Consider the following 110646-nt stretch of genomic DNA (forward strand, 5'->3'; position numbering starts at 1 on the left):
CGGGACCCCCCCCACACCCCCCCCCCCCCCCCCTCCTTCGGACACCGGGCGGGGGGGGCGGGGGGGGGCCCCGCGCGGGGGGGGGGGCCGGGGGGGGGGCCCCGCCCCCCCGCCGCACCGGCCGTGAGCGGTGAGGCTCCGGGTCAGGCGTCGACCTTCTCCATGACCTCGTCCGAGACGTCGAAGTTGGCGAAGACGTTCTGCACGTCGTCGCTGTCCTCCAGCGCGTCGATCAGCTTGAAGATCTTGCGCGCGCCCTCTTCGTCCAGTTCGACCTGCATGGTCGGGACGAAGTTGGAGTCGGCCGAGTCGTAGTCGATGCCGGCCTCCTGGAGCGCCGTGCGGACGGCGACCAGGTCGGTGGCCTCGCTGAGGATCTCGAAGCTGTCACCGAGGTCGTTGACCTCTTCCGCGCCCGCTTCGAGCACCGCGTCCAGGACGTCGTCCTCGGAGAGTTCGCCCTTGGGCAGCACGATGACGCCCTTGCGGTGGAACAGGTACGAGACCGAGCCCGGGTCGGCCATCGAGCCGCCGTTGCGGGTCATGGCGACCCGGACGTCGGACGCGGCGCGGTTGCGGTTGTCGGTGAGGCACTCGATGAGCACCGCGACGCCGTTCGGGCCGTACCCCTCATACATGATCGTCTCGTAGTCGGCGCCGCCGGCCTCAAGACCCGCTCCGCGCTTGAGCGCGGAGTCGATGTTCTTGTTGGGGACCGACTGCTTCTTGGCCTTCTGGACGGCGTCGAAGAGCGTCGGGTTGCCCTCCAGATCGGCGCCGCCGGTCCGGACCGCGACCTCGATGTTCTTGATCAGCTTCGCGAAGAGCTTGCCGCGCTTGGCATCGATCACGGCCTTCTTGTGCTTCGTCGTAGCCCATTTAGAGTGGCCGGACATCCGCCTGTCTCCTTCGCGTCAACCTTCAGTGTTCGTCGGGAATCCTACCGGGACCCCGTCACAGCCCCGCGCGCACCATGTCGACGAAGTACGCGTGTACGCGGTCGTCGCCGGTCAGCTCGGGGTGGAACGAGGTCGCGAGGACGTTTCCCTGGCGGACGGCGACCGTGTGGCCGTCGTACGTGGCGAGCACCTCGGCCGCGGCGCCGGTGGACTCGACCCACGGGGCGCGGATGAACACGCCCTCGACCGGGCCGCCCGGTATGCCCGCGAAGTCGATCCTCGCCTCGAAGGACTCGTTCTGACGGCCGAAGGCGTTGCGGCGGACGATCATGTCGATGCCGCCGAGGGTCTCCTGGTCGTCACGGCCGTCGAGCAGCTTGTCGGCCAGCATGATCATGCCGGCGCAGGTGCCGTAGACCGGCATGCCGGCCCGTACGCGGGCGCGCAGCGGCTCCAGCATGCCGAAGAGGACGGCGAGCTTGGACATGGTCGTGGACTCGCCGCCGGGGATGACCAGGGCGTCGACCCCGGCGAGTTCCTCGGGGCGCCGGACCGGCCTGGCCACGGCGTCCGCCGAGGCCAGGGCGATCAGGTGTTCCCGTACGTCGCCCTGCAGGGCGAGCACCCCGACAACGGGGGTGCCGGGGGTGCCGGGGGTGTTCGTCATGTCCGGGCTACCAGCCGCGGTTGGCGTAGCGCTCGGACTCGGGGAGGGTGTCGCAGTTGATGCCGACCATGGCTTCGCCCAGGTTGCGGGAGGCGTCCGCGATGATCTTCGGGTCGTCGTAGAAGGTGGTGGCCTTCACGATGGCCGCGGCGCGCTTGGCCGGGTCGCCCGACTTGAAGATGCCGGAGCCGACGAAGACGCCCTCGGCGCCGAGCTGGCGCATCAGGGCGGCGTCGGCGGGGGTGGCGACGCCACCGGCGGAGAAGAGCACGACCGGGAGCTTGCCCAGCTCGGCGACCTCCTTGACCAGCTCGTACGGGGCGCGCAGCTCCTTGGCGGCGGCGAACAGCTCGTTGTTGTCGTAGCCGCGCAGGCGGGCGATCTCGTTCTTGATCTGGCGCAGGTGGCGGACGGCCTCGACGACGTTGCCGGTGCCGGCCTCGCCCTTGGAGCGGATCATGGCCGCGCCCTCGGCGATGCGGCGCAGGGCCTCGCCCAGGTTGGTGGCGCCGCAGACGAAGGGGGTGGTGAAGGCCCACTTGTCGGAGTGGTTGACCTCGTCGGCCGGGGTCAGGACCTCGGACTCGTCGATGTAGTCGACGCCGAGGGACTGCAGGACCTGGGCCTCGACGAAGTGGCCGATGCGGGACTTGGCCATGACCGGGATCGAGACGGCCTCGATGATCTCTTCGATCATGTTCGGGTCGGACATGCGGGCGACCCCGCCGTCCTTGCGGATGTCGGCCGGGACCCGCTCCAGGGCCATGACGGCGACGGCGCCGGCGTCCTCGGCGATCTTCGCCTGCTCGGCGTTGACCACGTCCATGATCACGCCGCCCTTGAGCTGCTCGGCCATGCCCCGCTTGACGCGGGAGGTGCCGATCGCCGATTCGGCGGACTGCGCGGTGGTGGGAAGCGTGCTCACGGGATTGACCTCACTCGAAAGGAAGACACAGGTGGTACTGGGCCGAGGAAACCGCCGCCGACCGGTCCACCGCAAGGGCCAATGCCCAGCCGGTGGCTCCTTCCCGCGCCCCGTCGCGGTCCGCCTGCGGCTCACCCGTGGCCGGAAACCGGCCCCGGAGCGGTTATTTCCGGCCGCTTCCGCACCTGATCCACGCCTGATCCACTCCGGTCCCGCCCCGGCCCGGTCCACTTCCGGCCCCGGGCGGGCACGCGGGGCGGACCTGGCCGGACGGCCTTCCGGTCACAGCCCTAGACCGGCCGGTCGGCGAGGTCCGCCGGCGGCTCGTCGTCCATCTCGAACGCGAGGGGGAACGGGGCGTGCCCGGCCAGCCGGAACCAGCGCACCTTGCGGTGCCTGCGCAGGGCGCGGGCGGCCCGTACGGAGTCGTTGAGGAACCTGCGCGCCATGGGCACCCGGCGGACGGCCGCCGCGAGGTCCTCCGTGGCCTCCTTCCCGCCGGGGGCCGCCTTGACGGCCTCCACCTGGCCCACGTCGGCGAAGACCGCGCGCAGTGCCTGGCTGAGCTCGCTCTCGGCCACCTCGCGCTGCTCCTCCTCGGCCTGCCGGGCGGCGTGCGCGGCCTCGTACAGGACCAGGGAGGACGCGGGGTCGAGCACACCGGAGGTGGCCACCTCCAGCACCACGGAGGCCCGCCGCACGAGCTGCGCGTCGAGCGCGGCCCGCGCCGCGTCCATCCGCGTGTGCAGCCGGTCCAGCCGCCCGGCGGTCCAGCTCAGGTACACCCCGATGACGCCGAGCGCCAGGGCGGTCCAGACAAGGGTTTCGATCACGGGCGGCGACTCTACCGCCCGTGAGGACTCGAAGGGCGGGCCGGGACGACCCAGCGCGCCACGGCCTCCTCGACCTCCTGCGGCTCCGGTACATCCGGCGCGCCCACCGTCCAGTACGGGCGCGCCGCCTTGAGCTTGTCGGTGAGTTCCCGTGCGAGTAAGGCCCGTTCGCTTCCGTCCTCGGTACGCGCGATGCGCTGCCCCCAGCGGACCGTGTCGACGACCGCGGACTTCACCGCCTCGTAGGCGAGGTAGTGGTCAAGGCCGTCCCGCCATCCGGCCCGGCACTCGTCCGGTGCCGCCCGCTCCCAGCCCTCGGTGACCTCATGGCGCTCCTCCGGCGAGTAGGACATCTTGTGGAGATGGTCGGCCAGGTCGTAGACCGGGTCGCCCCACAGTGCGAGCTCCCAGTCCAGGAAGACCACGAGCCCCCCGTCGGTCAGCATCATGTTCTGCCGGTGGATGTCGGCGTGCAGCAGTCCGAACCTGCGTCCGGCCATGTTCCGTGCCCGCTCCCTGAGTGGGCCGCACGGGTCCTCGGGAACGCCCAGCGCCTCGTACAGGCCGTCGATGCCTTCACCGCCCCGGTGCCGGATCTCATGGACGAGCCCGGTCAGGCGGGCCGCGAACTCCGCTGTGTCACCGTCCTGAGGCCAGTCCGGGGGGAGTGCGGGCAGGGCGGACTCCGGTACGCGCAGCAGATCTCCGAAGAGCCCCTCCACGCCTTTCAGGACGGCGTCGGGCAGCCGGGTTCCGGCCGGGACGAGCCCGTCGACCCGGCGCCCCTCGACGAATCCGTGGATCTGGAAGTCCGGGTCCCTGCCGGCGTGCAGCAGGCGCGGGGCCGCGGTGACGTAGCCGCCGATGGCCGCGAGCACCTCGGCCTCCGGCCACAGGGCAAGGTCCATGACCTCGGCCCCGCCGGTACGCATACGGACGATCACCGGGCCGTCCGCCGTCTCCAGCCGGACGTTCCTGTTGTAGTGACCCGACTGGCCGGTATCCAGCCCGCGGGCCTTTTCGTAGAGAGTGGAAGCGTCCACGTCTAACCTTTCCACCAGGGGGTGAGGGCCGAGGTGACCTGCCCGGGGGTCAGGTCCGGTGGCAGGCCCCACACCCGGCGGGCGGCGTTGACCTTCTTCGACAGGCGCCCGACGAGAAACTCGCGTCCCGGCTGGGAGGCCGTCACGAGCTGTTTCGAGTAACGGACCGTGTCGACGATCGCCGACTTGATCTTCTCGTGCGCCATGTAGAGGTCGAGGTCGGCGGGCGGGCCGAAGGTCGACCCTTGCGGAAGTCTCTCCCGCCACTGCCGGAAGACCGCCGCACGCTGTTCATCCGGATAGTCCATTTTGTGGAAATGAATCCCGATCTCGTACATCGGGTCTCCCCACAACGCCAGCTCCCAGTCGAGGAACCACGTGGTGTCATCGGTGACGATCATGTTCTTGCGGTGGAGATCGGCATGGAGCACCGCGAACGGCCGGGCGGTGAGCGTGTCCCACAGCGGCCGGACCACGGCCAAGGGGTCGGCGGGGACACCGAGGCGGGCGAACGCCTCGTGGTACTCCTCGACATGTGCCGCGTGGACCCGCTGGGTGAGGTCGGCCAGCAGGTGCCCGAAGCCGCCGCTGTCACCCGGAGCCGGCCAGTGCCCCGGCAGGGCCGGAATCTTCTCCTGGGGGATTCGCGTCAGCTGCTCCATCAGCGTGACCACGTCGTCCAGCACGTGCCGGGGAACGGCGGAACCCCGTGGGAAGAAGCTGTCCAGCACCCGCCCCTCGATGAAGTGGTGGACCTGGAAACGGGGCGCCTCACAGACATGGCGCAACTGCGGTGCCCGGACGACATAAGGACGGATGCAGGTGAGTACGTCCTCCTCCCGCCACAGCCGGACGTCCATGGTGTCCGCCGCCGTGAGCGGGATACGCACGTTGACCTTGCCTTCGGGCGTCGGCACCCCCACATTGCGGTTGTAGTACCCGGCAGCTGCCTCGTCCGATCCCACGGCCCGTTCGTAGAGTTCCCGCCACATCACGAGGTCACCTCGATGAACATCGACAGGACGGCCTCCGTACGCCGTCGTAGGTCTTCCGCCTCGCCCAGCGGCCGTACGGCCGGCCGGGCGCGGCCGGCCATCGCGGTCAGCTCCGGATGGGTCAGGCCGGTGCGCTCGGCCGCGCGGTGGATGGCCACGATCAGCGAAGGATAGACCTGGCAGATCTCGAACTCCCGAGCCGCGTGCAGCAGCAGTTCCCGTGCTGTCCCGCGATCCCCGCGCCGAAGGAGCAGGAAGGCACGGAACATGTCGGCACGGGCCCGGCCCGACCGGTAGCCGGCCCGGTCGAGCGCGGTGTTGGCGTTGCCGAACGAGAGGACCGCCCTGTCGAGCAGGCCGAGCCGCGTCTGTGCGATGGCCATCGCGGTGTACACCTTGCCGATCTCGTGCTGGGCGCCGAGGTCCCGCTGGATCTCCAGGGCCGCGCCCGCTTCGGCCACTGCCGCTCCGGGGTCTGTGAAGGCCAGGAGCTCGGCGCGGTTCGTCCGGATGTTGGCGAGCCCGATGGCGGCTCCCACCGCGTGGTACTCCGCCTCCGCTTCCTCCAGCAGCTCCTCGGCCCGGCTGAAGTCCATCAGGAACCGGTACCCCAGATGCATCAGGCGTTTCAGGTCCCCCCGGATGACCCCTTCGCCGGGCGCACAGATCCCCTGGACCTCCTCGGCAAGCGCGAACGCCCCGGCGAAGTCGCCCTGCCACATCCTGATGTCCGCGACGCAGAAACCGGCGGAGGCCCTGGCCTCGCCGTCGTGGCCTTCCCAGACCCGTTCGAAGATCCTCGCGGCCAGGCTGCTCTCCCCCGCGATCCTGCGCGCGTTCGCTCCGGCCAGTGCCAGCCTGGCGGAGACGAGCGACCGGACCGGTGTCTCCAGCACGGGAGTCAGCGCTATCGCCCCGCCCGCGTCACCCAGTTCGAGTTTGGACTCGGCTTCGAGGCAGTCCGCGGCGTCCCGGATGCCTGCGGGCACCGGGGCCGCCGGGCGGACTCCGGCCGACGGGCCCAGGCGGTCCCTCAGGTCCTTGACCATCCCGTCGACCGCCTGACGACTGCTCATGCCAAGAGCCCGGTCGGCGTGCCTGAGGATCTCTTCGGGCGACAGGTTCTCCCCGTGAATCCCGTGGTAGACCGCCTCGCGCAGAGGGGAGGACCTGGGTACGCCGGAATTCTCCGCCCCCGTCCCCATCCGGTCGGCCAGGTCCTCCCAGTGCTGCCGCAGCACGGCGTGCACATGACGCTTCACCCTGTCGGAGAGGTGGTGCTGCAGGGCAGCGATCATCAGCTGGTGCAGCCGGTACCAGCCCTGGGGCAGTGGGTAAGCGAAGGAGTAGGCGGTGAGCGACTCCCAGGTCAGCACATTCGTGGGAAGGTCGAAACTGCGGCCCACCGCGCGGAACACCTCCAGGTCGAAGGTCCTCGCGACGCTGAGAAGTTCGAGAATCCTGACCTCGTCCGGCGCTACGTGCTGGAGGAACCGCTGGACGATCTCCTCCGAGGTCGCCGCCTCCTCCACCGGTACAGGATTCTGCAAGTGGGTGTCCACGGCCAGGTGGAGGTAGAACGGAACCCCCGCACTGGCCTCGGCGATCGACCGCTGCCTCGGGATCTCCACGATCCCCGCCTGGGCGAGCAGGTCCAGCCGGGCCGCCATGGGCAGGCCGCCGACCCTCGCCTTGCGGATCACACTCGCCCAGTCCCGGTCGTACGCCGCCCAGGGCACCGCCTCGCGACTGGCCAGTACGGTCAGGCCGCCGTGCAGCTGGCCCAGCAGATCGCGCAGCCAGGCATCGGAGGCGAAGCTCCGGCCGCCCGGCAGAGGGGTGGGCACCATGGCCTCGTAGGCGTCCACGAAGAGCACGTACGGGCGTTCCTCGGCCGACTGGCGCATCTCCTCGGCGAACAGGTAGGTGACGGCGTGACCCAGCTCGGCGTTGGACAGGCTGTCGAGTTCCCTTAGTGTCGGGTCCTCCTCGATCCGGCGCCGACGCTGGCGGTTGGCCACCGCACGTCCGGTGATCCGCACCAGTCCGGCCGCGGTCCCGAACACCGGCAGGCCCATGGCCTCGTCCAGGATCTTCGACAGTACCTCGCTCTCCTCGGCGAACGGGGTGTTCCCCCGGTCCATCTGGAGCTGGGGGTGCACCCGCTGCCAGAGAACCGCGTAGGCGATGTCGAAACGGTCGAATCTCACGTCCTGGGCGCCGTACTCCGTGCGCAGCACGGCCAGAGCGTCCTCCTGTTGCCGGAGCACCGGAAGTTGCAGGTCCAGCCGGGCGGTACGGGAGGTGTCGGAGGTGCGACCACGTAGTTCCTGGAGGAGACGTGACTTGCCGATCCCCCCGATGCCGACCACGTTGAGAATCCGCGGCCCGTCGGACATGGACGCCAGTTCCTCGTCGTACATGTCGAGCAGGTCTTCACGGTTGAAGAACTGCCTCTGTAACGCGGAAACACGTCGATAACGCGGCCTGATGGACATACGACTCCCCCCGATGGCCCGGCACTTGCGAAGCGAGGTTACCCAAGCCGCCGGGCCCCTGCCCGTGGTTGCCCCACCTCGTCAGGACGCGTCGCGGGAGAGGCCCAGGCGGGTGCGGAGGGAGACGCGTTCGTCCGTGGCGACCGCCGCCGCGCCGTCCGTGACCGTTTCGTAGACGGCCAGGATGTCCGCGCCCACCGTCGACCAGTCGAAGCGGCGCACGTGCGCGAGGCCACGGGTGCTCAGGCCGGCGCGGCGGGCGGGGTCGCGCAGGAGGGTGACGGCCGCCGTGGCCAGCGCGTCGGCGTCCTCGTTGGCGAAGAGGTCGCCCGCCCTGCCCCGGTCCAGGACCTGGGCGAAGGCGTCCAGGTCGGAGGCGAGTACCGGCGCGCCCGCCGACAGGGCCTCGACCAGGATGATCCCGAAGCTCTCGCCGCCCGTGTTGGGGGCGACGTACACGTCCACGCTGCGCAGCAGCCGTGCCTTGTCCTCGTCCGAGACCATGCCGAGGAACTCCACCCGGGAGCGCAGGGCGGCGGGCAGCGAGGCGACCGCCTCCTCCTCGTCGCCGCGGCCCGCCACCAGCAGCCGGGCCTGCGGGCACTCCTCGGCGATCCGGGGGAAGGCCGCCATCAGCACGGGCAGGCCCTTGCGCGGCTCGTCGATGCGGCCGATGAAGCCCAGGGTCTGCCCGGACCACTGCGCCTTCGGTTCGGCGGAGGCGAAGAAGTCCACGTCGACCCCGTTGGGGATCACGACCGCGTCCCCGCCCAGGTGCTCCACCAGGGTGCGGCGGGCGTACTCGCTGACCGCGATGCGCGCGCTGATCTTCTCCAGCGCCGGCTGGAGGATCGGGTACGCCGCGATCATCGCCCGCGAGCGCGGGTTCGAGGTGTGGAAGGTCGCCACGATCGGCCCCTGCGCCGCCCAGCAGGAGAGCAGCCCCAGCGAGGGTGAGGCGGGCTCGTGGATGTGGATGACGTCGAAGGTGCCCTCGTGCAGCCAGCGCCGTACCCGGGCCGCCGACAGGAAGCCGAAGTTCAGCCGGGCGACCGACCCGTTGTACGGCACCGGCACCGCCCGGCCGGCCGGGACCACGTAGGGCGGCAGCGGGGTCTCGTCGTCCGCCGGGGCCAGGACCGACACCTGGTGGCCGAGGCGGATCAGGTGTTCCGCCAGGTCCCGGATGTGGAACTGGACGCCCCCGGGCACGTCCCACGAGTACGGGCACACGATGCCGATCTTCACTACGGGCGCTCCTCCAGGTCGTCCAGCCAGAGCCGCTGGAGCATGTGCCAGTCCTCGGGGTGCGCGGCGATGCCCTGGGCGAAGGCGTCGGCCACCGCCTGGGTCATGGCCTTGGTCTTCTCGGTCCGGGTCCCGCTGCCGGGCACCTCCACCGCGGGGTGGATGCGGCCGTACATCTTCGGCGGCGACCCGTAGTGCAGGGTCGCCGGGAGGAGGACCGCGCCCGTCTGCTGGGCCAGCAGCGCGGGCCCGGCCGGCATGCGCGCCGCCGAGCCGAAGAAGTCCACCTCGACCCCGGAGGCCGACAGGTCGCGGTCGGCGACCAGGCAGACCAGCCCGCCCGCGCGGAGCCGGCGGGCGAGGGTGCCGAAGGCGGCGCCGCCGTTGTGCGGCAGCACCTCCATGCCCAGGCTCTCCCGGTAGGCCACGAAGCGGTCGTAGAGGGTCTCGGGCTTGAGCCGCTCGGCGACGGTGGTGAACGGGACGCCGATGTGGCCGACGGCCCAGGCCCCGGCGAGGTCCCAGTTGGCCAGGTGGGGCAGGGCGACGATGACCCCGCGTCCGGAGGCGAGGGCCTCGCGCAGCAGGTGTTCGTCCTGGAACTCGACGTCCGTGCCGAACCGCCGCGGGTCCATGGTGGGCAGCCGGAAGGATTCCATCCAGTACCGCAGGTAGGAGCGCATGCCCGCCCGTGACAGCTCGCGCAGCCGGTCGGGGCCGGCGTCCGGCACCACCCGGGCGAGGTTGGACTCCAGCCGCAGCACGCTCTTGCCGCGCCGCTTCCAGGCCGTGTCGGCGATCCGGCGGCCGAGGGCCGCGGCGGCGGGCTCGGGGAGCTTCTTGACCCCGGCCCAGCCGAGCCCGTAGAGGCCGTCGACCAGTCTGTCGCGTGCCGCGCCCATCAGGCCGCTCCCCCTTCGGCCGCCGCGGAGGCGGCGTCGGCCTCCGCGGACTCACGGCGTACGGTGACCACCCGCTGGACCAGGGTGACCAGCGAGCCCGCGGCCACGGCCCAGAGCGCGACCGGCAGCAGCACCCCGGTCCAGGAGGGCGCCCCGAAGGTCTGGAGTCCGGAGAGACCGGCCGCGACCAGCGAGATCACCAGCCGTTCGGCGCGTTCCACGAGCCCGTTGACGGCCACCGGCAGCCCGATCGACTCGCCGCGCGCCTTGGTGTAGGAGACCACCTGGCCGCTGGCCAGGCAGAAGATCGCCACCGCGCACAGCGCGTTGTCGTTGCCCGAGCCCGCGTACCAGAGGGCGAGGCCGCCGAAGATCGCCGCGTCCGCCACCCGGTCGAGGGTGGAGTCGAGGAAGGCGCCCCACCGGCTGGAGAGGCCGGCCTGGCGGGCCATGTTCCCGTCCACCAGGTCGGAGAAGACGAAGAGGGTGATGGTGATGGTGCCCCAGAAGAACTCCCCCTGGGGGAAGAAGACCAGCGCTCCCGCCACCACTCCGGCCGTGCCGATCAGGGTGACCGCGTCCGGGCTCACCCCCCGCCGGAGCAGAAAAGCGGCGAATGGCGTGAGAACACGCGTGAAGAATGCACGCGCGTACTTGTTCAGCATGGCCTTCCCGGAGGGTCGCTGGGCCGCACGGCCACCACGGCCACCGGCTGGCCCATCGTAGCCAGCGCACCGCCCCGCCGACGCCGCACACCCACCGGCGCGGTCCGGGTAAGACGTACGTCACCTCGTGGAACGGCCCTGGTGCGGGGCGGACGCCACGGATGGACGCGGTGCGGCGCCGGTGCAAAGCTCGAAGGACCCGTTCCGCTCGGCCGGGCCCCGCGACCGGGAGGTGCCAGCATCATGGGAGCCACATCACACCGGTCCGGGGCCGCCGGCCGGGCGCCGGTGGCCGACGGGCCCGCGTCCGTACGGAACGTCGCGCTGGTCGGCCACAGCGGTTCCGGCAAGACCACCCTGGTCGAGGCGCTGGCGCTGGCCGCCGGGGCGGTCCCCCGGGCGGGCCGGGTCGAGGACGGCTCGACCGTCTCCGACCACGACGGGGCCGAGCACCGCCGCGGGGGTTCCGTCCAGCTCTCCCTCGTCCCCCTGTCCTGGGACGGGATCAAGGTCAATCTGCTGGACACGCCCGGGTACGCCGACTTCGTCGGCGAGCTGAGGGCCGGGCTGCGCGCGGCGGACGCGGCGCTCTTCGTCGTCGCGGCCTCGGACGGGATCGACGGGCCCACCCGGGCGGTGTGGGACGAGTGCGCGGCCGTCGGGATGCCGCGTGCCGTCGTCGTCACCCATCTGGAGGCCGCCCGGGCGGACTACGCGCGGACGGCCGACGTCTGCGGGGAGGTCTTCGGCGGGGAGGACCCGAACGCCGTCGTCCCGCTCCACCTGCCCCGGTACGGGCCCGCGGGTCCGGACGGCCACGCCCCCGTCACCGGGCTCCTGGGCCTGCTCTCCGGGCGGGTCCACGACTATTCCTCCGGGGAGCGCGTGGAGCGCGACGCGGACCCCGCCGAGCGGGAGACCGTCGCCCGCGCCCGGGCCCGTCTGATCGAGGCGGTCATCGCGGGCAGCGAGGACGAGGGGCTCATGGAGCGCTACCTCGGCGGCGCGGACATCGACGCCGGGACCCTCGTCGGGGATCTGGAGCGCGCCGTCGCCCGGGGCGCCCTGCATCCCGTCCTGATGGCCGCGCCGGCCGTCGGGGACTCCCGGCAGGGGCTCGGGACCGTGGAACTCCTCGAACTGGTCACCCGCGGCTTCCCCTCCCCGCTCGAACGGCCGCCCGTCGCCGTCACCGCTCCCGACGGCGCCGCCCGGCCCGCCCTGGTGTGCGACCCGGACGGGCCCCTCGTCGCGGAGGTGGTCAGGACCTCCTCGGACCCGTACGTGGGCCGGGTCTGTCTCGTCCGGGTCTTCTCCGGCACCCTGCGGCCCGAGCGGCCCGTCCACGTCTGCGGCCACGGCCGGAGCGGGTGGGAGGGGCCGGGGGAAGGGCCCGGGGAAGGGTCCGGGGAGGAGTCGCACGAGGCCGACGAACGGGCCGGGGCCCTGAGCTTCCCCTTCGGCGGGCAGCAGCGCCCGGCCGACCGGTGTGCGGCCGGTGACCTCGTCTGCGTGGCGCGGCTCGCCGGGGCGGGTACCGGGGACACCCTCTCCGACCCGCGGGACCCGCTCCTGATGGAGCCCTGGCCGCTGCCGGACCCGTTGCTGCCGCTCGCCGTCGAGGCGCACGGCACGGCGGACGAGGACAAGCTCTCCCAGGGCCTGGCCCGGCTCGCCGCCGAGGACCCCACACTGCGGCTGGAGCTGAACCCGCAGACGCACCAGGTCGTCCTGTGGTGTCTGGGCGAGGCCCATCAGGAGGTGGCCCTGGAGCGGCTGCGCACCCGGCACGGCGTCCGGGTCGACGCCGTGCCGTACCGGGTGAGCCTGCGGGAGACCTTCGGGGCCCGGGCCACCGGGAGGGGCCGGCACGTCAAGCAGTCCGGCGGGCACGGCCAGTTCGCGGTCTGCGAGATCGAGGTCGAGCCGCTCCCGCCCGGCAGCGGCGTCGAGTTCGTGGACGAGGTCGTCGGCGGCGCGGTGCCCCGCCCGTTCGTCGCCTCCGTCGAGAAGGGCGTCCGCGCGCAGGCCGCCCGCGGGACCGGCTCGGGCCATCCGCTGGTCGACGTACGGGTCACCCTGGTCGACGGCAAGGCGCACCCGGTGGACTCCTGCGACGCCGCCTTCCAGACCGCCGGGGCCCTGGCCCTGCGCGAGGCCGCCGCCGGGGCCCGGGTCCATCTCCTCGAACCGGTCGCCGAAGTGGCCGTCGTGGTCCCCGAGGAGTACGTGGGCCCCGTGATGAGCGATCTCGCGGGGCGGCGGGGCCGGGTCACCGGGAGCGAGCCGGCGGGCCCGGGGCTCAGCCGGGTCCGCGCCGAGGTCCCCGAGTCGGAGATCGGCCGCTACGCCGTCGAGCTGCGGTCCGTCTCGCACGGCACGGGCCGGTTCGGCCGGGCGTACCTGCGTCACGAGCCCGTACCTCCGCCGATCGTGGATAGATGGCGCGAACAAGGGCATAAGGGAAGCTGATTGACATAGTCATACGGGAACCGCCCTCCCGACCTGCTTGCGGTGGGCGGCATTTACCTGTCCCATGACCATGAGGACCCGGCCGCCGATAGGCTCGTCGGCGCGCCGGAGGAGTACCGGGGCACAGCGATGGGGGCAGCGGTGGCGGACGACGGATTCGATTTCAGGCCGGGGGCGCAGGTCCCGCTCCCGGGCGGCGGCGGCCAGACGGCGGCGACCAACGCCCTCGCCTCCGCCGCGTACCGTGACGGCAAGGCGACCCAGATCCTCGACGCGAACAACGACCACCACGCCGCCCAGGTCACGCCCGGGAAGCTCTCCCTCTTCGAGCCCGACTTCGGCGAGGCGTTCTGCCGCGCCGTCGAGGCCCGCACCCTCGCCCCCGGCCGCAAGCCGCTCATCCACTCCTTCGGCGCCGATCCGCAGACCGTCGTCGAGCACTCCCTGTCCGCGTCCCGCATCCGCAAGGAGCGCGACCGCCGGCTCCGCGTGATCATGCTGGTCTGCGGGGTGCTCTTCCTGCCCGGTCTGCTGCTGTGGCTGGGGCTCTTCCAGCTCCGCAAGACCCTGGCCTCCGGCGACGGCAAGCGCGCCTCCTGGATGGGCACCGCGCTGCTGGTCGGCGTCGCCGCCGTGGTGGCGGTGCTGATGTTCCGGCTGCCGTTCACCGGTTTCCCCGGCCTCTACGCACGCGCGATGATCATCGCCCCGGTGGTGGGCTGGTTCCTCGCCCGCCGGATCTGCGAGTCCACCGCCGCCGATCTGCGCGCCCGCTGGGACGGGCTGCTGGCCGGTGACGGCATACCGGCCAAGATCCCGGACGCGGTGCCCGGCAACCCCGACGAGAAGGCCCGCGAGGACCTCCGCCACCAGCTTGCCAAGCTCACCGCGGAGAGCCGCAGCAACTCGGCCTTCTACGCGGGCACCAAGGGCATCCTCGGCATGGGCACCCGCTGGGGCAGCTGGCAGATGGCCGAGGAGCTCGCCCCGAAGAACGAGGGGGCCGAGATCCACCCCTTCCGCAGCTGGGACGTGATACGGGCGATCGACACCCAGTTGCGGAAGCTGGAGCGCGGCCCCCTGCACACCGGCGGTTTCCCGCCCGCCTCCGTCCAGCACTGGATCGTCACCCCGGTCGGGGAGGGCGCCTCGGAGGTGTCCCGCCCCTCCGGCGAGAACACCGACACCTTCCTCGTCAAGCCGCACGAGGTCACCCGGATCTGCAACGAGCAGCAGTTCAGCGCGGGCAACCGGCACTACCTCGGCATCCAGTACCCGCTCTGGGACGGCCAGCTGGTCATCACCATGCTGGTCACCGTCACCGTGCTCTACAAGACCCTGCGCGTCGACGTCACCGCGCACGCCCTGGGCCCCGTGCACGGTCTCTTCACCACCAAGTCCTCGCGCAGGACGGTCTCGTCGGCCAAGGCGCTCCGCTTCTGGGAGACCACCTCGCGCAACCTGCCCCTGGTCGACGCCCAGGAGGTGGTGCGCCTCGCCGTGCGGGCCCCGCTGACCTGGTACCCGCCGGTCCTCGACTTCCTCGGCGGCAAACTGGTGCTGCCCGAGCCCTTCGGTCTGCGGCACGTCTGGGCGGGCTCGATGTGGCGCCACCGCTTCATGGCGGACGACGCCCTGCGCACGGTGGCCCCGGTGCTGCGCTCGGTCCACGCCGCCGCGATGAAGGTCCTGGAGGAGAACGGCTGCGACACCGAGCGTTTCGTCAACCGCTCCATGATCGTGAGCGGCGCGGTCCAGGAGCCCGCGCCGCGCAAGGCGGACGCCTACGACGCCTGACCGGCCGCCCTCCGGCGCCCGGCCGGACCGGCCGGGCGCCGGAGGGCGGCCAGGGCCGGGGTGGCCCGTGGGCCGGGCACAGGGGATCGGACGTCGGGTCAGTCCGTGGGCCAGGCGTCGGCGAGCATCTTCCGGGTGTCGGCGAGGAGCTGGGGCAGTACGCGCGTGTGCCCGACGATCGGCATGAAGTTCGTGTCCCCGCCCCAGCGGGGCACGATGTGCTGGTGCAGGTGGGCGGCGATCCCCGCGCCGGCGGCCTCGCCCTGGTTCATGCCGATGTTGAAGCCGTGCGCCCCGGACGCCTTGCGCAGGGCGGTCATGGCCCGCTGGGTGAGATCGGCGAGCTCGGCCGTCTCGGTGGGGTCCAGGTCCGTGTAGTCGGCGACGTGCCGGTACGGGACGACCATCAGGTGGCCACCGTTGTAGGGGTAGAGGTTCAGCACGGCGTACACGTGCTCGCCCCGGGCCACGATCAGCCCGTCCTGGTCGGACAGCTCCGGAATCCCGCAGAAGGGACAGCCGTCCCCGGCCTCCGGACCGGTCGGCTTGTTCTCCCCCTGGATGTAGGCCATCCGGTGGGGCGTCCACAGACGCTGGAACGCGTCCTGCGTGCCCACACCGATCTGCTGCTCCGGCTCAGTCGTCATGGCATGCAGCATATGACCTTGCCCGCGTGGACGCGGAAGGCCCCCGGAAAGTGATCACTTTCCGGGGGCCGCACCGCTGTGACCTGCCGCGGGTCAGACCTGGACGCGGTCGGCGACGACCTTGGCCAGCTTGGCCAGCGCCTTGTCCTTCGCGATGCCGTTCTCCTGCGAACCGTCGCGGTAGCGGAAGGAGACCGTGCCCGCGGCCATGTCCTCGTCACCGACGATGATCATGAACGGGACCTTGAGCTTCTGGTGGTTGCGGATCTTCTTCTGCATCCGGTCGGAGGAGGCGTCCACCTCGACCCGCAGGCCCTGCTTCTTCGCCTCGGCGGCGAACTCCTGGAGGTACTCCACGTGCCCGTCGCCGATCGGGATGCCGACCGCCTGGACCGGGGCCAGCCACGGCGGCATGGCGCCCGCGTAGTGCTCCAGCAGCACCGCGAAGAACCGCTCGATGGAACCGAACAGCGCACGGTGGATCATGACCGGGCGCTGGCGGGAGCCGTCCGGGCCGGTGTACTCCAGGTTGAAGCGCTCCGGCAGGTTGAAGTCGAGCTGCACCGTCGACATCTGCCAGGTGCGGCCGATGGCGTCCCGGCACTGGACCGAGATCTTCGGGCCGTAGAACGCGGCGCCGCCCGGGTCCGGGACCAGCGGGAGGCCCTGCTTCTCGGCGACCGACTGCAGGACGGCGGTGGCCTCCTCCCAGACCTCGTCCGAGCCGACGAACTTCTCCGGGTCCTTGGTCGACAGCTCCAGGTAGAAGTCGGTCAGACCGTAGTCGCGGAGCAGGTTCAGCACGAAGGTCAGGGTGCGGTCGAGTTCCTCCGCCATCTGCTCCTTGGTGCAGTAGATGTGCGCGTCGTCCTGGGTGAAGCCGCGCGAGCGGGTCAGCCCGTGCACGACACCGGACTTCTCGTACCGGTACACGGTGCCGAACTCGAAGAGGCGCAGCGGCAGTTCGCGGTAGGAACGGCCGCGCGCGTCGAAGATCAGGTTGTGCATCGGACAGTTCATGGGCTTGAGGTAGTAGTCGGTACCACCGTCGAGCTGCATGGGGGGGTACATGCCCTCCGCGTACCAGTCCAGGTGGCCGCTCTTCTCGAAGAGCGCGCCCTTGGTGGCGTGCGGGGTGTAGACGAACTCGTACCCCTCCTCCTCGTGCCGCTTGCGCGAGTAGTCCTCCATGGTGCGGCGGATGACGCCGCCCCGCGGGTGGAAGACGGCCAGGCCGGAGCCGATCTCGTCCTGGACGGAGAACAGGTCCAGCTCGGTGCCGAGCTTGCGGTGGTCGCGCTTCTCCGCCTCGGCGAGGAAGTCGAGGTGGGCCTTGAGCTCGTCCTTGGACGGCCAGGCGGTGCCGTAGATGCGCTGGAGCATCGGGTTCTTCTCGCTGCCGCGCCAGTAGGCGGCGGCGTTGCGCATCAGCTTGAACGCCGGGATGTTGCGGGTGGTGGGCAGGTGGGGACCGCGGCAGAGGTCCTTCCAGCACAGCTCGCCGGTCTTCGCGTCCAGGTTGTCGTAGATGGTCAGCTCGGCGCCGCCCACCTCGACGTCGGCGCCGTCGTCGGTCGACGCGGCGCCCTTGATGCCGATGAGCTCCAGCTTGTACGGCTCGTCGGCGAGCTCCTCGCGGGCCGCCTCGTCGGTGACCACGCGGCGGGAGAACCGCTGCCCGCGCTTCTGGATCTCCTGCATCTTCTTCTCGACGGCCTTGAGGTCCTCGGGAGTGAAGGGGCGGGCGACGTCGAAGTCGTAGTAGAAGCCGTCCCGGACCGGCGGGCCGATCCCCAGCTTGGCCTCGGGGAACAGCTCCTGCACGGCCTGGGCCATGACGTGGGCGGCCGAGTGGCGCAGGATGTTCAGGCCGTCCTCGGAGGAGATCTCCACCGGCTCGACGCTCTCGCCGTCCTTCACCTCGTACGCGAGGTCCTTCAGTTCCCCGGCGACACGGGCGGCGACGACGGTGCGCTCGCCGGCGAAGAGCTCCGCCGCCGTAGTGCCCGTGGCCACCACGCGCTCGTCCCGCTCGGAATCGCGTTGGATGATCACACGGACGTCTGACACCGGTCTCTCCTGACTCAGGGGGTGCGCGAGCGAACACTGCGCGCCTGAATCGTACCGAGCCCGGCGGCCCCGCCGCTCAACGGTTACGGCCCGCGGGCCCCGGTGCTGTGACCGGAGAGGTTTGCCGGTGGGCCCGCGGCGTCCGGTGCGGCGCCTCGCAAGGCGGAGGGGCGCCCGTAGTACTGGACATACTCGGGCGCCCCGACAACACCGCGAGGTACCGTGCCGGGCGTCGCGGGCCGGTGAACCTTTCCGGTCACCGCACCAGCCGGCTGGCGTGGCCCCCGATGACCCCCGCGCGAGGAGACCCGATGCCGAGCACGCCCCCCGTCCGCCTCCGGGAACTGGACCTGGCCGACGACGCCACCGCGCTCGCCGTGCACAGGATCGGGCGGGCCTCGTACGCGGTGGAGGCGGAGCTGATCGGCTTCGACGGCATCCCCGCCCTGCGCGAGAGCCTCGACCGGCTGCGGCAGCGGCCACTGCGCTGGCTCGGGGCGCTCGCCGGGGACGGGGCGCTCGCCGGGTTCGCGGCCTGGGAGGAGGAGGCCGACGGCGGTGTCCGCCTCGACCGGCTGTGCGTGGACCCGTCCTGGTTCCGGCGCGGGGTGGCCTCGCTGCTCCTCGGCCACCTGCTGTCCGAGGCGGCGCCCCACCGCACGGTGACGGTGACCACGGGAGCGGCGAACGCGCCCGCCGTGACCCTGTACGAGCGGCTGGGCTTCGTCCGGGGCGCGGACTTCTCCCCGGCCCCGGGTCTGCGGATGGCCTCCTTCACCCGGACGCCCACCCGCGCCCCCGCCGGGTGAGCGCCGGGTGAGCGCCCGGCCGTCAGTCGCCCGGGGTGTCCGGGGCCTGCGGGGGCAGGGCGTCCGCCGGGTCGAAGGCGTCGTCCAGCGCCTTCATCAGCCGGTCGCGCTCGACCTCGTCCAGCGGGACCGGCCGCACGTCCGAGACCTCCGTCAGCCGCCGGAACCCGCCCCGGCGCTGGAGCCGGCCGCCGATCCGCACCGGCAGCCCCGCCAGGTGCGCGTGGCCCGCCACCCGGTACGCCTCCTCGTCCAGCGCGGCCCGGACGTACGGGACCTCCGCCCCGGCCAGGACCCGCAGCCGGACCGCTCCCCCGCCTCCCGGGGCCGAGCGGCGCATCCGGACCACCGCGCCCGTGATCCGGACCCGTACGGCCGGCTCGTCCCGGGTGTAGCGGGCCGCCGCCTCCCGGAGCGCCGGCAGGTCCCCCGGCGAGAACTCCACCGGCTCCGGCCGGGCAGCGCACCCCGCCGGGGCCCCGGCCGCCGGGGCCCAGGCCAGCGCGATCCGGGCCCCTTCCGACCCCCGGACCAGGGCGATCAGCGCGTCGGCGAGTTCCCGGCCGACGCCCGCCTCCACGGCCGCGCCGAACACCTCCGGGGAGCCGGTGGCCCGCTGGTAGTCCACCGCCTCCCGGGCGGCGGCCAGGGCCTGGTGGAGCCGCGTCGCGACGGACCGCCCCCCGGCTACCGGGAGGTACGCGGTGAGCCGCCGGCCCCCGGGCGCCGGCCCCACCAGGACCCCGTCCAGCGCCCGTTCGGCCTGTGCGCGGTGGCGTGCCCCGTGGTAGCCGACCCGCGCCCGTTCGGCCAGCGCCCCGGCCAGCAGCAGTTGCCGGGCGGCCGAGCGCAGTTGTTCCTGCACGTTCCAGTCGGCCTCGCCCCGGAGCGCGTACGGCCCCTCCGGGACCTCCCGGTCCCAGCGGATCTCGTCGCTGGGCACGCTGAGCCCGTAGAGCACCTCCCGGGCGGACGGCAGGGCGCTGCGCGCGAGGGCCGTCAGCGCCTCCTCCAGCAGGTCGGCGCAGTCGGGGAAGGCGCGGTTCTCGGGGACGAGGAGGCTGGTCCCGGCGGGGCCGGGCGGTGTCCAGCGGCCGTACCGTCCGGCGGCCCCGCCGCGGCGCAGCCAGCCGTGCCGGTGCAGCAGCGCGCCGAGCACGGCCGGGTCGACCCGCGCGGGGTCGGGCGTCGCGGGGTCCGGGAACCGGGTGCGGTCGGGGGGCGGCAGCGGTTCGAGGTGGGGTGAGTTCCGGTGCATCAGGGTGTCCCTCCCGACCCGACCCGGGTCATGATCTCGCACAGCGCCCGGTCGTCGAAGATCCGTGCGGTCGGAATCCGTACGGTGGTGCGGTGCCGGCCGGTCACGGGGTGTCCGGCGAGGTTGGTCCAGTAGCAGCAGTGCCGCAGGCCGAGCAGGTCGGGCCCGGCGGCCAGCCACTGGTCGCGCTCCCTCGGGACGAGCATCACCACGAGGATCTTGTGGACGGCGACCGGTGTGCGGGCCAGTTTCACCAGGTGCGCGTTGTCGAGGATGAAGGGGAAGGTGGGCCCGGCCGGTCCGGGGGGTATCTGGGTGGTGGCCTTCAGCTGCACCTTGACCGTGATCTCGTCGTCGACGAGGTGTTCGGGCGCGCCGTGGCTGACGTGCCAGTCGATGCCGTTGTCCGGGAAGGGCTGGGAGAGCGAGCAGCCGGCCGCGGCGACGACGGCGTGCAGGTATCCCACCTGAAGGGTCTCCATGCAGGCGGTGGTGGCGAGTGTGCCGCGCAGCGGCCCGGTGCGCGTGTCGCCCGGCGCGGCGGTACGCGGCCCGGTCCGCCCCGCCGGCACCCCGCCCGGTGCGGGCTGTGCGAGCGCCATGGCCGGCTCCCCCTGCCTTGCGGGCTCTGCCGTCGGTGGTGTGCGGAAGGTGGTGTACGGGAGGTGGTGTACGGGAGGTGGTGCGCGAGGTGGTGTCCGGGAAGGCTGACGGCCGGTCATCCGCGCGGGCCCCCGGGTGAGTTGTCTCCGCAGCCGGGGGTCCGCAAACGGCGTACGGGGCAAACGGTCCGGGTATCACCGATAACGGGCAGGGGTGACGTGTTCGGGGTGCGCCCGTCTGCCGACCGGGGACGAGGAGTTCGCCATGACACGGTGGTACGAGGGCCCGCTGGCCGCTTTCGACACGGAGACGACCGGGGTGGACGTGGAGCAGGACCGCATCGTGTCCGCCGCGCTGATCGTGCAGGAGTGTGCGGGCGGCCGGGTCCGTTCGACGCGCTGGCTGGTCAATCCGGGGATTCCGGTGCCCGCGGGGGCCACGGAGGTGCACGGCCTGACCGACGACCACCTCCAGCGCAACGGGCGCTGGCCGGCGCCGGTGGTGGAGGAGATAGCCCGCGCGCTCGGGGAGCAGCGGATGGCGGGCCGTCCGGTGGTGGTGATGAACGCGCCGTTCGATCTGACGCTGCTGGACCGGGAGTTGCGCCGCCACCGGGCGTCCTCGCTGTCGCGGTACCTGGACGACCGGCCGCTGACGGTGCTGGACCCGCGGGTGCTGGACAAGCACCTGGACCGGTACCGCAAGGGCCGCCGGACGCTGACGGACCTGTGCGCGCACTACGGGATAGAGCTGGAGGCCGCGCACGACGCGGCGGCGGACGCGCTGGCCTCGCTGGAGCTCGTCCGGGCGGTGGGGCGCCGGTTCGCGGGGCGGCTGGAGCGGCTGACCCCGGCCGAGCTGCACACGCTCCAGCAGGTGTGGCACGCGGCCCAGGCGCGCGGGCTGCAGGCGTGGTTCGCGCGGCAGGGGACGCCGGAGCCGGTCGATCCGCACTGGCCGCTGCGCCCGGACCTGACGGAGGCGGCGTAGCGCGGGCGGTCCGCTCCCCCACGCGCACGGCCCGCGCGCACCGCCCGTGCGGGGAACGCGGCGCGGGGCGCCCGGAGATGCGGAAGGCCGGTCCGTCTGTGACGGACCGGCCTGTCCCGGTGGGCGATACTGGGATCGAACCAGTGACCCCTTCGGTGTGAACGAAGTGCTCTCCCGCTGAGCTAATCGCCCGGGAACGAAATGAACCATACAGGGGGCACGGGGTCTGGTTCAAACCGCTTCCCCCGGGGCCTTCCACGGGCCCCCGCCCCGGCCCGCGCGGCCCCGCCGGGAGCGTCGGGTTGCGGGGGAACGCCAGAGGCCCGGAGACGGTGAAGTCTCCGGGCCTCTGGTCCGGGTGGGCGATACTGGGTTCGAACCAGTGACCCCTTCGGTGTGAACGAAGTGCTCTCCCACTGAGCTAATCGCCCGGACGCACCGCAAACATTACCGCATGTCAGCGGTGGTTCCACACCACCTCCGGCCGCCCCGGGCACGGGCCCGCGCCGGCCGTCGGCCGGTCACTGGTCCTTGATCGCCCAGGGCAGGACCAGCCCGTACTTCCACAGGTAGAAGCCGCACAGCGCGCCCGCGATGACCAGCCCGGTCGCGGTCAGGATGATGTTGCGGCGCCGGACCTTGGGATCGAGCGCCTTCTGCGCCGCCTCGGCCACCTTCCGCCTGGTCCAGCGGAGCACGACCTGGGCCCAGGCGAACTCGGTGCCCCAGATGAACAGGCCCGCGAAGATCGCGACCCAGCCCGGTCCGGGCAGGACGAGCATGGCGACACCGGCGGCGACCACCGCCAGGCCGACGACGAAGACGCCGACCTGCCAGCTCAGGTGCAGGGTCCGGCGGGCCTGGACGAAGGCGGGTGCCTTCGAGACGTACGGCTTCTCTTCCGCGGCCTCCGCGGCGGGCCCGCCGACGGGCTCACCGAGGGTTTCACCGGCTGTGGACTCATGGGTAACGCGGTCACTCCCCGTATTCATGGCGACGAATCTACCGGAGCGGGGAGCACACGTGAATGGTGGTTTGAATCCGCCGTCCGAGGGACCCAGAGAGCCACAAAACGGTCAGAGGGGTTTACAACGGCACCGTAGGTGGCATGTCGATTTCGCCGACGTGCGAATCCCCGAGCGCACACTGAGCGAAAGGCCCTGGCGCTTATGAACACCACGGTCAGCTGCGAGCTGCACCTGCGCCTCGTTGTGTCGAGCGAGTCCTCACTGCCTGTTCCCGCGGGCCTGCGGTATGACACGGCCGATCCCTACGCCGTGCACGCCACCTTCCACACCGGCGCCGAGGAAACGGTCGAATGGGTGTTTGCCCGCGATCTCCTCGCCGAGGGTCTCCACCGGCCCACCGGTACCGGCGACGTCCGCGTCTGGCCGTCCCGCAGCCACGGCCAGGGCGTCGTCTGCATCGCCCTGAGCTCACCGGAGGGAGAAGCGCTGCTCGAAGCACCCGCCCGAGCACTCGAATCGTTCCTCAAGCGGACGGACGCCGCGGTTCCGCCCGGGACCGAGCACCGGCACTTCGACCTCGACAAGGAGCTCTCCCACATCCTGGCCGAATCCTGAGCCAGGCCCCAGGCCGCCCGGCACCGTCCGACTCGGGGCGACGGTGCGGGCCGGGCCGACCCGTACGGCCGTACCGGCGCTGTTCCCGCGGAAGCCGTCCGCGAGGACAGCGCCGGTGTGCTGCGCGGGGGACCCGCTAGAGTCGGCGACCAGCGGCGGCACCGACCGGTCGCCGCAGGCCCGGCCCCCAGGGAGCGACCCCGTGCAGATCCCCCACGACACCCGTCGCGCGCTCGACGTCGTCGTCGCGCTGGTGAACACCGCGGCCGAACCGGACCAGCCGGACGGACTGGCGGACATCGGCGCCCTGCGCGGCTTCGTCCACGAGCACGCGATCAGCGACGTCGGCGAGCTCGGCGCCCGTGACCTGGCCGGGGTCAGGACGGTACGGGCCACCTTCGCCCAGGTCTTCGCGGCGCCGAACGCCCGGGTGGCGGCCTCGCTGGTCAACGACCTGGTGGCGACGGCGGGCACCACGCCGCAGCTGACCGACCACGACGGCTACCACTGGCACGTCCACTACTTCGCGCCGGGCGCCTCGGTCGGTGACCACCTGGCGGCGGACGGCGGGATGGCGCTGGCCTTCATCGTGGTCTCCGGCGAACAGGAACGGCTGCGCCGCTGCGAGGCCCCGGACTGCCGGCGGGCCTTCGTGGACCTGTCCCGCAACCGCTCGCGGCGCTACTGCTCCAGCCGCACCTGCGGGAACCGGCTGCACGTGGCGGCGTACCGGGCCCGGCGCAAGGAAGCCGGCGCAGGGGCGTCAGAGCAGGAAGAGGTCGTGCACCGAAGCGAGCAGCAGCAGGGTGCCGATCACCCCTAGGAAGATCATCAGAGGCGGCTGTGAGAGCGCGAAGAGGCAGCCTCGCGGTTCCTCGGCGACGGGTACGGGTCGGGGTACGGGTACGGGGGCCTGTGCGGGAACCGTCGGCTCCCCTTGCGATGTGTCGAGCATGTCGGGCCGATGATGGCCCAGCGCGCCGCCGCGGTCGGCCGAACACGCCAGTATTCACGCGGCAGTTCGCCCGATCTCGTCAGATCAGGTGATTTCCGGGCGGAAACCCCTCAGAGGCCGTGCTTCTTCAGGATGGCCTCGATGTCGGAGAAATCGTCCGCGGGAGCGGACGCGCCGCCGCGGCCCGCGGCGGGGGTCCCGGCGACGGGCGAGGGGGCGGAGACGGCCGGGGCGACGGCCTCCCGGGCCGCACGCCCCTTGGCCGCGCGGGGCCCCTTCGCCGGCTTCCCGCCCCTGGCCAGGCCACGGCGTTCGACGGCGCGGGTGGTGAGCAGGAGCAGCCAGGCCAGGCCCAGCACACCGAACCCGGCCCAGACCGCCGGGTCGAGGACCATCCGGGACGCCCACGCCACGGCGCCCGTCAGCACCAGGCCGGCCGGCACCAGCGCGTACGCGGCGATCCGCGCGGCGGTCAGGAACCGCTTGCGGTAGGCGGTCAGCGCGGCGACACCCAGCCCCGCCACGGACACAGCGGAACATATGGTCTCGGCAAGCATGCGGGCCTCCAGGTCCAGGGGTCTGTCCCTCTCCATCCTGCACCGCCCGCCACCCCCCGGGCCACGCCCGCACCGGGGACCGCGATGATCTCCGGGAGATCTCCGGGTCCGGCCTCCTCCCCAGGTCCCGGTCGGCCGCACGGGGCTGGGAGACTGTCCGTATGACCGATTCCGTGATCCTCGACGTCTGGTACGACCTCCAGTGCCCGGACTGCCACCGCTCCCTGGACGACGTACGCGCCCTGCGGGCCCGCTACGGCGATCGGCTGGACATCCGGCTGCGCCACTTCCCGCTGGAGAAGCACAAGCACGCCTTCGCCGCGGCGCAGGCCGCCGAGGAGGCCGCGGAACAGGGGCAGGGGTGGCCGTACACGGAGGCCCTGCTGACCCGCACCGCGGAGCTGGGCAAGCGCGGCGAGGCGGCCCTCGTGGACGCGGCGCGTGAACTCGGCCTGGACGCGGAGGAGTTCGACACCGCGCTGATCGACGGCCGGCACATCCTGATCGTCGACGCCGACCAGGCCGAGGGCAAGGCGATCGGCGTCACCGGCACCCCGACGTACGTGATCGGCGGCGAGCGCCTCGACGGCGGCAAGAGCCAGGAGGGCCTGCGCGCCCGGATCGAGGAGATCGCCGACCGCCTGCTGGCCGGGTGACACCCGCCGCCGGGGACACGGACTACAGCAGGTCCTTGGCGTAGTGGAAGGCGGTCGGACGGTAGCCCAGGGACGCGTAGAGGCCCAGGGCCGGGGCGTTGCCGGCGAAGACCTGGAGGGCCAGGCGCCGGTGGCCCCCGGCGAGGGCGACGCGTTCCGCGAGCAGCATCAGGTCACGGCCGTACCCCCGGCCCCGGTGCGCGGCGCCGACCTCGACGTCGTAGACGTAGCAGCCCTCCTCGTCCGGCGCGGTCCACAGGTGGCCGACGGGGGTGCCGGCGGCCTCCAGGACGGAGAAGGTGACGCCGGGGGTGTCCGGTCCCCGGGGCAGCAGGGCCCGGTGGTCGGCCGCCGACTTCGCGTGGGCGGCCTCCGCCGACATGCCCCGGCCGGTCCACTGGGCGGCGTAGACCTCGCGGGCGGTGGCGCTCCAGAGCGCGTACTCGGCCGGTGTCATCGGGCGGTCCAGCACCCCTTCGGACAGGGCGGGTGCGGCGGCCGGGAGCGCCTTGGCCAGGCGACGGCTGTATTCCACGTACCCGAGGGCCCCGGCCAGGCGCAGGCCCCCCGCCGAGGCGGCCGGCACCGAGACGCGCACCCGGCGGCAGCCCCACCCCCGCAGCACCTCCTCGGCGGCCAGCGCGGCGACGGTGGCCCGGCCGCGCCGACGGTCCGGGCCGTCCACGTCCAGGTCGCGGATCTCCCCGACCGTGGGGCCGAAGGGCGTGTCGGAGGCGATCAGCAGGGAACCGGCCCGCCTGCTGTTGACCCGGATCTCGTAGGGGCGCGACCGCGCCCCGGCCGTCGTCTGCTGGAGCGGCCCGGACGGCCGCAGGGTGGTGGTCACCGTCGATTTCTACCCGCCCCGCGGCTCCCGCGACAGTGCTTCGACCGCGGGGCCTACGGACCCGGGTCGGCGGCGGAGCGGGCCGCGGGGAGCCGCATCGCCCCGGCCGTGGCCGGGCCCGGGGCCGTACGGGGCGTGCGGCCGTCGGGCCGGAGCCTCACCGTACGGTCCCCCCGTCCGCCCCACGGGTACCGGTCGCCTCGTGGGCCCCCGACGCCACCCGCAGCAGCCGGGCGGCCTTGAGCTCGGTCTCGGCCCATTCCCGGTCGGGGTCGGAGCCCCAGGTGATCCCGGCGCCGGTGCCGAAGCACAGGCGGGGGCCGCCGGGGGGCTCGCGGTCGATCCAGAAGGTACGGATGCCCACGGCGAGCTCGGCGGTGCGCCGGTCGGCGTCGACCCAGCCGACGGCGCCGCAGTAGGGGCCGCGGGGGGCGGTCTCCAGGGCTTCGATGATCCGCAGGGCGGAGGACTTGGGGGCGCCGGTGACGGAGCCGGGCGGGAAGGTGGCGGCGAACAGCTCGGGCCAGCCGGCGCCCTCGGCGAGTTCCCCGCCGACGGTGGAGACGAGGTGGACCAGGCCCGGGTGCTCCTCCACGGCGCACAGCTCGGGGACGGTGACGGAGCCGGTGGCGCAGACCCGGCCGAGGTCGTTGCGGACGAGGTCCACGATCATCACGTTCTCGGCGTGGTCCTTGGGCAGCAGGTCGGCGACGGTGCGGCCGGTGCCCTTGATGGGGCCGGACTCGACGCGGCGGCCGGCCCGGCGCAGGTAGAGCTCGGGCGAGGCGGTGGCGATCTCGACGCCGTGCGCGGGCAGGCGGATCGTTCCCGCGTAGGGGGCCGGGTTCCCGCGCGCCAGCAGTGCCGTGAGGGCGTCGACATCGGCGCCGTCCGGGTCGGGCAGCGGCGCGGACATCACCCGGCAGAGGTTGGCCTGGTAGACCTCGCCCGCGGCGATGTGCTCGCGGATGCGGCGCACCCCGCTGACGTACGCCGCCCGGTCGAGCGAGGAGGACCACCGGGTCTCCCCCGGGCCGCGCCAGGCCCCGGGGACGGGTGCGGGGACGGGGTCGGGGCGTATGTCCCCGAAGCGCGCGCAGACGAGCCGCCCTTCGAAGTCCGCGGACACCGCCCAGAAGCCGGTGGAGTCGAGGGCGGCGGGATCACTGGTGACGTCCCGGAGGTCGGTCGCGAGCAGGCCGCCGAAGCGGGCCAGGGGAGGAAGGGCGTGCACGGCTGCGAGTCTATGACCGGTGGCGCGGCGGCGCCGGTGCGGTGACAGCCGGGTGACCGGTGGTGATCGAGCGGCAGCACGCTGCGGAAACGCGTTTTTGAGCTGGCCCGGTAATCCGCTAGAGTTCAACACGTCGCCAGGGAGCGAAGGGGGAAAACCCCGGAGCACACACGGTGACCTGCGGACGTAGCTCAGTTGGTAGAGCACCACCTTGCCAAGGTGGATGTCGCGAGTTCGAGTCTCGTCGTCCGCTCGAAGTGGGGGATCTTCCCGAGAACCCCTGCGGCTCCATGGTGGAGTGGCCGAGAGGCGAGGCAACGGCCTGCAAAGCCGTCTACACGGGTTCAAATCCCGTCTCCACCTCCAAGGACGATTAGCTCAGCGGGAGAGCGCTTCCCTGACACGGAAGAGGTCACTGGTTCAATCCCAGTATCGTCCACTGGTCCGTACGGACCGCCCGCGCGATTAGCTCAGCGGGAGAGCGCTTCCCTGACACGGAAGAGGTCACTGGTTCAATCCCAGTATCGCGCACGCAGCACACCGCATCACTTGATCCACCTGCGGCTTTCGAGCCGTGTAGCCCGCGCGATTAGCTCAGCGGGAGAGCGCTTCCCTGACACGGAAGAGGTCACTGGTTCAATCCCAGTATCGCGCACCGCCCGGAAGCCCCGGCCGTCTCGACGGCCGGGGCTTCCGCGTTCCCCGGCACCGGCGCGTGGCAGCACAGGCAGCAGGCAGCAGGCAGCAAAAAGGGTGCTGCCCGTACGACTCCCCAGCCGTACGGGCAGCACCCTTCACCTGCCGTCCGTCGCACCCCCGTCCCCACGGGGTTGACAGGCCCATGTCCCGGCCCGGGCCGCTCTCCCGGACCTGGGGCGCCGCTCAGCGCCCCAGCATCAGACCCACGGACGACGCCTGTGCCGCCACCTGGTCGAAACCTCCGAAGAGGAAGAGCAGGAGGGCGGCCAGGGGGAGCACCATGGCCGCGGCCACCAGTGGATGGCGCGTGCCGGACTCATGGCTGTTGAACGCGAATGCCTTGCGTCCCTGCCGTGCGATGCCCGCCATGGTCCTCTCCCTGTCGTTCGGCAGCGGAGGGCTCTGACCTCGGGGGGCGAGTGTCCCGCCCTCCGCTTGTCCTCAACACTAGAGGGGCGCAAGGCCCCTGGCCTCATGCCCTCGTACCCCTTGTCGGGCCTCCGGGAGGATGAGAGGGAGGCCGCCGCGTACTCCCCAGGGTGGAGACCGCTCCCCCGCTCTGAGGGTCTTCCCGGAGGGGACGGCCGGGGCGTGGTGACTTCGCTCACTCGGGTCACCCGCCGCGCGCCCGGGGCCGCCCGCCCGGTACGCGCGCGACCGGCTCGGGTGCGACCGCCGGACGGACCCGCCGCGGCGGCCCCGTACCCCCGGCTCCGCCCCAATCCCCTTGATCCGGTGGCCGTTTGGGCGTGGCGACCGCTCCCGCACGGCCGCCGGTCTGATTGACTGGAGGACCCTCGCGCGGGCCGCGCCGTACGGATGATCGAATTTCCCGGCGAGGGCGCGGCCTCTGAGCGCACATGACGGATGGTCCGTAAGCTGTGGCACGTCAACAGGAGGACCGGTCAGCGGGGTGGACATGGCGATGATGCGGCTCCGACGCGAGGACCCGCGTGTCGTCGGCTCGTTCAGGCTGCACCGACGGCTCGGGGCCGGCGGGATGGGCGTGGTCTACCTGGGTTCCGACCGGCGGGGACAGCGCGTCGCACTCAAGGTGATCCGGCCGGACCTGGCCGAGGACCAGGAGTTCCGCTCGCGCTTCGCACGCGAGGTCTCCGCGGCCCGGCGCATCCGGGGCGGGTGCACGGCGCGGCTGGTCGCGGCCGACCTGGAGGCCGAGCGGCCGTGGTTCGCCACCCAGTACGTCCCGGGGCCCTCCCTGCACGACAAGGTGGCCGAGGAGGGACCGCTCACGGCCGCGCAGATCGCCGCCATCGGCGCCGCGCTCTCCGAGGGCCTGGTCGCCGTGCACGAGGCCGGGGTGGTCCACCGGGACCTCAAGCCCTCGAACATCCTGCTGTCGCCCAAGGGCCCGCGGATCATCGACTTCGGGATCGCCTGGGCCACGGGGGCGAGCACCCTCACCCATGTGGGAACGGCCGTCGGCTCCCCCGGGTTCCTCGCGCCCGAGCAGGTGCGCGGCGCCGCCGTGACCCCCGCCACCGACGTCTTCGCCCTCGGCGCCACCCTCGCCTACGCGGCGACCGCCGACTCGCCCTTCGGGCACGGCAGTTCCGAGGTCATGCTCTACCGGGTGGTGCACGAGGAGCCCCACCTGCTCGGGGTGCCCGACGCGCTCGCGCCGCTCGTCCACGCCTGCCTGGCCAAGGACCCCGAGGAGCGGCCCAGCACGCTCCAGCTGTCGATGCGGCTCAAGGAGATCGCGGCCCGCGAGGCACAGGGCCTGCCCGACGGGCGCCCCCCGGCGCAGCGCGTCCGGACCGAGCGGCCGACGGGACGGCTCGCCCAGGAGTACGCCGAGCAGCGCACGGAGCGGCGTACCGGCCCCACCCCCACGACCCGGGCGCAGCGCGGGGGCCCGCAGAGCGGACCGCAGGCACGGTCCTCCTCCCCGCGCCGCCCCGGCGGCCCGGCCTCCCGGCCGACGGCGGGACGTACGGGCGGGCGCCCGGCCCCGCGCACCACGGGGGCGGGGCGCCGGCCCACGCGGCCGGACCCGAAGCTGATGCGACAGCGGCTGGTCGTCTTCATCGTGGTGACGCTGATCGTGGCCCTGGGCATCGCGGCGGCCCAGAAGCTGTGACGGCCCGGAAGCGGTGACGGCGGGGGCCTGAGCCGGAACCGCCGAGGAGGAGCCGGCGCCTACGGGGCCTCGCGGCCCTGGGCCACGGCGTAGAAGGCGACGGCCGCCGCCGCGCCCACGTTCAGCGAGTCCACGCCGTGCGCCATGGGGATGCGCACCCACTCGTCGGCGGCGACGAGCGCCTGCCGGGAGAGGCCGTCGCCCTCGGCACCGAGCATCAGGGCGACCCGTTCCAGGGACTGCGGGGCGGCCACGTCGATCGGCGACGCCTTCTCGTGCGGGGTGAGGGCGAGCAGCCGGAAGCCCGCCTCGCGGACCGGGTCCAGGCTCTTGGGCCAGGCGTCCAGGCGGGCGTAGGGGACGGAGAAGACCGCGCCCATGGAGACCTTCACGGACCGGCGGTAGAGCGGGTCCGCGCAGTCCGGCGACAGCAGCACGGCGTCCATGCCGAGGGCGGCGGCGCTGCGGAAGATCGCCCCGATGTTGGTGTGGTCGTTCACGGCCTCCATGACGACCACGCGGCGGGCGGTGGTGAGGAGTTCCGCGGGCGTCGGCAGCGGCTTGCGCTGCATGGAGGCGAGGGCGCCGCGGTGGACGTGGTAGCCGGTGACGCGTTCGGCGAGCTCGGGGGTGACGGCGTAGACGGGGGCCGGGAGCTCGTCGATGACATCGCGCATGACGTCGATCCACTTGGCCGAGAGCAGCATCGAGCGCATCTCGTAGCCGGCGTCCCTGGCACGCCGGATGACCTTCTCGCCCTCGGCGATGAAGAGGCCCTCGGCGGGTTCGCGTCTGCGCCGGAGTTCGACGTCGGTCAGGCCCGTGTAGTCGCGCAGGCGGGGGTCGTCGGGGTCCTCGATGGTGATGAGATCAGCCACAGGGTGATACTGCCTTGTCCTGGGTGCGGTGCCAACGGCCTGTCAGGCGCCGGCGGTGGGCGGGCTCGGAAGGCTCGGCGCGGTGACGCGGACGACCTCGCCGATGACGATGACGGCGGGCGGCCGGACCTGCTGGGCGCGGACCGTCTCGCCGACCGTGGCCAAGGTGGCGTCGACCCGGCGCTGGGTGGCGGTGGTGCCCTCCTGGACGACCGCGACCGGGGTGTCGGCGGAGCGTCCGTGGCGGACCAGGGCCTCGGCGATCAGGCCGATCTTGTCGACGCCCATCAGGACCACCAGGGTCCCGGTGAGCCGGGCGAGGGCCGCCCAGTCCACGAGGGAACGCGGGTCGTCGGGGCCGACGTGGCCGCTGACCACGGTGAACTCGTGCGCCACGCCCCGGTGGGTGACCGGGATGCCGGCCGCGCCGGGCACCGAGACGGCGCTGGAGACGCCGGGCACGACGGTGCAGGCGATGCCGGCCTCGGCGAGGGCCTGGAGCTCCTCCATGCCGCGGCCGAAGACGTACGGGTCCCCGCCCTTGAGCCGGACCACGGACCGGCCCGCGCGGGCGTGCTCTATCAGGGCGTTGTTGATGGCCTCCTGGGCCATGAACCGGCCGTACGGGATCTTCGCGGCGTCGATGACCTCGACGTGCGGCGGGAGTTCGTCGAGCAGGTCGCGGGGGCCCAGCCGGTCCGCGATGACGACGTCGGCCTCGGCCAGGAGCCGGCGCCCGCGGACGGTGATCAGGTCGGGGTCGCCGGGGCCACCGCCGACGAGCGCGACCCCGGGGGTCCCCTTGTGGCGCCGGGCGGGGGCGGTGAGGGTGCCGTCGCGCAGGCCCTCGACGACGGCGTCGCGCACGCCCGCGGAGCGGCGGGGGTCGTTGCCCGTCAGGACGGCCACGGTGACCCCGTCGACCCGGCCGGTGGCCGGGGTCCAGGCGGTGGCGGCGAAGGCGTCGTCGGCGCGGACGCACCAGACGCGCTCGCGCTCGGCCTCGGCGGAGACGCGGTCGTTGGCCTCCCGGTCGCGGGTGGCGACCAGCGCGTACCAGGCCCCGGCCAGGTCGCCGTCCTCGTAGCGGCGGCGCTCCCAGCGGATCTCGCCCGTCTCGGCCATGGCGTCCACGGAAGGGGTCGCGGAGGGCGAGACCAGTACGACGTCCGCACCGGCCGCGATCAGGGCGGGCAGGCGGCGCTGGGCGACCTGGCCGCCTCCGACGACGACGACACGACGACCGCTGAGCCGGAGCCCTACGGGGTAGGCGGGGTGTTCGGCCATGACGGTGCGGCTCCTGAAGGCGGCGGTTCGGTGTCGCCGCCGCGGCGCTGGAGCGGCGGACGGTACCGACGTGCGGTTTCCGGCGGACGGTGCGGGTGGTGGGGAGGGTGCGGGTGATGTGGTGCGGAGGGTACTGACGTGCGGTTCTGTGGCACCGCTGCTCCACGATACGACCCCGGCGCGGTGGCGGCGCGGGCCGGGCCCCGGGGCCGGTGCGCGGCGCGGGGGCGGGCCGGGGGTGAGGTCCCGGCCCGCGTCCCGCCCGTCGCGCGGGCTACTTCTCGGTGACGCCGGCCGCGTCGAAGGTGGCGACCTCGTGCATCGCGCGGGCCGCGCTCTGCACCAGCGGGAGGGCCAGCAGCGCGCCCGTGCCCTCGCCCAGGCGCAGGTCGAGGTCGACCAGGGGGCGCAGGCCGAGCGTGTTCAGGGCGGCCAGGTGGCCGGGCTCCGCGCTGCGGTGGCCCGCGATGCAGGCCGACAGGGACTCGGGGGCGATGGCACGGGCCACCAGGGCCGCCGCGCCCGCGCTGACCCCGTCCAGGATGACCGGCGTACGGAGCGAGGCGCCGCCCAGCAGCAGGCCGACGATGGCCGCGTGCTCCAGGCCTCCGACGGCCGCGAGGACGCCGATCGGGTCCGCCGGGTCCGGCTGGTGGAGTTCCAGGGCGCGGCGGACGACCTCGACCTTGCGGGCGTGCGTCTCGTCGTTGATGCCGGTGCCGCGGCCGGTGACCTCGACCGGGTCGACCCCGGTGAAGACCGAGATCAGGGCCGCGGACACGGTGGTGTTCGCGATGCCCATCTCGCCGGTGAGCAGGGCCTTGTTGCCCGCCGCGACCAGGTCACGGGCCGTCTCGATGCCCACCTCGATGGCGGCGACCGCCTCCTCGCGGGTCATCGCCGGGCCGGTGGACAGGTCGGCGGTGCCGGGGCGGATCTTGCGGGGCAGCAGGCCGGGGGTGGCGGGGAGGTCCCCGGCCACGCCCACGTCGATCACGCAGACCTCGGCGCCGACCTGGTTGGCGAAGGCGTTGCAGACCGCGCCGCCGCCCAGGAAGTTCGCCACCATCTGAAGGGTGACCTCCTGCGGCCACGGGGTGACGCCCTGGGCGTGCACCCCGTGGTCACCGGCGAAGATCGCGACGGCGGCCGGCTCCGGGATCGGCGGCGGGCAGACCCGGGAGAGCCCGGCGAGCTGCGCCGAGATGATCTCCAGGACGCCGAGGGCGCCGGCCGGTTTCGTCATGCGCTTCTGCCGCTCCCAGGCCTCGCCGAGCGCCTTGGCGTCGAGCGGGCGGATGCTGGCGACCGTCTCCGAGAGCAGGTCGTGCGGCTCCTCGCCGGGCAGGGCGCGGCGGCCGTAGGTCTCCTCGTGGACGACCCAGGCCAGTGGCCGGCGCTGGGACCAGCCCGCCTGCGTCAGCTCAGGCTCGTCCGGGAACTCGTCCACGTACCCGACGCACAGGTACGCGACGACCTCCAGGTGTTCCGGCAGGCCCAGGGCGCGGACCATCTCGCGCTCGTCGAAGAAGCTGACCCAGCCGACGCCGAGGCCCTCGGCGCGGGCGGCGAGCCAGAGGTTCTCGACGGCGAGGGCCGAGGAGTACGGGGCCATCTGCGGCTGGGTGTGCCGGCCGAGGGTGTGCCGGCCGCCACGGGTGGGGTCGGCGGTGACGACGATGTTCACCGGGGTGTCGAGGATGGCCTCGATCTTGAGTTCCTTGAACTGCTTCGCCCGGCCCTTGGGCAGCGACTTCGCGTACGCCTCGCGCTGGCGCTGGGCGAGCTCGTGGATCGTCCGGCGGGTCTCGTCGGAGCGGATGACGACGAAGTCCCAGGGCTGGGAGTGGCCGACGCTGGGCGCGGTGTGGGCCGCTTCCAGGACGCGGAGCAGCACCTCGTGCGGGATCGGGTCGGTACGGAAGCCCTTGCGGATGTCACGGCGCTCGCGCATGACGCGCAGGACGGCCTCGCGCTCGGCGTCGTCGTAGGCGGGAGCCGGGTCGCCCGCGGCGGGCGCGGCGAGCACGGCGGGGTCCTCCGGCGCGGCGGGTTCGACGGTCTCGGCGGGCTCTGCGGGGGCCTCGGCCACCGGCTCCACGACCGGCTGGGCCGGGGGCGCGGGCTCGACGGCGTCCGTGGTCTGCACGGCCTCGGGGGCCTCGGGGGCCTCAGCGGCCTCGACCGTCTCAGGAGCCTCGGGGGTCCCGGTGGCCTCCGGAGCCTCGGTGGCCTCCGGAACGGCCGGTGCGGGCTCGGCGGGGACCGGCTCGGCGGGCACCTCGGCGGCCACCGGCTCCACGACCGGGGGCGCGGGCTCCACGGGCGCGGCAAGGAGCACCGGCTCGGGGGCGGACTCGGCGACGGGTGCGGGGGCTTCCGAGGCGACGGCTTCCGGCGCGGCCTCGGCCTGGACGACGAGCGGCTCGGGGGCTTCGGGCGCGACGGCTTCCGGTGCGATCCCGGGCGCGGCCTCGGCTTCGGCCGGGGCCGGGGTGGGGAGCGGCTCGGGGGCGGGCGCCACGGCTTCCGCGGCTTCCACGGGAGCGGGTACCGCCACGGGCTCCGGCTCGGCGGGCGCGGCGGGTGCCTCGGCGACCGGCACCTCGGCGGCCACCGGCTCCGCGACCGGGACGGCCTCGGCGACCGGCTCCGGCGCGGGTTCCACGGCCACCGGCTCGGGGGCCTCGGGAGCGGTGAGCGGCTCGGGAGCGGCCACGACGGCCGGCTCCGGGGCCACGACGGCCGGAACCACCGCTTCGGCCATGGCCTCGGCCACGGCTGCGACGACCGGCGCCACGGCTGCGGGAGCCACGGCTTCGGGGGCCTGTGCGGTCTCCGCCACGGCCACCGGCTCCGGCTCCGCCGGGACGGCCACGGGCTCCGGGACGGCCACCGGCTCGGCCACGGCGACCGCCTCGGGGGCGGGTTCGGCCACGGCCACCGCCTCGGGGGCCTGGACCGGCTCGGCCGGGGCGGCCTGCGCCGTCACCGGTTCCGCCGCCCACGGCGCTCCGGCCTGCGGCGGGATCTCGCCCGGCTGCGGGACGGCGGCTTCGGCGGTCCCGGGGTGCGGCACGTCCAGGTACTCGGGGCCGCCGGCCGGGGGGGCGGGCAGGTGCTGCACCGGGACCTGCGCCACCGGAACACCCTGCGCCGGAACGACCGGAACGACCGGGTCGGCCTGGACCGGCGGGGCCTGGACGGCGGCGACCGGCGCGACGGCCGGACCCCGGTCCGCGAGCGACCGTACGACTCCGCCGGTGGTCTCGGGCACGGGCGGGCCCATGTGCAGCGGACGGCGGGGCGGGGCCGGGGGGCTCACCGGAGCGGCCGGGGCCTCCTGGTGCGGGACGCCCTGGCCGCCGAGGTCGAACGCGCCGGTGCCACCGCCGTCCGTCGCGTGGACGCCCGTGCCGTAAGGGGCCTCGCCCATGGAGGGCAGGTGGGGCACGCCGGAGAAGGTGGGCTGGGGGAACCCGCCGTCCGCGTACGGCTGGGGCGCCTGGGCGTACGCGGGGTCGGTGTACTGACCGTCGAGGTAGCTCCCGGAACCGGCCGTCGCGGGATCGGCCGCGTCGCCGTACGGGGAGTCGACGGGGTAGGCGGGGACCGGCGGGACGACCTGGGGGTCGCTCCACGCCCCCTGGCCGCTGGGCATCAGCAGCAGTTCCTCGTCCTCGTGTTCCGCCGGATGGTCCATCAGGCCCTGGAAGGCGTAGCCTCCATGGACCGACGGAGCGGGGATGCCCTGCTGATCCACCATGCCCGCGTTGTCCGGGAGACCCTCGCCCGGTACCTGGCCGGTGTCAGTCATGCGTACCCCTCGCCCATCGGTGTTGCCTTTTCGATCGCCCGGCGCCCACATGACCGACGAGCGGGGCTGTCGTGCGGCACGAGTGCCCCACCGTTCCTCGGGCACGCCCGCACGACAACCAGTAAGCATTGTCGCGCCCGTCGGTCACCACGGCGGCCATAACCGCCGGGGTGCGTTGTGGACTGCGCCACGTCGCGCGTCCTGCCGGTGTCGCGGTGCCCGGACGGCCCAGGGCGGTACGACGATCGGCCAGCCTACCCCGGCACCCGCGATCAGCGGGTCACGGGGCGTTCGGCGGCCAGCAGGAAGACGACGGAACGGTCCTGTTCGGCCCAGGTGCGGGGGTCCAGGTCCACGGACTGCAGGAGCGCGCACTCGACGGTGTAGCCGTGGTCGGTGAGCGCGCGGGCGATGGCCTCCGCCTCGTCGCGGGTGGAGGCGTGGCTGACGATCCGTTCGGGGCGGCGGTCGGCGACGGCCGCGACCACCTCGGCCCCCCCGCCGCCGACGCGGACGACATCGGGTTCGGGGAGGTCCTCCAGTACGTGCGGGGCCCGCCCGTTGACGACCTGGAGCTGGACGCCCCGCGCGCGGGCGGCGGCGCTCGCGCGGGCGCAGGCGTCCGGGTCGGTGTCCACCGCGATGACGGCGGCGCCGAGGGCGGCGGCGTCGACGGCGAGGGCCCCGGGGCCGGAGCCGATGTCCCAGACGAGGTCGCCGGTGCGCGGGCCGAGCCGGGCGAGCTGCGCGGCCCGCAGCTGCGCGGACCCGCCTTCCTTCGCCTCCCCCGCGTCGGCCTGCGGCCTCGCCCACCCTCGGTCGGCCGGTGACCGGGCCGGGCTCTGGCCCAGGAGCCAGCCGGGCTCGGCGGCCAGGGGCGGTGCGCCGCCGATGACGATGACCACGTTGGGGTCGCGCCAACTGTGGTCGGCGGCCTTGTCGGAGGTGAGGACGGAGACCTGTTCCTTGTCGGTGCCCAGTGCCTCGCAGATGACGAAGGTGCGGTGGACCCCGTCGAGGAGCAGGGCGAGTTCGGCGGGGCCCGCGCCGGGCGAGGTGAGGACGGCGACCTTGGGGTGGGCGCGGCAGACGTTGACGGCGCGGCGCAGGGTGCGGGGGTGGGCGACGACGACCTGTGCGTCGTCCCAGGGCATCGCGGCGCGGGCGAAGGCGGCGGCGACGGCGGAGACCGCGGGGACGACCTCGACCTCCAGGCCGTGTTCGGGTGCGCGCAGGGTGCGTACGGCGCCGAAGAAGCCGGGGTCGCCGTCGGCGAAGACGACGGCGGTGCCGCGGTGGCCGGCGATCCGGCGGGCGGCGAGGCCGAGGCTGCCGAGGCGGATGCGTTCGGCGGTGGGCGGGACCTCGGGGAGCGCGAGGTGGTGGGCGGCGCCTGCCACCAGAGTGGCGGCGGAGAGCGCGGACCGGGCCGCCGCGGTCAGGGACGAACCGTCCCAGCCGATCACCGTGACCCGGTCGGCCATCGTCGTCAGTCTCCTGGGGTGGGGGCGGGCGAAGTGCCGTCCGGAGCGTCGGGCACGGTGAGACTACCTGGTCAGCGGGTCACTTCCAGTCGGCGCCGACGGCGTACCCGCTCAGGTCGGCCCGCCGGCCGAAGTCCTGGCCGCCGTACCCCTCGTAGCCTTCGTAGCCCGCCCAGCCGTCCCCGTCGTCGAGGTCCTCGGGGACGAGGCTCCAGACGATGAGGTCGGTGCGGGTGTCGCTCCAGCCGCCGTCGGCGGTCTGGGTCCGCACTATCCACGCGTTGCGCAGGACGCCTTCGCTGAGGCAGCCGACCTTCTGGGCCACCTGCTGGGAGGCGGCGTTGTCGGCGGCGGTGCGCAGTTCGAGGCGTTCGAAGCCCTGTTCGCGGAAGAGCCACTGGGCGAGGGCGAGCACGGACTCGCCCGCGTAGCCCTCGCCGCGGGCCCAGGGGGCGATGACGTATCCGACCTCGGCGGTGCGGGTGCGCCAGTCGGTGTGGTGGAGGTGGACGGTGCCGACGAGGCGCTGGGTGAGGAACTCGGTGACGGCGAGGGCGATGCCGCGGCCCTCGGTGCGTTCGGCGTGGGAGGCGCGGGTGACCCAGTCGTGCGCGTCGGCGCGGGTGTAGGGGTGGGGCGCGGTGGTCCAGGCGGTGACCAGCTCGTCGTCCATCAGCTCGGCGAGGGCGGTGGCGTCGTCCTCGTCGAAGGGGCGCAGTACCAGCCGGTCCGTACTGATGGTGACGTCCGGGAAGGTGGTAGTCATGCGCAGCTCCATGCCTGAGACCGTGGTGCGACCGTGGTGCGGGACCGGTTGAGGGTCGTAGGCCACAGCATGCAGCATCGGCCGCGGGATGTGCAGGACCGGGCCGCCCGGAGGCGGAAGGACCGCGGCCCCGCGCGCCCGGGTGGGCGTGCGGGGCCGCGGGACCCGTGCGACCCGGCCGCCGGACCGGGTCGTACGGGTCAGGACGCGACGGGGCCGAAGGCCGGGAGGACCGAGCCCTGGTACTTCTCCTCGATGAACTTCTTGACCTCGTCGGAGTTCAGGAGCTTGGCGAGCTTCTGGACCCGGGGGTCGTTCTGGTTGCCGTCCTTGACCGCGAGGAAGTTGGCGTACGGGTTGCCCTCGGCCTTCTCCAGGATCAGCGCGTCCTTGGCGGGGGCGAGGTCGGCCTCGATGGCGTAGTTGCCGTTGATGACGGCGGCGTCCACGTCGTTCAGGGCGCGCGGGACCGTGGCGGCCTCCAGCTCCTTGAACTCCAGGCCCTTCTTGTCGGTGATGTCGGACAGCTTGGCGCTGGTGCCGACGCCTTCCTTGAGGGTGATCAGGTTGTTGGCGGCGAGCAGCTGGAGCGCGCGGCCCCCGTTGGTGGTGTCGTTGGGGACGGCGACGGTCTGGCCGGGCTTGATCTCGGAGAGGGCCTTGACCTTCTTGGAGTAGAGGCCGAGGGGTTCCAGGTGCACGTCGGTGACGGGCACGATGGTGGTGCCGTTCTTCTTGTTGAAGTCGTCGAGGTACGGCTTGTGCTGGAAGAAGTTGGCGTCGACCTGGCCCTGCTGGGTGGCGGTGTTCGGCAGGACGTAGTCCGTGAACTCCTTGACCTCCAGCGTGAGGCCCTCCTTCGCCGCGAGCTTGTCCTTGACGAAGTTGAGGATGTCGGCGTGCGGGCTCGGGGAGGCCGCGATGACGAGCGCCTTGGTCGCGTCGGCCTTGCCGCCGTCCGCCTTGGCGGAGGACGGGTCCGAGGAGGTGCCGCAGGCGGTGAGGCCGAGGGCGAGCGCGGCGGAACCGGCGGTGAGGGCGGTGAGCTTGATGTTCTTACGCACGAAGAGTGCCTTTCTTGCTGCACAAGTACGGGGACTTGCTGGTGGTGGCCCAAGCACGACAAGTGCGGGCTCTGTGGAGAGGGGTGGTTCGGGGGGCTGTCCGGCGGGTGGCCGGTCAGCGGCCGGTCAGCGGCCGGTCAGCGGCCGGTCAGGCGGCCCTGCCGCGGCGGGCGAGGAGGCGTACGGCGCCGTCGCCGATCAGCTGGATCAGGGTGACGAGGACGACCAGGACGACGACGGTGGCGACCATGAAGCCGGTCTCGAAGCGCTGGAAGCCGTAGGTGATGGCCTTGGAGCCGAGTCCCTCGCCGCCGACCGCGCCGGCCATGGCGGAGTAGCCGACCAGCGTGATGACGGTGGTGGTCACTCCGGCCACCAGGGAGGGCAGGGCCTGCGGGAGGAGCACCTTGCCGACCAGGGTGGGGACGGAGCCGCCCATGGACTCGACGGCTTCGACCAGGCCGTGGTCCACCTCGCGGACGGCGGTCTCGACGAGCCGGGCGAAGAAGGGGATGGCGCCGATGGCGAGCGGGACGATCATGGCGGTGGGGCCGATGAAGGTGCCGACGATCGCGGTGGTGACGGGGATCAGGAAGATCAGCAGGATGATGAACGGCAGCGAGCGGCCGATGTTCACCACCACGCCGAGGACCTTGTTGAGCGGCCGGTTGCCCAGGAGGCCGCCCTTGTCGGTGAGGACGAGGAGGATACCGATGGGCAGTCCGCCGAGGACGGTGACCAGGGCGGACCAGAGCACCATGTAGAGGGTGTCGTAGGTGCCCTGGACGAGCAGGGGCTGCATCTCGGACCAGGTCACTTGGCACCGTCCTTGACGAGTTCGGCGCGACGGTTCCGCGCTGCGGTGTCCTCGGGGCCGGACCCGGAGCCGGGCGGGGCTTCGGGCGCGGGCTCGACCACGTCGACCTGGAGGCCCTGCTCGCGCAGGAAGCCGACGGGCACGACGTTGTCCTCGTAGCGGCCGGGCAGCTCGATGCGCATGCGGCCGATCTGGCGGCCGGCGACGGTGTCCATCGCGGCGCCGAGGATCGAGATGTCGATGTTGTACGTCCGCGAGAGCTCGGAGATGACCGGGCGGCCCGCGGCGTCGCCGTGGAAGGTGACGTCGACGACCGTGCGGTCGGGGCCGGTGGCGGCGCCGGTGACCGGGAAGAGCTGCCCGGCGAGTTCGGAGCCGGGGGTGGCGAGCAGCTCGGCGACGGTGCCGGACTCGACGATCCGGCCCCGCTTCATCAGGGCGGCCGAGTCGCAGACGGACTTGACGACGTCCATCTCGTGCGTGATGAGGAGGACGGTCAGGCCGAGCTGCTGGTTGAGGTCGCGCAGCAGCTGGAGGATGGAGCGGGTGGTCTCGGGGTCGAGGGCGCTGGTGGCCTCGTCGGAGAGGAGCACCTTGGGGTCGCCGGCCAGGGCGCGGGCGATGCCGACGCGCTGCTTCTGGCCGCCGGAGAGCTGGGCGGGGTAGGAGCCGGCCTTGTCGGCGAGGCCGACCAGGTCGAGGAGTTCCAGGGCCTTGCGGGAGCGCTCGCGGCCGGAGACGCCGAGGATCTCCAGGGGCAGCTCGACGTTGGCCCGGACCGTGCGCGAGGAGAGCAGGTTGAAGTGCTGGAAGACCATGCCGATCCGGCTGCGGGCCTCGCGGAGCTCCTTGCCGGCGCGGCGGCCCCGGCCGGCGAGCGCGGTGAGGTCGACGCCGTCGACGTGCACGGTGCCGGTGGTGGGGCGCTCCAGCAGGTTCACGCAGCGGATGAGGGAGGACTTTCCGGCGCCGCTCTGGCCGATGACTCCGTAGACCTCGCCCTCGCGGACGTGGAGGTCGACGCCGTCCAGGGCGGTGACCTCGCGGTCACGGGACTGGTAGACCTTGGTGAGGCCCGTTGTGGTGATCACAGGAATTCCGTCGCTGTCGAGTGCACGGCGCAGCGGTGCCGGGCACGGGGCAAACATCTGGGGACGCGATACGGGTCGAACCGTCACGGAACGACGGTGGTGACGCGCAGGCGGGGCGGGAGCGTCCGTGGTTCACCGGGGGGGGTGACCGACGGGCTCGGCCGGTCTCGCTTCGGGGCGCGAGGCGCAGGAAGGGGGCCCTCAGAAGGCGCGCATTCGACACATACAACGAGCACCGGGCGTCATCGTCGCCTCGGTCGCAAGGGTGCGGCTGCTCGTCGTGGTCATGGGCCCCAGTAAACCAGAAGGCTTCCTTGACGGATCAACGCTGTCCGGATAGCGGACAGATGCCCTGTGCATACCGGCCTCCACCGGCTACTCCCGGCCATTCGGCCTGATCGCCCGAGAACGCCGCTGACCTGCGCGGACACCTCCGGGAGCACCCGTCCGGAGCGGCCCGCCCCGGGACCGGCGGCGGTCCGCGCTGTGGCCAAGGCCACGGCTGCGGGGGGCTTTCGCGCGGGCGGGGCCCGGGCCGTACGCCCCGGCGCGGGCCGGGCGGGGAGCCGGGAAGAGCCGGGCGGGAGACGGGGAAGCGGGCGGCGGCGGGGCCGGGGGCGCGGGGGCCGGGGCCGAGGGGCGGGCGCACCGGGCCTTTCCGGCCGTAATACCCTCGCTGCATGCTCGACGCCCTGACGGTCGCCATCGGCGTGGCCGCACTCGCCCTCGCCGCCTGGTGCGGTTTCGCCGCCTGGCGGGACCAGCCGACCAAGGACTGGCACTTCATCGGCATGGCCGTGGTGACCGTACTGGTCCTGGCCCAGCTGGTGGTCGGCCTGGTCCGGCTGGCCCAGGGCGGGAAGCCCGACGAGGGCGCGGTGATCTTCGTGGCCTACCTGCTGGGCGCCTTCGCGGCGGTCCCCGCCGCCGGGATGCTCTCGCTGACCGAGCGCACCAAGTGGGGTTCGGTGACGGTGGCCGCGGGCGCGGTCGTCCTCGCCGTGCTCGAAGTACGGCTCTACGACATCTGGGGAACCACCGGTGCCTGACACGACGACGGCCGGCCCCGACGGGCCCGCGGAGACCACCGGCCCCGCCGGTCCCGCCGGGCGCAAGCGGCTGGTCTCCGGGCCGGGGCTGCTGCTGGTCTGGCTGTACGGGGTGATGGTGGTCGGCGCGGTCTCGCGGTCGGCCTACCAGATCTCCACCGAGTTCGGCCGCGCCCCGCTGGCGTACGCGCTCTCCGGGGCGGCGGCGCTGGCCTACGCCTTCATCACGTACTCGCTGGTGCGCGGCGGGGAGCGGGCCCGCAGGGCGGCGCTGGTCTGCTGCGCCGTCGAGCTGGCCGGCGTCCTCGCCGTGGGCACCTGGACCCTGATCCGCCCCGAGGCGTTCCCCGACGCCACCGTCTGGTCCGACTTCGGGATGGGCTACCTGTTCATCCCGGTGATCCTGCCGGTCACCGGGATGCTCTGGCTGCGGGCCAAACGCTGAGCCGGGCGCCGGGCCGCGGGAACCCGCGACCGGGCGCGAGGCCGTCCACGGGGGTCAGGCGCTGACCGCGAAGGCGCTGGGGTCCTCGGCCTCCTTCTCCAGGATCACCAGCCGCACGCCGTCGGAGGCGGTCCGGCCGCCGACCTGGCTGTAGCCCGCCCGGCGGTAGAGCCGCAGGTTGGACTCGCTCTTGTGCCCGGTGTGCAGGCGGAAGCGGGTGGTCCCGGCGTGGCCCGTGAGGGCCTCCTCGACGGCGCGCAGCAGGCGGGCGCCGAGCCCGTGGCCCTGGAGCCGGGGGTGGACGCAGAGCTTGCCGATACTGCCGGTGCCGTCCTCGTCGACGCTGCCGCGCACGGTGCCGACCACCTCGTGCCCGAGCCGGGCCACCAGGACGGTGTCCGCCGCCAGCTCGCCCTTGAGGGAGTCGAGGGACTGGGTGAGCGGCTGGATGAGGTAGTTGCCGTAGAGCTCGGCCTCCCGCTGGAAGGCCAGGTACTGCAGTTTGAAGATCTGCTCGGCGTCCTCGGCGGCCGCCGCCGAAATGGTCACGCTCATGCCCATGCGCGTATGCCTCCCGCTCACCCGGTAGCCCTTCGGTCTACCGCTCCCTTCCCCGTGGGCCGGGAGCCGCAACCTCTGCCGCCAGCATTCTGCGCAGACATCCCAGGCATCGGGAACGGACCGGCCCTAAACTTCCTTGTGAGATACCCAACTCCCCTGCGATTTCACGGTAAGTGAGGTCCCTGGGCGAAAGAAGTGCCCGCATCAGCTCCGGACAGCGTCCCGGCAATCGGGCGACCGCCGATCGGAGGGCACGGCTGTCCTCCCCGTCCAGGAGCGCGTCCTCCGGCCCGGCCCCGGCGACGGTGGGCGGCCCGTCGTCCGCGCGGCGCCCGTGGTGCCCGTACGGGACCTCGCGGCGGGCGCGGCGCCGGGCGCGGCGGGCCTCGGCGCGCACCGCCCGGCGCAGCCAGCGCGCGCGGTCGAGGGGGTCCGCCGCTCCCGCCGGGTCCGCGGGGTCCGCCGCGCCGGCGGGCCGGTCGCCCTCCAGCAGCCTGACCCAGACGGCTTGTTCCAGGTCGGCGGCGTCCACCCCGGCGCCCGGGGCCTCCGCGGCCGCCTCGGCGGAGAGCAGCGGGCCCAGTTCGTCCAGCAGGTCGGAGTCGTTCAGCAGGTCCATGCCGGGCGGGACGCGCGGACCCCGCCCGGCGGTTTCCCGGCCGGTCCCGGAGCACCCGTACGGGGAACCGGGCCTAGCCGTTGACGGCGGCGCGGTCCGGGCGGAAGTCCCGGGCCGCCAGGAGGGCGGTGTCCGGGTGGTCGGTGAAGAGGGCGTCGATGCCCTGGGCGAAGTACGTCCGCAGGGCGCCGAAGGCGTCGCCGTAGGCGGTCGGGTCCGTGCCCTTGCGGTACTCGGCGGGCAGGAAGGTGTTCTCGTTGCGCGCGGTGTAGGGGTGGAGCACCAGGCCGCGCGCGTGGGCGTCGCGGACCAGGGTGGTCGGGGCGCCGAGCCGTCCGTCCGCGTCGCGCGGGAGGATCAGGTCGAGGGTGGGCCCGATGCCCTGGGCGAAACCGGCGATCCACTTCAGGCCCCCGGGCGTGACCAGGTCCGCGACGGTCCGGGGGTCCTTGGCCAGTTCGAAGTCCCAGGGGCGGGTGCCGGCGCCGGAGAGCAGGACCACGCGCGGGGCCGAGACCAGCCGGGAGAGCCGCTGGATGCTGGAGGGCTCGAAGGACTGGAGGAAGAGGGCGGCGTCGCGCCCGGCGCGCCCGTGGCGGCGCAGCAGCCGGGCCAGGGGCTCCTCCAGGCCGAGGCCGAGGGCGCGGAAGTAGCTGGGGTGCTTGGTCTCGACGTGCAGCCAGACCCGCTTGCCGCGCCGCTCGCCCTCGCGGTCGGCCCAGCGCAGCACCTCCTCGAAGGTCGGCACCGCCCAGCGGCCGTCGTAGAGGGTGTTGCGCCCGCGGACGGCGGGGATGCGTTCCTCGGCGCGCAGGGTCTTGAGTTCGGCGAGGGTGAAGTCCTCGGTGAACCAGCCGGTCACCGGGGTCCCGTCGACCGACTTGGTGGTGCGCCGGGAGGCGAACTCCCGGTGGTCGGCGACATCGGTGGTGCTGCCTATCTCGTTCTCGTGACGGCAGACCAGATGGCCGTCCCGGGTGGGGACCAGGTCCTGTTCGACGATGTCGGCGCCCAGGTCCAGGGCGAGCTGGTAGGAGCCGAGGGTGTGTTCCGGCCGGTAGCCGCTGGCGCCGCGGTGGCCGATCACCGCCGGGACGGGAAGGTCCCGGCGGCCGCCGTCGCCGCGGTCCGTGCCGGTGGCCGTGGCCGTGCCGGTGGCCGCGGCGGGTCCCGCCGAGAGCCCGGCGACCGTGGTGCCCGCGGCCAGCACCGCCGCTCCCAGGACCGTGCGCCGCGCTGCCTCGCCCTGCGTCATGAGTGCCACTCCTCAGCTGTTTTCCGAAGCTCTTCCGAAAGGGGGCCGGGCGGTCCGGGAGACCCGGCTCCCGCGGCCCTGACCGGCGTGCCGATGGTAGGCGGGCGGAGGTGGCCGGGGAGGGGGCCGCGGCCGAACATGGCGGAAACGTGCGTCAACGCTACGTATCCGTCCCGTGAACCCGATGTGCGGACACGGCGGGCCCGCGAGTATCGTCCTCACCTGCCCCACCGCCGTGTGGTGGGTGCGCGAACCGCTTTTCGATGCCGGAGGGCCCACGTTGTTCCGTACCGCGCTCATCAAAGCCACCGTCGGACCGGTCATGCGCCTGTTGTTCCCCACCCGGGTGGAGGGCATCGAGAACATTCCGGGCACCGGGGCGGTGATCCTGGCGGGCAACCACCTCACCTTCATCGACTCCATGATCCTGCCGCTGGTGTGCGACCGCACGGTCCACTTCATCGGCAAGGACGAGTACGTCACGGGCAAGGGGCTCAAGGGCCGTCTGATGGCGTGGTTCTTCACCGGGGCCGGGATGATCCCCGTCGACCGTGACGGGGCCAACGGCGGGGTCGCGGCGCTGATGACCGGCCGCCGCGTCCTGGAGGAGGGCAGGATCTTCGGCATCTACCCCGAGGGCACCCGCTCCCCCGACGGCCGTCTCTACCGCGGTCGCACCGGTATCGCCCGCCTCACCCTGATGACCGGGGCCCCCGTGGTCCCGTTCGCGGTGATCGGCACCGACAAGCTCCAGCCCGGCGGCGCGGGCATGCCGCGCCCGGGGCGGGTCACCATCCGGTTCGGCGAGCCGATGGAGTTCTCCCGCTACGAGGGCATGGACCGCGACCGCTACATGCTGCGCGCCGTCACCGACTCGGTGATGACCGAGGTCATGCGGCTGTCGGGCCAGGAGTACGTGGACATGTACGCCACCAAGGCCAAGGCCGCCTGAGCCCGCAGGGCCCGCCCGCCCGCCGGGCGCCGGGGCGGACGGGCGGGGGTCAGTGCTCGATGCCGTCCTGGAGCTCCTGGCCCTTGAGCAGGAACCAGGCGGCCACGGCGGTGGCCAGCAGGACGGCCGCGCCGACGCCCGCGGCGAGCCGCAGGCCGTCCACGAACGCCTCCTGGGCCGCGCCCACCATCTGCGCGGCGGTGTGCGGGTCGAGCGCCTTCGACGCCTCGACGGCGCCGCCGAGGGATTCGTGGGCGGCGTCGGCGACCGGCGCCGGGACCGAGGCCGGGGCGGTGAAGCCCTGGTAGACGCCGGTGACGATGGAGCCGAGCAGGGCGATGCCGAGGGCGGCGCCCAGCTCGTACGCGGTCTCGGAGACGGCCGAGGCGGAACCGGCCTGTTCCTTGGGGACGCTGGAGAGGATCACGTCGGCGGTGACGGTGAAGGAGAATCCCGCGCCGAGGCCGACGAGGAGCAGGGCCGCGCCGATCAGCGGGTACCCGGTCTCCTTGTGGAGCACGGTGAGCGCGGCCAGGGCGATGCCGATGGCGCCGAGACCGACCGTGACGATGACCCGGACCGAGTACCTGCGGGCGAACCGGCCCGCGAGGAGTCCGGTGACCACCGCGCCGACGGCGGCGGGCAGCTCGGCCAGGCCCGCCTCCAGCGGCTCGCGGCCCTGGACGAGCTGGAGGAACTGGGAGAGGAAGAAGACCAGTCCGGAGAGGCCGAAGACGGTGAGCAGGTCGGCGAGGACCGCCCCGGAGAAGCCGCGGTGCTTGAAGAGCCGGACGTCGAGCAGGGGCGAGGCCAGCGTGAACTGGCGGCGGACGAAGAGGTACAGCGCGCCCGCGCCGAGCACGGCGAAGCCCCAGACCTCCCAGCTCGGGCCGTGGGTGGCGGCCTCCTTCACCGCGTAGACGACGGCGATGACGCCGACGAGGGAGAGCGCGACGCTGAACAGGTCCCAGGGGCCGGCGACGGGGTTCTTCGACTCGGGCAGCAGCTTGCTGCCGACGAGGACCAGGACCATCATCACCGGAAGGTTGATGAGGAAGACCGAGCCCCACCAGAAGTACTGGAGCAGGGCCCCTCCGACGACCGGGCCGATGGCCGCGCCGGCGGAGGCGGCGGCTCCCCAGATGCCGATGGCGAGGCTGCGTTCGCGGGGGTCGTGGAAGATGTTGCGGATCAGCGCGAGGGTGGACGGCATCAGGGTGGCACCGGCCACACCGAGCAGGGCCCGCGCGACGATCATCATCTCGGGGCTGGTCGCGTACGCGTTGAGGACGGAGACGCCGCCGAAGGCGGTGGCGCCGATCAGGAGCAGCTTCTTGCGGCCGATGCGGTCACCGAGGGAGCCCATGGAGACGAGGAGACCGGCGATGACGAAGGAGTAGATGTCGCCGATCCACAGCAGCTGGGTGCCGGACGGCTTGAGGTCTTCGCTGAGGGCGGGGGTGGCGAGACCGAGTACGGTGGCGTCGACGGCGACCAGCAGGACGGCCAGGACGAGCACGGAGAGCGCGACCCAGCGCCCGGGGCTCTTGCCCTCCGCTCCCTGCGTGCGGCTCAGCTGTGCGGTACGGCTCATTGCTCCACATTCCGTCGTGCGCCACCGAGCAGCAACTCGGTGATCATGTACTGGAAGTCCTTGGCGGCGACCCGGCCGTCCATGACGGCCCAGGCGCAGGCGCCGATCAGGCCGTAGAGGGCCTCCGTGAGCCAGGTGGGGCTCAGGTCGATCCGGATGTCGCCCTCCTCCTGGCCGCGCCGGAAGAGCGCGGCGACGCGGGCGTCGAGCCGGGTCCAGCCCTCGTGCATGCCGTCGCCCTCGAACAGCTGGTTCTCGGTGACGAGGAAGGCCAGCAGCTCCGCGTCGGGCTCCGCCTGGGCGACGAGCCTCCTGAGCGCCTCCACCGCCGTGCCCTCGTCGAGGCGGGCGTTGTCGAACGCCGTCTCGAACCGGCGGATGCCGAACTCCTCCAGGGCCCGTACGAGGGCGTCCCGCCCGGCGAAGTGCCGGTGGAGGGTGGCGCGCCCGACGCCTGCGGCGCGGGCGACCTCGTCCATCGTGGCCGTCGATTTGCGGGAGAGCAGGGCTGCGGCGTCGCGGAGCACCTGGTCACGGTCCATCACCATGAGACAACCATAACCCGAATGAGACATCAACGTCTCATCCGATCACCACACAGTCGACAAACAGGTCACCGAACAGGCTGCCGACCGGCAACCGGAACGGAACCGTACGGACATGAAGCCCCTGCTGCTGATCGACGTGGACGGCCCCCTGAACCCCTACGCCGCCCAGCCCCAGCGCCGCCCCGAGGGCTACACCACCCACCGGATGCGCCCCACCGGCTGGACGGAGGCCGAGAGCCGCAGGCCGCTGCGGGTCTGGCTGGACCACCGCCACGGCGCGGAGCTGCTCGCGCTGGCGGACGCGTACGAACTGGTGTGGGCCACCACCTGGAAGGACGAGGCCAACGACTGGATAGGCCCGCCCCTGGGGCTGCCCCGGCTGCCGTTCGTCGACTGGCCCGTGATGCACGGCAGGGCCCCGCGCGGCACCTTCTGGAAGACCCAGTACCTCCTGGAGTACGCGGGAGAGCGGCCCTTCGCCTGGATCGACGACGACATCACGGCCCTGGACCGCGAGTACGTGGACCAGCGCCACCCGGCGCGGGCGCTGCTGCTGCGGGTCGACGAGCGGATCGGTCTGACCCGGCCGGACTTCGACGCGCTGGCCGCGTGGGCGGCGTGACGCACACCCGCCCCGGATGCCCGGACGCGAGATCCTGGGGCGGCGCTGCGCCGGAAGAGTGCCGGGGCGCGGCCCGGGACACAGCGCGCGGCCCGGGAAACGGCGCGGGGGCGGCCGGAGCGGGTGTGCTCCGGCCGCCCCCGCGCACGGCGGCTACCGCTTGTGGGCCGCCCAGGCGTGCTGGATGACCAGGTCGGCCTTGACCTCGTTGAGCTGGACCGCCACCGCCGAGGGGGCGGTGCCGCCGCGGCCGTCGCGGGAGGCCAGCGAGCCCTTGACGTTCAGGACGGTCCGGACCTCGGGGGTCAGGTGCTCGGAGATCTTGGCGAACTGTTCGTCGGTGAGTTCGTCCAGCTCGATGGACTCGGCCTCGCAGACCTTGACGCACTCACCGGCCGTCTCGTGCGCCACCCGGAACGGCACACCCTGCCTGACCAGCCACTCCGCGATGTCGGTGGCGAGCGAGAAGCCCGCCGGGGCCAGCTCCTCCAGCCGCTCGCGGTGGACCGTGAGGGTCGCCATCATGCCGGTGAAGGCGGGCAGCAGGACCTCCAGGGTGTCGCAGGAGTCGAAGACGGGCTCCTTGTCCTCCTGGAGGTCCCGGTTGTAGGCCAGCGGCAGCGCCTTGAGCGTGGCCAGCAGGCCCGTCAGATTGCCGATGAGGCGGCCCGACTTGCCGCGCGCCAGCTCCGCGATGTCCGGGTTCTTCTTCTGCGGCATGATCGACGAGCCGGTGGAGAAGGCGTCGTGGAGGGTGACGAAGGAGAACTCCTTCGTGTTCCAGATGATGATCTCCTCCGCGATCCGGGACAGGTTGATCCCGATCATCGCGGTGACGAAGGCGAACTCGGCGACGAAGTCGCGCGAGGCCGTGCCGTCGATGGAGTTGCCGGCCGAGCCGCGCTCGAAGCCCAGGTCGGCGGCGACCGCCTCCGGGTCCAGGCCCAGCGAGGAGCCCGCCAGGGCGCCCGAGCCGTACGGGGAGACCGCGGTGCGGGTGTCCCACTGGCGCAGCCGCTCGGCGTCCCGGGAGAGGGCCTGCGCATGGGCCAGGACGTGGTGGGCGAAGAGCACCGGCTGGGCGTGCTGGAGGTGGGTCCGGCCCGGCATCGCCACGTCCGCGTGGGCCTCGGCGAGGCCGACCAGCGCGTCCTGGAGGTCGGCGATCAGCGCGCCGATGGTCCGGGCGTGGTCGCGCAGGTACATCCGGAAGAGGGTCGCCACCTGGTCGTTGCGGGAGCGTCCGGCCCGCAGCTTGCCGCCGAGGTCGGCGCCGAGCCGCTCCAGCAGCCCGCGCTCCAGGGCCGTGTGCACGTCCTCGTCGGCGACGGTGCCGGTGAAGGAGCCGTCGGCCACGTCGGCTTCGAGCCGGTCCAGTCCGGCGGTCATCCGTGCCAGCTCGTCGGCCGTGAGCAGTCCCGCCTTGTGGAGCGCGCGCGCGTGGGCGCGGGAGCCGGCGAGGTCGTACGGGGCGAGGCGCCAGTCGAAGTGGACGGAGGCCGACAGCAGGGCCAGTGCCTGCGAGGGCCCGTCGGCGAAACGGCCGCCCCAGAGCCGGACGTCACCGTTGTTGCTGCTCACAGCTACTGCTCCTCAAAAGGGTGAAGGTACGGGCCGGCCTCCCCGCCGCGGAGGGAACGGGGAGGCCGGCGGGGTGGAGCGGGACGTCTCAGGCGAGGTCGCGGCGGGCGGCGATCTTCGAGGAGAGGCCGAAGATCTCGATGAAGCCCTGGGCCTTCGACTGGTCGAAGGTGTCGCCCGAGTCGTAGGTGGCGAGGTTGAAGTCGTACAGCGACTCGTCCGACTTCCGGCCGGTGACGACGGCGCGCCCGGCGTGCAGGGTCATCCGGATGTCACCGGTGACGTGCTGGTTGGCCTCGTTGATGAAGCCGTCCAGGGCCCGCTTGAGCGGGGAGAACCACAGGCCGTCGTAGACCATCTCGCCCCAGCGCTGCTCGACCTGCCGCTTGTAGCGGGCCAGTTCGCGCTCGACGGTGACGTTCTCCAGCTCCTGGTGGGCCGTGATCAGCGCGATCGCGCCCGGGGCCTCGTACACCTCGCGGGACTTGATGCCCACGAGCCGGTCCTCGACGATGTCGATCCGGCCGATGCCCTGGGCGCCCGCGCGCTCGTTGAGCTGCTGGATGGCCTGGAGGACGGTGACGGGGCGGCCGTCGATGGCGACCGGGACGCCCTCCTTGAAGGAGATGACGACCTCGTCGGCCTCGCGCGGGAGCGCCGGGTTGGAGGTGTACTCGTAGATGTCCTCGATCGGGGCGTTCCAGATGTCCTCCAGGAAGCCCGTCTCGACCGCGCGCCCGAAGACGTTCTGGTCGATGGAGTACGGGGACTTCTTGGTGGTCGCGATCGGCAGGTCCTTGGCCTCGCAGAAGGCGATCGCCTTGTCCCGGGTCATCGCGTAGTCGCGGACCGGGGCGATGCACTTGAGGTCGGGGCCCAGGGCGGCGATGCCGGCCTCGAAGCGGACCTGGTCGTTGCCCTTGCCGGTGCAGCCGTGGGCGACGATCGTCGCGTTGTGCTTGGTGGCGGCGGCGACCAGGTGCTTGACGATGGTCGGCCGGGAGAGGGCCGAGACCAGCGGGTAGCGGTCCATGTAGAGGGCGTTCGCCTTGATCGCCGGGAGGCAGTACTCGTCGGCGAACTCGTTCTTGGCGTCCGCGACCTCGGCCTCGACGGCACCGCAGGCGAGCGCGCGCTTGCGGATGACGTCCAGGTCCTCGCCGCCCTGGCCGACGTCCACGGCGACGGCGATGACCTCGGCGCCCGTCTCCTCCGCGATCCAGCCGATGGCGACGGAGGTGTCCAGGCCGCCCGAGTAGGCGAGTACGACGCGCTCGGTCACGGGATTCTCCTTACGGTGCATTCAACGACAGGCATAACTATGCACTACTCCGTATGTTTCGTCAATCGAGGTGTGCGGTGTGTCGATCGAAGTGACCGCAGGGACGGGCGGGACCCGTCCGGGGCGCCGCACGCACGGCACGGCACCCCGCCGCGCACCCCGCCACGCACCATGTCCCGGTCCGTGGAATGTCCGGCCCAACAGGCCGCGCCCGGCCGATGATCAGGGGTATGGGAAAGCTCTACACACACATAACCGGCCGCCTGCGCGCGTTCATCGAGGAGCAGCCGGTCTTCTTCACCGCGACCGCCCCGCTCTCGGGTGACGGCCATGTCAACCTCTCCCCCAAGGGCCGCGCCGGGTCCCTGGTCGTCATCGACGACCTGACCCTGGCCTACCTCGACTTCGGCGGCAGTGGCGCCGAGACCATCGCCCACCTGCGCGAGAACGGCCGGATCACCCTGATGTGGTGCGCCTTCAGCGGGCCGCCGAACATCGTGCGCATCCACGGCGAGGGCGAGGCCGTCTTCCGCGACGACCCCCGCTGGGGTGAGCTGATCGGCCTCTTCGGCGCGGCGGACGGGCCCTCCGCGCGGGCGGTCGTCCTCGTCCGCGCCCGGCGCGTCGCGGACGTGTGCGGGTACGCCGTCCCCCTCATGGAGTACCAGGGCGAGCGCACCTTGCACGCCGAGCACTTCGGCCGCAAGACGGACGAGGAGTTCGCCGCGTACTGCGAGAAGAAGGAGTTCATCGGGTCCAGCGTCGACGGCCTGCCCGCGCTGCCGCTGCCCCTTCCACCCCGTACCGTCTGACATGTGCCGCGTACCGCTCTCGTCACCGCTCTCGCCGTCGGCTCGCTGGTCCTGGCCGGCCTGGTCCCGCACGGCCCGCACACCCCCGCGCCGCTGCCCGCCCGGCTCGCCGACACCGGCGGCGGCAGCCAGCTGATCACCGCCGTCGCCCCCGCGCCCGGCTCCACCACGGGACGTCTGACCTGGTGGGACCGGCGGGCGGGGCGCTGGTTCGAGGCCGGGAGCGCACCCGCCCGGTTCGGCGCGAACGGGCTGGCCGAGGGCCGGACCAGGACCCAGGGCACCAGCACCACGCCGACGGGCCTGTACGACCTGCCGTACGCCTTCGGCATCCGGCCCGCCCCGGCGGGGACGGCCTACGGCTACCGGCGGGTGACGGACCGTTCGTGGTGGTGCCAGGACAACGCCTCGGGCAGCTACAACCGCTGGACGGAACCGCTGCCCGCCGACTGCGCCCCGGGCGAGGCCGAGCACCTGGTGACGTACGAGAAGCAGTACGCGCACGCCCTGGTCGTCGGCTTCAACTACGACCGGCCCGTGCGCGGCCGGGGCGCCGGGATCTTCCTGCACGTCGACGGCAAGGGCGCCACGGCGGGCTGCGTCTCCGTCCCGGAGGGCGCCATGCGCGCGATCCTCCGCTGGGCCGACCCCCACCGCGCCCCCCACCTGGCGATCGGCACGGAAACGGGGGCCCTGGCGGTGACACGGTACTGACGCACCGCCGGGTCCGGCACGGACGGACGGGCAGGCGGGCCGGGGCCGTCGGCCCGGCGCCGGGGCGGCCCGGTCGCCCCGATGTCCTCGGCGGCCGGGCTGAGGCTGAGGCCCGTGGTGCCGGGGCCACGGGCCGGGGGTCAGCTCTCCTTCTGGGCCAGGCGCAGGAGGTGGTCGGCGAGGGCCTGGCCGCCCACCGGGTCGCGGCTGATCAGCATCAGCGTGTCGTCGCCCGCGATCGTGCCGAGGATGGCCTGGAGTTCGGCCTGGTCGATCGCCGAGGCGAGGAACTGCGCCGCACCCGGCGGGGTGCGCAGGACCACGAGGTTCGCGGAGGCCTCCGCCGAGATCAGCAGTTCCCCGGAGAGGCGCCGCATGCGCTCCTCCTTCGCCGACTCGCCGAGCGGGGCCTGCGGGGTGCGGAAGCCGCCCTCGCTGGGGACCGCGTAGATCAGCTCGCCGCCGGTGTTGCGGATCTTCACCGCGCCCAGCTCGTCGAGGTCGCGGGAGAGCGTCGCCTGGGTGACGCTCAGCCCGTCGTCGGCGAGCAGCTTGGCCAGCTGGCTCTGGGAGCGGACCGGCTGCCGGTTGAGGATGTCCACGATCCGGCGGTGGCGGGCGGTGCGGGTCTGCGGGACGGCCTGGCCGCCGTGCTCGTTGTCCTGCGCCTGACTCATCGTCGTCTCATTCTCCGGATCGGTCCGTCCTCTTGGCGATGTCGAGGATGCCGGGCAGTGCCCGGTGGAACGCGTCCACCTCGGCCTCGGTCACCACGTACGGGGGCATGAGCCGTACGACGTCGGGGGCGGGCGCGTTGACCAGGAAGCCGGCGTCCTGAGCCGCCTGCTGCACCTGAGGTGCGAGGGGCTCGGTCAGCACGATACCCAGCAGGAGGCCCGCGCCACGGACATGCGAGACGAGGGCGTGCCCACAGCCCTCGATTCCGGAGCGCAGCCGCTCGCCACGTGCCTTGACCTGGTCGAGGAGTCCGTCGGCGGCGATGGTGTCGAGGACGGCGAGGCCGGCGGCGCAGGCGACCGGGTTCCCGCCGAAGGTGGTGCCGTGCTGGCCGGGGCGGAGCAGGTCGGCGGCGGCGCCGAAGGCGGCCACGGCGCCGAGCGGCAGACCGCCGCCCAGACCCTTCGCGAGTGTGACGAGATCGGGTTCGACGCCCTCGTGGGCCTGGTGCTCGAACCACTGGCCGCAGCGGCCGACGCCGGTCTGCACCTCGTCGAGGACGAGCAGGGTGCCGGTGGCCCGGGTGATCTCGCGGGCGGCCGTCAGATATCCGGCCGGGGGCACCACGACACCGTTCTCGCCCTGGATCGGCTCGATGACGAGGAGCGCCGTCTCCTCGGTGACGGCGGCCCGCAGGGCCTCGACATCGCCGTACGGGACGTGCGTGACCTCGCCGGGCAGGGGCAGGAAGGGGTCCCGCTTCTTCGGCTGGCCGGTGAGCGCGAGGGCGCCCATGGTGCGGCCGTGGAAGCCGCCGTCGGTGGCGACCATGTGGGTGCGCCCGGTCAGTCGGCCGATCTTGAAGGCCGCCTCGACGGCCTCGGCACCGGAGTTGCAGAAGAAAACCCGGCCGGGGCGGCCGAAGAGCTGGAGCAGCCGCTCGCCGAGGGCGAGGACGGGCTCGGAGGCGTAGAGGTTGGAGACGTGGCCGAGGGTGGAGATCTGCCGGGTCACGGCGGCGACGACCGCCGGGTGGGCGTGGCCGAGGGCGTTGACCGCGATCCCGCCGACGAAATCGGTGTACGGCGTGCCGTCCGCGTCCCAGACCTGGGCGCCCGCACCGCGGACGAGGGCCAGCGCGGGCGTCCCGTAGTTGTCGGTCAGCGCGCCCCGCCAGCGGGCACGGTACTCCTGGTTGCCGCTCACTTCGCTCCCCCGTGCCGCTCGTCGGGCACGACCATCGTGCCGATTCCCTCGTCCGTGAAGATCTCCAGCAGGATCGAGTGCTGGACCCGCCCGTCGATGACGCGGGCCGTTTTCACGCCGCCCCGCACCGCGTGCAGGCAGCCCTCCATCTTGGGGACCATGCCGCTCGACAGGTCGGGCAGCAGTTTCTCCAGCTCGCTCACGGTCAGCCGGCTGATGACCTCGTCGCTGTGCGGCCAGTCCGCGTACAGGCCCTCGACGTCGGTGAGGACCATCAGCGTCTCGGCGCCGAGCGCCGCGGCCAGCGCCGCCGCCGCCGTGTCGGCGTTCACGTTGTACACGTGGTGGTCGTCGGCGCTGCGCGCGATGGAGGAGATGACCGGGATGCGGCCGTCCGCCAGCAGCGCCTCGATCGCGCCCGTGTCGATGGCGGTGATCTCGCCGACCCGCCCGATGTCGACGGGCTCGCCGTCGATCAGGGGGGTGTGCCGGACGGCGGTGATGGTGTGGGCGTCCTCGCCGGTCAGGCCGACGGCGAGCGGCCCGTGCTGGTTGAGCAGTCCGACCAGCTCGCGCTGGACCCGGCCCGCCAGGACCATGCGGACGACGTCCATGGCCTCGGGGGTGGTCACGCGCAGGCCCGCCTTGAACTCGCTGACCAGGCCCTCCTTGTCGAGCTGGGCGTTGATCTGGGGGCCGCCGCCGTGCACCACCACCGGCTTCAGCCCGGCCTGGCGCAGGAAGACCACGTCCTGGGCGAACGCGGCCTTCAGCTCCTCGTCGACCATGGCGTTGCCGCCGAACTTGACGACGACGACCTTGCCGTTGTGGCGGGTGAGCCAGGGCAGGGCCTCGACGAGGATCTGCGCCTTGGGCAGGGCGGTCTGCTGGCGCGCGGTGGCCGCGGCGGCGGCGGTCGCGGCGGCGGCAGCCGTGGCGGTGTTGGCGGCAGCCGTGGCCGCGGAGGTCCGTCCGGTCTGCGGGGGGACGGGCCTCGTCAGGTCGCTCATGAGGAGTAGGCGCTGTTCTCGTGGACGTACTCGGCGGTCAGGTCGTTGGTCCAGATGACGGCCGACTCGGTGCCGGCGGCCAGGTCCGCGGTGATGCGGACCTCGCGCCCCTTCATGGAGACCAGGTCGCGGTCCTCGCCGACCGAGCCGCCCCGGCACACCCAGACGTCGTTGATGGCGACGTTGAGCCGGTCCGGGTCGAAGGCGGCCTGGGTGGTGCCGATCGCCGAGAGCACCCGGCCCCAGTTCGGGTCCTCGCCGTGGATGGCGCACTTGAGCAGGTTGTTGCGGGCGACGGACCGGCCGACCTCGACCGCGTCGGCCTCGGTCGCCGCGTTGATCACCTCGATGCGGATGTCCTTGGAAGCGCCCTCGGCGTCGCCGACCATCTGGCGGGCGAGGTCGGCGCAGACGGTGCGGACGGCCTCCGCGAACTCCTCGTACGCCGGAACCCGGCCGCAGGCGCCGGAGGCCAGCAGCAGCACCGTGTCGTTGGTGGACATGCAGCCGTCGGAGTCGACGCGGTCGAAGGTGGTGCGGGTGGCGGAGCGCAGCGCCTTGTCGAGGGCGGCGCTGTCCAGGTCGGCGTCGGTGGTGAGGACGACGAGCATGGTGGCCAGGCCCGGGGCGAGCATGCCCGCGCCCTTGGCCATCCCGCCCACGGTCCAGCCGTCCCGCGAGACGGCGGCCGTCTTGTGCACGGTGTCGGTCGTCCTGATGGCGATCGCGGCGGCCTCGCCGCCGTCCTCGGTGAGCGCGGCGGCGGCCGTCCCGATGCCGGGCAGCAGCTTGTCCATGGGGAGCAGCAGGCCGATCAGCCCGGTGGAGGCCACCGCGATCTCGCCCGCGTTGTGCTCGCCGCCGAGGGCCTCGGCGGCCCGCTCGGCGGTGGCGTGGGTGTCCTGGAACCCCTGGGGGCCGGTGCAGGCGTTGGCGCCGCCGGAGTTCAGGACGACCGCGCTGACGGCGCCGCCGCGCAGGACCTGCTCGGACCAGTGCACGGGAGCGGCCTTGACGCGGTTGGAGGTGAAGACGCCCGCGGCGGCCAGACGCGGCCCGTTGTTGACCACGAGGGCCAGGTCCGGGCTGCCGTTCGCCTTGATCCCGGCGGCGATCCCCGCCGCCGTGAACCCCTGTGCTGCCGTGACACTCACTGCATCTCCTCGTTCGCTTCTCCGCCCGCACGGCACATCCGCGCGGGCATCACCGTCGGCCTCGGCCCGGTGGCCGCCCGTGCGACGCTCACGGCGTCTTCCTGTTCGCTTCTCCGCCCGCCCGTGGGAGGCTCACGGTGCGACTCCGACCGTGGAGAGGCCCAGCGACTCGGGGAGTCCGAGGGCGATGTTCATGCTCTGCACCGCGCCGCCGGCGGTGCCCTTGGTGAGGTTGTCGATCACGCTGACGGCGATGATCCGCCGCGCGGCCCCGTCGTAGGCGACCTGTACCTGGACGGCGTTGGAGCCGTGGACGGAGGAGGTCGCGGGCCACTGGCCCTCGGGCAGCAGGTGCACGAAGGGCTCGTCCGCGTACGCCTTCTCGTACGCGGCGCGGACCGCCTCGGCGGTGGTGCCGGGGAGCGCCTTGGCGGAGCAGGTGGCGAGAATGCCGCGGGACATGGGCGCGAGGGTCGGGGTGAAGGAGACGCAGACCCGGGTGCCGGCGGCGGCGCTCAGGTTCTGGATCATCTCGGGGGTGTGCCGGTGGCCGCCGCCGACCCCGTAGGGGCTCATCGAGCCCATCACCTCGGAGCCCAGCAGGTGCGGCTTGAGCGCCTTGCCCGCGCCGGAGGTGCCGGTGGCGGCGACGATCACGGCCTCCGGCTCGGCCAGCCCGGCCGTGTACGCGGGGACGAGCGCGAGCGAGACGGCCGTCGGGTAGCAGCCGGGGACCGCGATCCGCCGGGACCCCTCCAGCGCGGTGCGGGCGCCGGGCAGTTCGGGGAGCCCGTAGGGCCAGGTCCCGGCGTGCGGGGTGCCGTAGAAGGTCTCCCAGTCGGCGGGGTCCGCGAGCCGGTGGTCGGCGCCCATGTCCACGACGAGGACGTCCTCGCCGAGCTGTGCGGCGACGGCGGCGGACCGGCCGTGCGGCAGCGCGAGGAACACGACATCATGGCCCGCGAGGACCTCGGGCGTGGTCTCCTCCAGGGTCCGTCCCGCGAGGGGCGTCAGATGCGGCTGGAGTCCGCCGAGGAGCTGTCCGGCGTTGGAGTTCCCGGTCAGCGCGCCGATCTCCACCCCGGGGTGCGAGAGCAGCAGGCGCAGGACTTCCCCGCCCGCGTACCCGCTCGCTCCGGCCACCGCTGCACGTACCACCATGGACCCTCCTCGTCGATGGCATGACTATACGTATCTCCGCACGTTTATGCAAAGCCCCATTGCGGCCACCGGTCACACCTCCCTATAGTCACCTCGTATTCATTTCGTCACTCTGAGTTACTCCCACATCACAGGAGGCATGGGTGTCACGCATCAGCAGGGGACTCACCGCGACGGCCGCCGGGGCACTCGTCGCACTGGGGGTGGCCGTCGTCCCCGCCACGGCCGCGCCCGGCGGCTGCGGGAGCGGCGACGGGCGGCTCGCCCGGCCGCAGGACCACCGGTACTACGTCCAGTGCGCGGGCGGGGTCGCGACCGTGCTGCCCTGCCCGGCGGGCCAGGTCTTCGCCGCCGCGCTCCAGGCGTGCGACCTCCCCGGGCGGGTCCGCCCCGCCGCCGCGACCGAGGCCGTCGCCTCCACCGCGGGCCCGGCGAGGCTGAACGGGCTGCTGTTCGGCGTCAAGAACCTCAGCGCCACCGTCCGGATCGCCGACGCCCCGGCCGGGCTGAACGGGATACCGGTCACCTTCAGCACCCTCGGCGGCAAGCCGCTCTGCACGGCCGTCACCGACCAGTTCGGCGCGGCCCGCTGCGACGGCCCGGAGCGGCTGACGGTCCCGCTGGACGAGATCCTGCGCGGCTACCGGGCGAGCTGGGCGGGGATCGACGGGATCTACCTCGCCTCCTCGGCCACCGGCCCCGTCGCCCTGCTCTGACCTCCGGCCGCCGGGCCCGGGAGCGGGCCCCGCCCCGGGTCAGGCCGCCGGGCCGAGGGCGCACCGCAGCCGCCGGACCGCCTCGACCAGGTCGCCGGGGCCCGCGACCCCCGCGAAGCCCAGCCGCAGGCGGGGGCCGGGCGGCTCCGCGCAGTAGTACGGGCGGCCCGGCGCGACCGCGACCCCGGCGCGCAGGGCCGCCGCCGCGAGGGCGGTGTCGTCGCCCCCCTCGGCCGGGTGCGCCCACAGCTGGTACCCGCCGGACGGCGGGCGGGGCACCGCCAGGCCGGGCAGTTCCCGCCGCAGCGCCCCGGCGAGCACCTCCCGGCGGTGGCGCAGCTCGGCGGCGACGGCCCGCAGGTGGCGCGGCCAGGCGGGGGCGCCGACCAGTTCCAGGGCGGTCTCCTGGAGCGGCCGGGGGACGAAGAAGCTGTCCACGACCTGGATGGCGCGCAGCCGGTCCACCACCGGGCCCCGGGCGGCCAGCGCCCCCACCCGCAGGCTGGGCGAGGTGATCTTGGTCAGTGACCGGACGTGGACCACGACCCCGTCGGCGTCCTCGGCGGCCAGTGGGGCGGGCAGCGGGCCCGCGTCCTCGTGGGCCAGGGAGCGGGCGTAGTCGTCCTCGACCACGAAGGCCCCGGCGGCCCGCGCGATCCGCAGCACCTCGGCCCGCCGGCCGGGGGCGAGGACGACCCCGGTCGGGTTCTGGAACAGCGGCTGGCACACGAAGACCCGCGCCCCGGTCGCCTCGAAGGCTGCGGCCAGCAGCTCCGGGCGGACCCCGTCGGCGTCGACCGGGACGGGCACGGGCCGGCAGCCGGAGGCCCGGGCGACGGCCAGCAGCCCGGGGTAGGTCGGGGACTCCACCAGGACCGGCGCGCCGGGCGGGGCCAGCGCCCGCAGGGCGGTGGTGAGGGCACTCTGCCCGCCCGCGGTGACCAGGACGTCGGCGGCGGCGACCGCGCCGCCGATCTCGCGGGCGAACCAGTCGCGCAGCTCGGGCAGTCCCTCGACGGGAGGCCGCCCCCAGGCCCCGGGCCGCCGCCCGGCGCGGGCCAGCGCGGCGGCCATGGCCCGCTCGGGCTGGAGGCCCGCGTGCAGGTAGCCGCCGTTCAGCTCGATGACCCCGGGCGGGGGCGCGGCGAGGGAGACGAGCACCCCGGTGGCGTCGACGGAGCGCGGGACCACCTCCCCGGCGGCCCCCTCCGCGCTGAGGGCGACCTCCTGCCAGGAGGTGTCCCCGGCGGCGGGGGTCCTCGTACGCGGCGCGGCCCGGAACACCCCGGCGCCGGGGCGGGTGAGGACCAGCCCTTCGGCGGCGAGCTGGGCGAGGGCCCGGGAGACGGTGACGGGGCTGACCCGGAAGCGCTCGACCAGGGCCCGGCTCGACGGCAGCTTTCCACCCACCGAGTAGCGGTTGAGTTCGGACCGCAGGGATTCAGCCAGTTCAGCCACGCTGCTACGCTCGTACATGACAGCAGACAATAGCGCTACTCTCCTCCACTCGATAGCGGTCAGGGATCGTAGGAGGAGCGGGACCGCGCTCGCCTCGCTCGGTGTCGCCGCCTTCTCCCTGACCTTCCCCGCCACCGCCTGGGGCCTGGAGAGCTTCGGCCCCTGGTCCTTCGCCTCCCTGCGCAGCGTCCTCGCCGCCGTCATCGCGGGCGGGTTCCTGCTCGCCGGGCGGGTGCCGCTGCCCGACCGCGCGCACTGGGCGGGCCTCGCCGTCGTCGCCGCCGGGGTGGTCGTCGGCTTCCCCCTGCTCACCACCCTCGCCCTGCGGACCTCCACCACCTCGCACGCCGCCGTCGTGGTGGGCCTGCTCCCGCTGACCACGGCCGTCTTCTCCGCGCTGCGCACCGGGGCCCGGCCCTCGCGCCGGTTCTGGGGCGCGGCCGTCGCCGGGGCCGCCGTGGTCCTCGGCTTCACCGTGTCGCAGAGCGGTGGCGCCCTCTCGGCCGGGGACGGCTACCTGTTCGCCGCCCTGCTGGCGTGCGCCGCCGGGTACACCGAGGGCGGGCGCCTGGCCCGGCTGATGCCCGGGTGGCAGGTGATCGGCTGGGCCCTGGTGCTGTGCCTGCCGCTCAGCCTCGCGGGCTCGGCGCTCGGCCTCGCGTACGAGCCGGTGCGCCTCGGCGTCCACGGGCTCGCCGGGCTCGTCTGGACCGCGGTCTTCTCCACCTTCCTCGGCCTGTACGTCTGGTACCGGGGGATGGCCGAGATCGGCGCGGCCCGCGCCAGCCAGCTCCAGCTGGCGCAGCCGCTGCTGACGCTGGTCTGGTCGGTGGCCCTGCTCGGCGAGCACCTCTCCCCGGCCGCGCCGGTGGCCGCCTGCGCGGTGCTGGTCTGCATCGCCGTGACCCAGACCGAACGGGTCAAAGCATGAGGAAAGGACCTAAACTGCTATCACGGATCGGATCGGAGCACCCACCGAGGAGGCCGGCCATGCACGCGACCGAGGGCGACCAGCTGGTGCAGCACGGCAGGATCGTCGGACAGAACGACAAGGTGGGCGAGATCCTCCAGGTCCTGGGGGACAACGGCACACCCCCCTACCGGGTCCGCTTCCAGGACGGGCACGAGGCCCTGATGGCCCCCGGACCCGACTGCGTGGTCCGCCACCCCAAGGACCACGACGAGTTCCCGGGCTGACCGGCGGCCGACCGGAGCCGGCCCGGAACTGCCCCCGAACCCGGCCCGGAACCGGCCCGGACGTCCCACCGGGGCCGGGCCGCCACGGCCCGGCCGCTACCGGTAGTGGTCGGCGATCACCCGGGCCAGCGCCCCGTTGGGGTCCGTGACCACCTGCTTCGCCGAGAACCAGGCGTGCCCGCGGACCTCCGGGTGCTCCCGGGCCAGCCGGACGTGGCGCGACAGCTCCGCCGGGTCGCGCCAGGCCGGGGTGGTGCTGCGCGCGTCGCAGCGGTACAGCGCCTCCCCCACGTACAGATCGACGCCCGTGCCCGCGACCGTCCGCGCCCACCAGGGGACGAGCGCGGCGTAGTCCGCGGACTGGTGGCCGATCGGCCAGTAGAGCTGGGGCGCGATGTAGTCGATCCAGCCCTCGGTGACCCACCTGCGGGTGTCCGCGTAGAGGTCGTCATAGGTCTCGACGCCCGCCCGCGTCGGTGAACCCAGCGGGTCCCGCGAGGAGTTGCGCCAGACCCCGAAGGGGCTGACGCCGAACCGCGCGGACGGCCGGACCGCGCGCACCCGCCCGGACATCTCCCGCACCAGGGTGTCGATGTTGTGGCGGCGCCAGTCGCCACGGGAGGCGAAGGAAGCGCCGTACCGGGCGAAGGAGGCGCCGTCGCCGAACTCCTGGCCCGCCACCGGGTACGGGTAGAAGTAGTCGTCCCAGTGCACCCCGTCCACCGGGTAACGGCCGACGGCGTCCAGCATGGCCTCCTGGACGAAATGGCGCACCTCCGGCAGACCGGGGTCGTAGTACAGCTTCCCGCCGTACGGGATCACCCAGCCGGGGTGGCGCCGGGCCGGGTGGCCCGGCACCAGCCGCCCGGGGTCGGTGTGGTTGGCCACCCGGTACGGGTTGAACCAGGCGTGCAGCTCCAGCCCCCGGGCGTGCGCCTCCTCGACGGCCGTGCCCAGCGGGTCCCAGCCGGGGTCACGGCCCTGTTCCCCGGTCAGCCACTGCGACCAGGGTTCCAGCGGGGAGGGCCACATCGCGTCGGCGGTCGGCCGGACCTGGAGGATCACCGCGTTCAGCCGCCGCTCGACGGCGGTGTCGAGGAGGGCGAGCAGCTCGGCCCGCTGCTCCCCGGCGGGCAGCCCTCCCCGGGAGGGCCAGTCCACGTGCGCGACGGAGGCGATCCACATCCCGCGGAACTCGGTGGCGGGCCCGGCCCGCCGCCGGTCCCCGCCGGACCCGGACCCGGACTCCCGCCCGGCGGCCCCCGCCCCGCCGGGCTCCCCCGCCCGCGCCGGGGCCGCCGAACCCGTGGCCGTCGCGGCCAGCACCCCCGCGGCCCCCGCCAGCACTCCCCGCCGCCCGATGTGCGTCATGTGACGAACCCCTTCCGCTGTGTGACATCGCCTTGCCTGGGCCCAGCATGCCCGCCCCGGCCCGCCACGGGGGTCAGGGTCGGGGGTAACGTCGGGGGGCGTGGCGGGCGCCGGAGAGCAGTGACCACGGTCAGGCCGGGGGACCCGCGATGGATGAGCGGCGAAAGGCACGATGTGACGGACCTCCTTACCGATATCGCACGCGTCGGCGTGGTCGGCTGTGGCCAGATGGGCGCGGGCATCGCGGAGGTGTGCGCCCGCAGCGGACTTGAGGTGAAGGTCGCCGAGACCACCGGCGAGGCCCTGGAGATCGGGCGCACCCGGCTGCACAACTCCCTGACGAAGGCCGCCGAACGCGGCAAGATCAGCGAGGAGGAGCGGGACGCCACCCTGGCCCGCCTCACCTTCACCACCGACCTCGGCGAGTTCGCCGACCGTGACCTCGTCATCGAGGCGGTCGTGGAGAACGAGCAGGTCAAGACGGAGATCTTCCAGGTCCTCGACCAGGTGGTCACCCGCCCCGACGCGATCCTCGCCTCCAACACCTCCTCCATCCCGCTGGTCAAGCTGGCCGTCGCGACCTCACGGCCCGACCAGGTCATCGGCATCCACTTCTTCAACCCGGCCCCGGTGCAGCAGCTGGTCGAGCTGATCCCGGCGCTGACCACGGCTGACGAGACGGTCAAGCGCGCCGAGGCCCTGGTGCGGGACGTGCTGGGCAAGCACGCGATCCGTGCCCAGGACCGTTCCGGTTTCGTGGTGAACGCCCTCCTCATCCCGTACCTGCTCTCCGCGATCCGGATGTTCGAGTCGGGCATCGCGAGCCGCGAGGACATCGACAACGGCATGGAACTCGGCTGCGCCCACCCGATGGGCCCGCTGAAGCTGGCCGACCTGATCGGCCTGGACACGGTGGCCTCGGTGGCGGACTCGATGTACGCCGAGTTCAAGGAGCCGCTGTACGCCGCTCCCCCGCTGCTCCAGCGGATGGTCGACGCGGGCCGCCTCGGCCGCAAGACGGGCGCGGGCTTCTACCCGTACGCCTGAGCCCCGGCAGGGCCGCCGCCCGCCGCGCCCCACCCCGGCCGGAGCCGGACGGGGTGGCGCCGGCCGGGGTGGCCCGGCGCCGTCAGGCGCGGTCGTTGCGCAGGACCAGCAGGGCCACGTCGTCGGTGAGCCGCCCGCCGGTGTGGCGCAGCAGGGCCGCGTGCACGTCCGCCACCAGCCGGGCGGGTGCGAGCGCCGCCGCCCGCGCGAGGGCGCCCCGCAGCGGGAAGAACCTGCCCGACCGGTCCCGGGCGTCCTCCGCCCCGTCGGTGTGCAGGAAGAGCGTCTCGCCGGGCCGCAGCCGGCCGCAGAACCGCGGCCGGACCCCCGGCGGCAGCGGTACCACGCCGAGCGGCGGCAGCGTCTCGCCTCCGGCGAGCGCCCGGACCTCCGCCCGGCCGCCACTGCCCGGCCCGTCCGCCCGGCCCGTGCCCTCCCGGGTCCCGGCGGGCGGGCGGACCCGGGCCACGGGCACGGGAGGTCCGTCGCGTCGGGGCCGCGCCGGACGGCGGACCCGGTACCGGCGCCCCGCGCCCGGGCGGCGGGCAGGGCCCCGGGGCTCGGCCGGGGACCGGGGCGCGAGGCCGCGGGCACCGGCCCGCACCCGCGCCCCGTGCCGCTCCCGCTCCGCCCGGACGCCCGGCGCCGGGCGGATCAGATAGGGCCAGGGGTGGCCGCAGTTGAGGGCCCGGAGCGAGCCGTCCCGCCCGATCTGGAGCAGCAGGACCGTCACGAACTCCTCCGCCGCGGGCGCGTGCTGCCCGGCGGGCCCGGACGGCGGGTGCTCCGTGTGGGCGCGGTCGCGCACGTGCCGGCCCAGGGCCCGCTCCATCCGGAGCAGGACCCCGCCGAGGGAGACCTCGTCGTAGGCGGCCTCGCGGAACGCGCCCAGGACCGCCGCCGCCGCGCCCAGCGCGGGCAGCCCGTGGCCGCGTACGTCCCCGATGACCACCCGCACCCCGTACGCCGTGGGCACGGCCTCGTACAGGTCGCCGCCCACCGCCGCGCCCCGGCTCGCGGAGAGCTGCGCCGCCGCCGGGGTCAGGCCGGCGATCCGGCCCGGCAGCGGCCGGAGCACCGCCCGCTGCGCCGCGCCCGCGATCTCCTGCGAGCGCCGCAACTGCGCCAGCAGACCGCGCCGGATGTGCAGGGCGCACACGGTGGCCAGCAGCAGGAAGGCCACGCAGGTGGCCAGGCTCGCCGCCATCCGCCCGGGGCTGGACAGCTCCCAGGAGACCGCGGCCCCGGCCCAGCCGAGGACGCACACCCGGCGCACCTGGAGCGTCTGCGCGCGCATCATCCCTGGCCTCCCCTTCCGGCCGGATGATTGTGTCCACCACGCGGTGCCCGGACACGGGCCGCCCGCGTTCCCACCCGAACGAGTGAGGCAGCCGCTGCCCCGTTGCCCGCGCACGCGTGAGGGGCGCGTCCGGTGGTCCGGACGCGCCCCTCGGCGGGCGGGATCAGAGGCGGTCAGACGCCCCGGAGCACCGCCCCGGTGCGCTCGCCCGCCAAGGCCACCGCCGCGTCGCGCGCGGCCGTGGACTCCTCGGCGGTCAGCGTCCGGTCGGCCGCGCGGAAGCGCAGCGCGTAGGCGAGGGACTTCTTGCCCTCGCCGACCTGCTCACCGGTGAAGACGTCGAACAGCCGCAGCGATTCGAGCAGCTCGCCCGCGCCCTCGCGCAGCGCGGCCTCCACCGAGGCGGCCGGGACCGACCCGTCCACGATCAGCGCGACGTCCTGGGTGGCCACCGGGAAGGAGGCGATCCGGGGCGCCCGGAGGGTCTCGCCGCCGGCCGCCGCGAGGCGGTCCAGGTCGAGCTCCATCGCGCTGGTACGGGCCGGCAGGCCCAGCGCCTTGACCACGCGCGGGTGCAGCTCACCGGCGTGGCCGATGACCTGCTCGACGCCGTCGACGGTGACGACCAGCTCGGCGCAGCGGCCCGGGTGCCAGGGGCCGTACCGGCCCTGGCGGACCACCAGCGCCGCGCCGGCCGCGGCGGCCAGCTCCCGCGCGGCCGAGACCGCGTCCGCCCAGTCGGCCGGACGGCCCTTGCCCCACCAGCCGGCCTGCTCGCGGGCACCGGCCAGCACGACCGCGGCGTGCCGCGGCTGCGCGGGCAGGGCCGCGTCCAGGGTGGCGATCTCCTCGTCCGTGGGACGGCGGTCGACGGGCAGCCGGACGGCCACCCCCGGCCGCTCGCCCGCGAGGAAGACCGAACCGGTCTCGAAGAGCGCGAGGTCGTGGCTGCCCCGGCTGTCGTTGCGGCGCAGCGCGCTCAGCAGCCCCGGCAGCAGCGTGGTGCGCAGCGCCGGTTCCTCGTCGGAGATCGGGTTGACCAGGGTGACGACCCGCCGGGCGGCGTCGTCGGCGGGCAGCTGGAGCTGGTCGAGGACCTGGACGCCCAGGAACGGGTAGTTCAGCACCTCGACGTAGCCCGCGCCGGCCAGCGCGCGGCCCACCCGGCGGTGCAGCTGCTGCCGGGCGGTCAGACCGCGGCCGGAGGGCACCTGCGGGAGGGTCGAGGGGAGGTTCCCGTACCCCTCCAGCCGGATGACCTCCTCGGCGAGGTCGTTGGGCTCGGCGAGGTCGGGCCGCCAGGACGGGACGGTGACGACCAGCTCGTCCTGCCCGTAGACGTCGCAGCCGATCTCCTGGAGGCGGCGCACGACGGTCTCGCGGCCGTACTCCATGCCCGCGACCCGGTCCGGGTGGTCCGCGCGCATCGCGATGGTGCGCGGGGCTCCCGGGGAGGTCAGCTCGGTGACGCCCGCCTCGGCGGTGCCGCCCGCGAGCAGGACGAGCAGGTCGACGGTGCGCTGTGCGGCGGCGGCGGCCGTCTGCGGGTCGACGCCCCGCTCGAAGCGCTTGGACGCCTCGGAGGAGAGCTTCAGCCTGCGGGCGGTGCGCGAGATCGACACGGAGTCGAAGTGCGCGGCCTCGATGACCACGTCCGTGGTGCCCGTGACCTGGCCGGTCGAGCCGGAGGGGTCGAAAGGCGTCGTGACGGGGTCGGCGATCTCCGTGCCGGCGCCGCCCATGACACCGGCGATGCCGATGGGACCGCTGTTGTCGGTGATCACCAGGTCCTCGGCGTCGAGCGTGCGCGTGACGCCGTCGAGGGTGGTGAGCTTCTCGCCCTGCTCGGCACGGCGGACACCGATGGTGCCGTCGACGCGCGAGCGGTCGTAGGCGTGCAGCGGCTGGCCGAGCTCCAGCATCACGTAGTTGGTGACGTCGACGGCGAGCGAGACCGGGCGCATCCCCGCCTTCTGGAGGCGGCGGGTGAGCCAGAGCGGGGAGCGCGCCTCGGGGTCGAGGCCGGTCACCGTGCGGGCGGTGAAGCGGTCGCAGCCGACCGGGTCCCCGATCGTGACCGGGTAGCCGTACGAGTTCGGCGCGGGCACGTCGAGCAGCGCCGGGTCGCGCAGCGGCAGGCCGTACGCGGTCGCGGCCTCGCGGGCCACCCCGCGCAGGGACATGCAGTAGCCGCGGTCCGGGGTGATGTCGATGTCGAGGACCTCGTCGACGAGCTGGAGCAGCTCGATCGCGTCGCTGCCGACCTCGTGCTCGTGCGGCAGCACGATGATGCCGTGCGTGCCGTCGTCGCCCATGCCCAGCTCGTCGCCGGAGCAGATCATGCCGTGCGAGGTGCGGCCGTACGTCTTGCGCGAGGCGATCGCGAAGTCGCCGGGCAGCACCGCGCCGGGCAGGACCACGACGACCTTGTCGCCGACGGCGAAGTTCCGGGCGCCGCAGACGATCTCCTGCGGCTCGCCGGTGCCGTTGGCGTCGCCGACGTCGACGGTGCAGAAACGGATCGGCTTGCGGAAGCCCTCCAGCTCCTCGATCGTCAGCACCTGGCCGACGACCAGCGGACCCTTGAGCCCACCGCCGAGCTGTTCGACGGTCTCGACCTCAAGGCCGGCGTCGACGAGCTTGGCCGCCACGTCACGGCCGGTCTCACCTGCGGGGAGGTCTACGTACTCCCGCAGCCAGGAAAGCGGGACGCGCATCAGATCTCACTCCCGAACGGCCGGGTGAAACGGACGTCACCCTCGACCATGTCTCGCATGTCTTCCACGTTGTGGCGGAACATCAGCATCCGCTCGATGCCGAACCCGAAGGCGAACCCGCTGTACTTCTCGGGGTCCACACCGCAGGCGATGAGCACCTTGGGGTTGACCATCCCGCAGCCGCCCAGCTCGATCCAGCCCTCGCTGGAGCAGGTCCGGCAGGGGCGGTCGGGGTTGCCCACCGAGGCGCCGCGGCAGACGTAGCACTCCATGTCCATCTCGGCGGACGGCTCGGTGAAGGGGAAGAAGTGCGGGCGCAGGCGCGTGGTGGTGCCCTCGCCGAACAGCTCCTGGACCATGTGGTCCATGGTGCCCTTGAGGTCCGCCATGGTCAGGCCCTCGTCCACGGCGAGCAGCTCGACCTGGTGGAAGACCGGGGTGTGCGTCGCGTCCAGCTCGTCGGTGCGGTACACGCGGCCGGGGCACACGATGTAGACCGGGGGCTTGCGCTCCAGCAGCGACCGCGCCTGCACCGGGGAGGTGTGGGTGCGCAGCACGACACCGGACTCGTCGCCCTCGGTGCCTTCGGGGCCCCGGACGAAGAAGGTGTCCTGCATCTGGCGCGCCGGGTGGTCGGGCGTGAAGTTGAGGGCGTCGAAGTTGAACCACTCCGCCTCGGCCTCGGGCCCTTCGGCGACCTCGTAGCCCATGGCCACGAAGATGTCCGCGATGCGGTCCATCAGCGTGGTCAGGGGGTGGCGGGCGCCTGCGGGGACCCGGTCGTGGGGCAGCGTGACGTCCACCGCCTCCTCGACCAGCACCCGCTCGTCGCGCTCGGCCTCCAGGGCGACCGTGCGGGCCCCGAAGGCCTTGTTCACAGCACCGCGGGCCTGGCCCACGCGCTTGCCCGCCTCGGCCTTGGCCTGCGGCGGCAGGGCTCCGATCTCACGGTTGGCGAGCGCCAGGGGCGAGCGGTCGCCCATGTGCGCCGTCTTCGCCTCGCGAAGCTCGTCGAGGTCGCCGGCGGACGCGAAGGCGGCGAGCGCCTCGTCCCGCATGCGCTCGATCTCTTCCGGTTTCAGTGCCTCGACCTCGACAGGGTCGTAGGACTTGTTCGGTGCCGACATCTCTTCCCGTACTTCCGATGGCTGGCTGGTGGGTCCCCGCACGACACGATCGACACAAGGACGCAAAGGTGCCAAAGGACGAGTCTAAAGGCCGCGGGAGGTGTGAGGGGCCCGTGGGCCGCCTGGCGGGACGCTCCGCAGGGTCACTGCGTGAGGTAGGCCGGGGCGCTCACGGGCAGAATGAACCGGAACTCGGCGCCGCCGCCGGGGCCGCGGCCGACCGTGATGGTGCCGCCGTGGGCCTCCACGATGCCCTTGACGATGTACAGGCCCAGGCCGGTGCCACCGCGCTTGCTCCCCCGCCAGAAGCGGGTGAAGACGCGGGCCATCGACTCCTCGGGGATTCCGGGGCCTTCGTCGGTCACGGTGACGGCGGTTCCCTTCTCGTGCGGCGACACGTCGATGGTGACCGTTCCCTCGCCGTGGCGCACCGCATTTTCGAGCAGGTTGCCGAGGATCTGGTCGATCTTGTCCGGGTCGGCCCAGCAGTCGGGGAGCGGACGGCTCACGCGGACGAGGAACCGCTCGGGGGCCTGGCCGTTCGCGGTGAGCGCCTGGACGTGGCGGCCGACGGCGGTGGCGAGGTCGACCGGCTGGCGGCGCACCTCCAGCCGCCCGGAGTCGATCCGGGAGATGTCGAGGAGCTCGGCGATGAGCCGGGTGACGCGGTTGGCGTCGGCGTCGACGGTCTCCAGCATCAGCCGCTTCTGGTCGTCGGTGAACCGCTCCCACTTGGCGAGCAGGGTCGCGGTGAACCCCTTCACCGAGGTCAGCGGCGAGCGCAGCTCGTGCGCGACGGTGGCGATCAGCTCGGCGTGGCTGCGCTCGGTGCGGCGCCGGGCCTCGGTGCCCCGCAGGGTGACGACGAGGCGGCGCAGCGGGCCGGTGGGGTGGGTGCGGACGTACCGGGCGGAGACCAGGACCTCCCGGCCGCCGGGGAGCAGCAGGTTCCGCTCGGGCTGGCCGCGCCGGGTGGCCAGGCCCCCGTAGGGGTCGGTCAGCGCCCACCAGCGGCGGCCTTCGAGGTCCTCCAGCGGCAGCGCCCGGTCGATCCGTGCGCCGAGGGCCTGGCCGGGGTCGGTGGCGGTCATCCGGGCGGCGGCCCGGTTGAAGCAGATGACGCGGCCGGTGCCGTCGGCCACGACCAGCCCGTCGGGCAGGTCGTCGGGGTCGACGGCGAAGCCGCCCCCCTGACCGGCGCCGGACGTCTGACCGGCACCACCGGGCGGCGGGCCCGGCAGGGGCGGGGCCGACGGCGTACCGGCGTGACCCGACCCGGCCGCCACGGCGGCCTCCGGTGAGCTGTTCGTCCCGACGGTCATGTCCCCAGTACCCCACATCTCCGAGTAGCGCAGTGGGCCCCCGGGCCGCCACATTACTAGCTGGGGGTCACGGAGCGGCACCCTCCGGGAGCCCGCTGTGCCCGCGCGGACGCGTACAGGCACACCGCGGCGGCCGTCGCGAGGTTCAGGCTCTCCGCCCTGCCGTGGATCGGGACGCGCACGACGGCGTCCGCGAGCGCCCGGGTCTCCTGCGGCAGGCCCCACGCCTCGTTGCCGAAGACCCAGGCCGAGGGGGTGCCCATGGTGCCCGCGTCCAGCTCGGCGTCCAGGTCGTCCTCGCCGGCCCCGTCGGCCGCGAGGATGCGCACCCCTGCGGCCCGCAGCCCCTGGACGGCCTGTTCCACCGGGACGCCGACCGCCACCGGGAGGTGGAAGAGGGAGCCCACGGAGGCGCGTACGGACTTGGGGTTGTAGAGGTCCACGGAGGCGTCGGTCAGGACCACCGCGTCCGCTCCGGCGGCGTCCGCGCAGCGCAGCACCGTACCGGCGTTGCCGGGGTCGCGGACGTGCGCGAGGACGGCGACCAGCCGGGGGCGGGCCGCGAGGATCTCCTCGAAGGGCGAGTCCAGGAAGTGGCAGACGCCGACCAGGCCCTGCGGGGTGACGGTCTGCGAGACCTCCGCGAGCACCTCGTCACCGGCGTAGTGCACCCGGACCCCGGCGGCGAGCGCGGCGTCGACGATGTCGGCGTACCGCTCGGCGGCCTCGACGGTCGCGAACAGCTCGATCAGGGTCGACGCGCCCCCGGCGCCGCGGTGCTCCACGGCCTCGCGGACCGCCTGCGGGCCCTCGGCGATGAACCGGCGCTCCTTGGTGCGGAAGGCGCGCCGCGCGAGGCGCCTGGCGGCGGCCACCCGCGGGGATCGGGGGGAGATCAGCTCGGCGGGGGTACCCATGGTCTCAGCGGTTCTCTCTCGGGGTGGCGGAGCGGGGCTCCGGGGCGGTGCGGGGCTGCCGGGGCACGGGGCGGGGAGGCGCCGGGCGGTCACGCGGGCGAACGCGCACGGACCCGCAGGCATATCGCCTGCGGGTCCGTGCGTACCGGACGCGTGAAGCGGCCGGTGAGCCTTAGGCGGCGGCCTTCGGCGCGTTCACATCGGCCGGGAGGGCCTTCTGCGCGGCCTCGACGAGGGCGGCGAACGCGTTGGCGTCGTTGACGGCCAGCTCCGCGAGGATCTTGCGGTCCACCTCGATGTTGGCGGCCTTCAGACCCTGGATGAGGCGGTTGTACGTCATGCCGTTCTGGCGGGCGGCAGCGTTGATGCGCTGAATCCACAGCTGACGGAAGTCGCCCTTGCGCTTCTTGCGGTCGTTGAAGTTGTAGACCAGCGAGTGGGTGACCTGCTCCTTGGCCTTGCGGTACAGGCGCGAACGCTGACCGCGGTAGCCGGAGGCCGCCTCGAGGATTGCCCGGCGCTTCTTGTGGGCGTTTACTGCCCGCTTGACGCGTGCCACTTTTTAACTCCTTGTAGCGGGGCCGCGGTTGTCTTCACACGGCCCGAATTCGATGGGGTCCCGGTCCTGACGTCGCCGCTCCCGGTGAAGGGAGCGGAGAGCGTCACTTGCCGAGAAGCTTCTTGATCTTCGCGGCGTCGCCGGGGGCCATCTCCGCGGTGCCGGTGAGGCGGCGGGTGACACGGGACGACTTGTGCTCGAGCAGGTGGCGCTTGCCGGCGCGCTCACGGAGCACCTTGCCGGAGCCGGTGATCTTGAAGCGCTTCTTGGAACCGCTGTGCGTCTTGTTCTTCGGCATAGCGCCGTTATCTCCTCGTCGGTGGCGCTCCCGCCGGTCCGTTTCGGGACCGGCTCACCGGAGCGTCATGTTGTGTCGGTGAATCCGGGACGGGCTGCCTCGGACTCAGGCCTCGGCAGGTGTCTCGGGAGAGGCCGGGGCCTCTTCGGGAACCACGGCCGCCTCGGCGGGGGCTTCCTCCACCTCGACGGGGGCCTCCTCGGAAGGAGCCTCGTCCTCGGTGAGGGACACGCCCTGGCGCTCGGCCTTGCGGGCGGCCTGCGCCTCGCGGGCTTCGGCCATCGCCTCGGTCTTCTTCTTGTGCGGACCGAGGACCATGATCATGTTTCGGCCGTCCTGCTTCGGGTTCGACTCGATGAACCCGAGGTCCTCGACGTCCGAAGCGAGGCGCTGGAGCAGTCGGTAGCCGAGTTCCGGCCGGGACTGCTCGCGACCACGGAACATGATCGTGATCTTGACCTTGTCGCCCTGCTTGAGGAACCGGACGACGTGACCCTTCTTGGTGTCATAGTCGTGCGGGTCGATCTTCGGCCGGAGCTTCATTTCCTTGATGACCGTGTGCGCCTGGTTCTTGCGCGCCTCACGGGCCTTCATGGCCGACTCGTACTTGAACTTGCCGTAGTCCATGAGCTTGCAGACCGGCGGGCGTGCGGACGCCGCGACCTCGACCAGGTCGAGGTCGTACTCCTGCGCGAGCTCAAGCGCCTTCGCAAGCGGCACGATGCCGACCTGCTCGCCGCTGGGACCGACAAGCCGTACCTCGGGAACGCGAATCCGGTCGTTGATGCGGGGCTCGGTGCTGATGGGGCCTCCTCGGTAGCACCACACGGCTGCCTGGCAGACAGCCGCTGACGTGAAATCTCCGTCGGACCGACCACGGCGGAGCATGAAAAAAGCCCCGCCGGGCACAGGCAGGGGCTCCAAACAGACCGGAGCACCTCCGCATGCGAACCGCGGGGCGCAGACTCGGGCGGCTTTCCATCGTCCGTACGGAACGATGGATACCGCCTGACCGGTGACCCGCCTCCCCGGAGGGGGGTCGGGTGGGAGATCGGAGCCTCCACTTGTGGGCCGGGCACATGCGTGTCCGACCGGTCGCTGTCCATCCTAGCACCAGCGCCGCAAGGCCACCGCACGGCATATCGTGGGGCGCATGACTGACGCACGCCCCGCCCACGACACCGCCACTGCCGACACCGCCGCCGGAGCCGACGGCGCCTCCCCCGACTACGACGCCCTGACCCGCGACATCGCGGACGTCCCCGCCGTCGAGGTGATCACCACGGTGGCCGTGCACCTGTTGAGCGCCGCGGCGGTCAACCTGGGCCTGGACCAGCAGGACTCCCCGCACAAGGACCTCGACGAGGCCCGCAAGCTGATCACGGCCCTGGCCGGGCTGGTCACGGCGAGCGCCACCGAGATCAGCTCCTTCCACGCGGCCCCGCTGCGGGACGGCCTGAAGTCGCTCCAGCTCGCCTTCCGCGAGGCGTCCCTCGTCCCGGACGAGCCGGGCCAGGGACCGGGCGAGAAGTTCACGGGCCCCGTCTTCGCCTGATGCCGTGCGGGACGCGTCCCGCACCCACCCGTTCTCCGCACCGCCGGGGCGGGCACCGGAAGGTTCCGGTGCCCGCCCCGGCGCCGTTTCAGCGGCGCAGCAGCGGTTCGCCGGGCGGGAGCGGGGACCCGGCCGGGAGCAGGGCCAGGTCCAGGCCGCGCACCAGGCGGGCGCGCAGGGTCTCGTCGGCGGCCAGGGCCCGGGCGACCCGGCGGGCCGCCGCGGGGGCCTGCGCCCCGGCGTCCAGCACGATCGCGAGGGTGCCGTCGGTGTCGGCGCCGCCCGGGCCCAGGTGGGCGGCGAGCACGGCGGGCTCGGCCGAGACGGCGGCCCGTACGGCCTCCCGTACGGCGGGGTCGGCGAGCGGGCCGGCGTCGGTGCGGCCCTCCGCGAGGGCGAGCAGCGCGGAGCCGGTGAGCTGGTAGGTGACCGGGCCGGCCAGGTCCAGGACCAGGGTGTCGGCCTTCTCGTGCGCCAGCGCCGCCAGCGCCTGGTGCAGCGGGACCGCCACCGGCCGGGCCGACGGGTCCCAGAGCGCCAGCGAGGCGGTGGAGGTGAAGGCGGGCAGGGCGCGCCGGTCCCCCGCCCGCAGGGTCGGGACGGCCATGTCGCTGCTCTTCTCGCGCCGCAGCCCGGTCAGCGGGTCGGTCTCGGCCTCGCCGAGGACGGCCACGACGGGGACCAGCAGGCGGGCGTCCCTGAGGGCGGCCAGCACCTGCGGTTCCCGCGACCGGTCCGCGGCCCAGGCGGCCAGGGCCTGGCTCAGCCGGGGGTCGGCGGAGCCGTCGTCGTCGGAGAAGCCGGGGTCGGGAATGTTCTTGTTCGCCATGTTCGCCACAGTGACCCGACCCTACTCGGCCGCGTCCGGTCCCCGGCGACGGGTGCCCTGCCGGGGTCGCCGGGCCAGTGCGGCGGCGAGCGCGAGGAGCGCCGCCCCGGCGACCGCCGCCGCCGGGGCGCCCGGCCGGACGGCGCGTCCGGGCGGGCGGACCGGTTCGGGGCCGGGGCCGGGGCCGAAGTAGCGGGAGCCGGCCGGGGCGGGGGTGGGCACGGGCGGCTCGGGGCGTGTCGCGTCCGCCGCCTGGAGCGCGGCGACGGGGTCGACCAGGCCGTGGCCCCGGGCGTCGTCCCGGCCGCCGGGCGGCCGGGCGGAGGCGGTGTCCTCCAGCAGCTTCTTGACCTGGGCCGGGGAGAGTTCCGGATGGGCGGCCTTGACGAGGGCCACGGCGCCGGAGACGAAGGCCGCGGCGGCGCTGGTGCCCCAGCCCTCGTAGTAGGAGCGGTCGGGGTCGGCGATGACGACGTCGACGCCGGGGGCGCTGACGGTGGCGTACCAGTTGCGGGTGGAGAAGGCGGCCCGGCCGCCGCGCCGGTCGACGGCGGTCACGGCGATGACCCCGGGGTAGGCGGCCGGGTAGGAGACCCGGTCGCCGTTCTCGCCGCCGTTGCCCGCGGAGGCGACGACGACCACGCCCTTGGCCAGGGCGTACTGGACGGCCGCGTCCTCGGCGGGCTCGTGGTGGGCGGAGTCGCTGTCGTCGCCGAGGGAGAGGTTGATGATGTCGGCGCCGTGGTCGGCGGCCCAGCGGATGCCCTGGGCGAGGGCGCCGCCCTTGCTGTCGCGGGCCTTGGCCCGGCCCGGGTCGCCCTCCTCCAGGATCACCCGGACCGGCAGGATGCGGGCCTGCGGGGCGATGCCGAGGACGCCTTTGCCCCGGCTGGGGCCGTGGCCGTGCCCGGCGATGATGCTCGCCATGGCGGTGCCGTGGCGGGCCCAGGAGCGGTCGCCCCGCCCGGCGCCCATGCCGACGAGGTCGGTGCCGTCGAGGACCTGCCCGGCGAGGTCGGGGTGGGTGGCGTCGACGCCGGTGTCGAGGACGGCGACGGTGACGCCGTCGCCCCGGGTGGTGCCCCACGCCTCCTCGGCGCGCAGGGCCAGCAAGCCCCACTGGCGGTCCCGGATGGTGTCGGCGGCGGCCGGGGGCGCGGCGGCGCCCGCGAGGAGGGTGGCGAGGGCGAGGGCCGCGGCGGTGCGGGCGGCGCTCATCGGGCGGGCTCCGGGGCGGGCGCGGGGAGCGGGGCGGCCTTCGCGGGCGGCCGGGACGGCGTCGGCCGGATGTCCTCGGGCGGGGGCGCGGCGAGGGTCCGCAGGGCCCGTCCGAAGCGGTCCGCGACGGCTTCGGCCTCGTGGCCCAGGCCCGCGCGGGCCACGGCTGCGGCGGCGTCCCGGTCCGTCAGCTCCCGCGCGGGGCGGGGCGGCTCCTCCAGGCGGCGGCCGTCGGCGAAGGCGGAGACCGTGTAGACGACGACGGGTGCCTCGGCGAGCACGGACGCGGTCCAGGCGGCGCGCCGGTCGTCGGCGAAGCCGTAGCCGGGCGGGGCGGTGAGGCGGCCGGTGAGCGGGGACGGTGCGGGGGCCCCGGCGGGGGTGAGGAGGGCGGGGGTGAAGACCAGGCCGACGGTGACCAGGGAGCTGCGGGTGGCGTCGGTGTAGGTGGCGCGGAGCACCCGGGTGCAGCCGGTGGGGGCCAGCAGGGTCTGCCAGTCGGGGGCGAGCGCGGCCGGGCAGTCGGCGTCGGGGGCCAGCGCGGTCCGGGTCCAGCTCCGGTCGGCGCCGCCGGGCCCGGCCCCGCGCCCGTCCAGGACGGGCGGGAAGAGGGTGTCCACGGGGGTGTCCCGCCAGAGCGACGCGGCCTTGCGGTAGGCGGCCCCGGCGGCGGGGGTGCGGTCGGCGGCGCGGTGTCCGGCCCAGGTCTCGGCGGCTGCCGCGGCGAGGAGCCCGGCCCCGGCCAGGGCGGACAGGACGGCGGCGAGGACCCGGCCGGTCCTGCGGGGCGGGCGGGCGGGCGGACCGGGCTCGGCCGGTGCCTCGGCCCGTGGTGTCGACATGGTCATCCGGCGGCTCCGCCCCCCGTTCCGTACGGCTGCCTGGCGCTACTCTACGGTCCCCCCGGCGCGCCCCGGTCCGGGGCGGGCGGTGTGCGGGGGCCGGACCGGCGCTCCCCGCACGTCCCGGCCCGGACCCCTACCCGCCGGTAGAACGGTCTGGCAGGCTGCCGCGCATGAACTCCCCCGACGCCGACCGCGCCCGGTACGACCGGGCCACCGCCCATCTCGACGCGCCGCTGGCCGTCGTGGACCTCGACGCGTTCGACGCCAACGCCGACGATCTCGTGCGCCGGGCCGGCGGCAAGCCCGTCCGGGTGGCCAGCAAGTCCGTCCGGTGCCGCGCCCTGCTCGAACGGGTGCTGGCCCGGCCGGGGTTCGCCGGGGTCATGTCGTACACCCTGGCCGAGTCGCTGTGGCTGGCCCGCTCCGGGTTCGGGGACGTGCTGCTGGCGTACCCGTCGGCCGACCGCGCGGGCTTCGCCGCGCTGGCCTCGGACCCGGCGCTGGCCGCGGCCGTCACGGTGACCGTCGACGACCCGGCCCAGCTGGAGCTGATCGACCGCTTCCGCGGCGGTGGGGCCGAGGAGATCCGGGTCTGTCTGGAGCTGGACACCTCCTTGCACCTGCTGGGCGGCAGGGTCCGGGTGGGGGCCCGGCGCTCGCCGGTGCGCGAGCCCGCGGCCCTGGCCGGCCTGGCCCGCGCGGTCACCGCCCGGCCCGGGTTCCGCGTCGTCGGCGTGATGGCGTACGAGGGCCACGTGGCCGGGGTCGGGGACGCGCTGCCCGGACGGCCGCTGCGGTCCGGGGCCGTCCGGCTGATGCAGGGCGCGGCCCGCCGGGAGCTCGCGGTCCGCCGCGCGGAGGCGGTGCGCGCCGTGCGCGCCGTCGTCCCGGGGCTGGAGTTCGTCAACGGCGGTGGCACCGGCAGTGTCGGGCGGACGGCGGCGGAGGCGGCGGTGACGGAGGTCGCGGCGGGGTCGGGCCTCTACGTGCCGCGGCTGTTCGACCACTACACCTCCTTCCGGGGGCGGCCCGCGGCGCTCTTCGCGCAGCCCGTGGTCAGACGGCCCGGGGTGGGGGTGGTCACCGTCCTCGGTGGCGGTTATCCGGCGTCCGGGGCGGCCGGGGCGGACCGGCTGCCCCAGCCGTACCTTCCGCGGGGGCTGCGGTACGACGCCCGGGAGGGCGCGGGCGAGGTGCAGACGCCGCTGCTCGGTTCCCCGGCCGACGACCTGCTGATCGGCGACCGGGTGTGGTTCCGGCACGCCAAGGCGGGGGAGCTGTGCGAGCGGTTCGACGTGCTGCACCTGGTGGAGGGCGACCGGGTGACGGCCACCGCCCCGACCTACCGGGGCGAGGGCCGCACCTTCCTGTGAGCCTTCGGCCCGCGGCCGGGGTTACCCTTCCGGCTCCCAGAGGGGGGTCACGTACGCGCCGCCGATCCCGCCGTCGACCACGAAGTCGGCGGCGTTGACGAAGGAGGAGTCGTCGCTGGCCAGGAAGGCGACCGCGGCGGCGATCTCCTCGGCCTCGGCGAACCGGCCCACCGGGATGTGGACGAGGCGGCGGGCGGCGCGTTCGGGGTCGCTGGCGAACAGCTCCCGCAGGAGCGGGGTGTTGACCGGTCCGGGGCACAGGGCGTTGACCCGGATGCCCTCGCGGGCGAACTGCACGCCGAGTTCGCGGGACATGGCCAGGACGCCGCCCTTGGAGGCGGTGTAGGAGATCTGGGAGGTGGCGGCGCCCATCAGGGCCACGAAGGAGGCGGTGTTGATGATGGAGCCGCGCTTCTGGGCCCGCATGTAGGGGAGGGCGGCCTTGCAGCACAGGTAGACGGAGGTGAGGTTGACGTCCTGGACCCGCTTCCAGGCGTCGAGCCCGGTGAGGAGGATCGAGTCGTCGTCCGCGGGCGAGATGCCCGCGTTGTTGAAGGCGATGTCGACCGAGCCGTAGGTGTCGAAGGCGGTCCGGAAGAGGGCGTCGACCTGTTCCTTGTCGGTGACGTCGGCCTGGACGAAGAGGCCGCCGACCTCCTCGGCGGCGGCCTTCCCGGTGGCCTCGTCGATGTCGGCGCAGACCACGTTCGCGCCTTCGGAGGCGAGCCTGCGGGCGGTGGCGAGACCGATGCCGCTGCCGGCTCCGGTGATGACGGCGGTGCGGCCGACCAGGCGGCGGCAGACGGACGCGGTGGCGGACGTGGTGACGGCCTCGGTGGCGGACGCGGGGTCCGGGGTGGTGCCGGACGGGGTGCCGGATGGGGACATGGGGTTCAGACCTCCGTGCTGATGAAGACGTTCTTGGTCTCGGTGAAGGCGGTGAGGGCGTCGGGTCCGAGCTCGCGGCCGAGCCCGGACTGCTTGTAACCGCCGAAGGGGGTCCAGTAACGGACGCTGCTGTGGGAGTTGACGGACAGGTTCCCGGCGGCGACGGCGCGCGAGACCCGCAGCGCGCGGCCGATGTCGCGGGTCCACAGGGAGCCGGAGAGGCCGTACTCGGTCGCGTTGGCCAGGCGTACGGCGTCCTCCTCGTCCTCGAAGGGCAGGACGACGGCGACGGGCCCGAAGACCTCCTCGGTGGCCACGGGAGCCGTGGGGGAGACGCCCGTGACGAGGGTCGGCGGGTACCAGAAGCCGGGTCCCCCGGGGGTGGCGCCGCGGACCGTGGTGAGGTCCCCGGTGACGAAGGACCGTACGCGTTCCAGCTGGGCGCGCGAGATGAGCGGGCCCATCTGGGTCCTCTCGTCCGACGGGTCGCCGACCCGGACGCGTTCGACGGCCGGGGCGAGCAGGGCGAGGAAGCGGTCGTGGACGGAGCGCTGGACGAGGATGCGGGTGCGGGCGCAGCAGTCCTGACCGGTGTTGTCGAGGAAGGACATGGGGGTGGCCGCCGCGGCGGCTTCGAGGTCGGCGTCGGCGAAGACGATGTTGGGGCTCTTGCCGCCGAGTTCGAGGGTGACCGGCTTCACCCGGGCGGCGCACTTGGCCATGATCTGCCGGCCGACCCGGGTGGACCCGGTGAAGACGATCTTCGCGACGCCGGGGTGTTCGACGAGCGCGTCCCCGGTCACGTCGCCGCGGCCCGGGAGGACCTGGAAGAGGTGTTCGGGCAGGCCCGCCTCCAGGGCCAGCGCGGCCAGCCGCAGTGCGGTGAGCGGGGTGGTCTCGGCGGGTTTGAGGAGAACGGCGTTGCCCGCGGCCAGGGCCGGGGCCAGGCCCCAGGCGGCGATCGGCAGGGGGAAGTTCCAGGGGGCGATGACGCCGATGACGCCGAGGGGTTCGAGGAAGGTGACGTCGATCCCGCCGGCGACGGGGATCTGCCGTCCGGAGAGCCGCTCGACTCCCCCGGCGGCGAAGTCGAGGAGGTCGCGTACGTTGCCGGCCTCCCAGCGGGCGTTGCCGATGGTGTGGCCCGCCTCGCGGACCTCCAGGCGGGCGAGTTCCTCGGTGTGCGCGTCGACGACGGCGGCGAAGCGGCGCAGCAGCCGGGCCCGGTCGGCCGGGGCGGCGGCGGCCCAGCCGCGCTGGGCCGCGGCGGCCCGTACGACGGCGGCGTCGACGTCGCCCCGGGTGGTGGCCGGGACGAGGGCGACGAGTTCCTCGGTGGCCGGATTCAGCACTTCCAGCGCGTCGGACACGTGGTGCCTTCCAGTCGTTCGGTTCGGTGACGTACGGGGCGTACGGGGCGTACGGGGTGCGCGGGGCGGCGGGGGCGGGCCGGGCGCGGGTCCGGGGTCCGGGGTGCGGGGACCGGTGGCCCGGCGGGTCACAGGCGTTCGAAGGAGCGGCGCCGTTCCCAGTCGGTGACGGCGGAGTCGTACGCGTCGAGTTCCACGCGGGCCATGTTCAGGTAGTGCGCGACCACTTCGGGGCCGAAGGCGGCCTTGGCGATCTGGCTGTTCTCCCAGAGCTCGGCGGCCTCGCGCAGGGTGGTGGGGACCCGGGCCAGGTCGGCGGCGTACGCGTTGCCCGTGCAGGGGGCGGGTGGCTCCAGGCGGTTCTCGATGCCGTGGAGCCCGGCCGCGACCAGCCCGGCGACGGCGAGGTGGGGGTTGACGTCGCCGCCGGGGAGGCGGTTCTCGAAGCGCAGGGAGCGGCCGTGGCCGACCACCCGGAGGGCGCAGGTCCGGTTGTCCGGGCCCCAGGCGACGGCGGTGGGGGCGAACGATCCGGGCCGGAAACGCTTGTACGAATTGATGTTGGGGGCGTAAAGAAGGGAGAAGTCGCGCAGTGCGGCGAGCTGTCCGGCCAGGAAGTGCCGCATCACGGGGGACATGGCGCCTCGGTGGTCCGTCCCCTCCGGCGCCTCCCCGGCCATCGCACTGTGTCCGTCACTGTCGTTGAGCGAGAGGTGGATGTGGCAGGAGTTGCCCTCGCGCTCGTCGTACTTGGCCATGAAGGTGAGCGAGACACCTTCCTGGGCGGCGATCTCCTTCGCCCCGGTCTTGTAGACGGCGTGCTGGTCGCAGGTGGTCAGCGCCTCGTCGTAGCGGAAGGCGATCTCGTGCTGCCCGAGGTTGCACTCCCCCTTCGCGGACTCCACGACCAGGCCCGCCGCCTGCATCTCGTTGCGGATGCGGCGCAGCAGGGGCTCGATGCGGCCGGTGCCGAGGACGGAATAGTCGGTGTTGTACTGGTTGGCGGGGGTCAGGCCGCGGTAGCCGGAGTTCCACGCCTGTTCGTAGGTGTCCTGGAAGACCATGAACTCCAGCTCGGTGCCGGCCATCGCGGTGTAGCCGTGTCCGGCGAGGCGCTCCAGCTGGTGGCGCAGGATCTGGCGGGGCGCGGCGACGACGGGCGAGCCGTCGTGCCAGGCGAGGTCGGCGAGGAGGAGGGCGGTGCCGGGGTGCCAGGGGGTCCGGCGCAGGGTGGAGGGGTCGGGGCGCATGGCGAAGTCGCCGTAGCCCCGGTCCCAGGAGGCCATCTCGTAGCCGTCGACGGGGTTCATCTCGGTGTCGACGGCGAGCAGGTAGTTGCAGCCCTCGGCGCCGTGCGCGAGGACCTCGTCCAGGAAGAACCGGGCGGCGAACCGCTTCCCCTGGAGCCGTCCCTGCATGTCGGGGAAGGTGAGGACGACGGTGTCGATCTCACCGCTCGCGACGAGGGCCCGGAGCTCCTCTGGCGTGAGCGGTGGCGTGCGGTCTACCACGGGGATCTCTCCTTCGGTGAGCCGGGGGAGCCTAAGGTATTGAAGAGAACCATTGCTTGGGAAGGGGCGGGAGCGAGATGACCGGCACGGCGGGCGGAGGTGACGCGATCGCGCGGCTGAACCCGGTACTGCGTCAGGTACGGGCGGGCAACGGCTTCGAGGAGGCCCTGGAGCAGATCCTCCAGGTGGTCCGGCTGGGACTGGTGCCGGGCGGCGAACGGCTGCCGCCCGAGCGCGAGCTGGCGGAGCGGATGGGGATCAGCCGGGTCACGCTGCGCGAGGTCCTCAAGGTGCTCCAGGACCAGGGACTGGTGGAGGCCCGGCGCGGGCGGTACGGCGGAACGTTTGTGCTGCCCCGCCCCGACACCCCGGCGGCCGGCGGCGAGGCGGAGCTGCGCCGGCGGGTCGCGGGCGTGGACATCGAGGACGTGCTGCGCTTCCGCGAGGTCCTGGAGGTCGGCGCGGCCGGGCTGTGCGCCTCCCAGGGGCTGCCCCAGGAGGGCTCCGCACGGCTGCGCACCGCCCTGGCCGCCACCCACGACGCCCCGCTGGCCGACTACCGCAGGCGGGACACCCTCTTCCACCTCGCCCTGTGCGAACTGGCCGGATCGGCCACCTTGACGGCCCAGTACGCGGCCGTCCGGGCCACCGTGAACGACCTGCTGGACTGCATCCCGCTGCTGGTGCGCAACCTGGAGCACTCCCAGCGGCAGCACACCGCGCTGGTACGGGCGGTGCTGGAACGGGACGCGGACGCGGCGCGCGCGGCGATGCGCGAGCACTGCTGCGGCACGGCGGCGCTGCTGCGCGGCTTCCTGGCCTGAGCGGCGCGGCGGCGGGCGGGAGGGCAGGCCGCCGGGGCGGGTGAGGGGCCGCCGGGGCCCCGGTGGGCCGTCCGCGTACCGCCGCACGGGTCGCGCCCGCTCCACCCGTTCGGAGTAAAGGTATGGCTCAATACCATTGCTCCGGACGAGGGTACGGGCGGCCGACGCCGCCGCACCCCGGGCCGGGGCCCGGGGTGCGACCCGGGCCTCCACCGGTGGCTTTGCCCCCGCCCGCTCCGCGTTCCACCACCGGCGCCACCCGGTGGCACCGGAGCCCGGGAGCGGTGCGCGGCGCTGGCGCGAGCCGAGGCGGAGTCGACCCGTGGCTGAAATCCTGACCCCCCGATACCGACCCCGCCCCTGATCCCGCGCCCCGCCCGACCGCACCCGATCCCGGGCCGGTCCCGGCCCGGTCCCGCGGCCACGTCCGGACCGGTCACCGACCGGTCCCGGCCCGGTCGCGCGGAGGTGCACGATCCGGCCACACGATCCGGCTTCTACGGTCCGACGCACAGATCCGACAGACAGATCCGACAGACAGTCCGACGCGCACGACGGGTTCCGGCCCCCGATCACTGGAGGTAGCACCGTGCACAGGCCGCTCATCGGCATCACGACCTACGTGGAGGAATCCACCCGTTACGGGGTGTGGGACGTCCCGGCGTCCCTCGTGCCCACCGGGTACCACGCACTCGTCCAGGCGGCGGGCGGCGCCGCCGTACTGCTCCCGCCCGACCGGCCCGGAACGGCGGCGGAGGTACTGCGCCGGGTGGACGGCCTGGTCGTGGTGGGCGGCCCCGACGTGGACCCGGTCCACTACGGCGCCGCCCGCGACCCCCGCACCGGCTCCCCCGCCACGGTGCGCGACGACTGGGAGCTGGCCCTGATCGCCGCCGCGCTGGAGGCCGGGACCCCGCTGCTCGGCATCTGCCGGGGCATGCAGGCGCTGAACGTGGTCCTGGGCGGGACCCTGGTCCAGCACATCGACGGCCACGAGGGCACCCCCGGCGTCACCGCCTGGCACCCGGTACGCCCGGTGCCCGGCACCCGGTACGCGGCGCTGGTCCCGGAGGAGGCGCAGGTACCGACCTACCACCACCAGGCCGTCGACCGCCTGGGCCGGGGACTGGTCGCCTCGGCCCACGCCACGGACGGCACGGTGGAGGCGATCGAACTGCCCGGCTCGGCCCCCTGGGCGCTCGGCGTCCAGTGGCACCCGGAGCGCGACCGGGACACCCGGGTGATGACCGCCCTGGTCGAGGCGGCCACGGTTCGCACGGCGGACCCGGCGCGGCTCGCGGGCGTGTAGGTCCCGGGGGGACCCGGTCCCTACGGGCGACCGGGTCCCCCGTGCGGGTGGGCCGGGGCCTGGCGGTACCGCGCCCGCGCCCTCGCCGCCGCCCCCGCCCCGCCGGGCCCCGCCGGGCCCCGGCCGCCCGGCGGGGCGCCCGGCGGCGAGGCGCCCGGCCCCCGGCCAGGGCAGGCCCCCGGTCAGGGGCAGGGCCGCCGGCGGGTCAGGGAGAGCAGGTCGCGGGCGGGTCCGGCCGGGCGGCAGCCGGCCGGCCAGACCGCCCGCAGCTCCCGGTCGAGCGCCACCCCGGCCACCGGCACGGCCACCAGCCGCCGCGCCGCCAGCTCGTCCCCCACCGCCAGCTCGGACAGGACGCACGGCCCCGCGCCGCTCAGCGCCGCCGCCTTCACCGCCGTGGTCGAGGCCAGCTCCAGCAGCGGCTCGGCGAGCCCTCCGTACCCGGCCAGCGCGGCGCCCAGTACCTGCCGGGTGCCCGAACCCCACTCGCGCAGGATCAGCGGCGTCGCGGCCAGCTCGTCCGCCTGGACCCCGCGCGAGCGCCGGGCCCAGGGGTGGGCCGGGGCCACCGCGACCACCAGCCGGTCCTGGGCGATCACCGCCGAGTCCAGGCCCTCCGGCACCGTCAGCCCCTCCACGAAGCCGAGGTCCGCCGCGTGGGCCAGGACCTGTCCGGCGACGGCCGCCGAGTTCCCCGCGTGCAGCGAGACCGCCGTCCCGGGGCGCTGGCCGCGCAGCGCGATCAGCCATCCGGGCAGCAGGTACTCCGCGATGGTCATGCTGGCGGCCACCCGCAGCCGCGAGTCACGGCGCCCGCGCAGGGCCTGCGCCCCGGCGTCGAACGCCTCCGCCGCCTCCACCACCCGCCGGGCCCAGTCGGTGACCAGCGCGCCTTCCGCCGTCAGGGTCGAGCCCCGCGGCGACCGGTCCACCAGGGCCACGCCGAGCCTGGTCTCCATCGCCCGGATGCGGCTGCTCGCGGCGGGCTGGGTGATGCCCAGCCGCCGGGCCGCGCCGCTCAGGCTGCCGATACGCGCGACCGCGAGCAGCAGTTCCATCGCCCCCAGGTCCGGTACCCGGTGCGCCAGCGGAACCCACTCCTCGTTACCCATAACAGCAGTTTATGGCCTCATAGGAAGACGGCCCCTGCCTTCCTACCCGTCCCCGAGCGAGGCTGGAGCCATGGCCACCACCCTCGCGCTCCCCCGCCCCACCACCGGCAGGGCCGCGCCCCGGACCCACCGGTTCCCGGCCCTGCGCCACCTCGGCCCCAACTGGTACGCCTGCGTGATGGGCACCGCGATCGTCGCCAACGCCGGCGCGGTCCTCCCGTACCGGCTCCCCGGCCTGCGGGTGGCCTGCCTGTTCGTCTGGGCGCTGTCCGCGGTGGCCCTCGCCGTGCTGCTCACCGCCCGGGCCGGGCACTGGGTCCACCACCGGGACCAGGCCCGCGCCCATCTCCTCGACCCCGCCGTCGCCCCCTTCTACGGCTGCCTGCCGATGGCGCTGCTGGCCGTCGGCGCCGGCACGCTCACCGTCGGCAAGGACCTGATCGGGGTGGGCGCGGCCGTCGCCGTGGACGCCGTGCTCTTCACCGCCGGTACGGTGACCGGCCTGCTGGCGGCGGTGGCGGTGCCCTACCTGATGGTGGTCCGGCACCGGGTCGTGGCCGAACAGGCCACCCCGGTCTGGCTGCTCCCCCTGGTCGCCCCGATGGTCTCGGCGGCGCTGGGCCCGCTCCTGATCCCCCACCTGCCCGCGGGCCAGGCCCGCGAGGCCGTGCTGCTCGGCTGCTACGCCCTCTTCGGCGTCAGCCTGATCGCCACGCTCCTGATGCTCCCGCTGGTCTTCGGCCGGCTGATCCTGCACGGCCCGCTGCCCCTGGCCCTGACCCCGGCGCTCTTCCTGGTCCTGGGCCCCCTCGGCCAGTCCACCACCGCCGTGAACCAGTTCGCAGACATGGCGCCCCTGACGCCCGGCGCCCCCTGGGCCGGGGCGCTCGGCGCCCTCGCCGTCGTCTACGGGGTGCCCGTCCTCGGCTTCGCGCTGCTGTGGCTGGCCCTCGCCGGGGCCATGCTGGTCCGGGCGGCCCGGCGCGGGATGGGGTTCACGATGACCTGGTGGGCCCTGACCTTCCCGGTCGGCACCTGTGTCACCGGAGCCGCCGGGCTGGCCCGCCACACCGGGCTGACCGCCTTCGCCTGGCTGGCCGGCGCCCTCTTCCTCGGCCTGCTGACCGCCTGGCTGACGGCCGCCGCCCACACCCTGCGCGGCCTGCGCGCCGGCCACCTGCCGGCCACCCCTGCCCCTGCCCCTGCCGGCTAGTGCTGTGACCGGAAAGGTTTGCCGGTAGGCCCGCGGCGTCCGGTGCGGTGGATCGCAAGGCGGAGGGTCACGGCTTGTACTGGACGTACTTGCGTGGTCCGACAACGCGGCGAGGCGCCGTGCCGGGCGTCGAGGGCCGGTGAACCTTTCCGGTCACAGCACTAGCGCGCCGCCCGCAGCGCCGTCGCCAGTACCTCGGGGGCCCGGACGAGCGAGGGCCCGTACCAGGTCAGGTGACGGCCGTCGACCAGCGCGGCGGGCAGCCCCGGGAACGCCTCCGGCCCGTCCCCGGCCGTGAAGCGGTACGGCTCGTCGGGAAGCACCACCAGGTCACAGCCGGTGGCCGCCAGCTCCGCCACGGACACCCGCGGATAGCGCTGCGCGTGCCCCGCGTACACGTTGCGCACCCCCAGCCGGGCCAGCAGGTCCCCCGCGAAGGTGTCCCGGCCCAGCACCGTCCAGGGCCGTCGCCAGACCGGGACGAAGGCGGTGACCGGCTCCCCGGGCGGGTCCACCCGCGCCCAGGCCGCCTCGGCCTCCTCCAGCCACCGGGGCCTCTTCAGCCCCAGCGCCCCCACCAGAACCCGGTCCAGCTCGTGCAGCGCCTGCGGCAGGTCACGGACCTCGGTGACCAGCACCTCCACCCCGGCCGCCCGCAGCTCGGCCAGGTCCGGGGCCCGGTTCTCCTCCTCGTTGGCGATCACCAGGTCCGGGCGCATCCGTACGATCTCCCGCACATCGGGGTTCTTCGTCCCCCCGATCCGCGCCGCGCCCGCCAGGTCGGCGGGGTGCGTGCACCAGTCGGTGACCCCGGCCAGCAGCCCGGGCGCGCTCACCGCCACCGCCTCGGTCAGCGAGGGCACCAGGGAGACGACCCGCGGCCCGCTCACCGTCCGGGCGCGGGCGGCTCGGAGGTCGCGTGGATGTGGTCGCCGACCGCGACGACCAGGATGCGGGTCTCCTCGGTCACCGCCCGCCAGCGGTGGCGCACACCGCCCGACAGGAACAGCGCGTCCCCGTTCTCCAGCCGGTAGGCCCGCCCCTCCGCCTCCACCTGGCACGCGCCCGAGATCACGTACATCAGCTCGTCGTTGCGGTGCTGGTACTCGCGGCCCGCGTCCTGGTCCCCGGTGAACTCCAGCGCGTGCAGCTGGTGGTGCCCGCGCACGAGCGGACGGACGCCCGGGACCGGGGTGAACCCGGGATCGTCACCGGCCCGTACGAGGTCCACGGTGCGCGCGGTGTCGGAGGCGGCCAGCAGCTCGACGGCGGTGGTCTCCAGCGCGTCCGCGACGCGTTCGAGCGACCGCATGCTGGGCCGGGCCCGCTCGTTCTCTATCTGGCTGAGGAAGGGGACGGAGAGGCCGCTGCGCGCCGACACGGCGGCGAGGGTGAGGTGGAGCGCGCGGCGCCGCTTGCGCACGGCCACTCCCACCCGGAGCGGTTCCTTCGCATCCCTGTTCTTGTCGTACCTGTCGTCCTTCTCGTTCTTGTCGTCCAGGCTGACCGTGCCGTCCCTGTCGTTCATGTCGGGGCTGCCCTCCCCTTGTCCGTCGCACATCGGTGTGCTGTATGCACCTTACGCAGCAACGGCCCCCGGTTTCGCGTGCACGGGTCCACCGATGCCGCCCTGACCGCGATTTCCGGAGGTCTGCGGAGCACTTCCCGTCACTTCCCGCCGTCCGCCGGGGCGGGCCCGGCCCGCCACAGCACGCGGTCGCCGTCCAGGACGACCGCGTCCCCGGAGGGGCGGACCAGGAGCCGGGCGCCGGGGTGACGGGCGGTGCCGGTGGACCAGAGCGGCTCCCCGGCGGCGGTGCGGACGATGAGTTCGCCGTCGTAGGAGAAGACCGCGTCGTGGCCCGTGCCGCCGGTGCCCGCGCTCCAGACCCGCCGTCCCCGGGCGTCCAGGAGGGCCAGTTCCCCGGTGGCGTCGAGGAGGAGGCGCACCGTGCCCGCGTCGAGGCGGTCGCCGGACCGCAGGACGGTGCCCGGGTGGATCTCGATCGCGTCGTCCAGCACGCCGGAGGCCAGGGCGCGCAGGGTGGGGAGCGAGGGGGTGAAGGCGTAGAGGGCGCCCTCGGTGCGGACGAACCGGCCGAAGTCGAGCGAGGTCGCCCGGGAGCCGGTGGCCGAGGGGGTCTCGAAGGCGACGGGCGAGCCGGGACCGATCACCGGGTCGGCGCCCACCCTCGGGTTGAGGCCGGGAGGGAAGTCGGGTTCGTTGACCCAGCGCTTCGCGATGAACTCGTACTGCTCGACGAGGTCGGTCTGGTAGCAGACGAAGAGCAGCCCGCGCGGGGCCTGCGGCCGGTGGCCGGGGCCCGGCTCCGGGAGGTGGACGGGACCGTACGGGATGCCGCGCCGGATGATGCGGTGCGCGTCGACCTCCGCGAGGGCGGCCGGCGGCCGGCCCGGGGTGAGGACCATGCCGCCGCGCGGGTTCGCCTTGCGGATGTGCGCGAAGAGCGGGGTCCGCCAGCCGTACGGGTCCCCGCTGTAGTCCAGTGCCGCGTCCGGGTCCTCGCCGGGCGGGGTCCGCTGCTCGGCGGCCGGGCAGCCCGCGACGGGGGTGCCGCCCGGCCAGCGGCCCACCAGCCGGGCCGCGAGCCAGTTCGGGGTGGCCTCGGGGGGCGCGGCGCCGGACTTCTTCAGCTCGGCCAGCCGCTGCCCGATCTGCTCCCACCACCCGGGGACGTCCTGGGCGAGGCGGCGCACGACCTGGAAGGAGCCGCCCGTGGCCCAGGCGGGCAGCCCGGCGGGGCGCTGCCCGGCCTTCTCGGGTCCGACGAGGAACTCGCCGGGCGGGAGCAGCCGGGTGCCCGGCCTGCCGAGGACGGTCGTCCCGGTGGCGGGGTCGGGCACGGCGAAGCCGCGTACGCCGGGCTGGCCGATGGAGTCGGCGAAGCCGAAGTGTTCGTGGCCGCGCATCTCGCCGGGCAGGGTCGCGGCGTCCTGGCAGAAGACGACCGAGGCGTCGGCGGCCAGGGCGGCGTCCCGGTGGCGGGCGACGGCGGTGGTGAGGCGTGCGGGGTCGTCGGCGGCCAGGGTGAGCACGGCGTGGACGGTGCTCCCGGCGCCCCCGGCCCCTGCCCCACCTGTCCCGGCCGTCCCGGCCGTCCCGCTCGTCCCCGCCACCCCGCCCGTACCGGCCGCCCTGTCCCCGCCGCCCGGGCCGTCCCCGCCGAACAGCCAGGTGGCGGGGGCGCTGTCGCCCGTGTCGCCGAGCTGCGCGGCGCGGGCGGCGGCGCCCTGGCTGAACGCCTCGGCGGTACCGCCCGGGGGGAGGGCGGGGAAGGGCTCCCGGCCCGCCAGGAGGCGCAGCCCGGGGTGGGTCAGGCTGAACCCGGTCCACAGGGAGGACAGCGACACCGGGTCGGAGTCGTCCTCCCGCCGGGCCACGCTGAAGGCGGCGTTGAAACGGGCCACCTCCTCGGTGGTGGAGATCTCGGGCAGCAGGCGGGCCAGCCACTGGCGGGCCCGGCCGGCGTCCCCGAAGCGCAGGAGGAGCATGCACACGTGGTCCTTGCGGAAGCCCGCGAGGACGTCGCCCTGGCTGGTGCGGTCGCCGCGCAGGGGCAGGGTGTCCGCGGCCGGGGCGGCGGCCCGCGCGGTGGTGGCGGCCGGGGCCCCGGTGGCCGCGGCGGCGCGGGCGGGCCCCCCGGCCAGGAGACCGGCGGCGGCGCCGGTCGCGGCCGAGATCACGGTGCGGCGGCCGAGGTGGGTGCGGTGGTCCGGGCAGGAAGGCGGGGCGACGCCCATCGAGGTGCTCCAGGGGCCGGAGGGAAAGGTGGCGGGGTGGCGGGGCGGCACCGGGGCGGTGGAGCCCGGAACCGCCGGGCCCTGCGGGCCGGGTGCGGGGCGACGGCGGACGGCGGGTGCGGGTGGCGGGCGGGGGCCCGGCGGGCAGGGCGCCCCGCCGGTGATCAACACCCTCCGGTAAAGATCGCGGATGCGCGCGGCGGGCGCACCGTCGGAGTGACACGGCGGCCTCCCCGGGCGGCCCCGGGCCACCGGCCGCGTTGCGGCATCATCGTCACCGTGACGACACGACGCCTGATGCTCCTCGACACCGCTTCCCTCTACTACCGCGCGTACTTCGGTGTGCCGGACTCCGTGAAAGCCCCCGACGGCACCCCGGTCAACGCCGTGCGCGGACTGCTCGACTTCATCTCACGCCTGGTCCAGGACCACCGTCCGGACGACCTGGTGGCCTGCATGGACGCCGACTGGCGGCCCCACTGGCGGGTCGAGCTGATCCCCTCCTACAAGGCGCACCGGGTCGAGCGGGAGAACGGGAGCGGCCCGGACGTCGAGGACACCCCCGACACGCTCGCCCCGCAGGTGCCGGTCATCGAGGCGGCGCTGGACGCCTTCGGCATCGCCCGCGTGGGTGTCGCCGGGTACGAGGCGGACGACGTGATCGGCACGCTCACGGCCCGCGCCACCGGCCCGGTGGACATCGTCACGGGCGACCGGGACCTGTACCAGCTCGTGGACGACGCCAGGCGGCGGCGCGTCCTGTACCCGCTGAAGGGCGTGGGCACCCTCCAGCTGACCGACGAGGCGTGGCTGCGCGGGAAGTACGGGGTGGACGGCTCCGGGTACGCGGACCTGGCACTGCTGCGCGGGGACCCGAGTGACGGCCTGCCCGGGGTCCCCGGCATCGGCGAGAAGACCGCGGCCAAGCTCCTCGACGCCTACGGCGACCTGGCCGGGATCATGGCCGCGGTCGACGACCCCGGATCGGCGCTGACCCCCGCCCAGCGCAGGCGTCTGGACGAGTCCCGGCCCTATCTGGCGGTGGCCCCCAAGGTCGTCCAGGTGGCCTCGGACGTCCCGCTGCCGCCGTTCGACCCGGCCCTCCCGGCGGCCCCCGCCCACCCGGAGCTGGTCGACGCCCTCGCACGCCGGTGGGGGCTGACCGGTGCGGTCGCGCGCCTGAGCGGCGCGCTGCACGCCTGAGGTGCTAACTTAGGTAAACCTAAGCTTTCATGGGATTCAGGGGAGACACCGTGGCAGAAGGACGCGCCCGCTCGGTCGGCACCGCAGTCGTCGTACGCACCGAACGGCTGACGCCGCACATGATGCGGATCGTGGTGGGAGGTGACGGACTGGCGGATTTCGGCGCCGGCGAGTTCACCGACCACTACATCAAGATCCTGTTCCCGGCGGACGGGGTCACCTACCCCGTGCCGTGGGACCTGGCGCAGATCCGCACGGAGTATCCCCGCGACAAGTGGCCGCGCCAGCGCGCGTACACCGTGCGGGCCTGGGACCCGGCGCACCTGGAGCTGACCCTCGACTTCGTCGTGCACGGCGACGAGGGCCTGGCCGGGCCGTGGGCGGCCCGCGCCCAGCCGGGCGAGGTCATCCGGTTCCTCGGCCCGGGCGGCTCCTACGCCCCGGACCCGACGGCCGGCTGGCACCTCCTGGTGGGCGACGAGAGCGCGCTCCCGGCGATCGGCGCGGCGATGGAGCGGATGCCGGCCGGCGCGGAGGTCCACGCCTTCGTGGAGATCGAGGGACCCCAGGACGAGCAGAAGATCGCCACCCCGGACGGCGTCGTCCCGGTCTGGCTCCACCGCGACGGCCGCCCGGCGGGTGAGGCCCTGGTCGAGGCGGTCACCGCCCTGGAGTTCCCCTCCAGCGACGTCCACGCCTTCGTCCACGGCGAGGCGGGCTTCGTGAAGGAGCTCCGCCGCCTGCTGCGGATGGAGCGCGGCGTCCCGCGCGAGCGCCTGTCGATCTCCGGTTACTGGCGCCAGGGCGAGACGGACGAGGGCTGGCGCGCGATCAAGCGCGACTGGAACGCCGCCGTCGAGGCCGAACAGGACCGCGCGGCCTGACCCGCCCCCGGCCGGCCCCCGGACCACAATCCCGGGGGCCGGGGCCGCCGGGCCACGCAGCCGCCCGCCGGGCGGGCCGCGGCCCGCCCGGACCCGTCCGGCCGCATAGCCTGTCCCCGATGAGACGCAGAGCCCAGGCACCCCCCTCGCCCCTCCCCCAGCAGGCCGGCATCGACCCGGTCCGGCTCCGGCTGCCCCCCGACCCGGACGGCGCGTGGCCCGACCTCGGCAGCTACCTCGCGGAGCGTTACGCGGGCGGACCGGGCGCCGAGGCCGTCGCCCGGCTGCTGCGCACCGGCCGCGTGGTCGGCCCCGGCGGACGCGTCCTGGCCGCCCGGGACCCGTACGAACCGGGCGGGCACCTCTGGTTCCACCGGGAGCTCCCGGCCGAACCGCCGGTACCGTTCCCGCTCCACGTCCGCCACCGCGACGCCCACCTGCTCGTCGTGGACAAGCCGCACTTCCTGGCCACCACCCCCCGGGGCAGCCACGTCACCCAGACCGCCCTGGCCCGGCTGCGCGACGAGCTGGACCTGCCCTCGCTCAGCCCGGCGCACCGCCTGGACCGGCTGACCGCGGGGCTGGTGATGTTCGCCGTCCAGCCCCGGGACCGGGGCGCCTACCAGCTCCTGTTCCAGGAACGGAAGGTCCACAAGGAGTACGAGGCCCTCGCCCCCCACGACCCTCGGGTCGCCCTGCCGCGCACGCTCCGCAGCCGGATCGAGAAGGTCCGCGGGGTCGTCGCGGCCACCGAGACCGAGGACGGCGAACCGAACGCCGAGAGCCGCGTCGAGCTCACCGGCGTCCGAGGCGGCCTGGGCCGCTACCGGCTGACCCCGTACACCGGCCGCACCCACCAGCTCCGGGTCCACATGAACAGCCTGGGCCTGCCGATCCTCGGCGACCCGCTCTACCCGCGGGTCACCGACCCGGCCCCGGACGACTACCGCCGTCCGCTCCAGCTCCTGGCCCGCGTCCTGGCCTTCACCGACCCGGTCACCGGCGCCGCCCACCGCTTCGAGAGCGGCCTCGCCCTGCGGGCCTGGCACGACCGCGCGGGCTGGGAGACCGGCGCCCCCTGACCCCGCCCGTCCCGGCCCCGCCCGCCTCCGGACGGGGGGTACCCGCCGCCCCTCAGCCCACCGAGCTGTAGGCCACCACGCCCCGCAGCAGCGCGTCCACGGCCTTGCGCGCGTTGCGCGCCACCGTGCCGGCGCCGTCGCCCGAGGACGACGGGGCCGCCGCGGCGACCTGCCCCAGGACGTCGATGACCTGCTTGCACCAGCGGACGAAGTCCCCGGCCGGCATCTGCGCCTCGCGCAGCACCTCGTCCAGGCTCTTGTCCGAGGCCCACTGGTACGCCGCCCACGCGAAACCGAGGTCCGGCTCGCGCTGGCCCACGCCCTCCGCCTGGTTGATCCGGTGCTCCTCCTCCAGCACGTCGAGCCGGCCCCAGATCCGCACCATCTCGCCCAGCGCCGCCTTGGCCGCACCGCCCGGCACCTTCGGCGCCACCGCGTCGTCGGACTGCCGCGCCTCGAAGACCAGCGCCGAGACGCAGGCGGCCAGCTCGGCCGGGCTCAGCCCCTCCCAGACCCCGGCGCGCAGGCACTCGGAGGCCAGCAGGTCCAGTTCCCCGTACAGCCGGGCCAGCCGCTTGCCGTGCACGGTGACCTTGTCCTCGCGCAGGTAGTCCAGCTCGGTGAGGAGCGCGTGGATGCGGTCGAAGGTGCGGGCGATGGTGTTGGTCCGGCCCTCGATCCGCCGTTCCAGCGCCTGGGTGTCCCGCTGGAGCCGGTGGTGGCGCTCCGCCCAGCGGGCGTGGTCCTCGCGCTCGTCGCAGCCGTGGCAGGGGTGCGCGCGCAGCTCGGTGCGGAGCCGGGCGATCTCGCGGTCGTCCGCGGCGGCGGCCCGGCCGCGGGCCTGCCGCTCGGGCGCGATGTGCCCGGCCCTGGTCCGCAGCTGGCCGGCCAGGTCCCGGCGGGAATGCGGCGACCGCGCGTCGAAGGTCTTCGGGATGCGCATCCGGTCGAGGGCCTCGACCGGGACCGGGAAGTCGATCGCGGCGAGCCGCTTGACCTGCCGCTCGGCGGTGAGGACCAGCGGGCGCGGGCCCTCGGTGTACTCGTGCCCGCGGTGCCCGTTGGACCGGCCGGGCGGCACGCCCGGGTCCAGGACCAGCGCCAGCCCGGCGAACTTGCCGGTCGGCACGTGGATGATGTCGCCCGGCTTCAGCTTCTCCAGCGCGCTCGCCGCCTGCGCCCGGCGCTGGGCCGCGCCCTGCCGGGCGAGGTCCGTCTCCCGGTCCTTGAGGTCACGGCGCAGTCGCGCGTACTCCTCGAAGTTCCCGAGGTGGCAGGTCATGCCCTGCTGGTAGCCCTCCAGCCCCTCCTCGTTGCGCTGCACCTGCCGGGAGATGCCGACGACGGAACGGTCCGCCTGGAACTGCGCGAAGGAGGTCTCCAGCAGCTCGCGCGAGCGGTGCCGCCCGAACTGGCTGACCAGGTTGACGGCCATGTTGTAGGACGGCTTGAAGCTGGAGCGCAGCGGGTACGTCCGGGTGCCCGCGAGTCCGGCGAGCGCCACCGGGTCCATGCCGCGCTGCCAGAGCACCACCGCGTGGCCCTCGACGTCGATGCCGCGCCGCCCGGCCCGGCCGGTGAGCTGTGTGTACTCGCCGGGGGTGATGTCGGCGTGCTGTTCGCCGTTCCACTTGACCAGCTTCTCCAGGATCACCGTGCGCGCGGGCATGTTGATGCCCAGGGCCAGGGTCTCGGTGGCGAAGACGGCCTTCACCAGGCCGCGGACGAAGAGCTCCTCCACGACCTCCTTGAAGGTGGGCAGCATCCCGGCGTGGTGCGCGGCGATGCCCCGCTCCAGGGCTTCGAGCCACTCGTAGTAGCCCAGGACGTGCAGGTCCTCGGTGGGGATGGCGGCGGTCCGCGCCTCCACGATCTCGCGGACCCGCAGCCGGCCGGCGTCGTCGTTGAGCCGCAGCCCCGCGAAGAGGCACTGCTGGACGGCGGCCTCGCAGCCCGCCCGGCTGAAGATGAAGTTGATGGCGGGCAGCAGCCCGTCGTTGTCGAGCCGGGCGATGACCTCGGGGCGGGCCGGGGTCCAGATCCGGCCGCGCGAGCGCCGCTCGCGCTCGCGGTCGGCCTCGCGGACCATCTTGCCGCGCCGCCGGTCCTTCGGGTTGTACGTACGGCTGTTCTCCTCGCGCGCCATGCGCAGCAGGTCGGGGTTGACCTCCCGGCGCGCGGAGCCGCGCCCGCCGTGGTCGGACTCCTCCTCGAAGAGGTCGTAGATCCGGCGGCCCGCCATGACGTGCTGCCAGAGCGGTACGGGCCGCTCCTCGGAGACGATCACCTCGGTGTCGCCGCGCACGGTGTCGAGCCAGTCGCCGAACTCCTCGGCGTTGGAGACGGTCGCGGAGAGGGAGACCAGGGTCACCGACTCGGGAAGGTGGATGATCACCTCTTCCCAGACGGCCCCGCGGAACCGGTCGGAGAGGTAGTGCACCTCGTCCATCACGACGTGTCCCAGGCCCCGCAGCGACGGCGAGCCCGCGTACAGCATGTTGCGGAGCACCTCGGTGGTCATCACGACCACGGGCGCCTCGGAGTTGACACTGTTGTCGCCGGTCAGCAGACCCACCTTGTCGGCGCCGTAGCGCTTGACGAGGTCGGCGTACTTCTGGTTCGACAGCGCCTTGATGGGCGTCGTGTAGAAGCATTTGCGGCCCTGCGTCAGGGCCAGGTGCACGGCGAACTCGCCGACGATGGTCTTGCCCGAGCCGGTGGGGGCGGCGACGAGGACGCCCTTCCCGGCCTCCAGGGCCTTGCACGCCTCGATCTGGAAGGGGTCCAGCTCGAAGGCGTACATCTCGCGGAAGGGGGCCAGGGCGGTGGCGTCTTCGGCGGCGCGGATCAGGGAGGCGGCGTACCGCTCGGCGGGTGAAAGTTCTTCGGTCATCTTGTCGTCGAGCCTACCCGCCGCCTCCGACAACAGTCGCGGTCATTTCCCCTGGCTGTGCAAAGCCCGGGGCGCTGCCCCGCACGTCGCCGCCGCGGCCCCGCGCGTTGCCCGTACGGCCTCACGGCCTTACGCCAGCAGCCGCAGCGCGGCCGGGACGCACTCGGTGGTGACCGGCAGCGGGCCGACCGGTTCGCCGTCCGCCCAGGCGGTGAGGCCGACCGCCTCCAGGGTCACCTTCGCGGCGCGGTGGACGGTCACCTTCGGGTGGCTCAGGTGCGTCCCCTTATAGACCCGGGGGAAGACCTTCAGCAGACCGGCCCGCCCGCAGTCGCCGACGACCGTGACGTCGAGGAGCCCGTCGTCGGGAACGGCGTCCGCGCAGATGCGCATGCCCCCGCCGTACGACGGCCCGTTGCCGACCGCCACCAAGGTCGCCTCGGTCTCCACGGGCTCCCCGTCGTCCAGGGTGAGCCGGTAGCGGACGGGGGCGAGGGAGGCCAGTTCCGCGAGCATCGCCAGGTCGTAGGTGAACCGGCCCGCCCGCAGCCGCGTCCGGCTGCCCCGCTCGTTGACCCGGGAGTCGAAGCCCGAGCAGAGCACCGTCCCGTACCAGGTGGGACCGGACTCCGGCCGGGAGGACCCCCGGACCACCCGCCCCAGGTCGAGTGCGCGCGTCCGGCCCTCCTTGAGGGCCTCGGCGGCCAGCCGGCCCGCCCGCGCCGGGTCCCGCACGGGCAGCCCCAGCCCCCGCGCGAAGTCGTTGCCGGTACCGACGGCGACCACCCCGAGCGGTACCGGGGTCCCGGCCAGGGCCTGGAGCGCCAGGGAGACCACGCCGTCGCCGCCGACGGCGATGACCGCGCCGGTCCCCTCCCGGACGGCCCCGCGCAGCCGGGCCAGCGCGTCCGCGGCGTCGGCGCCCAGGACGGTCCGCACGGAGAAGCCCGCGGCCCGGAGCGCGGAAGCGGCCGGCTGCGCGGCGTGCGCGCCCCGGCCGCGTCCCGCGGTGGGATTGACGAGGAGGGTGATCTCAGAACTCACTCAGCGGAATGTACCTGTCAGGTCGCGTCGTCGTAACCGCTGATCCTGCGGCGCCCGCCGTCGTCCTGTCCGGGCAGGGCGCCGGGCGCGGGAACCGCTTCGAGCTCGCCGACCGGCGCGGGGGTGAGGTCCAGCGCGGAGGCTTCGTCGGGGTCGAGGTCCACGTCGGGGTCGTTGCGCCGGCGCCTGCGGTCGTTGACCAGACAGACACCGAGGGCGACGAAGTACAGGGCGACGATCGGGGCGGCCAGCGACAGCATCGTCAGCGGGTCGCCGGTGGGCGTGGCGAAGGCCGAGAAGACCGTGATGCCCAGGACCATGGCCCGCCACCAGCTCGCCAGCCGCTTCGCGGTCAGCACCCCGGTGAAGTTGAGCAGGATCAGCAGCAGCGGCAGCTCGAAGGCCAGCCCGAAGACGACGACCATCCGCGTGACCAGGTCGAGGTAGTCGTCGACCGGGAGCAGGTTGCGGGCGTGCTGGGGGGTGAAGCCGAGCAGGACCGTGGCGGTCTGCGGAAGGATCTTGTACGCGAGCACCGCGCCGGCGCCGAAGAGCGGGGCTCCGACCGCGACGAAGCTCAGCGCGTACTTCTTCTCGTGGCTGTGCAGCCCGGGGGCGGTGAAGGCCCACAGCTGGTAGAGCCAGACCGGCGCGGAGAGCACCACACCGGCCATGAGCGAGACCTTCAGGGCGATCGAGAACGGCGCGATGAGGCCGTTGACGGTCATGTCGGCGCAGGGCCGGCCGTTGCGCTGCGAGACCACCCCGTCGGTGCAGCCGACGGAATCCAGCATCGGCTTCAGCATGAAGTCGATCAGGTCCTTGTAGAAGAAGGCCGCCACGATGGTGATCACGAGGATCGCCAGGACCGACTTCAGCAGACGGTTTCTCAGCTCACGCAGGTGCTCGACAAGAGGCATCCGCCCTTCGGCGTCCTTGTCCGCTTTCTCCTGCTTGCGGGCAGACTTGAGCAACCCACGTCCCTTGTCTCGTTGCAGATGACCGGAGTGACCGGAGTGACCGGAGTGACGGGGTGATCAGCCCTGGGTGGTGCGGTTCGGCTCGCTCACGGGCCGGGAGCTGGTGACGTCGCCGGGCGCGGCCTGGATGGTGCGCGGTGCCACGGGCTGCTGCGCCTTGTCGGCGGCGGGCGCCGCGTCCTCGGGCTCGCCGTCCTTCTTCATGGCCTTGGCCTCGCTCTTGAGGATGCGGGCCGACTTGCCGAGGGAACGGGCCATCTCGGGGAGCTTCTTGGCGCCGAACAGCAGCACGATGACAGCGATGATCAGAAGGATCTCAAGGGGCTTCAGATTGCCGATCATGTGTGTCTTCCTTCTCACCGAAACGGCTGGTTGTGGTGGCTCGGACGGTCCGGCACGGAAACCCCGGTGGCCGCCTAGTCAAGGATCGTAACCCCCAGGGGTTAACGCCCGGCAATCCCCCGGGGTGTCCCGGGTTGCGCGCACCTCGCCCCGCACGGCCCCGCGCCGCCCCGTTCGGCCCCACTCCCCGCGGTCGCGGGGAACGGGCTACGGCCGCACGGAGCGGCCGGTCCGGGCCAGGTCCGAGGCGGCCCGTTCGAGATCCTCCGAGGCCGCCGCGATCCTCCGGCTGGCCTGCGCGACCTGCCCGGAGAGCCGCCGCACCTCCCCGTGGACCCGCAGGGCCAGAACGGCGAGGACGGTGCACCCGAGGAACCCCAGGACGATCGCGAGCAGAGGCCACAGCATGTGAGGAGCCTAGGGCATGTTCGAACAGTCCCGCCGGGCCCGGGGCATCCGGGCGCACGGCGCTACTTCTCGAACACGCCCTCGGCCACCGGCCCGCTCAGACGCTCCGCAGGGTGCTCACGCCGCCGCCGGTCAGCAGTTCCACGATCCGCTCGCCCGCGGGCCTGCGGACGGCGGCGGCGCAGGCGGGACAGGTGAAGGAGTAGAAGGTCGTCCGACGGCTGCCGCCGATGACCAGCCGCAGGGCGCCCGCCTCCAGCTCGAAGCGGGCACGGCAGTCGGGACAGGCGGCCTTGAAGGCGACCGGCCCGGCGGGTGCTCCCGGCGGCCCGGAGACGGAACCGGACATCGGTGACATCGCGCGGCACTCCCCCCTCAGCCCTGTTCCCCGTACCCCGCGAGCGCTTCTGTGGCGGCCTTCCGCGCACTCTCCGCCAGCTCCACCGGCGCGACGATGCGGCCCTCCCCGCCCAGCCGCAGCGCCAGCCGCCGCAGCGAGGCCGGGTCCGGGCTGCGCAGCGTGATCCGCAGCCCGCCCCCGGGACGCTCCTCGGCGCTGTCGTGCGGGTAGTACTCGGCGACCCAGCGCCCGCCGGGCCCCACCTCGACCACCACCTCCGGGTCCTCGGCGGCCGGCTGCACCAGCCCCTCCGACAGGTCCCGCGGCTCGATCGCGGGCGGCTCGGCCCGCTCGTCCAGCAGCCGGATCTCCGCGACCCGGTCCAGCCGGAAGGTGCGCCGGGCCTCGGAAAGGTGGCACCACCCCTCCAGATAGGTGTGCCCCACCGCGAAGAGCCGGATCGGGTCCACCTCGCGCTCGGTGAGCTCGTCCCGCGCGGGCGAGTAGTAGCGCAGCCACAGCCGGCGCCGCTCCGCGATGGCCCGGTCGACGTCCGCGAAGACCCCGCCCTCGGACTCGAAGGTCACCGAGAGCCGGGAACTGGCCCCGGCCGCCTCGCCCGCCGCGGCCTCCAGCTTGGCGGTGGCCCGCAGCAGGGCGTCCCGGTCGCTCTCGCGCAGCCCCGGCAGCGTCGCCACCGCACGGGCGGCGACCAGCAGCGCGGTCGCCTCGTCGGCGGCCAGCCGCAGCGGCTCGGCGGTGGACTCCCCCGAGGCGTCGGGGTTGCGCCACCAGATGCGCTCCCCGTCGGTGTCGATGTCGAGGAGGTCACCGCCCCGGAAGCTGGTCCCGCACATGGGCAGGATGTCGAGGTCCGAGATCAGCTCGTCCTCGGTGATGGCGAAGGCCCGGGCGACGTCGGCGACGTACGCCCCGGGGCGCTCGCGCAGGTAGGTCACCAGGGACAGCATCCGGCGGGTCTGGTCGATGGCGTTGGCTGCCATGCTGGTAGGTCTCCCCCTCAGGGCGTGCTCTGCGGTCGGTAGGGACGTCCGGCACTGCGGGTACCGGGCGGTGCGGGTGGCCGGGCGGTACGGCCGGTCAGTCCGCGGCCACGGCGCGCAGCCGCCGCACCACGTCCGCCCGCAGATCGGCGGGGCCCACCACCACGACGTCCGGCCCGAACTCCACCAGCCAGGCGTCCAGCCCGTGCCCGTAGGGGATCTCCAGCTCGTCCCAGCCGTCCCCGCCCTCGCGCACGGCGGTGGCACGGGCCCGCAGCGGGTACCCGGCCCCGGCCCGCAGCCGGATCAGCGCGGAACGGTCGGCGCTCTCCCCGGCCCAGCGCTCGACGCTCTCCCGCACGGTCACCACGTCGGGCACCTCGGCCGTGTACCGGCCGGCCCGGGAACGGACCTTGCCCGTGATCCGCGAGAGCCGGAAGACCCGCTCCGCCCCACGGTCCCGGTCGTAGCCCGCCAGGTACCAGTGACCGCGCCAGCACTCCAGCGCCCACGGCTCCACCTGCCGGGTCCCCGGCCGGGCCGCGGTGGACTTGCGGTAGTCGAAGACCACCGGCCGGCGGTCCCGGCAGGCCAGCATCAACGGCTCGAAGGCCGCCTCGTGGACGGGAATCCGCGGCTCGATGGCACTGTGCTGCCCCTCGTACGGGTCCCCCGCCTCGGGCATCCCGCCGGCCCGCAGCTTCTGCAGCGCCCCACTGGCCGCGCCCGCGAGCCGGGCCTGCTGCCACACCTTGGCCGCCAGCCCCAGCGCGGCGGCCTCCTCGGCGTCCAGCGCCACCGGCGGCAGCCGGTTGCTGTCCCGGCGGGCCAGATAACCGGTCTCGCCCTCCAGGTTCTCCACCGTCTCGATGACCAGACCGAGCTCGCGCAGATCGTCCTTGTCCCGCTCGAACATCCGGTTGAAGGACTCGTCGTTGCCGGCCTCCAGGTACGCCTCGATGGAACCCCGCAGCTCACGCTTGCTGAGCGGCCGACGGGTCCCCAGCAGACACAGCGCCAGATTCATCAGCCGCTCGGCCTTGGCAATCGCCATCGACGCCCTTCCGCCCTTCTCCGCGTACACATCCGCCGTCCCGTCACCCGGACGGAGCCGTGACCGCCGACCGTACCGCCCCGGCGGTCCCCGGCAAAAGCGAGGGGCGCCCCCCCCCCCCCCGGGGCCCCCCCCCCCCCCCCCCCCCCCGCCCCCCCCCCCAACCCCCGGGGCCCCCCCCCCCCCCGCCGCCCCCCCCTCCACGATCACGGTGTCCGGATCAGACGGCCACGAGGTCGCAGACGAAGATCAGCGTCTCGCCCGGGGCGATCACGCCACCACCGGCGCCGCGGTCACCGTAGGCGAGGTGCGCGGGGATCGTCAGCTTGCGACGGCCGCCCACCTTCATGCCCTGGATGCCCTGGTCCCAGCCGGGGATGACCTGGCCGGCACCCAGCTGGAAGTCCAGCGGCGTACCGCGGTTCCAGGAGGCGTCGAACTCCTCACCGCTGGAGAAGGCCACGCCCACGTAGTGGACCTTGACGAAGGAACCGGCCTTGGCCACGGCCCCCTCGCCCTCCCAGAGGTCCTCGATCACGAGATCCGCCGGAACCGGACCGTCGGGAAAGTCGATCTCGGGCTTTTCGAGCTTGCTGCTCACGGAACTGCTCCTCATACGTACGAACCGGTCAACCGGAACAGTCTTACACCACCGTGAGAATGTCGAGACTGAAGACCAGCGTCGACTTGGCGGGAATGGTCCCCTGCTCCTTGTCCCCGAAGGCCAGGTCCGACGGAATGACCAGCAGGACACGGCTGCCGGCCTTCTTCCCGACGATGCCGTCCTTCAGACCCTTGACCGAGAGCTGCTCCAGCGGCCAGGTGACCGTCTGGTCACTGGTGTAGGTGCTCTCGAAGGTCTTGTCGTCCTTCCAGGTCTTGCCGTTGAACTTCACCACGACGCTGTCGGTGTCCTTGACGACCGGGCCGTCACCCTCCAGCACGTACTCCGACACCAGCTTCGTGGGCTCGGCGGTGTCCTTCGGAACCGTCACGGAGACTTCCTTGCCGTCCGTGTTGGTACCGACCTTGGGGAGGTCCTTGTTCCCCTGCGGAACCTCCTTGCCCGTGGCCGAGGCCGGGACCGTGACCGCCTTGACGATGTCCACGACGAAGACCAGCGTGGCGTTCGCCTTGATCTTCTCGCCCGAGCCCTGCGCGCCGTAACCCAGCTCCGGCGGGATCACGAGCTCCACACGGCTGCCGACCTTCTGGCCCTCCAGGCCCTGGTCCCAGCCCTTGATGACCTGACCGGCACCGATCGTCACATCGAACGGCTTGCCCTTGCCGAAGCTCTGGTCGAACGGCTCCTTGCCGTCCCACACCTGGCCGAGGTAGTTGACCTGGGCGAGGTCGTTCTTCTTCAGCACCTCACCGGTGCCCTCGCTGATCACCACCACCTTCAGCTCCTTGGGCGGCTCCCCCTTGCCCTGCGACAGGGTGGGGGTCTCCCCGAACTTGGCGCCCTTCGTGATCGAGGGCGCCCCGTTCTTCATCTGGGCGGAGTCGGAGCCGCTGTCGTCACCACACGCTGCTGTCGACAGCAGCAGAAGGGGTACGACCAGCAGGCCGGCAAGTCGGCGCACGTGTTCCTCAGATCTCAGACGGCAAGGCGGTCGCCGCCACTCTAAGCCGTGCGCGGGGCCCCGTACGAGATGCGTACGGGGCCCCGGCGAAGATCAGCGCGATGTCACACCACGCGCCTACATCCCCGCGATCAGCTTCTCCACCCTGTCGTCCACCGAACGGAACGGGTCCTTGCACAGCACCGTCCGCTGCGCCTGGTCGTTCAGCTTCAGGTGCACCCAGTCCACCGTGAAGTCCCGGCGCTGCTCCTGCGCCCGGCGGATGAAGTCACCCCGCAGCCGCGCCCTGGTCGTCTGCGGAGGCACCGACTTGCCCTCGAAGATCTTCAGATCGTTGCAGATCCGCGCCGCCTGCCCCTTCCGCTCCAGCAGGTAGTACAGACCCCGCCGACGATGGATGTCGTGGTACGCGAGGTCTATCTGCGCGACCCGGGGATTGGACATGGTCATGTTGTGCTTGGCCCGGTACCGCTCGATCAGCTGGTACTTCATCACCCAGTCGATCTCGGTCCCGATCCGGTCCAGGTCCTCCGCGTCGATCGCGTCGAGCGTGCGGCCCCACAGCTCCAGCACCTGGTCCACCACCCCGGTACGGATGCCCCGGCGCTCGGCGAAGTCCACGGCCTTGTCGTAGTACTCACGCTGGATCTCCAGCGCCGACGCCTCCCGGCCGCTCGCCAGACGCACCTTGCGCTGACCCGTGATGTCATGACTGACCTCACGGATCGCCCGGATCGGGTTCTCCAGCGTCAGATCCCGCATCACCGTGCCCGCCTCGATCATGCGCAGCACCAGATCGGTGGCACCGACCTTCAGCAGCATGGTCGTCTCGGACATGTTCGAGTCACCGACGATCACGTGCAGCCGGCGGTAGCGCTCGGCATCCGCGTGCGGCTCGTCCCGGGTGTTGATGATCGGCCGCGAACGCGTCGTGGCCGAACTGACCCCCTCCCAGATGTGCTCCGCCCGCTGACTGACGCAGTAGACCGCGCCCCGGGGGGTCTGGAGCACCTTGCCCGCGCCACAGATCAGCTGCCGCGTGACGAGGAACGGAATCAGGATGTCCGCCAGACGGGAGAATTCCCCGTGCCGCGCCACCAGGTAGTTCTCATGGCAGCCGTACGAGTTTCCCGCCGAGTCGGTGTTGTTCTTGAAGAGATAGACGTCGCCCGCGATTCCCTCCTCGTGCAGGCGGCGTTCCGCGTCGACGAGCAGTCCTTCGAGAATGCGCTCGCCGGCCTTGTCGTGCGTGACCAGTTCGATCAGGTTGTCGCATTCAGGAGTTGCGTATTCCGGATGCGACCCCACATCGAGGTAGAGGCGGGCGCCGTTCCGCAGGAAGACATTGCTGCTGCGGCCCCATGACACGACACGGCGGAAGAGGTAGCGCGCCACTTCGTCAGGAGACAGTCGGCGCTGTCCCCTGAACGTGCATGTGACGCCGTACTCGTTCTCCAGCCCGAAAATGCGGCGGTCCATGACTGAACATTACGCCTTCTGCCCTGTTCTGAAACCGGGTTCGGGAACGCCGTTGCGATCATTTTCCTGCGGGACCCCCGGCGGACCCCCTCCCGCACCCGCCACCACACCCCCGCCAAAGCCCCCGGCCGACCCCCCGGACCAGGCCACCGCCCCACCCCCGCCAGGACCCGCCAGAACCCCCTGAGTGCACGTCAGGACCACCAGCGCGGCCACCCCCGCCACCGCCGCCACCGCGAAACCGGCCGCCGCACCACCCTCCTCCACCGCCGGACCGGCCGCCGCCGTACCCAGCGCCGCGCCCACCCCGAAGAACGTCACCAGCCAGGAGAACGCCTCCGTCACCGTCCCCACCGGAGCGTGCCGGTCCACCACCACGAACGCACACGCCAGAGCCGGCGCGAGAAAGACCCCCGCCAGCGCCGCGAGCCCCGTCATCGCCACCGGACCCGGCACCAGCGTCAGCGGCGGATAACCCACCGCCAACAGCCCCACCAGCACCCACAGCCGCCGCTCGGGCGTCCCCGGCCACCGCCGGGCACCGTAGACCACACCACCCACCAGCGCCCCCAGCCCCAGCGCCGCCATCAGCCACCCGTAGACCACCTGCCCACCGTGACCGTCCGCGTACGCCACCCCCGCGACCGTGATCGAACCCAGCGCCGCACCCACGCAGAAGAACGCCCCCAGCAACGCCAGCAGCCCCCGCGACCGCAGCGCCCCCAGCCAATGGGCCGCACGCGGCGCCGAACGCCACCGCCGGGACGGCTCACTGACCACCACAGACAGCGCCCCCAGCACCCCGACCCCGTTGATCACCAGCAGCGCCACCGCCGGGTCCCACAGCGCCACGCACACCGTCACCAGCAACGGCCCGACCGTGAACATGACCTCCTGGGCCACCGCGTCCATCGCGTACGCCGCGTGCACCCGCTCCTCGCGCCCGCCCAGCACCCCCGGCCACAACGCCCGCAGCCCGCCTTCCAGCGGCGGCGTGAACAGCCCCGCCACGACCACCGCCCCGTACGCGGCACCCGCCGAACCGGTCCCCGCCAGCGCCAGCCACACCATCCCGAGCGCGGAGACCGCCGCCGCCGGCAACTGCACCCGCGGCTGCCCGTACAGGTCCACGGCCCGGCCCAGCAACGGCTGCCCCACCGCGTTGGCCACCCCGTACACGGCGGCCAGCGCCCCCGCCAGGCTGTAACTGCCGCCCTCGGCCCGGGTGAACAGCACGATCGCGATCGGCGCCGTGGCATGGGGCAACCGGCCCACGAGCGTGCCCACCAGCAGCCGCGCGGCATGCCTGGTCCTGAGCAGCTCCGCGTATCCCGCGGCCATGGCCGCCCCCTCTCCTCCCGGACCACCCCGGGGTAATACGTATAACGTGACAGGTCATACGTACCATGGCCGCAACCCACCGGTCCACCCCCGCACCAGAACCCACCCCGACCACCCCAGGAGCCCCCGTGACGAGACCCACCAGCCGCGACGTCGCCACCGCCGCCGGGGTCTCCCAGGCCACCGTCTCCCTCGTCCTCGGCGACAAATGGCGCGGACGCGTCTCCGAACGCACCGCCGGCCACGTCCGCGAAACCGCCACCACCCTCGGCTACCGCCCCAACCTCGCCGCCCGCAACCTCCGCCTCGGCTCCACCCGCACCGCCCTCCTCGTCGTCCCCGCCCTCACCAACGAATTCTTCGCCCGCGTCTACACCGGAGCCGCCCGCGTCGCCGCCGCACACGGCTTCGGCGTCGTCCTCTACCCCTCCCCCGACGGCACCGGCCCCGCCCGCGACCCCTTCGCCTCCGCCCGCGCCGCCCTCGACGGGATCATCGCCTCCTCCATGGCCACCCACGCCCTCCACGCCCTCGGCGGCGACGGCCTCCCCCTCGTCATGCTCGACAGCGACCCCACCGCCCCCGGCGCCGCCGCCCACGTCAACCTCGCCGTCGCCGACGGCATGCGCCAGACCACCACCCACCTCCTCGCCCTCGGCCACCGCCGCTTCCTCCACCTCGCCTCCGCCGTCGACTCCTGGACCTTCGACGTCCGCGCCCAGGCCCTCACCACCCACCTGGGACCCGGCACCGAACTGCGCACCGTCCGCTCCCCCCTCACCGTCGACAGCGCCCGCACCCTCACCGAAGCCGCCCTCACCACCCCCGGGAACCGGCCCACCGCCATCGTCTGCGACGACGACATACTCGCCGCCGGAGCCTGCAAGGCCGCCCGCCGCCTCGGCCTGCGCATCCCCGCCGACCTCTCCGTCACCGGCTTCGACGACCTCGCCCTCGCCACCGCCGTCGAACCCGAACTGACGACCGTACGACTGCCCGCCGAACGCATCGGCGAACACGGCATGACCGCCCTCCTCACCGTCCTGGAAGGCACCCCCTGGACCGCCCCCGACCTCCCCGTCGAACTCGTCGTCCGCGACTCCACCGGCCCCGCCCCCACCACCCCCTGAACACACGAAAACCCCGGTCCGCCTCCTCAGGAGACGGACCGGGGCACCAGGAACACTCCCAGGTCCTGTCCGGGCGATCTTGTCGGGCCCGCGACGACCAACCGGACAGGACCTACTCGGAATCCTCGGGAGCCTCGTCGTTCGACACCGCGTCGGCCTGCACCGCCGCCGGCACGTCCGCCTCCAGCAACCGCGCCAGCTGCCGCCCGCGAATCCGCTTGAACTTCCGCTGCTGCGACCGCGTCCGGTCCAGCACCGCGACCTCCAGCCGCTCCACCGGAATCGTCTTGTCGGCACCGTTGGCCTGACTCGAAAGAGCCTGCACCGCCAGCTTCAACGCCTCCGACAACGTCATCCCGTCCCGGTGCCGCTGGTCCAGGAACGTACTGATCTGCTCCGCGTTCCCGCCGACCGCCACCGACCCGTGCTCGTCCACGATCGACCCGTCGTGCGGCAACCGGTAGATCTGGTCCCCGGCCGCGGTCGCACCGACCTCCGCCACCACCAGCTCCACCTCGTACGGCTTCTCCCCCGCACTGGAGAAGATCGTGCCCAGCGTCTGCGCGTACACATTCGCCAGCCCACGGGCCGTCACGTCCTCCCGGTCGTAGGTGTACCCCCGCAGATCCGCGTAGCGCACACCACCGATCCGCAGGTTCTCGTACTCGTTGTACTTACCGGCGGCGGCGAAACCGATCCGGTCGTAGATCTCACTGAACTTGTGCAGCGCGCGCGACGGGTTCTCACCGACGAAGACGATGCCGTCGGCGTACTGGAGCACGACGAGGCTACGGCCCCGCGCGATGCCCTTACGGGCGTATTCCGCCCGGTCGGCCATGGCCTGCTGAGGTGACACGTAGAACGGAGTCGACACCGGCTGTCCGTCCCTTTCTTCTGGGCGACGAGGAGACGAGGAGTGGTCAGAGCAGAGCGGCGCGCGGCCCGTCGGGCTGTTCGAGCCGCCGGTCGGTGACCGCACGGGCGAGCGCCTGCGACTCGTCGTCCGTCAGCCTGCGGAAACCCTCGTCGGTGATGACGGTGACGATCGGATAGATGTGACGGTAGAGATCCGGCCCACCGGTCGCCGAATCGTCGTCGGCGGCGTCGAACAACGCCTGCACGACCAGCGTCGTGGCCTGCTCCTCCGTCAGATCCGGACGGTAGAGCTTCTTCATCGACCCCTTGGCGAAGATCGAACCGGAACCGGTGGCCGCGAACCCGTGCTCCTCGGAACGCCCGCCCGTGACGTCGTAGGAGAAGATCCGGCCCCTCTCCTTCGCCTCGTCCCAGCCGGCGAAGAGCGGGACCACCGCGAGCCCCTGCATGGCCATGCCGAGATTGCTGCGGATCATGGTGGACAGGCGGTTCGCCTTGCCCTCCAGCGAGAGGGTCGTCCCCTCCACCTTCTCGAAGTGCTCCAGCTCCAGCTGGAAGAGCTTGACCATCTCCACGGCCAGCCCCGCCGTACCGGCGATACCCACGGCGGAGTACTCGTCGGCCGGGAACACCTTCTCGATGTCCCGCTGCGCGATCATGTGCCCCATGGTCGCCCGCCGGTCACCGGCGAGCACGACCCCGCCGGGGAACGTCGTCGCGACGATGGTCGTCCCGTGCGGCGCCTCCACGACCCCGTCCGGCAGCTTGCGGTTGCCGGGCAGCATCCCGGGCTGGTGCGCGCCCAGGAAGTCCATGAAGGACGACGACCCCGGCGTCAGGAAGGCTGCCGGTAGACGCCCTGTGCCACGATTGTTGGCTTCCACGCGTGTCCCTCCAGATATTCGGCTGCCCGACGAGCGCGGTCGGGATCTTCCTTCAATAGGCCAAGGCCCGTATTGCAGTTGAAGCAAAGTACGCCACGGACCCTACCCGTCTTGTGGCAGTGATCCACATGCACGGCAGGAGCTTTCAGGCAGATGAGGCAGACACCTCCCCGCGCGGCGATCATCTCGTCGCGCTCGGCCTCGGTGATGCCGCACTTCCGCTTCAGGTGCCCGGCCCGGTCGAAGGGCTTACGGCACGCCTTGCACCGTGCGGCAAGACCATCGGGTGCGCTCTCGCGGCGATGCCACTCACCGTGCGGCTCGACCTCGCCGCACGTCCGGCAGAGCTTGTGCCCGTCCGGCACATCGGCCTTCTCCCTGACGACCTTGCCCTCAGCGCCCCGACGGGCCCGGTAGCGCGCGGCGCAGTACTCGGCCACGCACGCACGGCACCGCGTCTGCAGCCCGTCGGGGCGGTTCCTGTCCGCCGCGAACGAGTCAGGCCCGAGCACCTTGAGACAGCCTCGGCACTGCTTCCCGTTCAGCGAATCGGACATTTACCTCATTCGCCACCTTTCTGGACAAATGAGCGCACGAAGTCCTCCGCGTTCTCTTCGAGCACATCATCGATCTCGTCAAGTACCGAGTCGACGTCGTCGGAGAGCTTCTCCTGCCGTTCCTTGAGGTCGGTGGTCTCCTCGACCGCGGTCTCCTCGACCTCCTCGGTCGAGCGCGTCGCCTTCTGCTGTCCGCCGCCGGTGTCCTTGGTCGCCATGTCAGCCTCACCCCGCTCGGTTCGCGTGCCCACGTCGAGAGATCCCGGAGCGGAATCCCTCTCAAGATCAGACCCTACGCCGGACCCTACAAGGAGGGTCCGGCATTCGTCCCCGTACTTCCACAACGTCCGGCTGTGTTCATGATTCCCGGGCCGGAGCCCTTTCAGCCGTGTCCGGCGCCCCGAAGATCCGGTGCCCGGGAGGGTCAGCGGCCGGACAGGACCCGCACCAGGTCCTCCGCCGTGCGGCAGCGGTCCAGGAGCTCCTTCACGTGCTCCCGGGTGCCCCGCAGCGGCTCCAGCGTCGGGACCCGCTGGAGGGAGTCCCGGCCCGGCAGGTCGAAGATCACCGAGTCCCACGAGGCCGCCGCCACGTCGTCCGCGTACTGCTCCAGGCACCGGCCGCGGAAGTACGCCCGGGTGTCCTCCGGCGGCTTGCTCTCGGCCCGCTCCACCGCCGGCTCCTCCAGCAGCCGCTTCATCCGGCCCCGGGCCGCCAGCCGGTTGTACAGGCCCTTCTCCGGGCGGACGTCCGCGTACTGGAGGTCGACCAGGTGCAGCCGCGCCGCGTCCCAGCCCAGCCCGTCCCGGCGCCGGTAGCCCTCCAGGATCTCCCGCTTGGCGATCCAGTCCAGCTCCCCCGCCAGGCTCATCGGGTCGCTCTCCAGGCGGCCCAGGACGTCCTCCCAGCGGGCCAGGACGTCCTTCGTCTGCTCGTCCGCGTCGGAGCCGAAACGCTCCTCCACATACTTTCTGGCCAGCTCGAAGTACTCCATCTGGAGCTGTACCGCGGTCAGCGTCCGGCCGCTGCGCAGGGTGATCAGGTGCTGAAGGTCCGGGTCGTGGGAGACCTGGTGCAGGGTGCGCACGGGCTGGTCCACGGCGAGGTCGACGTTGATGAAGCCGTCCTCGATCATGGAGAGGACCAGGGCCGTCGTGCCCAGTTTCAGGTAGGTGGAGATCTCGGAGAGGTTGGCGTCGCCGATGATCACGTGGAGGCGGCGGTACTTCTCCGCGTCCGCGTGCGGCTCGTCGCGGGTGTTGATGATGGGGCGCTTGAGGGTGGTCTCCAGGCCCACCTCGACCTCGAAGTAGTCGGC

The 110646-nt window shown here is 73.5% G+C and carries 104 protein-coding genes and 7 tRNA genes (1 of these 111 running past the window's edge); 32 read left to right on the top strand and 79 right to left on the bottom strand.

Annotation, left to right across the window (positions count from 1 at the left end; genetic code table 11):
- Positions 1-143: 143 nt before the first annotated feature.
- From ACIA5F_RS21810 to pgsA, 10 genes are all read right to left on the bottom strand, one after another.
- The gene (locus tag ACIA5F_RS21810) at positions 144-896 is read right to left on the bottom strand and encodes a YebC/PmpR family DNA-binding transcriptional regulator (protein WP_399355418.1); all 753 of its coding nucleotides are present in this window, start codon (positions 894-896) and stop codon (positions 144-146) included.
- Between the two features lie 58 nt (positions 897-954).
- A complete protein-coding gene (gene pdxT, locus ACIA5F_RS21815; RefSeq protein WP_399355419.1) occupies positions 955-1566 on the bottom strand; it encodes a pyridoxal 5'-phosphate synthase glutaminase subunit PdxT in 612 nt (203 codons plus the stop codon).
- Positions 1567-1573: 7 nt separating this feature from the next.
- Positions 1574-2491, bottom strand: a complete 918-nt coding sequence (gene pdxS / locus ACIA5F_RS21820; RefSeq protein WP_328971283.1) for a pyridoxal 5'-phosphate synthase lyase subunit PdxS — start codon at positions 2489-2491, stop codon at positions 1574-1576.
- A gap of 290 nt (positions 2492-2781) precedes the next feature.
- Positions 2782-3324 carry a hypothetical protein gene (locus ACIA5F_RS21825; RefSeq protein WP_399355421.1) on the bottom strand — a complete coding sequence of 181 codons (543 nt, stop codon included), beginning with the start codon at positions 3322-3324 and terminating at the stop codon, positions 2782-2784.
- 11 nt (positions 3325-3335) lie between these two features.
- Positions 3336-4367 carry an aminoglycoside phosphotransferase family protein gene (locus tag ACIA5F_RS21830; RefSeq protein WP_399355423.1) on the bottom strand — a complete coding sequence of 344 codons (1032 nt, stop codon included), beginning with the start codon at positions 4365-4367 and terminating at the stop codon, positions 3336-3338.
- Between the two features lie 2 nt (positions 4368-4369).
- The gene (locus ACIA5F_RS21835; RefSeq protein WP_399355425.1) at positions 4370-5359 is read right to left on the bottom strand and encodes a phosphotransferase family protein; all 990 of its coding nucleotides are present in this window, start codon (positions 5357-5359) and stop codon (positions 4370-4372) included.
- Entirely contained in the window at positions 5359-7860 is a 2502-nt protein-coding gene (locus ACIA5F_RS21840) for a hypothetical protein (RefSeq protein ID WP_399355427.1), read from the bottom strand. Before ACIA5F_RS21840 ends, ACIA5F_RS21835 begins: the two co-directional genes overlap by 1 nt.
- 81 nt (positions 7861-7941) lie before the next feature.
- On the bottom strand, positions 7942-9108 hold the full coding sequence (locus ACIA5F_RS21845) for a glycosyltransferase family 4 protein (RefSeq protein ID WP_399355429.1): 1167 nt from the start codon (positions 9106-9108) through the stop codon (positions 7942-7944).
- Positions 9108-10010, bottom strand: coding sequence for a phosphatidylinositol mannoside acyltransferase (locus tag ACIA5F_RS21850; RefSeq protein WP_399355431.1), 903 nt, complete (start codon positions 10008-10010; stop codon positions 9108-9110). Before ACIA5F_RS21850 ends, ACIA5F_RS21845 begins: the two co-directional genes overlap by 1 nt.
- Positions 10010-10675: a phosphatidylinositol phosphate synthase gene (gene pgsA, locus ACIA5F_RS21855; RefSeq protein ID WP_399355433.1), complete on the bottom strand. Its 666-nt coding sequence runs from the start codon at positions 10673-10675 to the stop codon at positions 10010-10012. Before pgsA ends, ACIA5F_RS21850 begins: the two co-directional genes overlap by 1 nt.
- A gap of 243 nt (positions 10676-10918) precedes the next feature.
- Between pgsA and ACIA5F_RS21860 the strand changes: the two genes are divergently transcribed.
- Together ACIA5F_RS21860 and ACIA5F_RS21865 are read left to right on the top strand one after the other, a co-directional pair.
- Complete coding sequence (locus tag ACIA5F_RS21860; protein WP_399355435.1) at positions 10919-13147, top strand: elongation factor G-like protein EF-G2; 2229 nt, start codon at positions 10919-10921, stop codon at positions 13145-13147.
- A 141-nt stretch (positions 13148-13288) separates the two neighbouring features.
- The gene (locus ACIA5F_RS21865) at positions 13289-14944 is read left to right on the top strand and encodes a hypothetical protein (RefSeq protein ID WP_399355437.1); all 1656 of its coding nucleotides are present in this window, start codon (positions 13289-13291) and stop codon (positions 14942-14944) included.
- Between the two features lie 98 nt (positions 14945-15042).
- On the opposite strand, the gene ACIA5F_RS21870 is transcribed toward ACIA5F_RS21865, so the two are convergent.
- Complete coding sequence (locus tag ACIA5F_RS21870; RefSeq protein WP_399355439.1) at positions 15043-15603, bottom strand: HIT family protein; 561 nt, start codon at positions 15601-15603, stop codon at positions 15043-15045.
- Between the two features lie 81 nt (positions 15604-15684).
- On the bottom strand, positions 15685-17661 hold the full coding sequence (gene thrS / locus ACIA5F_RS21875) for a threonine--tRNA ligase (protein ID WP_399355441.1): 1977 nt from the start codon (positions 17659-17661) through the stop codon (positions 15685-15687).
- A 311-nt stretch (positions 17662-17972) separates the two neighbouring features.
- On the opposite strand from thrS, the gene ACIA5F_RS21880 reads away from it, so the two are divergent.
- A complete protein-coding gene (locus ACIA5F_RS21880) occupies positions 17973-18470 on the top strand; it encodes a GNAT family N-acetyltransferase (protein ID WP_399355443.1) in 498 nt (165 codons plus the stop codon).
- Between the two features lie 22 nt (positions 18471-18492).
- Here ACIA5F_RS21880 and ACIA5F_RS21885 read toward each other — a convergent pair whose 3' ends face one another.
- Together ACIA5F_RS21885 and ACIA5F_RS21890 are read right to left on the bottom strand one after the other, a co-directional pair.
- Positions 18493-19728 carry a hypothetical protein gene (locus ACIA5F_RS21885; RefSeq protein WP_399355445.1) on the bottom strand — a complete coding sequence of 412 codons (1236 nt, stop codon included), beginning with the start codon at positions 19726-19728 and terminating at the stop codon, positions 18493-18495.
- Positions 19728-20330 carry a DUF4365 domain-containing protein gene (locus tag ACIA5F_RS21890; protein ID WP_399355447.1) on the bottom strand — a complete coding sequence of 201 codons (603 nt, stop codon included), beginning with the start codon at positions 20328-20330 and terminating at the stop codon, positions 19728-19730. The genes ACIA5F_RS21885 and ACIA5F_RS21890 overlap by 1 nt, the downstream gene beginning before the upstream one ends.
- Positions 20331-20595: 265 nt before the next feature.
- Between ACIA5F_RS21890 and ACIA5F_RS21895 the strand changes: the two genes are divergently transcribed.
- The gene (locus ACIA5F_RS21895; RefSeq protein ID WP_399355449.1) at positions 20596-21321 is read left to right on the top strand and encodes a 3'-5' exonuclease; all 726 of its coding nucleotides are present in this window, start codon (positions 20596-20598) and stop codon (positions 21319-21321) included.
- Positions 21322-21441: 120 nt separating this feature from the next.
- On the opposite strand, the gene ACIA5F_RS21900 is transcribed toward ACIA5F_RS21895, so the two are convergent.
- The 3 genes from ACIA5F_RS21900 to ACIA5F_RS21910 form a co-directional block, all read right to left on the bottom strand.
- Positions 21442-21513: transfer RNA gene (locus ACIA5F_RS21900), tRNA-Val, on the bottom strand.
- 167 nt (positions 21514-21680) lie between these two features.
- Positions 21681-21752, bottom strand: a tRNA-Val gene (locus ACIA5F_RS21905).
- A 90-nt stretch (positions 21753-21842) separates the two neighbouring features.
- Positions 21843-22313 carry a TIGR02611 family protein gene (locus ACIA5F_RS21910; RefSeq protein WP_399355451.1) on the bottom strand — a complete coding sequence of 157 codons (471 nt, stop codon included), beginning with the start codon at positions 22311-22313 and terminating at the stop codon, positions 21843-21845.
- A 177-nt stretch (positions 22314-22490) separates the two neighbouring features.
- On the opposite strand from ACIA5F_RS21910, the gene ACIA5F_RS21915 reads away from it, so the two are divergent.
- Together ACIA5F_RS21915 and ACIA5F_RS21920 are read left to right on the top strand one after the other, a co-directional pair.
- Positions 22491-22904, top strand: a complete 414-nt coding sequence (locus tag ACIA5F_RS21915) for an SsgA family sporulation/cell division regulator (protein WP_030011909.1) — start codon at positions 22491-22493, stop codon at positions 22902-22904.
- 202 nt (positions 22905-23106) lie between these two features.
- Entirely contained in the window at positions 23107-23727 is a 621-nt protein-coding gene (locus ACIA5F_RS21920) for a CGNR zinc finger domain-containing protein (RefSeq protein WP_399355453.1), read from the top strand.
- Here the strand turns inward: ACIA5F_RS21920 and ACIA5F_RS21925 are convergent.
- Together ACIA5F_RS21925 and ACIA5F_RS21930 are read right to left on the bottom strand one after the other, a co-directional pair.
- Positions 23668-23859 (bottom strand): hypothetical protein, encoded by a 192-nt coding sequence (locus ACIA5F_RS21925; RefSeq protein WP_399355455.1) that lies wholly within the window; start codon positions 23857-23859, stop codon positions 23668-23670. The two genes, ACIA5F_RS21920 and ACIA5F_RS21925, sit on opposite strands and share 60 nt — an antisense overlap.
- A 110-nt stretch (positions 23860-23969) precedes the next feature.
- Complete coding sequence (locus tag ACIA5F_RS21930; RefSeq protein ID WP_399355457.1) at positions 23970-24416, bottom strand: hypothetical protein; 447 nt, start codon at positions 24414-24416, stop codon at positions 23970-23972.
- A gap of 161 nt (positions 24417-24577) precedes the next feature.
- Here ACIA5F_RS21930 and ACIA5F_RS21935 point away from each other — a divergent pair, with 161 nt between their 5' ends.
- Complete coding sequence (locus tag ACIA5F_RS21935) at positions 24578-25072, top strand: DsbA family protein (protein ID WP_399355459.1); 495 nt, start codon at positions 24578-24580, stop codon at positions 25070-25072.
- A gap of 22 nt (positions 25073-25094) precedes the next feature.
- Here ACIA5F_RS21935 and ACIA5F_RS21940 read toward each other — a convergent pair whose 3' ends face one another.
- Positions 25095-25919: a GNAT family N-acetyltransferase gene (locus tag ACIA5F_RS21940; protein ID WP_399355461.1), complete on the bottom strand. Its 825-nt coding sequence runs from the start codon at positions 25917-25919 to the stop codon at positions 25095-25097.
- A 157-nt stretch (positions 25920-26076) separates the two neighbouring features.
- A complete protein-coding gene (locus tag ACIA5F_RS21945; RefSeq protein ID WP_399355463.1) occupies positions 26077-27153 on the bottom strand; it encodes a chorismate-binding protein in 1077 nt (358 codons plus the stop codon).
- Positions 27154-27333: 180 nt separating this feature from the next.
- On the opposite strand from ACIA5F_RS21945, the gene ACIA5F_RS21950 reads away from it, so the two are divergent.
- From ACIA5F_RS21950 to ACIA5F_RS21970, 5 genes are all read left to right on the top strand, one after another.
- Positions 27334-27406 (top strand) — tRNA-Gly (locus ACIA5F_RS21950).
- A gap of 39 nt (positions 27407-27445) precedes the next feature.
- Positions 27446-27519 (top strand) — tRNA-Cys (locus ACIA5F_RS21955).
- 1 nt (position 27520) lies between these two features.
- Positions 27521-27592, top strand: a tRNA-Val gene (locus tag ACIA5F_RS21960).
- 20 nt (positions 27593-27612) lie between these two features.
- Positions 27613-27684 (top strand) — tRNA-Val (locus ACIA5F_RS21965).
- Between the two features lie 52 nt (positions 27685-27736).
- A tRNA-Val gene (locus tag ACIA5F_RS21970) sits at positions 27737-27808 on the top strand.
- Positions 27809-28035: 227 nt separating this feature from the next.
- Here ACIA5F_RS21970 and ACIA5F_RS21975 read toward each other — a convergent pair.
- The gene (locus tag ACIA5F_RS21975; RefSeq protein WP_399355465.1) at positions 28036-28221 is read right to left on the bottom strand and encodes a hypothetical protein; all 186 of its coding nucleotides are present in this window, start codon (positions 28219-28221) and stop codon (positions 28036-28038) included.
- 550 nt (positions 28222-28771) lie between these two features.
- Here ACIA5F_RS21975 and ACIA5F_RS21980 point away from each other — a divergent pair.
- Positions 28772-29956 (top strand): serine/threonine-protein kinase, encoded by a 1185-nt coding sequence (locus tag ACIA5F_RS21980; protein WP_399355627.1) that lies wholly within the window; start codon positions 28772-28774, stop codon positions 29954-29956.
- A 59-nt stretch (positions 29957-30015) separates the two neighbouring features.
- Here the strand turns inward: ACIA5F_RS21980 and ACIA5F_RS21985 are convergent, their stop codons facing one another.
- From ACIA5F_RS21985 to ACIA5F_RS22020, 8 genes are all read right to left on the bottom strand, one after another.
- Complete coding sequence (locus ACIA5F_RS21985) at positions 30016-30834, bottom strand: TrmH family RNA methyltransferase (protein ID WP_399355467.1); 819 nt, start codon at positions 30832-30834, stop codon at positions 30016-30018.
- A gap of 42 nt (positions 30835-30876) precedes the next feature.
- Positions 30877-32121 carry a uroporphyrinogen-III C-methyltransferase gene (cobA, locus tag ACIA5F_RS21990; protein ID WP_399355469.1) on the bottom strand — a complete coding sequence of 415 codons (1245 nt, stop codon included), beginning with the start codon at positions 32119-32121 and terminating at the stop codon, positions 30877-30879.
- 274 nt (positions 32122-32395) lie between these two features.
- Entirely contained in the window at positions 32396-35938 is a 3543-nt protein-coding gene (gene cobT / locus ACIA5F_RS21995) for a nicotinate-nucleotide--dimethylbenzimidazole phosphoribosyltransferase (RefSeq protein ID WP_399355471.1), read from the bottom strand.
- A gap of 272 nt (positions 35939-36210) precedes the next feature.
- Positions 36211-37422, bottom strand: a complete 1212-nt coding sequence (cbiE, locus tag ACIA5F_RS22000; RefSeq protein WP_399355473.1) for a precorrin-6y C5,15-methyltransferase (decarboxylating) subunit CbiE — start codon at positions 37420-37422, stop codon at positions 36211-36213.
- 79 nt (positions 37423-37501) lie between these two features.
- Positions 37502-38188 (bottom strand): GNAT family N-acetyltransferase, encoded by a 687-nt coding sequence (locus tag ACIA5F_RS22005; RefSeq protein ID WP_399355475.1) that lies wholly within the window; start codon positions 38186-38188, stop codon positions 37502-37504.
- Positions 38189-38388: 200 nt separating this feature from the next.
- Positions 38389-39252, bottom strand: a complete 864-nt coding sequence (locus ACIA5F_RS22010; RefSeq protein ID WP_399355477.1) for a MetQ/NlpA family ABC transporter substrate-binding protein — start codon at positions 39250-39252, stop codon at positions 38389-38391.
- Between the two features lie 148 nt (positions 39253-39400).
- Entirely contained in the window at positions 39401-40069 is a 669-nt protein-coding gene (locus ACIA5F_RS22015) for a methionine ABC transporter permease (protein ID WP_399355479.1), read from the bottom strand.
- Positions 40066-41160 (bottom strand): methionine ABC transporter ATP-binding protein, encoded by a 1095-nt coding sequence (locus tag ACIA5F_RS22020; protein WP_399355481.1) that lies wholly within the window; start codon positions 41158-41160, stop codon positions 40066-40068. Before ACIA5F_RS22020 ends, ACIA5F_RS22015 begins: the two co-directional genes overlap by 4 nt.
- A gap of 680 nt (positions 41161-41840) precedes the next feature.
- On the opposite strand from ACIA5F_RS22020, the gene ACIA5F_RS22025 reads away from it, so the two are divergent.
- Together ACIA5F_RS22025 and ACIA5F_RS22030 are read left to right on the top strand one after the other, a co-directional pair.
- Positions 41841-42209 (top strand): hypothetical protein, encoded by a 369-nt coding sequence (locus tag ACIA5F_RS22025; protein WP_399355483.1) that lies wholly within the window; start codon positions 41841-41843, stop codon positions 42207-42209.
- 70 nt (positions 42210-42279) lie between these two features.
- The gene (locus tag ACIA5F_RS22030; RefSeq protein WP_399355629.1) at positions 42280-42654 is read left to right on the top strand and encodes a hypothetical protein; all 375 of its coding nucleotides are present in this window, start codon (positions 42280-42282) and stop codon (positions 42652-42654) included.
- Between the two features lie 54 nt (positions 42655-42708).
- On the opposite strand, the gene ACIA5F_RS22035 is transcribed toward ACIA5F_RS22030, so the two are convergent.
- From ACIA5F_RS22035 to ACIA5F_RS22045, 3 genes are all read right to left on the bottom strand, one after another.
- Positions 42709-43215 (bottom strand): GNAT family N-acetyltransferase, encoded by a 507-nt coding sequence (locus tag ACIA5F_RS22035; RefSeq protein WP_399355485.1) that lies wholly within the window; start codon positions 43213-43215, stop codon positions 42709-42711.
- Between the two features lie 37 nt (positions 43216-43252).
- A complete protein-coding gene (locus ACIA5F_RS22040; RefSeq protein ID WP_399355487.1) occupies positions 43253-43834 on the bottom strand; it encodes an RNA polymerase sigma factor in 582 nt (193 codons plus the stop codon).
- A 73-nt stretch (positions 43835-43907) separates the two neighbouring features.
- The gene (locus ACIA5F_RS22045; RefSeq protein WP_399355489.1) at positions 43908-45089 is read right to left on the bottom strand and encodes a glycerophosphodiester phosphodiesterase; all 1182 of its coding nucleotides are present in this window, start codon (positions 45087-45089) and stop codon (positions 43908-43910) included.
- Between the two features lie 184 nt (positions 45090-45273).
- Here ACIA5F_RS22045 and ACIA5F_RS22050 point away from each other — a divergent pair, with 184 nt between their 5' ends.
- A complete protein-coding gene (locus ACIA5F_RS22050; protein ID WP_399355491.1) occupies positions 45274-46041 on the top strand; it encodes a lysophospholipid acyltransferase family protein in 768 nt (255 codons plus the stop codon).
- Positions 46042-46090: 49 nt separating this feature from the next.
- Here ACIA5F_RS22050 and ACIA5F_RS22055 read toward each other — a convergent pair whose 3' ends face one another.
- Together ACIA5F_RS22055 and ACIA5F_RS22060 are read right to left on the bottom strand one after the other, a co-directional pair.
- Positions 46091-47635: an MFS transporter gene (locus ACIA5F_RS22055; protein ID WP_399355493.1), complete on the bottom strand. Its 1545-nt coding sequence runs from the start codon at positions 47633-47635 to the stop codon at positions 46091-46093.
- Positions 47632-48183 carry a TetR/AcrR family transcriptional regulator gene (locus tag ACIA5F_RS22060; RefSeq protein WP_399355495.1) on the bottom strand — a complete coding sequence of 184 codons (552 nt, stop codon included), beginning with the start codon at positions 48181-48183 and terminating at the stop codon, positions 47632-47634. The genes ACIA5F_RS22055 and ACIA5F_RS22060 overlap by 4 nt, the downstream gene beginning before the upstream one ends.
- Before the next feature lie 112 nt (positions 48184-48295).
- Between ACIA5F_RS22060 and ACIA5F_RS22065 the strand changes: the two genes are divergently transcribed.
- Entirely contained in the window at positions 48296-48805 is a 510-nt protein-coding gene (locus tag ACIA5F_RS22065; protein ID WP_399355497.1) for an HAD domain-containing protein, read from the top strand.
- Between the two features lie 153 nt (positions 48806-48958).
- Here ACIA5F_RS22065 and argH read toward each other — a convergent pair whose 3' ends face one another.
- Together argH and ACIA5F_RS22075 are read right to left on the bottom strand one after the other, a co-directional pair.
- Positions 48959-50386 carry an argininosuccinate lyase gene (gene argH, locus ACIA5F_RS22070; protein ID WP_399355499.1) on the bottom strand — a complete coding sequence of 476 codons (1428 nt, stop codon included), beginning with the start codon at positions 50384-50386 and terminating at the stop codon, positions 48959-48961.
- Positions 50387-50474: 88 nt separating this feature from the next.
- Positions 50475-51668, bottom strand: a complete 1194-nt coding sequence (locus ACIA5F_RS22075) for an argininosuccinate synthase (RefSeq protein ID WP_399355501.1) — start codon at positions 51666-51668, stop codon at positions 50475-50477.
- 230 nt (positions 51669-51898) lie between these two features.
- On the opposite strand from ACIA5F_RS22075, the gene ACIA5F_RS22080 reads away from it, so the two are divergent.
- Entirely contained in the window at positions 51899-52480 is a 582-nt protein-coding gene (locus tag ACIA5F_RS22080) for a pyridoxamine 5'-phosphate oxidase family protein (RefSeq protein WP_399355503.1), read from the top strand.
- Between the two features lie 3 nt (positions 52481-52483).
- Positions 52484-53194, top strand: coding sequence for a L,D-transpeptidase (locus ACIA5F_RS22085; RefSeq protein ID WP_399355505.1), 711 nt, complete (start codon positions 52484-52486; stop codon positions 53192-53194).
- 140 nt (positions 53195-53334) lie between these two features.
- Here the strand turns inward: ACIA5F_RS22085 and ACIA5F_RS22090 are convergent, their stop codons facing one another.
- The 5 genes from ACIA5F_RS22090 to argC form a co-directional block, all read right to left on the bottom strand.
- Positions 53335-53871 carry an arginine repressor gene (locus tag ACIA5F_RS22090; RefSeq protein WP_399355507.1) on the bottom strand — a complete coding sequence of 179 codons (537 nt, stop codon included), beginning with the start codon at positions 53869-53871 and terminating at the stop codon, positions 53335-53337.
- Between the two features lie 7 nt (positions 53872-53878).
- Positions 53879-55078: an acetylornithine transaminase gene (locus tag ACIA5F_RS22095; protein WP_399355508.1), complete on the bottom strand. Its 1200-nt coding sequence runs from the start codon at positions 55076-55078 to the stop codon at positions 53879-53881.
- Positions 55075-56088, bottom strand: coding sequence for an acetylglutamate kinase (gene argB / locus ACIA5F_RS22100; RefSeq protein ID WP_399355510.1), 1014 nt, complete (start codon positions 56086-56088; stop codon positions 55075-55077). The genes ACIA5F_RS22095 and argB overlap by 4 nt, the downstream gene beginning before the upstream one ends.
- Positions 56085-57242 carry a bifunctional glutamate N-acetyltransferase/amino-acid acetyltransferase ArgJ gene (gene argJ, locus ACIA5F_RS22105; protein ID WP_399355512.1) on the bottom strand — a complete coding sequence of 386 codons (1158 nt, stop codon included), beginning with the start codon at positions 57240-57242 and terminating at the stop codon, positions 56085-56087. Before argJ ends, argB begins: the two co-directional genes overlap by 4 nt.
- A gap of 132 nt (positions 57243-57374) precedes the next feature.
- Complete coding sequence (gene argC, locus ACIA5F_RS22110) at positions 57375-58403, bottom strand: N-acetyl-gamma-glutamyl-phosphate reductase (protein WP_399355514.1); 1029 nt, start codon at positions 58401-58403, stop codon at positions 57375-57377.
- Between the two features lie 143 nt (positions 58404-58546).
- Here argC and ACIA5F_RS22115 point away from each other — a divergent pair, with 143 nt between their 5' ends.
- Positions 58547-59119 carry a chitin binding peritrophin-A domain-containing protein gene (locus ACIA5F_RS22115; protein ID WP_399355516.1) on the top strand — a complete coding sequence of 191 codons (573 nt, stop codon included), beginning with the start codon at positions 58547-58549 and terminating at the stop codon, positions 59117-59119.
- A gap of 39 nt (positions 59120-59158) precedes the next feature.
- Here ACIA5F_RS22115 and ACIA5F_RS22120 read toward each other — a convergent pair whose 3' ends face one another.
- Complete coding sequence (locus ACIA5F_RS22120) at positions 59159-60595, bottom strand: PLP-dependent aminotransferase family protein (RefSeq protein ID WP_399355518.1); 1437 nt, start codon at positions 60593-60595, stop codon at positions 59159-59161.
- Between ACIA5F_RS22120 and ACIA5F_RS22125 the strand changes: the two genes are divergently transcribed.
- Both ACIA5F_RS22125 and ACIA5F_RS22130 read left to right on the top strand, forming a co-directional pair.
- Positions 60594-61508: a DMT family transporter gene (locus tag ACIA5F_RS22125; protein ID WP_399355520.1), complete on the top strand. Its 915-nt coding sequence runs from the start codon at positions 60594-60596 to the stop codon at positions 61506-61508. The genes ACIA5F_RS22120 and ACIA5F_RS22125 overlap by 2 nt on opposite strands.
- Before the next feature lie 59 nt (positions 61509-61567).
- Complete coding sequence (locus ACIA5F_RS22130) at positions 61568-61774, top strand: DUF1918 domain-containing protein (protein WP_399355522.1); 207 nt, start codon at positions 61568-61570, stop codon at positions 61772-61774.
- 96 nt (positions 61775-61870) lie between these two features.
- Here the strand turns inward: ACIA5F_RS22130 and ACIA5F_RS22135 are convergent, their stop codons facing one another.
- A complete protein-coding gene (locus ACIA5F_RS22135) occupies positions 61871-63145 on the bottom strand; it encodes a glycoside hydrolase family 10 protein (RefSeq protein WP_399355524.1) in 1275 nt (424 codons plus the stop codon).
- A 153-nt stretch (positions 63146-63298) separates the two neighbouring features.
- Here ACIA5F_RS22135 and ACIA5F_RS22140 point away from each other — a divergent pair, with 153 nt between their 5' ends.
- The gene (locus tag ACIA5F_RS22140; protein ID WP_399355526.1) at positions 63299-64192 is read left to right on the top strand and encodes a 3-hydroxybutyryl-CoA dehydrogenase; all 894 of its coding nucleotides are present in this window, start codon (positions 63299-63301) and stop codon (positions 64190-64192) included.
- 82 nt (positions 64193-64274) lie between these two features.
- Here the strand turns inward: ACIA5F_RS22140 and ACIA5F_RS22145 are convergent, their stop codons facing one another.
- From ACIA5F_RS22145 to infC, 8 genes are all read right to left on the bottom strand, one after another.
- Positions 64275-65492, bottom strand: a complete 1218-nt coding sequence (locus tag ACIA5F_RS22145; protein ID WP_399355528.1) for a SpoIIE family protein phosphatase — start codon at positions 65490-65492, stop codon at positions 64275-64277.
- A 173-nt stretch (positions 65493-65665) separates the two neighbouring features.
- On the bottom strand, positions 65666-68209 hold the full coding sequence (gene pheT / locus ACIA5F_RS22150; RefSeq protein ID WP_399355530.1) for a phenylalanine--tRNA ligase subunit beta: 2544 nt from the start codon (positions 68207-68209) through the stop codon (positions 65666-65668).
- Positions 68209-69336 carry a phenylalanine--tRNA ligase subunit alpha gene (pheS, locus tag ACIA5F_RS22155; RefSeq protein ID WP_399355532.1) on the bottom strand — a complete coding sequence of 376 codons (1128 nt, stop codon included), beginning with the start codon at positions 69334-69336 and terminating at the stop codon, positions 68209-68211. The genes pheT and pheS overlap by 1 nt, the downstream gene beginning before the upstream one ends.
- A 143-nt stretch (positions 69337-69479) precedes the next feature.
- The gene (locus tag ACIA5F_RS22160; protein WP_399355534.1) at positions 69480-70658 is read right to left on the bottom strand and encodes an ATP-binding protein; all 1179 of its coding nucleotides are present in this window, start codon (positions 70656-70658) and stop codon (positions 69480-69482) included.
- 56 nt (positions 70659-70714) lie between these two features.
- Entirely contained in the window at positions 70715-71575 is an 861-nt protein-coding gene (locus ACIA5F_RS22165; protein WP_399355536.1) for a TrmH family RNA methyltransferase, read from the bottom strand.
- A gap of 172 nt (positions 71576-71747) precedes the next feature.
- Positions 71748-72134, bottom strand: coding sequence for a 50S ribosomal protein L20 (gene rplT, locus ACIA5F_RS22170; protein ID WP_399355538.1), 387 nt, complete (start codon positions 72132-72134; stop codon positions 71748-71750).
- A 103-nt stretch (positions 72135-72237) separates the two neighbouring features.
- A complete protein-coding gene (rpmI, locus tag ACIA5F_RS22175) occupies positions 72238-72432 on the bottom strand; it encodes a 50S ribosomal protein L35 (RefSeq protein WP_030387121.1) in 195 nt (64 codons plus the stop codon).
- Positions 72433-72537: 105 nt separating this feature from the next.
- Positions 72538-73260 carry a translation initiation factor IF-3 gene (gene infC, locus ACIA5F_RS22180; protein ID WP_399355540.1) on the bottom strand — a complete coding sequence of 241 codons (723 nt, stop codon included), beginning with the start codon at positions 73258-73260 and terminating at the stop codon, positions 72538-72540.
- A gap of 325 nt (positions 73261-73585) precedes the next feature.
- On the opposite strand from infC, the gene ACIA5F_RS22185 reads away from it, so the two are divergent.
- Positions 73586-73987 carry a DUF1844 domain-containing protein gene (locus tag ACIA5F_RS22185; protein ID WP_399355542.1) on the top strand — a complete coding sequence of 134 codons (402 nt, stop codon included), beginning with the start codon at positions 73586-73588 and terminating at the stop codon, positions 73985-73987.
- Between the two features lie 88 nt (positions 73988-74075).
- Here the strand turns inward: ACIA5F_RS22185 and ACIA5F_RS22190 are convergent, their stop codons facing one another.
- The 3 genes from ACIA5F_RS22190 to ACIA5F_RS22200 are packed head-to-tail and all read right to left on the bottom strand — an operon-like array spanning position 74076 to position 76882.
- Positions 74076-74816, bottom strand: coding sequence for an SseB family protein (locus ACIA5F_RS22190; protein ID WP_399355544.1), 741 nt, complete (start codon positions 74814-74816; stop codon positions 74076-74078).
- Positions 74817-74837: 21 nt separating this feature from the next.
- Entirely contained in the window at positions 74838-76034 is a 1197-nt protein-coding gene (mycP, locus tag ACIA5F_RS22195; protein ID WP_399355546.1) for a type VII secretion-associated serine protease mycosin, read from the bottom strand.
- Positions 76031-76882, bottom strand: coding sequence for a hypothetical protein (locus tag ACIA5F_RS22200; RefSeq protein ID WP_399355548.1), 852 nt, complete (start codon positions 76880-76882; stop codon positions 76031-76033). The genes mycP and ACIA5F_RS22200 overlap by 4 nt, the downstream gene beginning before the upstream one ends.
- A 167-nt stretch (positions 76883-77049) precedes the next feature.
- On the opposite strand from ACIA5F_RS22200, the gene ACIA5F_RS22205 reads away from it, so the two are divergent.
- Entirely contained in the window at positions 77050-78252 is a 1203-nt protein-coding gene (locus ACIA5F_RS22205; RefSeq protein WP_399355550.1) for an amino acid deaminase/aldolase, read from the top strand.
- 21 nt (positions 78253-78273) lie between these two features.
- On the opposite strand, the gene ACIA5F_RS22210 is transcribed toward ACIA5F_RS22205, so the two are convergent.
- The 3 genes from ACIA5F_RS22210 to ACIA5F_RS22220 form a co-directional block, all read right to left on the bottom strand.
- Positions 78274-79140, bottom strand: a complete 867-nt coding sequence (locus ACIA5F_RS22210; protein WP_399355552.1) for a 3-oxoacyl-ACP reductase — start codon at positions 79138-79140, stop codon at positions 78274-78276.
- 5 nt (positions 79141-79145) lie between these two features.
- A complete protein-coding gene (locus tag ACIA5F_RS22215; RefSeq protein ID WP_399355554.1) occupies positions 79146-80510 on the bottom strand; it encodes an aldehyde dehydrogenase family protein in 1365 nt (454 codons plus the stop codon).
- Positions 80511-80638: 128 nt separating this feature from the next.
- Positions 80639-82021: a glutamine synthetase family protein gene (locus tag ACIA5F_RS22220; protein ID WP_399355555.1), complete on the bottom strand. Its 1383-nt coding sequence runs from the start codon at positions 82019-82021 to the stop codon at positions 80639-80641.
- A gap of 77 nt (positions 82022-82098) precedes the next feature.
- Between ACIA5F_RS22220 and ACIA5F_RS22225 the strand changes: the two genes are divergently transcribed.
- Together ACIA5F_RS22225 and ACIA5F_RS22230 are read left to right on the top strand one after the other, a co-directional pair.
- Entirely contained in the window at positions 82099-82845 is a 747-nt protein-coding gene (locus ACIA5F_RS22225) for a FadR/GntR family transcriptional regulator (protein ID WP_399355557.1), read from the top strand.
- Positions 82846-83434: 589 nt separating this feature from the next.
- Entirely contained in the window at positions 83435-84154 is a 720-nt protein-coding gene (locus ACIA5F_RS22230; RefSeq protein ID WP_399355559.1) for a gamma-glutamyl-gamma-aminobutyrate hydrolase family protein, read from the top strand.
- 182 nt (positions 84155-84336) lie between these two features.
- On the opposite strand, the gene ACIA5F_RS22235 is transcribed toward ACIA5F_RS22230, so the two are convergent.
- Positions 84337-85266 carry a LysR family transcriptional regulator gene (locus tag ACIA5F_RS22235; protein ID WP_399355561.1) on the bottom strand — a complete coding sequence of 310 codons (930 nt, stop codon included), beginning with the start codon at positions 85264-85266 and terminating at the stop codon, positions 84337-84339.
- 70 nt (positions 85267-85336) lie between these two features.
- Between ACIA5F_RS22235 and ACIA5F_RS22240 the strand changes: the two genes are divergently transcribed.
- Positions 85337-86479, top strand: coding sequence for a TDT family transporter (locus tag ACIA5F_RS22240; RefSeq protein WP_399355563.1), 1143 nt, complete (start codon positions 85337-85339; stop codon positions 86477-86479).
- Between the two features lie 161 nt (positions 86480-86640).
- On the opposite strand, the gene ACIA5F_RS22245 is transcribed toward ACIA5F_RS22240, so the two are convergent.
- The 3 genes from ACIA5F_RS22245 to ACIA5F_RS22255 all read right to left on the bottom strand — a co-directional run bounded on the left by ACIA5F_RS22245 (position 86641) and on the right by ACIA5F_RS22255 (position 90241).
- On the bottom strand, positions 86641-87369 hold the full coding sequence (locus ACIA5F_RS22245; RefSeq protein ID WP_399355565.1) for a helical backbone metal receptor: 729 nt from the start codon (positions 87367-87369) through the stop codon (positions 86641-86643).
- Positions 87366-88007: a helix-turn-helix domain-containing protein gene (locus tag ACIA5F_RS22250; RefSeq protein WP_399355567.1), complete on the bottom strand. Its 642-nt coding sequence runs from the start codon at positions 88005-88007 to the stop codon at positions 87366-87368. The genes ACIA5F_RS22245 and ACIA5F_RS22250 overlap by 4 nt, the downstream gene beginning before the upstream one ends.
- 140 nt (positions 88008-88147) lie before the next feature.
- Positions 88148-90241 carry a peroxidase gene (locus tag ACIA5F_RS22255; RefSeq protein WP_399355569.1) on the bottom strand — a complete coding sequence of 698 codons (2094 nt, stop codon included), beginning with the start codon at positions 90239-90241 and terminating at the stop codon, positions 88148-88150.
- 297 nt (positions 90242-90538) lie between these two features.
- Here ACIA5F_RS22255 and ACIA5F_RS22260 point away from each other — a divergent pair, with 297 nt between their 5' ends.
- The 3 genes from ACIA5F_RS22260 to ACIA5F_RS22270 all read left to right on the top strand — a co-directional run bounded on the left by ACIA5F_RS22260 (position 90539) and on the right by ACIA5F_RS22270 (position 93410).
- A complete protein-coding gene (locus ACIA5F_RS22260; RefSeq protein ID WP_399355631.1) occupies positions 90539-91444 on the top strand; it encodes a 5'-3' exonuclease H3TH domain-containing protein in 906 nt (301 codons plus the stop codon).
- 50 nt (positions 91445-91494) lie between these two features.
- A complete protein-coding gene (locus ACIA5F_RS22265) occupies positions 91495-92328 on the top strand; it encodes a siderophore-interacting protein (protein ID WP_399355571.1) in 834 nt (277 codons plus the stop codon).
- A 119-nt stretch (positions 92329-92447) separates the two neighbouring features.
- The gene (locus ACIA5F_RS22270) at positions 92448-93410 is read left to right on the top strand and encodes a pseudouridine synthase (RefSeq protein WP_399355573.1); all 963 of its coding nucleotides are present in this window, start codon (positions 92448-92450) and stop codon (positions 93408-93410) included.
- Between the two features lie 52 nt (positions 93411-93462).
- Here ACIA5F_RS22270 and ACIA5F_RS22275 read toward each other — a convergent pair whose 3' ends face one another.
- From ACIA5F_RS22275 to ACIA5F_RS22330, 12 genes are all read right to left on the bottom strand, one after another.
- The gene (locus tag ACIA5F_RS22275; RefSeq protein ID WP_399355575.1) at positions 93463-96303 is read right to left on the bottom strand and encodes a DEAD/DEAH box helicase; all 2841 of its coding nucleotides are present in this window, start codon (positions 96301-96303) and stop codon (positions 93463-93465) included.
- Positions 96304-96432: 129 nt separating this feature from the next.
- On the bottom strand, positions 96433-97347 hold the full coding sequence (locus ACIA5F_RS22280; protein WP_399355577.1) for a diacylglycerol kinase: 915 nt from the start codon (positions 97345-97347) through the stop codon (positions 96433-96435).
- Between the two features lie 17 nt (positions 97348-97364).
- Positions 97365-98321, bottom strand: a complete 957-nt coding sequence (tatC, locus tag ACIA5F_RS22285) for a twin-arginine translocase subunit TatC (protein ID WP_399355579.1) — start codon at positions 98319-98321, stop codon at positions 97365-97367.
- A 63-nt stretch (positions 98322-98384) separates the two neighbouring features.
- Positions 98385-98669: a Sec-independent protein translocase subunit TatA gene (gene tatA, locus ACIA5F_RS22290; RefSeq protein WP_399355581.1), complete on the bottom strand. Its 285-nt coding sequence runs from the start codon at positions 98667-98669 to the stop codon at positions 98385-98387.
- 207 nt (positions 98670-98876) lie between these two features.
- Positions 98877-99077: a hypothetical protein gene (locus ACIA5F_RS22295; protein WP_399355583.1), complete on the bottom strand. Its 201-nt coding sequence runs from the start codon at positions 99075-99077 to the stop codon at positions 98877-98879.
- 97 nt (positions 99078-99174) lie between these two features.
- Entirely contained in the window at positions 99175-99426 is a 252-nt protein-coding gene (locus tag ACIA5F_RS22300) for a hypothetical protein (RefSeq protein ID WP_399355633.1), read from the bottom strand.
- A 26-nt stretch (positions 99427-99452) separates the two neighbouring features.
- Positions 99453-100421, bottom strand: a complete 969-nt coding sequence (locus tag ACIA5F_RS22305) for a helix-turn-helix transcriptional regulator (protein ID WP_399355585.1) — start codon at positions 100419-100421, stop codon at positions 99453-99455.
- Between the two features lie 97 nt (positions 100422-100518).
- Positions 100519-101475 carry a helix-turn-helix transcriptional regulator gene (locus ACIA5F_RS22310; protein WP_399355587.1) on the bottom strand — a complete coding sequence of 319 codons (957 nt, stop codon included), beginning with the start codon at positions 101473-101475 and terminating at the stop codon, positions 100519-100521.
- Between the two features lie 220 nt (positions 101476-101695).
- Positions 101696-102091: an FKBP-type peptidyl-prolyl cis-trans isomerase gene (locus tag ACIA5F_RS22315; protein ID WP_399355589.1), complete on the bottom strand. Its 396-nt coding sequence runs from the start codon at positions 102089-102091 to the stop codon at positions 101696-101698.
- Positions 102092-102119: 28 nt separating this feature from the next.
- Positions 102120-103061, bottom strand: coding sequence for an FKBP-type peptidyl-prolyl cis-trans isomerase (locus ACIA5F_RS22320; protein WP_399355591.1), 942 nt, complete (start codon positions 103059-103061; stop codon positions 102120-102122).
- 117 nt (positions 103062-103178) lie between these two features.
- Positions 103179-104540, bottom strand: coding sequence for a Pup--protein ligase (gene pafA / locus ACIA5F_RS22325; RefSeq protein ID WP_053678744.1), 1362 nt, complete (start codon positions 104538-104540; stop codon positions 103179-103181).
- A gap of 9 nt (positions 104541-104549) precedes the next feature.
- Positions 104550-105881: an MFS transporter gene (locus tag ACIA5F_RS22330; RefSeq protein ID WP_399355593.1), complete on the bottom strand. Its 1332-nt coding sequence runs from the start codon at positions 105879-105881 to the stop codon at positions 104550-104552.
- 128 nt (positions 105882-106009) lie between these two features.
- Between ACIA5F_RS22330 and ACIA5F_RS22335 the strand changes: the two genes are divergently transcribed.
- Positions 106010-107011, top strand: coding sequence for a LacI family DNA-binding transcriptional regulator (locus ACIA5F_RS22335; protein WP_399355595.1), 1002 nt, complete (start codon positions 106010-106012; stop codon positions 107009-107011).
- A gap of 112 nt (positions 107012-107123) precedes the next feature.
- Here ACIA5F_RS22335 and prcA read toward each other — a convergent pair whose 3' ends face one another.
- The 5 genes from prcA to dop form a co-directional block, all read right to left on the bottom strand.
- Entirely contained in the window at positions 107124-107885 is a 762-nt protein-coding gene (prcA, locus tag ACIA5F_RS22340) for a proteasome subunit alpha (protein WP_399355597.1), read from the bottom strand.
- 46 nt (positions 107886-107931) lie between these two features.
- On the bottom strand, positions 107932-108771 hold the full coding sequence (prcB, locus tag ACIA5F_RS22345) for a proteasome subunit beta (protein ID WP_399355599.1): 840 nt from the start codon (positions 108769-108771) through the stop codon (positions 107932-107934).
- A complete protein-coding gene (locus tag ACIA5F_RS22350; RefSeq protein WP_399355602.1) occupies positions 108723-109328 on the bottom strand; it encodes an endonuclease VII domain-containing protein in 606 nt (201 codons plus the stop codon). The genes prcB and ACIA5F_RS22350 overlap by 49 nt, the downstream gene beginning before the upstream one ends.
- A 5-nt stretch (positions 109329-109333) precedes the next feature.
- A complete protein-coding gene (locus tag ACIA5F_RS22355; RefSeq protein WP_399355604.1) occupies positions 109334-109546 on the bottom strand; it encodes a ubiquitin-like protein Pup in 213 nt (70 codons plus the stop codon).
- A gap of 206 nt (positions 109547-109752) precedes the next feature.
- A protein-coding gene (dop, locus tag ACIA5F_RS22360) for a depupylase/deamidase Dop (RefSeq protein ID WP_399355606.1) crosses the window boundary here: on the bottom strand, positions 109753-110646 show its 3' portion. The gene runs 618 nt beyond the window's last position; the window shows 894 of its 1512 coding nt (coding positions 619-1512); its start codon lies beyond the right edge, outside the window; its stop codon occupies positions 109753-109755.

The sequence above is a fragment of the Streptomyces sp. NPDC051567 genome, assembly GCF_044454165.1.
Taxonomy (GTDB): Bacteria; Actinomycetota; Actinomycetes; order Streptomycetales; family Streptomycetaceae; genus Streptomyces.

Excerpts from the sequence above, each read along its gene's own strand:
- ACIA5F_RS21810 (WP_399355418.1), bottom strand. The coding sequence starts at position 896 with ATGTCCGGCCACTCTAAATGGGCTACGACGAAGCACAAGAAGGCCGTG.
- pdxT (WP_399355419.1), bottom strand. The coding sequence starts at position 1,566 with ATGACGAACACCCCCGGCACCCCCGGCACCCCCGTTGTCGGGGTGCTC.
- ACIA5F_RS21835 (WP_399355425.1), bottom strand. The coding sequence starts at position 5,359 with ATGTGGCGGGAACTCTACGAACGGGCCGTGGGATCGGACGAGGCAGCT.
- ACIA5F_RS21840 (WP_399355427.1), bottom strand. The coding sequence starts at position 7,860 with ATGTCCATCAGGCCGCGTTATCGACGTGTTTCCGCGTTACAGAGGCAG.
- ACIA5F_RS21850 (WP_399355431.1), bottom strand. The coding sequence starts at position 10,010 with ATGGGCGCGGCACGCGACAGACTGGTCGACGGCCTCTACGGGCTCGGC.
- pgsA (WP_399355433.1), bottom strand. The coding sequence starts at position 10,675 with ATGCTGAACAAGTACGCGCGTGCATTCTTCACGCGTGTTCTCACGCCA.
- ACIA5F_RS21860 (WP_399355435.1), top strand. The coding sequence starts at position 10,919 with ATGGGAGCCACATCACACCGGTCCGGGGCCGCCGGCCGGGCGCCGGTG.
- ACIA5F_RS21870 (WP_399355439.1), bottom strand. The coding sequence starts at position 15,603 with ATGCTGCATGCCATGACGACTGAGCCGGAGCAGCAGATCGGTGTGGGC.
- ACIA5F_RS21880 (WP_399355443.1), top strand. The coding sequence starts at position 17,973 with ATGCCGAGCACGCCCCCCGTCCGCCTCCGGGAACTGGACCTGGCCGAC.
- ACIA5F_RS21885 (WP_399355445.1), bottom strand. The coding sequence starts at position 19,728 with ATGCACCGGAACTCACCCCACCTCGAACCGCTGCCGCCCCCCGACCGC.
- ACIA5F_RS21890 (WP_399355447.1), bottom strand. The coding sequence starts at position 20,330 with ATGGCGCTCGCACAGCCCGCACCGGGCGGGGTGCCGGCGGGGCGGACC.
- ACIA5F_RS21895 (WP_399355449.1), top strand. The coding sequence starts at position 20,596 with ATGACACGGTGGTACGAGGGCCCGCTGGCCGCTTTCGACACGGAGACG.
- ACIA5F_RS21910 (WP_399355451.1), bottom strand. The coding sequence starts at position 22,313 with ATGAATACGGGGAGTGACCGCGTTACCCATGAGTCCACAGCCGGTGAA.
- ACIA5F_RS21915 (WP_030011909.1), top strand. The coding sequence starts at position 22,491 with ATGAACACCACGGTCAGCTGCGAGCTGCACCTGCGCCTCGTTGTGTCG.
- ACIA5F_RS21925 (WP_399355455.1), bottom strand. The coding sequence starts at position 23,859 with ATGCTCGACACATCGCAAGGGGAGCCGACGGTTCCCGCACAGGCCCCC.
- ACIA5F_RS21930 (WP_399355457.1), bottom strand. The coding sequence starts at position 24,416 with ATGCTTGCCGAGACCATATGTTCCGCTGTGTCCGTGGCGGGGCTGGGT.
- ACIA5F_RS21935 (WP_399355459.1), top strand. The coding sequence starts at position 24,578 with ATGACCGATTCCGTGATCCTCGACGTCTGGTACGACCTCCAGTGCCCG.
- ACIA5F_RS21975 (WP_399355465.1), bottom strand. The coding sequence starts at position 28,221 with ATGGCGGGCATCGCACGGCAGGGACGCAAGGCATTCGCGTTCAACAGC.
- ACIA5F_RS21980 (WP_399355627.1), top strand. The coding sequence starts at position 28,772 with ATGGCGATGATGCGGCTCCGACGCGAGGACCCGCGTGTCGTCGGCTCG.
- cobA (WP_399355469.1), bottom strand. The coding sequence starts at position 32,121 with ATGGCCGAACACCCCGCCTACCCCGTAGGGCTCCGGCTCAGCGGTCGT.
- cobT (WP_399355471.1), bottom strand. The coding sequence starts at position 35,938 with ATGACTGACACCGGCCAGGTACCGGGCGAGGGTCTCCCGGACAACGCG.
- cbiE (WP_399355473.1), bottom strand. The coding sequence starts at position 37,422 with ATGGCCGACCGGGTCACGGTGATCGGCTGGGACGGTTCGTCCCTGACC.
- ACIA5F_RS22005 (WP_399355475.1), bottom strand. The coding sequence starts at position 38,188 with ATGACTACCACCTTCCCGGACGTCACCATCAGTACGGACCGGCTGGTA.
- ACIA5F_RS22025 (WP_399355483.1), top strand. The coding sequence starts at position 41,841 with ATGCTCGACGCCCTGACGGTCGCCATCGGCGTGGCCGCACTCGCCCTC.
- ACIA5F_RS22035 (WP_399355485.1), bottom strand. The coding sequence starts at position 43,215 with ATGGGCATGAGCGTGACCATTTCGGCGGCGGCCGCCGAGGACGCCGAG.
- ACIA5F_RS22040 (WP_399355487.1), bottom strand. The coding sequence starts at position 43,834 with ATGGACCTGCTGAACGACTCCGACCTGCTGGACGAACTGGGCCCGCTG.
- ACIA5F_RS22045 (WP_399355489.1), bottom strand. The coding sequence starts at position 45,089 with ATGACGCAGGGCGAGGCAGCGCGGCGCACGGTCCTGGGAGCGGCGGTG.
- ACIA5F_RS22050 (WP_399355491.1), top strand. The coding sequence starts at position 45,274 with ATGTGCGGACACGGCGGGCCCGCGAGTATCGTCCTCACCTGCCCCACC.
- ACIA5F_RS22055 (WP_399355493.1), bottom strand. The coding sequence starts at position 47,635 with ATGAGCCGTACCGCACAGCTGAGCCGCACGCAGGGAGCGGAGGGCAAG.
- ACIA5F_RS22060 (WP_399355495.1), bottom strand. The coding sequence starts at position 48,183 with ATGGTGATGGACCGTGACCAGGTGCTCCGCGACGCCGCAGCCCTGCTC.
- ACIA5F_RS22065 (WP_399355497.1), top strand. The coding sequence starts at position 48,296 with ATGAAGCCCCTGCTGCTGATCGACGTGGACGGCCCCCTGAACCCCTAC.
- ACIA5F_RS22080 (WP_399355503.1), top strand. The coding sequence starts at position 51,899 with ATGGGAAAGCTCTACACACACATAACCGGCCGCCTGCGCGCGTTCATC.
- ACIA5F_RS22090 (WP_399355507.1), bottom strand. The coding sequence starts at position 53,871 with ATGAGTCAGGCGCAGGACAACGAGCACGGCGGCCAGGCCGTCCCGCAG.
- argB (WP_399355510.1), bottom strand. The coding sequence starts at position 56,088 with ATGAGCGACCTGACGAGGCCCGTCCCCCCGCAGACCGGACGGACCTCC.
- argC (WP_399355514.1), bottom strand. The coding sequence starts at position 58,403 with ATGGTGGTACGTGCAGCGGTGGCCGGAGCGAGCGGGTACGCGGGCGGG.
- ACIA5F_RS22125 (WP_399355520.1), top strand. The coding sequence starts at position 60,594 with ATGACAGCAGACAATAGCGCTACTCTCCTCCACTCGATAGCGGTCAGG.
- ACIA5F_RS22120 (WP_399355518.1), bottom strand. The coding sequence starts at position 60,595 with ATGTACGAGCGTAGCAGCGTGGCTGAACTGGCTGAATCCCTGCGGTCC.
- ACIA5F_RS22130 (WP_399355522.1), top strand. The coding sequence starts at position 61,568 with ATGCACGCGACCGAGGGCGACCAGCTGGTGCAGCACGGCAGGATCGTC.
- ACIA5F_RS22135 (WP_399355524.1), bottom strand. The coding sequence starts at position 63,145 with ATGACGCACATCGGGCGGCGGGGAGTGCTGGCGGGGGCCGCGGGGGTG.
- ACIA5F_RS22140 (WP_399355526.1), top strand. The coding sequence starts at position 63,299 with ATGAGCGGCGAAAGGCACGATGTGACGGACCTCCTTACCGATATCGCA.
- ACIA5F_RS22145 (WP_399355528.1), bottom strand. The coding sequence starts at position 65,492 with ATGATGCGCGCGCAGACGCTCCAGGTGCGCCGGGTGTGCGTCCTCGGC.
- pheT (WP_399355530.1), bottom strand. The coding sequence starts at position 68,209 with ATGCGCGTCCCGCTTTCCTGGCTGCGGGAGTACGTAGACCTCCCCGCA.
- pheS (WP_399355532.1), bottom strand. The coding sequence starts at position 69,336 with ATGTCGGCACCGAACAAGTCCTACGACCCTGTCGAGGTCGAGGCACTG.
- ACIA5F_RS22160 (WP_399355534.1), bottom strand. The coding sequence starts at position 70,658 with ATGACCGTCGGGACGAACAGCTCACCGGAGGCCGCCGTGGCGGCCGGG.
- ACIA5F_RS22165 (WP_399355536.1), bottom strand. The coding sequence starts at position 71,575 with ATGGGTACCCCCGCCGAGCTGATCTCCCCCCGATCCCCGCGGGTGGCC.
- rpmI (WP_030387121.1), bottom strand. The coding sequence starts at position 72,432 with ATGCCGAAGAACAAGACGCACAGCGGTTCCAAGAAGCGCTTCAAGATC.
- ACIA5F_RS22185 (WP_399355542.1), top strand. The coding sequence starts at position 73,586 with ATGACTGACGCACGCCCCGCCCACGACACCGCCACTGCCGACACCGCC.
- ACIA5F_RS22190 (WP_399355544.1), bottom strand. The coding sequence starts at position 74,816 with ATGGCGAACAAGAACATTCCCGACCCCGGCTTCTCCGACGACGACGGC.
- mycP (WP_399355546.1), bottom strand. The coding sequence starts at position 76,034 with ATGAGCGCCGCCCGCACCGCCGCGGCCCTCGCCCTCGCCACCCTCCTC.
- ACIA5F_RS22200 (WP_399355548.1), bottom strand. The coding sequence starts at position 76,882 with ATGACCATGTCGACACCACGGGCCGAGGCACCGGCCGAGCCCGGTCCG.
- ACIA5F_RS22205 (WP_399355550.1), top strand. The coding sequence starts at position 77,050 with ATGAACTCCCCCGACGCCGACCGCGCCCGGTACGACCGGGCCACCGCC.
- ACIA5F_RS22210 (WP_399355552.1), bottom strand. The coding sequence starts at position 79,140 with ATGTCCCCATCCGGCACCCCGTCCGGCACCACCCCGGACCCCGCGTCC.
- ACIA5F_RS22225 (WP_399355557.1), top strand. The coding sequence starts at position 82,099 with ATGACCGGCACGGCGGGCGGAGGTGACGCGATCGCGCGGCTGAACCCG.
- ACIA5F_RS22235 (WP_399355561.1), bottom strand. The coding sequence starts at position 85,266 with ATGGGTAACGAGGAGTGGGTTCCGCTGGCGCACCGGGTACCGGACCTG.
- ACIA5F_RS22240 (WP_399355563.1), top strand. The coding sequence starts at position 85,337 with ATGGCCACCACCCTCGCGCTCCCCCGCCCCACCACCGGCAGGGCCGCG.
- ACIA5F_RS22250 (WP_399355567.1), bottom strand. The coding sequence starts at position 88,007 with ATGAACGACAGGGACGGCACGGTCAGCCTGGACGACAAGAACGAGAAG.
- ACIA5F_RS22255 (WP_399355569.1), bottom strand. The coding sequence starts at position 90,241 with ATGGGCGTCGCCCCGCCTTCCTGCCCGGACCACCGCACCCACCTCGGC.
- ACIA5F_RS22260 (WP_399355631.1), top strand. The coding sequence starts at position 90,539 with ATGCTCCTCGACACCGCTTCCCTCTACTACCGCGCGTACTTCGGTGTG.
- ACIA5F_RS22270 (WP_399355573.1), top strand. The coding sequence starts at position 92,448 with ATGAGACGCAGAGCCCAGGCACCCCCCTCGCCCCTCCCCCAGCAGGCC.
- ACIA5F_RS22275 (WP_399355575.1), bottom strand. The coding sequence starts at position 96,303 with ATGACCGAAGAACTTTCACCCGCCGAGCGGTACGCCGCCTCCCTGATC.
- tatA (WP_399355581.1), bottom strand. The coding sequence starts at position 98,669 with ATGATCGGCAATCTGAAGCCCCTTGAGATCCTTCTGATCATCGCTGTC.
- ACIA5F_RS22295 (WP_399355583.1), bottom strand. The coding sequence starts at position 99,077 with ATGCTGTGGCCTCTGCTCGCGATCGTCCTGGGGTTCCTCGGGTGCACC.
- ACIA5F_RS22300 (WP_399355633.1), bottom strand. The coding sequence starts at position 99,426 with ATGTCCGGTTCCGTCTCCGGGCCGCCGGGAGCACCCGCCGGGCCGGTC.
- ACIA5F_RS22305 (WP_399355585.1), bottom strand. The coding sequence starts at position 100,421 with ATGGCAGCCAACGCCATCGACCAGACCCGCCGGATGCTGTCCCTGGTG.
- ACIA5F_RS22310 (WP_399355587.1), bottom strand. The coding sequence starts at position 101,475 with ATGGCGATTGCCAAGGCCGAGCGGCTGATGAATCTGGCGCTGTGTCTG.
- ACIA5F_RS22315 (WP_399355589.1), bottom strand. The coding sequence starts at position 102,091 with ATGAGGAGCAGTTCCGTGAGCAGCAAGCTCGAAAAGCCCGAGATCGAC.
- pafA (WP_053678744.1), bottom strand. The coding sequence starts at position 104,540 with ATGGACCGCCGCATTTTCGGGCTGGAGAACGAGTACGGCGTCACATGC.
- ACIA5F_RS22330 (WP_399355593.1), bottom strand. The coding sequence starts at position 105,881 with ATGGCCGCGGGATACGCGGAGCTGCTCAGGACCAGGCATGCCGCGCGG.
- ACIA5F_RS22350 (WP_399355602.1), bottom strand. The coding sequence starts at position 109,328 with ATGTCCGATTCGCTGAACGGGAAGCAGTGCCGAGGCTGTCTCAAGGTG.
- ACIA5F_RS22355 (WP_399355604.1), bottom strand. The coding sequence starts at position 109,546 with ATGGCGACCAAGGACACCGGCGGCGGACAGCAGAAGGCGACGCGCTCG.